This window comes from Neisseria gonorrhoeae (assembly GCF_013030075.1).
Taxonomy (GTDB): Bacteria; Pseudomonadota; Gammaproteobacteria; order Burkholderiales; family Neisseriaceae; genus Neisseria; species Neisseria gonorrhoeae.
Map to the genome: position 1 here is coordinate 1 of NZ_AP023069.1, position 115,343 is coordinate 115,343.

The window sequence follows — 115,343 nt, forward strand, 5'->3', positions numbered from 1 at the left end:
ATGACATTAGCAGAGTTTTGGCCGCTGTGCCTCCGCCGTCTTCACGATATGTTGCCTCACGGGCAGTTTGCGCAATGGATTGCGCCCCTTACGGTTGGTGAGGAGGGTGGCGTATGGGTGGTGTACGGCAAGAACCAGTTTGCCTGCAATATGCTCAAGAGCCAGTTTGCCGGAAAAATAGAAGCGGTGAGGGAAGAGTTGGCTGCCGGCCGTCCCGCCTTCGTATTCAAACCGGGAGAAGGCGTGCGTTATGAGATGGCGGCGGTTGAAGGTGCTGTCGAACCTGCCGAGCCGTCCTTGCACGCGGGGTCGGAGGAGATGCCCGTGCAGGAGGTTCTGTTGGACGAGCTGCCGTCTGAAAAGCCTGTCAAACCCGCTGCGTCGAAAACGGCGGCGGATATTTTGGCGGAACGTATGAAAAACCTGCCGCACGAGCCGCGTCAGGCTGCCGGGCCTGCTTCCCGGCCGGAATCGGCGGCAGTTGCCAAAGCGCGGACGGATGCGCAGCGTGATGCGGAAGAAGCGCGTTACGAACAAACCAACCTGTCTCCGGATTACACGTTTGATACGTTGGTAGAAGGTAAGGGCAACCGCCTTGCGGCGGCTGCGGCGCAGGCGATTGCGGAAAACCCGGGGCAGAGTTACAACCCGTTCTTCCTGTACGGCAGCACGGGTTTGGGCAAAACCCACCTTGTGCAGGCGGTCGGCAACGAGCTGTTGAAAAACCGTCCCGATGCCAAAGTGCGCTATATGCATTCGGACGACTACATCCGCAGCTTTATGAAGGCGGTTCGCAACAATACCTACGACGTGTTCAAGCAGCAATACAAGCAATACGACCTGCTGATTATCGACGATATTCAGTTCATCAAAGGAAAAGACCGTACGATGGAAGAATTTTTCTATCTGTACAACCATTTTCACAATGAGAAAAAACAGCTCATCCTCACTTGCGATGTTTTACCCGCCAAAATCGAAGGTATGGACGACCGCCTCAAATCCCGCTTTTCGTGGGGGCTGACTTTGGAACTCGAGCCGCCCGAATTGGAAATGCGTATCGCCATTTTGCAGAAAAAGGCGGAAGCGGCGGGCATCAGTATCGAAGACGAAGCCGCGCTGTTCATTGCCAATCTGATCCGTTCCAACGTGCGCGAACTGGAAGGCGCGTTCAACCGTGTCGGAGCGAGCAGCCGCTTTATGAACCGTCCCGTCATCGACATCGATTTGGCGCGTACCGCTTTGCAGGACATTATTGCCGAGAAGCACAAAGTCATCACCGCCGACATCATCATCGATGCGGTGGCGAAATATTACCGCATCAAAATCAGCGACGTACTCGGCAAAAAACGCACGCGCAACATTGCCCGTCCGCGTCAGGTTGCTATGAGCCTGACCAAAGAATTGACCACTTTGAGCCTGCCGTCTATCGGCGATTCGTTCGGCGGACGCGACCATACGACCGTCATGCACGGCATCAGGGCGGTGGCGAAACTGCGCGAGGAAGACCCCGAGTTGGCGCAGGATTACGAGAAACTGCTGATTCTGATTCAAAACTGACCGGACACGCCTTTCAGACGGCATGACATTGACCATGCCGTCCGAAGGGTAGGAAATCCAACCGATTTAAGGAGCGAAAATGTTGATTTTACAAGCCGAGCGCGACAGCCTGCTCAAGCCGCTGCAAGCCGTTACCGGCATCGTCGAACGCCGACACACCCTGCCCATCCTGTCCAATGTGCTGATTGAGGGCAGGGGCGGTCAGACCAAACTCTTGGCAACCGATTTGGAAATCCAAATCGACACCGCGGGTCCCGAGGGAGGTGCGGGCGACTTCCGCATCACTACCAATGCCAAGAAATTTCAGGACATTTTGCGCGCGCTGCCTGCCGGTGCGCTGGTGTCGCTGGATTGGGACGACAACCGTCTGACGCTGAAGGCGGGCAAATCGCGTTTTGCCCTGCAAACCCTGCCTGCCGCCGATTTTCCGATGATGAATGTCGGCGAGGACATCAGCGCGACTTTCTCGCTGGGGCAGGAGCGTTTCAAAACCATGCTGTCGCAAGTGCAGTACAGCATGGCGGTGCAGGACATCCGCTATTATCTCAACGGTCTGCTGATGCAGGTTGAGGGCAGCCAGTTGCGCCTTGTGGCGACCGACGGACACCGCCTTGCCTATGCAGCCTGCGCGATTGATGCGGATTTGCCGCGCGCCGAAGTGATTTTGCCGCGCAAAACGGTGCTGGAACTGTTCAAACTGTTGAACAACCCCGACGATCCGATTCAAATCGAGCTGCTGGACAAGCAGGTGCGTTTCCAATGCAACGGCACGACCATCGTCAGCAAGGTCATCGACGGCAAATTCCCCGATTTCAACCGCGTGATTCCTTTGGACAACGACAAGATTTTCGTGTTGTCCCGTGCCGAACTTTTGGGCGCGCTGGAACGTGTGTCCATTCTTGCCAACGAAAAATTCCGTGGCGCGCGCCTGTTCCTGCAACCCGGCCTGTTGAGCGTCGTGTGCAGCAACAACGAGCAGGAAGAAGCGCGCGAAGAAATCGAAATCGCCTATCAGGGCGGCGAACTCGAAGTCGGTTTCAATATCGGCTATTTGATGGACGTGTTGCGCAACATCCATTCCGACGATATGCAGCTTGCCTTCGGCGACGCCAACCGCTCGACGCTGTTTACCGTGCCGAACAATCCGAATTTCAAATATATTGTGATGCCGATGCGGATTTGACGGTTTTCCGGAACACGATGCCCGTATTGGAGATATGCCCCGAACCGTGCAGACGGATTCGGGGTTTTGTTCGGCTGCCGGAAAGGCAATGCCGTCTGGAATGCGGCGGATTGGGGTTGGGAGCGTATGGGGGAAGTGCTTGTGCGGGTCAGCCTCGGAGCAAATCCCATAAATCGTTTTGCAGGTCGGCTTCGCTTTCGCCTTCGGCGGGCGCGGCGCGGATATAGCCGCCGTCGGGCTGCATCAGCCACGCGTGGGTATTGTCTGCCAGTGCCATTTCCAAACCTTCGCGGATGACGCGTTTTTTGAGTTCGGGCGCGGTAATCGGGGTGGCGGTTTCGATGCGGCGGAAGAAATTGCGCCCCATCCAATCCGCGCTGGAAATAAAGGTGTCGTCCGCGCCGTTGTTGTGGAAACAATATACGCGCGCGTGTTCGAGCTGCCTGCCGACGATGGAGCGGACGCGGATGTTTTCGGACAAGCCTTTTACACCCGGGCGCAAGGTACACATACCGCGCACAATCAAATCGATTTGCACGCCTGCCGCGCTTGCCCGATACAGGGCTTCTATGACAGTCGGTTCGATGAGCGAATTCATCTTGGCGGTAATCCGCGCCGGTTTGCCGGCTTTTGCGTGTTCGGTTTCGCGAGCGATGCGGCCGATAACCATTTTGTGCAGGGTAAACGGACTTTGGTAGAGTTTGTTCAGCCGCCCGGGTTTGCCCAAGCCTGTGATTTCCATAAATAATGTGTTCACGTCGGCGGTGATTTGTTCGTCGGCGGTAATGAGGCCGAAGTCGGTGTAGATGCGCGATGTGCCTTGGTGGTAGTTGCCCGTGCCGAGGTGGGCGTAACGCTTGAGCACGCCGTCTTCGCGGCGGATGACCAGTGCCATTTTGGCGTGGACTTTGTAGCCGAACACGCCGTACACGACGTGCGCGCCCGCCTCTTCGAGCTGCTTCGCCCAGTTGACGTTGTTGGCTTCGTCAAAACGCGCCATCAGTTCGACGACGACGGTTACTTGTTTGCCGGCGAGTGCCGCCTTCATCAGGGCGGGGACGAGTTCGGAGCGCGTGCCGGTGCGGTAAATCGTCATTTTGACGGCAAGAACGGCGGGATCGGCGGCGGCTTCGCGTATCATATCGACCACGGGATCGAAAGATTGGTAGGGGTGGTGCAGCAGGATGGGCGATTGGCGCACCAAATCGAAGATCGGGCTGTTTTTGCCCAAGGCTTTCAGACGGCCCGGCGTGTGCGGCGGAAATTTCAAATCGGGGCGGTTGACTAGGTCGGGGACGGCGTTGAGGCGGACGAGGTTGACCGGGCCTTTGACCTGATAGAGTTCGGCGTCGGTCAGCCTGAATTGCGCGAGCAGAAAGTCGCGGATGTAGGCGGGACAGGTGTCGGCGACTTCGAGCCGCACGCCGTCGCCGTATTCGCGGTCGTGCAGTTCGTTTTGAATGGCGGCGCGGAGGTTTTGTACGTCTTCTTCGTCAACGGTCAAGTCGCTGTCGCGCGTGAGGCGGAACTGGTGGCAGCCTTTGACGTTCATGCCCGGGAAGAGTTTGCCGACGTGGGCGTGGAGGATGGACGACAGGAAGACGAAGCCGTGTCCGCCGCCACACAGTTCGGACGGCAGGGGAACAACGCGCGGCAGGATGCGCGGTGCTTGGACAATCGCCATACCCGAAGGCCTGCCGAACGCGTCCGTGCCGTCGAGTTCTACGGCGAAGTTGAGCGATTTGTTCAGCGGGCGCGGGAAAGGGTGGGAAGGGTCGAGTCCGATGGGGGTCAGGATCGGCAGCAGTTCGCGGTCGAAATAGTCTTCGATCCATTTTTTCTGCGTGCCCGTCCAATTGCGGCGGCGGTAAAAATGGATGCTTTCCCGCGCCAACTCGGGCTGAAGGACGTTGTTGAACAGGTCGTACTGGTGCCGTATCAGGGAGCGCGCCGCTTCGGTAACGTCGGCGATGGTTTCAGACGGCGTTTTGCCGTTGTCCGGCCTGCGCCGGGGGTGCAGCTTGTTTTCACGCTTGAGCCACGCCATGCGGACTTCAAAAAACTCGTCAAGATTGGACGACACGATGCACAGGAAGCGCAGGCGTTCCAAAAGGGGGACGTTTTTGTCTTCCGCCTGTGCCAACACGCGGCGGTTGAATGCCAGCAGGCTCAGTTCGCGGCAGAGGATGCGGTTTTGTTCGGTCATAAGGTTCTCCCAAAGATGGTTGTTGTTCGGTCGGAGCGGGCGGACAATGCCGTCTGAAGGCTTGGCGGCATCTGCGCCGGTTTCAGGCGGCATGACGTGACGGACGGTCTGTTTCAGGCATCGGGGCAATGTGAAAACGGATACCGGTACGTGCGGTATCCGTCTGTTTCAAATCACTTCCAACACAAAATAATGACGCAGTTTTTCGTACACCGCATCGCTGACGTTGATGCAGCCGTTGGTCATAATCCTGTCGGACACGGACGGGGAGGCGATGCGTTCGTTTCGCCTTTCGGACGGTATCTGATTCCAAACGCGGTGCAGGGCGAAAAGAAAATCGCCCTCCTGCTTGAAACCGATGACTTCGCCGCCGTAACCGGGCTTGTCGGTACTGTTCAGCGTCAGTCCGAACGTCCCCTTGGGTGTGGCAGTGCCGATGAGGACGGGGTGGCACTGACGGTCGTCGGCAAAACAGAGTTCCGCCTTGGATGTGTCGACGATGACTTTTTTCTTTTGAATATAGGCACTGACCGCATCCGGCTGCCCCTGTGCGAATACGGGGGCAGTCGTCAGCAGGCAGCACAATATCCCTGAAAGCAGGCGGGGCGGCATAGCGGCTTATTGGCGGATACGTTTCGGTTTTGCCGGCACGATTTCGCGGATGATGACTTGCGGCTCGGCTTTGGGTGCGGGCGGCGGGCAGACGGCATCTTTCGGGAAGACGGGGTTCCAGTAGAAGCTGCGGGCAAATTTGTCTTTATCGAAAATCACTTTGTATTGGCAGGTAGTAACGCCTTCCACGCCGGAAGTGTTTTCAGGGTCGATACCCACGCCCGGGGTGTGGAAGTGGAACAGGTAATCCCATTCGCGCACGCCGTACATACCTTCGTCGTAATGCGGGCGGCCCGGGATTTTGTAGATGTCGTCTTTGGTCAGACCGGGGCGCATCTGATCCAGTTCGTCATAAGTCGGGAATGTGCCGCGCTTGTTGTCGAGCGTTACGGAATAGGGTTCCGGGAAAACCGGATTGTCGGTCGTGCCGTCGGCTTTGACGTTGCTTTATGGTTGCGCAGGCAGACAGAATGCCTGCCGCCAATACTGCCAAGCTCGGTTTGACGATTTGTTTGATTTTCATATGCAGAATCCTTTTTTACCCGATGCCCGTCTGCCTTTTGTTCGGAAGAGCCGCATCAGGAGAGTTTTAAACGTTTGATTTTGGTTCGTAATATTAGCATAAAAAACGTGCGTATCAGTAAACGCGGTGTATTTGTACGGCATACGGAATGATGCGCGTGCGAATTTACGCATCCTGCCGGCAATTTGCCGATTCGCCGACATCGGCAACCTGTTATAATTCCTCCTTTAAATTCCTAACGTTTTCAAGCGAAAAACAGAATGACCATGCAAGAACATTACCAGCCCGCCGCCATCGAGCCTGCGGCGCAGAAAAAATGGGACGACGCCCGTATTTCCAACGTCTCCGAAGACGCTTCCAAACCCAAATATTATTGCCTTTCGATGTTCCCTTACCCTAGCGGCAAGCTGCATATGGGGCATGTACGCAACTACACCATCGGCGACGTATTGAGCCGCTTCAAACTTTTAAACGGCTTCAACGTTATGCAGCCTATGGGTTGGGACGCGTTCGGCATGCCGGCGGAAAATGCGGCGATGAAAAACAACGTCGCCCCCGCCGCTTGGACCTACGACAACATCGAATACATGAAAACCCAGCTCAAAAGCCTGGGTTTTGCGGTTGACTGGGAACGCGAAGTCGCCACCTGCAAACCCGAATACTACCGCTGGGAACAATGGCTGTTTACCAAGCTGTTTGAAAAAGGCATCGTCTATCGCAAAAACGGCACGGTGAACTGGGACCCGGTCGACCAAACCGTCCTTGCCAACGAGCAAGTCATCGACGGACGCGGCTGGCGTTCGGGCGCGTTGATCGAAAAACGCGAAATCCCGATGTATTACTTCAAAATCACGGATTACGCCGAAGAGCTGCTCAACGATTTGGACAAGCTGGAACACTGGCCGGAACAAGTCAAAACCATGCAGCGCAACTGGATCGGCAAATCTCGCGGCATGACCGTGCGCTTCGCCGTTTCAGACGACAGCAAGCAAGGTTTGGAAGGCGATTACGCGAAATTCCTGCAAGTTTATACCACCCGCCCCGACACGCTGATGGGTGCGACTTATGTCGCTGTTGCCGCCGAACATCCGCTGGCAACAGCCGCAGCCGCCGACAAACCCGAATTGCAGGCATTTATCGCCGAATGCAAAGCCGGTTCGGTTGCCGAAGCCGATATGGCGACGATGGAGAAAAAAGGCGTGCCGACCGGCCGCTACGTCGTCAACCCGCTCAACGGCGACAAGCTGGAAGTGTGGATTGCCAACTATGTCTTGTGGGGCTACGGCGACGGCGCGGTGATGGCTGTTCCGGCGCACGACGAACGCGATTTCGAGTTTGCCGCCAAATACAATCTGCCGAAAAAACAAGTCATTGCCGTCGGCGACAACGCATTCGACGCAAACCGATGGCAAGAATGGTACGGCGACAAAGAAAACGGCGTATTGGTCAACAGCGGCGACTTGGACGGCTTGGATTTTCAGACGGCATTTGATGCCGTTGCCGCCAAGCTGCAAAGCCAAGGTGCGGGCGAACCGAAAACCCAATACCGCCTGCGCGACTGGGGCATTTCGCGCCAACGCTACTGGGGCTGCCCGATTCCCATCGTCCATTGCGAAAAATGCGGAGACGTTCCCGTCCCTGCCGACCAACTGCCCGTCGTCCTGCCTGAAAACGTCGTACCCGACGGTATGGGTTCGCCGCTGGCAAAAATGCCCGAGTTTTACGAAACTTCCTGCCCGTGCTGCGGCGGCGCGGCGAAACGCGAAACCGACACCATGGACACCTTCATGGAGTCGAGCTGGTACTTCTTCCGCTATATGTCGCCCAAGTTTTCAGACGGCATGGTATCGGCAGAATCCGCGAAATACTGGGGCGCGGTCGACCAATACATCGGCGGCATCGAACACGCGATTTTGCACCTCCTGTACGCGCGCTTCTTCACCAAACTGATGCGCGACGAAGGTTTGGTCAATGTTGACGAACCGTTTGAACGCCTGCTCACGCAAGGTATGGTCGTCTGCGAAACCTACTACCGCGAAAACGACAAAGGCGGCAAAGACTGGATCAACCCCGCCGATGTCGAGCTGACTTTCGATGACAAAGGCCGCCCCGTTTCCGCCGTCCTCAAAGCCGACGGACTGCCCGTCGTCATCAGCGGCACGGAAAAAATGTCCAAATCCAAAAACAACGGCGTCGATCCGCAAGAACTGATTAACGCCTACGGCGCGGACACCGCCCGCCTGTTCATGATGTTCGCCGCACCGCCCGAACAGTCCCTCGAATGGAGCGACAGCGGCGTCGAAGGTGCACACCGCTTCCTGCGCCGTCTGTGGCGTACCGTTTACGAATACCTGAAGCAAGGCGGCGCGGTCAAAGCATTTGCAGGCAACCAAGACGGTTTGTCTAAAGAACTCAAAGACCTGCGCCACAAACTGCATTCCACCACCGCCAAAGTCAGCGACGACTACGGCCGCCGCCAGCAGTTCAACACCGCCATCGCCGCCGTGATGGAACTGCTCAACCAATACGACAAAACCGACACCGGCAGCGAACAAGGCCGCGCCGTCGCCCAAGAAGTATTGGAAGCCGCCGTACGCCTGTTGTGGCCCATCGTGCCGCACATCTGCGAAACCCTGTGGAGCGAATTGAACGGCGCGAAACTGTGGGAAGCAGGCTGGCCGACAGTCGACGAAGCCGCCCTGGTCAAATCCGAAATCGAAGTGATGGTTCAAGTCAACGGCAAACTGCGCGGCAAAATCACCGTCGCCGCCGACGCCTCCAAAGCCGACCTCGAAGCCGCCGCACTCGCCAACGAAGGCGCAGTGAAATTCATGGAAGGCAAGCCTGCGAAGAAAATCATCGTCGTACCGGGCAGACTGGTGAACATCGTCGTCTAAACCGCTTTTAAGGTTTAGCCATACGGATAAAGGCCGTCTGAAACTTGGAAACAGGGTTTCAGACGGCCTTTTTAAGGCAGATTGGGTTGTCTGCAAGACAGACCTCAAATATAGCGGATTAACTTTAAACCGGTACGGCGTTGCCCCGCCTTGCCCTGCTGTCTGCGGCTTCGTCTCCTTGTCCTGATTTTTGTTAATCTACTAAAAATTAATCTCAAAATCCAAAATATGAATTTATTTTTCGATACCCAATTGGGAAAGCAACAAAATAAAGCAACCCACAAAATCCGTGTAATGAGCGAGGCTTGGCTGGAAAAAAACGGCTATTGCCCCTGTTGCGGAAGCAAGCCGATGCAGAGATTTGCCAATAACAAACCTGTTGCAGACCTCTTTTGCCCAAATTGCCACGAGCAATATGAATTAAAGAGTAAAAATCAAAAAACCATAGGCAACAGCGTGCCTGACGGTGCATATCGCACTATGTTGGAGCGCATCCGGTCAGATACCAACCCCAACTTTTTCTTTCTTGCATATAAAAAAGCGGATTACTCCATACGGCAATTGGTGCTTGTACCCAAACATTTCATCACGCCGGATATGATTATTCCCAGAAATAAAGGCATTAAAAACCGACCGCACCACATTATGTGTTCCATCAATCTCGCCCCTTTGCCTGAAAGCGGAAAAATATTCTTAATAGACGATTCCCGCATTATCGAACCCGAAACCGTTCTGAAAAAATGGCAATCCAACCTGTTTTTACGCAACCAAAATGCGGAGCGCAAAGACTGGCTTTTGGCTGTTATGAAATGTATCGACCAACTCACCGAAGAATTCACATTGTCGCAAATGTATGAATTTGAAAACAAACTATCCATCCAATTTCCCCAAAACAACCATATCAAAGACAAAATCCGCCAACAGTTGCAAATTTTGCGTGATCAAAATATGATCGAATTCATTGGTCGCGGACTTTACAAAAAAATCGACAAATTGCACCCAACTCCCAAGGCGTTTTGATTTCAAATCATGATACTGAATTTACGAGAAATATTTATTCTTCTGCCATTCTAAAAACGGTTGAAGTACAACGCAATATTGCCGCAAAGGGCAGCAGTCGTAAAAAAGTCGGAGAATTATTGGCAATTTATGATTGATTTTGACAAACCGGCTGAAGAAGCTGCCATTTATCAAAGTCGTTTGAAAAAATCGTTTCAGACGACCTTGTCCTCTACAACGAAAATTCCCTTAACGTCATGCGGAAGATATTGGAAAAACATCCAAACGGCTGTTTTGATATGATTTTCGCAGACCCGCCTTACTTTCTTTCCAATGACGGTTTCAGTTGTCAAAACGGGCAAATGGTTTCCGTCAATAAGGGCAACTGGGATAAATCCAAAGGAATGGCGGCAGATTTGGAATTTTACGAAGAATGGCTCCGACTGTGTTACGCCTTATTAAAACCAAACGGCACAATTTGGGTTTGCGGCACATTTCATAATATCTATTTAATCGGCTACCTGATGCAAACCGTCGGCTACCATATTTTGAACAATATTACTTGGGAAAAACCCAATCCTCCCCCTAATTTGTCCTGCCGTTTCTTTACCCATTCGACAGAAACAATCTTATGGGCAAAGAAAAATAAAAAAGCCAAACATACGTTTCATTATGAAATGATGAAAGCACAAAATAATGGCAAACAGATGAAATGTGTTTGGACATTTCCTCCACCAAATAAAACCGAAAAAACATTCGGCAAACATCCGACACAAAAACCACTCTCCTTACTTGAACGCTGCATACTATCGGCTTCAAATATCGGAGATTTAATTTTTGACCCTTTTATGGGCAGCGGCACAACAGGCGTTGCCGCCTTAAAACATGGTCGGAGATTTTGCGGTTGCGAACTGGAAGAAGATTTTTTGAATTAGCAAAGAAAAGGTTAGAAAAATGATTATTGGCGGAATCGGCGGTGCAAGGACACAAACAGGACTCAGATTCGAAGAACGTACAGACTTACGAAAGTTGTTTGAAGAAATTCCCGGGTACGACTTAAGAAAAACAGATGATAATGCGGGTTATGAAGTTTGGTTTAATGGAGAATTGAAGGCTTATTGTTTCAAAAAATATGAGTTTTACCGATTTTTGGAAAGACTGGAATACAATATTAATTGGAAAGACCATCTGTCTAAAAGATTACTGCCCGATAATGGCTTATTTATCATCATCCGTGATACCTTATTTATTATTGAGATCAAATTCCAACAAACTCCCGGTTCAGTAGATGAGAAATTACAAACTTGCGATTTTAAGAGAAAACAATATACAAAGTTAGTTCACTCTTTAGGTTGGCGGGTTGGATATGTCTATGTTTTGAATGATTGGTTTACAAAACCGGAATATTAAAGATGTTTTAGATTATATTATCAGTGTTAACTGCCATTACCAATTTAACACGATTCCCTTAAGGTGGTTTGGACTGCCTGATGGTGAAACAAATGAATAAATACCATATTTAAAACACAACCGTTCAAGGTCGTCTGAATATCATTTCAGACGACCTTTCACCAATCCCCGCCGTTTTCCATCTTTCTGCTATTGTGATAAAGTAGCCCGACCTTTTGTTCAAAATACGCGGATTCCGCGACACTGAATGCAGCATCTGCCAAAGATTATTTGAAAACGGTCGAGTTAGACAAGTCTGCCGACAATGTCGATACCACATCCAAAACTATCCGCAGGGTTTAGGCGGTATTCCAGAGTACGGTGTCTTATGCTGATGCTGTAAACAATGCCCGTATAGAAAATCTAAAACGGTTGTTGCCGACCGTTATGCCGGTTTATGAGCAAAGTGTCAGAAATAAGGGGCGCGTTAATAAAAAACGTCGGCGTTAAGGGAAGGGGATCGAGAATTTGAGCCGTTGTTTCAAAATGCCGTCTGAAATCGTTTGAGATTCAGACGGCATTTAAACAGTTCTGCGCCCCGCCCGTTTTGCCTTCAAGCCCGCGCCGCTTAAATCCAATCCCCCCCCTGCAACGGGCGCAAAAAATCCCCGTGCCTCGCGGTCGGGGATGTTTCGGGTTTCGCGCCCGTCTGCGCCGTGCCTTGCTGTCGGGCTATGCCGTCTGTACCGCCGCCGTTTCGGCTTGGTTTGATGCGGTCGGGCATTTGTGCGGCTACGCCCTGATATTCAGTTCGGCGGTCTTGCCTGTCTTGGCAGGCATATTCAGCAGCGCGTCTATATGTGAACTTGCTGATTTTGCCGTTTGCCAAGTCGGCTACGCAATGGCTTCGATGCCCTTGTTTTTGACGATGGTCAGCAGCTTAAACGCTGCGCCGCCGGGCTTTTTAACGCCCCGCTCCCAAGCCGAAACGTGATTTTTCCCCACGTTGAGATAGATGGCGAAAGCGGCTTGCGATAGTGCCTCCTTCTCCCTGATTGCCTTGATGTCCCCGCCGCTCAACGGCTTGATTTCGGTCAGGCAGGACTTGTCAAAGCCGCGCATAGTCTTTTTGTCGATTGCGCCGATGTCGTGCAATCCCTGCATGGTTTCGTGTATTGCTGCGAAAATCCCGCTTTTATATTTCATGGCTGTATCTCCGTGAAAGTGCCGTTTGACTTGGCTTGCTCTATGTCGGTTTCTGTCATTGCCAAGATGATGGCGGCGGTTTTCTTTAATTCTGTAAGTTCTTTATCAGTGATGTTTTCGCGGTCGTTCTTGGCAAAGGCGGTCATGAAAAACGCCCGTTCTCCATGCCTGAAAAATATCAGACTGCGATAACCGCCGCTTCTGCCTTGCCCTTGCCTTGCTATACGCTGCTTAATCACGCGCCGCCCAAATCTGCATCTATCAGCCCGTTATCTGCCCGCTCTACCGCCTCTATCAGCTCTGAATCACTGATTTTGTGCTTCTTGGCAAATTTCACTATCCATTGGTTTTTGAATATCCGCATTGTGCAACCGTTTACTTAGTGATACTGGGGATTATACCAAAGACAGGCAACACGGCAAGCCGCCTTTTTATACCCTGCAATTTCTCCGTTTATGCCGCCTGAAACACCGGCGGCTAATTTGATTATTTTTTAATCAATCGCTTTTAATGGCTCAAATTGCGTTTTTAGCGCGTTTCGCTGTCTTCCTATGCCCCGCAATATAACCAACCGGTTTAACCGCCATTCCTGCTCAAAATAGGCGCGGTTCCGTGCGTTTTGGCTTTTCATTCCGCTACGCTCCCACTGCCAAGACGGTAAAAAACCGGAAAACCCCAAAAGTTGTTACCGATTCGTTACCATTTGTTACCGCATTTGTTACCAATTTTTTATCTTTTTCTTATTTTTATAGTGAATTAAATTTAAACCGGTACGGCGTTGCCTCGCCTTGCCGTACTATTTGTACTGTCTGCGGTTCGCCGCCTTGTCCCGATTTAAATTTAATTCACTATATTTCATATACTTATTTATCTAACTTTTCCCCGGTAACAAGGTAACAACTAAGGGTATCGCTTCCTAGTATAGGTTTTTTCCAAAAACCCAAAAAAACCGCTCTGCATCTTGGACGGTTTCCCCCTCGTTCCCTACGGTTCGTCAGTATTCCCCGCAAGCTCTTTTCCGCTTGGCATTCCTGATTTGGTGGTCGTTCAGCTTTATTTTTGCGGTATTTTTCGGATACCGTAAAAAATCAGGTTAGTTCAATTAGGGCGGATTGGACGGGATTGCACAGTCAGGAAGGGGACGGCAGGATAACAATCAGCCTGAAATCCTTGTATTGATTGGGATTGGTTGATGGCATCAGACAGGATTAAACGAAAAAAAACGCCTAGAATTTCTAAGCGTTTTTGTGTGTTGGTGCCGACAGCGAGATTTGAACTCGCACAGCCTACGGCCACTACCCCCTCAAGATAGCGTGTCTACCAATTTCACCATGTCGGCATTTGAAAAACTGTTATTTCTGCTGCTGAGGAACAGGGGCAGAAGGTTCGGTATTGCTTACGGGTTTGGGTGCTTGCTGAGTCTGTCGTATGTTGCTGAAGTCCAAACCGTGTTTTGTCGTGTGGGTGTGAATATACACCATAGCCATGCAGGTTGCGAAGAAAAATGTTGCTGCAACGGCGGTCGAGCGGCTGAGGAAGTTGGCGTTGCCGGCAGAGCCGAATACGCCTTGCGCGCTGCCGCTTCCCGATCCGAAGGTCGCGCCGGCATCCGCGCCTTTGCCGTGTTGGAGCAATACTAACACGATGACGGCCAAAGCGGAAATAATATTAATAATCCAAATTAGGGTTTTGAAGGCTTCCATATTTTTCTACGCATTTTGTGCGGCACTGATGATGGCGGTAAAGGAGTCGTACGACAATGACGCGCCGCCGACGAGTGCGCCGTCCACATAAGGTACTGCGAAGATGTCGGCCGCGTTGTCCGCTTTCACACTTCCGCCGTAAAGGACGCGGATTTTAACATCGCTTCCGCACAAAGACAAGATTTCTTTGTAGATGAATGCGTGCATATCGGCAATCTGTTCGACGGTGGCGACTTTGCCTGTGCCGATTGCCCAGACGGGTTCGTAGGCGACGGCGATGTTTTTGGTATCCAGCCCTTGCAGGATGGAAAGCTGATGGGCGATGACTTCGTGTTCTTTGCCGGTTTCGCGCTCTTCGAGGCTTTCGCCGACGCACAATAATGGGATGAGTCCGACGTTGAGGACGTTTTCCATTTTGCGGCGTTGGATTTCGTTTTTTTCGCCGAAATAAAGGCTGCGTTCGGAGTGTCCGATGAGGACGATGTCTGTGCCGGTGTCGGCGAGCATTTCGGCGGACACTTCGCCGGTGTACGCGCCGTTGTCGGGGAAGCGGCTCACGTCTTGGGCGCAGGTGAGGATGCGGTTGTTTAAGACGATTTGCATGGCGTTGTGCAGTTGCAGCAGGTAAACGGTCGGGGCGGCGAGTCCGATGAGGACGCGTTCGGCGGTGGGGAGGATGCGGAAGCGGTGCATCAGTGCGTTGTTGTTTTGGAGCCGGCCGTTCATTTTCCAGTTGCCGATGACCCATTTTTGATCCCACATTCCGATTTGGCGATACATCTTTTTTGCTCCGTGTCGTGTTTTTCTGTCTGCCGCGTGTGGCGCGTTGCAATGTGAAGTTTAGTGGATATGCGGCGGGTTCGCAACTTGGGGCGGGCGGCTGCGGGGGCGGTTTGGAATGTTGTTTCGGGCAGGATGTTTTATAATGGCTGCCTGATATGTATGCAAATATGGGAGATATGATGCACGCGCTTCATTTTTCGGCTTCGGACAAGGCCGCGCTTTATCGTGAGGTGTTGCCGCAGATTGAGTCTGTGGTGGCGGACGAGGCGGATTGGGTGGCGAATTTGGCGAACACGGCGGCGGTTTTGAAGGAGGCGTTCGGCTGGTTGTGGGTGGGTTTTTATTTTGTCGATACGCGTTCGGACGAATTGGTTTTGGCACCGTTTCAGGGACCTTTGGCGTGTACGCGGATTCCGTTCGGGCGCGGGGTGTGCGGTCAGGCTTGGGCGAAGGGTGAAACGGTGGTTGTTAAGGATGTGAACGCGCATCCCGACCATATTGCCTGTTCGTCTTTGTCGCGTTCGGAGATTGTCGTGCCGCTGTTTTCAGACGGCCGCTGTATCGGCGTGTTGGACGCGGACAGCGAACATTTGGCGCAGTTTGATGAGGCAGATGCTTTGTATTTGGGCGAACTGGCGAAGATTTTGGAGAGGCGGTTTGAGGCTTCGAGTCAGGCGGCTTGAGACTGGCAAAACGGGCGGGCTTCGCGTGCCGAAGTTGGCGCGGCGGTAGTGTGGTTTTATAATGCCTGCCATTGATAAAACAATTATTTGACGGAGCACTAAATGGATTTTGAAAAAGCGCGGTTCAATATGGTCGAACAGCAGATCCGTCCTTGGGATGTATTGGATTTTGACGTGTTGGACGCTTTGGAGGAGATTCCGCGCGAGCTTTTCGCGGATGAGTCTTTGCAGGGTTTGGCGTATGCGGATATGGAGCTGCCGCTTGCCAACGGTCATAAGATGCTCGAGCCGAAAGTCGTGGCGCGGCTGGCGCAGGGCTTGAAGCTGACGAAAAACGATACGGTTTTGGAAATCGGCACGGGTTCGGGCTATGCGACGGCTCTGTTGGCAAAACTGGCTGGCCGTGTGGTTTCGGACGACATCGATGCCGAACGGCAAAAGCGCGCCAAAGCGGTTTTGGACGGCTTGTCTTTGGAAAACATCGATTATGTGCAAAATAACGGGTTGACCGAACTTTCCGCAGGTGCGCCGTTTGATGCGGTTTACGTCGGCGGCGCGGTAACCCTTGTGCCTGAAGTGTTAAAGGAACAGTTGAAGGACGGCGGGCGTATGGCGGTTATTGTGGGACGCAGGCCGGTGCAGCGCGCGCTTTTGATTACGCGCAGGGGCGATGTGTTTGAAGAGAAGGTGCTGTTCGATACTTTGGTGGCGCATTTGGACGACAAGGATGCCCATCCTTTCGACAGTTTTAATTTTTGATGTTCGGATTGTGATGCCGTCTGAAAGCGGGTTTGGGGCTTCAGACGGCATTTTGCTTGGTTTTTTTCGGGGGGTTTGTGATGGATATTGTGCAACTTCCGTCGGCGGCATTGAAGGCGTGGATGGACGAAGGGCGGATGTTTTGTTTGTTGGACGTGCGTACGGATGAAGAAGCGGCGGTTTGTTCGCTGCCAAATGCGCTGCATATCCCGATGAATCTGATTCCGCTGCGGCAAAACGAGTTGCCGGACGATGTGCCGCTTGTGGTGTATTGCCATCACGGTATCCGCAGCCTGCATACGGCGATGTATTTGGCGGAGGCGGGTTTTGAAAACCTGTACAACCTTCAGGGCGGCATCGACGCGTGGGCGGTTGAGGTTGACGCGGAAATGGCGCGGTATTGAAGGCGGCTTCAGACGGCATTCCTTAAATGCGTGTACCTCTGGTGTTCCATAAAGGTCGTCTGAAAGTGCAGCTTCTGCGAAGCTAAAGCGCAGTATCAACGAAGTTAAAATTTGCCTGAACCTTAAAGGCAGCCTGCACCCCAATTCCCTCGCCCCGTGGGAGAAGGCTAGGGAGAGGGCGGCAAACTGCAGGTTTGCTTGGGCGGCATTTTCAATGTGCAGGCTGCTTTTAGCTTCGCAGAAACTCCGTTTTCAGACGACCTTATTTAAACCGATAGGTAAACGCCGCGTTCACTGTCCGCAGTGCGCCGTGGCTGTGGCGGTCGGGCTGGGTGCGGTAGTGTTTGTTGAACAGGTTGTCCACGTTCAGCGACAGTTCGGTGCGCGGATTGAAGCGGTAACGCGCCATGATGTCGGCGACGGCGTAGGCTTTCTGGCGGCTGTTGTCGGCGGCGCGGGCTTTGGCGGCGGGATTGGGGATGCGGAGCGCGGCTGGGTCGGTGTGGGTTTCGCCCTGCCGGCGCACACCCGCACCGATGGTCCGGCCGCTGGGGGCTTCGGGGGCGAAGTGGTAGGCGGTGAAGAGTTTGAAGCTGCGTTCGGGTACGCTGTCGGGGTTCAGGCGGCTGCCGTCTTGGTCGCGGGGTTTGCTTTGGCTGTAGCCTGCCTGTATCTGCCATTCGGGCGTGATGCGGCCGCCGACTTCGATTTCCCAGCCGTGGGTTTTGGCTTGGTTGGCGGCGCGATAGTAGGTGTTGCCGCTCTGGTCGCGTCCTGCTGCGGTGGCGAGGTTGTTTTTACGGGCGCGGTACACGGCGGCGGATGCGTTCAGACGCCCTTCAAGCCATTCGCCTTTGATGTCGGCTTCCAGATTGTTGCCGGTTACGGGTTTCAGGTAGCTGCCGTGTTCGTCTTTTTGCAATTGCGGGACGAACAGGCTGCTGTACGAGCCGTAAAGCGACAGGTTGCCGGTCAGATCGAACACGATGCCTGTGTAGGGGGTGAAACGGTTGGCGGACACATAGGTCATGCCTTGTGTGCGGCTGTTGTAGCTGCCTGCGCGGTAGCGGCTGTATCTGCCGCCGAGTATCAGCGAAAGGTTGTCGGCGGCGCGGAAACGGGTGGCGAGATAGCCGCCGATTTGCCGCCTGGTGTCGTATTGCGGGATGGTTTGGGCAAACGATGATGGCTGCGGATAGGCGCCCGTGCGGGAAAATTCGTAGGCGTTGGGAATGGCGTTGGGAATGATGCTGCGTTCGCCGTATTTGTTGCTGGCGTATTTGTAGCCGTTGATACCCGCGATTAAATCGTGCTCGCGGCCGAACAGGCGGTATTTGCCGGTCAATGACATGCTGGCGCTGTGGGTGCGCGGATCGGCGTGCCAATAACCGGGAATCAGGTCGGTGGCGGCAGTGCTGTGGTCGATGGAAAGTACGCCTGCCACACCGTAGGGCTGGCGGAAGCGGCTACGGGTGTAGTCGTATTCGGCTTTGAGTTTCCAGTCTTGGTTGAAGCGGTGTTCTATGCCGGCGAACAGGTTGAGCGCACGGTTGCGGCTGTTCGACCAATTTGTGGCGGGGTTGTCTTTTGGGCCGAAGGCGGTGGCATAACCTTGGCTGTCGTACACGGCGTAGCTGAGCGGCGCGTCTGCGGTTTCTTTCGCCTGCTGGTAGTCCATGCCTGCGTGGACGCGGGTTTGCGGTGCGATGTCGTATTCCAAAATGCCGTAGAGTTCGGCATCGCGGCTGCGTTCGAGCTGCCGCCACGAGTCGCCGCGTCCGAAGGTGGAAACCAGGCGGCCGCGCAGCGTGCCTTCGGCGTTCAGGCTGCCCGATACGTCCGCGCCCAGCCCGAAATGTTTGCGGTTGCCGGCTTCGGCGCGGACTTCAAACAATGGCTTGCGGGTCGGGTGTTTGCGTACCAGATTGACGGTGGCAGAAGGCTCGCCCGTGCCGTCCGGCAGCCCCGCCACGCCGCGCACGACTTCTACGCGCTCATAGGCGGCGGTGTTGGCATTGCCCGTATCGGCCAGCGCGTCGGCAACGGGGATGCCGTTGATTTGGTAGTTGGCGATGCGGCTGCCGCGCGCGAACAGGTAGTTGTAGCCCGCGCGGTCGGAGCCGTAAATCTGGCGGCTGGTGCCGGTCGCCTGCAACAGGGCGCGGTCGAGCGTTTTGATGTTTTGGTCGCGCATTTGTTGCGATGTGATGACGCTGACGCTCTGCGGGATTTCGCGCAGGGTCATGGGCAGCCCGAACGGGGTGTGCGTGCCGGAAACGGTGTAGCCGTCGTTGGAACTCGCGGTGCGGTCGGCGGTAACGGTGATGGTCGGCAATTCGGTGCTTTCCTGCGGTTTGGGGTCGTCTGAAACAGAAACATCGGCCTGCGCGTACACGGGTAGCAGGGCGGCAAAAAGCAGGGAGTATTTGAAGCGTGTCATGGGGTTTCCTTTGTGTGTTGGTGTGCGGTGGGGTTGTATAGCGGATTAACTTTAAACCGGTACGGCGTTGTCCCGCCCCGGCTCAAAGGGAACGATTCCCTAAGGCGCCCAAGCACCGGGCGAACCGGTTCCGTACCATTTGTACTGCCTGCGGCCCGCCGCCTTGTCCTGATTTTTGTTAATCCTCTATGCTTTTGGCATATTGAAGGTGTAGGCTGCTTTTAGCTTCGCAGAAACTCAGCTTCCTTCGGAAACTTCGTTTTCAGGCGGCCTCGGACGGGTCGGGCAGATCAATCAGCACCACCGAGCAGCCGTTTTCCGAACGCGGGCGGTGCGACACCGACTTCGGCACGACCGCCATCTCGCCCTCGCGTATCGTCATGTTGCCGCCGTCGGCGAAGTCCACCGCCATGTCGCCCTCCACGGCAAACAGCACTTTGTCGCTGTATCCGTGCGTGTGCCAGCCGTAATCGCCCAAAAGTTTGACCAGGCGGAATTGGAACCCGTGGCGGTTGATGATTTCGGGCTGCCAGTATTCTTTGATGGCGGCAAGGTGCTGTTTCAGGTTGATGGTTTCGTTTTGCATGGGGTTCTCCTTGTGGTTTGTTTTGAATAAAACTACTGCGCCGCAACGGGTTCTGCCTTTTCAAACGCCGCCTTCAACTGTTCCGCCGCCTGTATCAACTGCCGCGCGCCGCCCGCGACAATGTAGTTCGCGGCAGGCATGACGATGATTTGCTTGCGCTTCCAAGCGTTCGTGCCGCATACCAGCGCGTTATCCAACACTTCCACGGCAGCCGGCCCTTCCTGCCCGATGGCGGCGGTGCGGTCGATGATGAAAATCCAGCCGGGGTTTTTCTCTTTGATGTATTCGAAGGAAACGGGCTGCCCGTGCCCTTCGTTGCGTAAAGATTCGTCCACGGGCGGCAGGCCGATGTCGCCGTGTATCCAACTTGCCAACCGCGATTGCGTGCCGAAGGCGGACACCTTGTTGCCTGTAACCGACAGCACCAGCCCGCGTCCTTTGCCTTTGGCGGCTTCGCGCTTTTGGGCGAACAGCGCGTCAATCTGCGCATTCAATTCCGCCACGCGCGCTTCCTTACCGAAAATCCGCGACAGGGTCTCCATCTGCTTCTCGCCGCTGGTGCGGATATTGCCGTTGTCCACCGTCAAATCTATGGTGGTCGCGTTTTTCGCCAACTGTTCATACGCTTCCGCACCCGGCCCGCCGGTAATGACAAACTGCGGATTGTGGCGGTGCAGGGATTCGCAATCGGGCTCAAACAGCGTCCCCACCGTTGCCGCCTTGTCAAATGCAGGCTGCAAATAGTCCACGCGCACCGGCGCGGTGGTTGCGCCCACATTCACGCCCGGCTCGGTCAGCGTATCCAACGCCGCCCAGTCGTACACGGCGACGCGTTCGGGATTCTTCGGCACAACGGCATCGCCCCGCGCGGTCGGCACGGTCAGCGTGGCGACAGGTGTGGATGCGGCTTGGGATGCGGCGGATACAGTTTTTTCGGCGGCAGGTTCGGGCGAACAGGCGGCCGGCAGGACGGCGCAGGCTGCCCAATAAAAACGCGGTTTCACGGTGTGCGGTTCCTTTGCATACGAATAAGAATGTTTATTATTAAGCAAACAACCTGCAGAAACCACGCCGCAAAACGCAAAATTCCCGATACGGCAAAACAAATTCCCGAAACGGAAAAGGTCGTCTGAAACACCCTTTCAGACGACCTTTTCCGTTCCAACCAATCCCTGCGCTTGATTATTGGTAATAATTCCTATTTAATTCATTTGTTAGACAACTCGTTCCTATCCAATCATGAACACCGCCGCCATCTACCGCCAGTACCAAACCTATGTCCGCTCCGATAAATCCGGCTGGGCGTTGGACGGCTGTTCCGACAGCGCACTCATTGCGCAGGCAAAACAGCCCGGTTTGCATCTGAAAATGTGCATCAACCGCTTCGACTCGGGCATCACCTTATCACGGATGCGCGGCGGCGGAACGGGTGCGTTTCCCACCGAAATCCACAATTTCAGCCACAACTGCGCCTTGTTCGTCATGGTATCGGGGCAGAACCGGTTACAAATGGGCGGCAGGGAATACCGCCCGTCTGCCGGCGAAATCTGGCTGGTACGCGGCGAACTGGCGGACGTATCCGAAACCCTGCTGCCAGACAGCGGCGGCATGTGTGCGCTGCATTTGGATTTTTGGCTGGAAAAACTGCGCCGCTGGCACGACGAAGGTTTACTGGACGAACGCCTGTTTTCGCCGCAAACGATAGGCCGATTCGCCCTGCAACGGCTGGCGCAAAACGCGGGGACACTGACGGCGGCGGCCTGCCCCCTGCTGCAACGCCCGTTCGAATCGGACGGCTTCGGCCTGCTCGCCGACGAAGCCGACGCGCTGGAACTCTCCGCCCGATTATTACGCTTCACCTTCCGCCGCCACGACAACGGCTACCGCCGCCGGCGCATAGACGAAGCCGCCGATATTTTGAACAGCGAATTCGCCCGCCCGCTGACCATCGCCGAAATCGCCCGCCGCGTCGGGCTGAACGAATGCTACCTGAAACGCTATTTCAAAGCGCAAACCGGCGAAACCGTCGCCGGACGCCTGCGCCGCCTGCGGCTGGAACACGCGCTCGCCCTCATCGAATCGGGCAGCACCATCCAAGCCGCGATGCACTTTTGCGGCTACCGCCACGCGGGACGGTTCAACGAAGCGTTCAGGCGGCATTACGGATTTTTGCCTTCGGATGTGAAAAAGTGCTGATGGGCCGACGGCATAGATATTTTGATTTGAAACAACCATTAAAAAAGATCGTCTGAAAAAGCAATTTCAGACGATCTTTTTTCATTCGCGGCGGCAGTGTCGCCCCCTGCCCTTATCCCAAAAATTCTTTCAAAAACAGCAACACGCAGGCGAGTTTGTCGGCGGATTCGCGTTGGGTGCCGTTGCCGGTATGGCCGCCGCCGTCAGGCGAGTAGAGCCAAGATTGCGGCGAGGTTTCGCGCAGTTTGGCGTAGAATTTGAGCGCGTGGGCGGGATGGACGCGGTCGTCGCTGAGGCTGGTGGTAATGAGTGCGGGCGGATAATCGATGCCGTCTGAAAGATTGTGATACGGCGACAATTCGCCCAGCCGGCGTTTGCAGGCTTCGTATTTCTGCGGATTGCCGTATTCGTCCGTCCAACTTGAACCGGCGGACAGCAGCGGATAACGGATCATATCGGTCAGCGGTACTTCGCACACCAGCGCACCGATGCTTTGCGGTTCGCGCACGAAGGCGGCGGCGGTAATCAGGCCGCCGTTGCTGCCGCCCTGCAAGCCGATGTGTTTGGGCGAACTCATGCCGCGTTCGGACAAATCACGCACGACTGCCAACAAATCATCAACGCTTTTGTGTTTGCTGATTCCCTGCGCCGCCTGATGCCAGCGCGGGCCGAATTCTCCGCCGCCGCGGATGTTTGCCAATACAAAGGCATTGCCCTCTTCCAGCCAATATTTGCCGACGCTGCCCAGATAATGCGGCAATTCAGGAATGCCGAAACCTCCGTAAGCATAGACTAAGGTCGGCGTGTCGGGCGCGGCGTTTTTGCCGACGTGGAAATAAGGAATGCGTTCGCCGTCGGACGACACCGCCCAAAACTGCCGCACTTCGATGCCGTCTGAAACAAACTGCTGCGGCTGGAGGCGCATGACGGTCAGTTCCATCACGTTCAAATCCAGCGCAAACAGCGTCAGCGGCGTGGTGAAATCGCTGGCGGCAAGATAAACCACGTCGCCGCCCCACGGTTGGTCGGTCATTTCCAACGCGCCCGAGGGCAGGTGCGGCAACTCGGCTTCCTGCCATTTGCTGTCGGCAAACCGCCACGCTTTCAGACGGCCTTGTACATTCTCCAGCAGGCTTGCCACCACAAAACGCTTGGTCGTTTCCACGCTTTCCAATGCCTGCGTTTCATCGGGCGCAAACAAAAGCTGCGCCGCCCCGAGTTCGCCCCGATTCAGTTTCACCGCCACCAACGCGCCACTCGGATAGCTTTGGTTCGCGCGGTGCCAGTCCTTGCGCAGCGTCAGCAAAAGATGTCCCGCCAGATAGCCGACCACATCGCAATCATTAGGCAGGTTCAACGGTTTCGCCCCGCCTTCGGACGACACCTGCAAATACGTCTTGGTGTAAAAACCGTCCGACGCTTCAATCAAATCAATCGGCGAACCCTGCGGATCGAGGTAACGCCACGCGTTTACCATCATCGCGCCTTTATCGATTTGGTACGCCGGCAGGCTTTCCTCGAAACTCTTGCCGCGTTCCACCAGCCACACTTCGCGCGGATAGCCCGATTCGGTCAACTGGCGTTCGTCCCAAGCCGGACACACCCACACGCTGTTTTCATCGCGCCACGACACATGGTTTTTGCCTGCCGGAAAGTGAAAACCGCCCTCTACCAATTCCCCTGCTTCCAAATCCACTTCCAGCGTATACGCCGTATCGCCGCCCGATTTGTTCAAAGTCAGCAGCGCGCGGTTGGGCTGCTCCACCAAGTGCGACACGCCGCCCAAATACACATCGTCGCCGAGCAACTCATCGAAATCCGCCACCGAAAACAGGATTTTCCACTCGGGATAGCCGGAACGGTAGGTCGCCGCCGTACACATGCGGTACACGCCCTTCGGATATTCCGCATTCTGATGGAAATGGTACATCCGCGCGCGGTGTTCCTGACAAAACGGAATCTGCCGCGTGTCCTGCATTTGATTCAAAATGCCGTCTGAAAGTGCGCGCGCCTTGTCGTTTTCTAAAAAACGCGCGCGCGTTTCGGCATTCGCTTCAGCAGCGAAGTTTTGCGTTTCGGCGGAATCGAGGTTTTCAAAATGGCGGTAGGGGTCGGGGTAGGATTTCATCGGGGTCCTTGAGGGTCGGGCAGGTCTTTGTCATCGGGGAAATGCCGTCTGAAACGGGGTTCAGGCGGCATTTCTGCGGCGGCTTTCCGTTGCGGTCAGCGGTGCAGGCGACGCACCAGAATATGCGGGTTTCGTCCGTTGCTGCGGTAGTCTTTGCGCCGCGTTTCGGGCAGCTCGTCTTCCGATGCCGTCTGAAAGCCGCGTTCGGCAAACCATTCGCCGGTATTTGTGGACAGTGCGAACAGCCTGCTTATGCCTATGCCGCGCGCCTTATCGATAATGTGGGCAAGCAGGCGTTCGCCGTAGCCGCCGTCCTGTGCCTGCGGCGAGACGGCAAGGCAGGCGATTTCGCCGCAATCGGCTTCGGCAAAGGTTTTGAGTGCGGCACAGCCGTACAGGTTGCCGTCGTGTTCGAGGATGGAAAATTCGGAAATGTGGTTTTCGAGGTATTCGCGGCTGCGGTGCAATAGGATGCCCTGTTCTTCCAGCGGGCGGATGAGGGCGGCGATGTGCGGGATGTCGCCGCTGTGCGCCTGCCGGATGGAGACGAAGGCTTCTTTGGCAATGGACGTGCCGATGCCGTTGCGGGTGAAGAGTTCTTGCAGCAGGCTGCCGTCGGCGGCCCCGTTGAGGATTTGGACGCGATGCACGCCGCCTTCGAGCGCGGCAACGGCGGACGAAATCAGTCGTCGGGTTTCGCTGGCGGCGTGTTCCGCCAGCGATTGCGCTTCCTGTGCCGAGAGGGTTTCGGCGAGCGTGCCGTCGGGGCGGGAAATGCCGTCTGAAAGGGTCAGGTAAACGAGTTTTTCGGCTTGAAGCGAGACGGCGACGGAAGCGGCGGCCTGCACCATATCGAGATTGAAGGTTTTGCCGCCGTAGGAATGCCCGAGCGGCGGCATCCAGACGATATTGCCCGCGTCGAGTTGGAAACGGAGGGCGGCGGTGTCGGTTTTGCGGATAACGCCCGCGTATTCCATATCGGTTCCGTCAATCACGCCTATCGGACGGGCGGTCAGGAAGTTGCCCGATACGAGCGGGACGGAAGGCGCGCGCGCGAATCCTGAAACGCTGCCGCACAATGCGGCTTCAAAACGGCTGCGGACGGTGCCGGCAAACTGCTGCGCCTGTCCGAGCGAGGTTTCGTCGGTAACGCGCAAACCCCGGCAATAATGCGGCGTGCGGCCTTGCGCGGCGGCGAGGCGGTCGAGGAAGTGGTACGCGCCGTGGATGAGGACGAGTCGGATGCCCAGTTGCGACAACAGCCCGATGTCGGCGGCGAGCTTATTTAAGGTGCCGCCTTCGAGCAGGCGGCCGTCTATGCCGGCGACCAGTGTCGTGCCGCGCATTTGGCGGATGTAGGGGGCGGCTTCGCGGAAGTGGGCGACAAAGCTGTCGGGCGCGTTCATAGGATGAAGAGGTAGGAAAGCTGCATAATGAGGACGATAAGTGCGAACAGGGTTGCAATAGTCCAGTTGAGCCCTTCCTGACGGGCGGGCGGTACGGAAACCTGCGGTGCGGCGGCAGGTGCGGCAGCGGCGGTTGCGGGCGGCGTATCGTGCAGGGTTGTACCGCCGTTGAGGATATCGGCGATTTCGTCGCGGGAAATCTGTTTCTTGCTAATGGCGTGCGTGCCGATGCGGTGGACGAGTTTGACATCCGAAACAGCTTCGGGCAAATCGTTGAATATAGGTTCTTTCGTGCTTGCCAGATGGTCTTTGGCTTTAAACAGCCCTTCGCATTTTTGGCAGACGACGAAGCCTTGGGCGACGTTGAGCTGGGTTTCTTTGACCCAGAGGCGGGTTTTGCAGTGCGGACAGAAACAGGCGGGCATGATGTTTTCTCGGTGTGTGTCGGTTTGATGCCGTCTGAAGCGGCAGGTGGTTCGGACGGCATATGCTTTATTCTACGCCGTACTGCCGGCGGTAGGTGCGGACGGGTTCGAGGAACTGTCCGAATTCGGGGTTGTTTTGCAACAGGATAAACAAATCGTTCAGGCTGGCGATGGGGGCGACGGGCAGGCCGTATTGTTTTTCCACTTCCTGAACGGCGGACAATTTACCCGTGCCTTTTTCCATGCGGTCGAGCGCGATGGCGACACCGGCGGGGGTTGCACCCTCCGCTTCAATCAGTTTGATTGATTCGCGTACGGATGTGCCGGCGGAAATCACGTCGTCGATAATCAGCACGCGCCCTTTAAGCGGCGCGCCGACCAACACGCCGCCTTCGCCGCGGTCTTTGGCTTCTTTGCGGTTGTAGGCAAACGGGACGTTCACGCCTTTTTCCGCCAGCATCATCGCGGTTGCCGCCGCCAAAATAATGCCTTTGTAGGCGGGGCCGAACAGCATATCGAATCGGATGCCGCTTTCAATGATGGATTGTGCATAGAATTTTGCCAGTTGCAGCGTGGACGCGCCGTCGTTGAAGAGGCCGGCATTGAAGAAATAGGGCGACCGCCGTCCGGCTTTGGTGGTAAATTCGCCGAATTTCAAAACATTTTGGGCGAGGGAGAATTTGAGGAAATCTTGGCGGAAATCAGTCATTTTGTGCTTTCTGTCAGATATTGGGACGCAGTTGCGATTCTACCGCCCCGTGCGGCGCGCTTCAACTGCCGCCGCCTTGCCGCAAGGCGCGTTTCAACTGTTTCAACACCTGCCAGTTTCGGGCTTTGAGTTCGGGTTGGCGCAACAGCCGGGCGGGATGGTCGATGATGAAGAAGGGACGGCTGCCGCACAAAGTTTCAATCATCGCCTGCCGTTCCAGGTTGACAAACGCCTGTCCGAGGAATAGGACGGCGGGGGCGCGGCAGCCGTCGAGTTCCCCGGCGATTTGACCCAGCGCATCCGCGACGGCCTGTTCAGACGGCATCGGGTTACCGACGGCGGCGGTTTTCACCCAACAGGTTTTGTGGACATAGGCGGCATCCAGTCCTGCGGCTTTGAGGATGTTGTCGAGCAGGATGCCCGCTTTGCCGTGGAACAGTTGCCCGTAAACCGCATCCTCGATCGGCGGACACAGGCTGACGACGGCAAGCTTGGTAATGCCCGAAGCGGCGGGAACGGGGGCGATGCCGTCTGAAAGGCCGGGCGGGGGCGTTTCGGTTTCAGGCGCGGGTTTGCGCGTATGTACGGCGGCGGTTTCCAACGCTTTCATCGTTTCGAGCCGCGCCTGAACGTTATGGGGTTGGGAAGGGCGGATCGTGGCGGCGCGGACGGTTTGGGGACGTGCCTGTGCCGGGGTTGCGGGTGTGTTTTTGGGCGGCAGGACGGCGGCGGCCTGTTTCAGCCACATCGGACCCAAGCCCAAAGCCTCGTGCAGGTGGAGGTAGCGCGCGCTTAACATATTTTCTCCATTAAGACGGCATCTTCGGTTTGCCCGTCGGCGGCGCAGTAATAGTTTTTCCGCCTGCCCGCAATGCTGAAGCCGTGTTTGGTATACAGTGCCTGTGCGGCGGCGTTGCCTGCGCGGACTTCGAGCAGCAGGCGTTGCGTGCCTTCGGGCAGATGTGCGTACCAATATTCGAGCAGGGCGGACGCAACGCCCCGTCGGCGGCATTCGGGCGCGGTGGCAATCAGGTGCAGTTCGGATTCGTCGGGCAGGTTCTGCCAAACGATAAAGGCGGCAATCCTGCCGTCTTTTTCCGTAAGGAAAACCTGTTCGGACGGCGAAACAAGCGCGGACTCAAATTGGCGTTGCGTCCACGCGGACGGGTTGCAGACGGTATCGAGCGCGGCCAGTGCGGCGCAGTCGGACGGTAAGGCTGGGCGGATGTTCATGTTCGTGCCTTCCGTTCCGCCTGTTCTTTGGCAGTCAGGGCGATTTTGTTGCGGACGTAGAGCAGTTCGGCGTGTGCCGCGCCAGTTGCGGGATAGCCGCCGCCGAGGGCGAGCGCGAGAAAATCGGCGGCGGTCGGCATATCGGGTTTGCCTGAGAAGGGCGGACGGTTTTCCAGTGCGAACGCACTGCCGATGCCGTCTGAAAAGACGTACCCCTCGGGGAGGGCAATGTCTGCCGCCCTACCGACTTGATAATCGCTCAAACGGCGGCGGTTCAGCGTGTCGAACCACGCATAAAACACTTCGCCCATACGCGCGTCCGCAGCGGCGAGTATGCAGCTTTGCGGCGGCGGCAGCGAGGCGGCGGCATCGAGCGTGGGGATGCCGATTAAAGGCGTGTCGAACGGCGTTGCCAAACCTTGCGCCACGCCGATGCCGATACGCAGTCCGGTAAACGCGCCGGGGCCTTTCGCATAAACAATCGCCCCCAAATCGGCGGCGGTAATGCCCGCATTTCGGAATAGGGTGCGGATTTCCGGCAGGATCAGTTCGGACTGGCGGATGCCGACTTCCTGATGGAACAGACGGATTTCGCCGTCGGCGCGCAGCGCGAGCGACAAATAGGAAGTTCCGGTATCGACGGCGAGGACGGGGCGGTTGAAATCGGCTTGCATGGTGTGGTTCTCGTTGGTTCAGACGGCATTATATAGTGAAATCGGCTTGCCTGCCGTGCCGTCGTGTCCTAGGGCGGTATGGCGCAAAAATGCCGTCCGAACGGTAAATTATCGTGTTCGGACGGCATTTTTCAAATACTACTGTTTGTCGGCGATGCCGATTTCGTGAACCTTTTCCCCTATCTTCACGGTTGCCGAGCCAGCGATTTCTTGGGCGCGGTCGCCGAAAAGGGCGAGGCGGTAAGTGCCTTTCTCTTCGCCGCCGTAGCGCGTGTCGCCCAAAATGACGGCGTGTGATTTTTCATCTGCTTTGAGTTCGGCGGAGGCAAGCTCAACATTCTGCTCGGGTGTTTTCAGGTGTTCGATTTTGCCGTGTCCCTGTTTGGCGGCGAAATCTATGGTATAGGTCAGTTTTCCGCCGGCATCGTCGGAGCTGAATGCTTTGCCGTGATACTCGGCTTTGCCGTCAGGCAGTTGGTTGAAGGCGGTATGTTCTCCGCCCAAATCGCTGACAAGGAAGGAGCGTTGGTTTATCAGGCTGTCGATTTTGTCGGGGTTGTTGATTTTTTCAATCCGTAGGGCAACGACGGCGGAGTGATCCTGTTTGTATATTTGAAATTCGCCGCTTGCCAGTGTGATGGTTTGTCCGTCCACTTCGATTTTTTGCACGAAGTCGAAGCGGCTGATTTTGTCGTTCTTCAGTTTGCCCGTGTTGAGGCTGTTGTCTTTGCCGCCGGCTTTGAAAGTTTTTTCCGCACCTTGTGCCGACAGGGTCAGTGTTCCGTTTTGGGGAATGGAGGCTTCCAATGTTAGGGATTTCAAACCTTTGTCTTTATGGTCGAGCGGCGCGGTTAATGCATCGGCAAGCCCCGTGCCGATGTCGGCGGCGACACCACCGCCTCCGCCCCTCCGCTGCTGCAGGCGGTCAGAATCAGGGCCGGCGGTCAAAGAAAGGCAGCAGAAGGTAGTTCGGTTCACAGGTTTACTCCTAGTCATACACAGAATAGATAATATATAAACGTTTTGGTTATGGTATCTTTTTTTGCATACTGCATCAATGAGGCAGGTCAGAGAAGCAAAAATCAAATGCCGTCCGAACGGCGTTCAGACGGCATTTTGTTTACAGGCAACCTGTTATTTGACGATTTGGTTCAATTCGCCCTTGGCATAACGGCTTGCCATTTTTTCCAACGAAACAGGTTTGATTTTGCCTGCCTGACCTTCGCAACCGAACGCAAGATAACGGTCGAGGCAGATTTGCTTCATCGCTTCAATGGTTTTGCCCAAGTATTTGCGCGGATCAAAGTCGGACGGGTTTTCGGCAAGGTAGCGGCGTACCGCGCCGGTGGAAGCGAGGCGCAGGTCGGTATCGATGTTGACTTTGCGCACGCCGTGTTTGATGCCTTCGACGATTTCTTCAACCGGCACGCCGTAGGTTTCGCCGATATTGCCGCCGTATTCGTTGATGACTTTCAGCCATTCTTGCGGAACGGAGCTGGAGCCGTGCATCACGATGTGTGTATTGGGCAGGGCTTGGTGGATTTCCTTGATGCGGTCGATACGCAATACGTCGCCTGTGGGCGGACGGGTGAATTTGTATGCGCCGTGGCTGGTGCCGACGGCAATCGCCAATGCGTCAACGCCGGTATCTTTAACGAAACGCACGGCATCTTCAACGCTGGTGAGCATTTGGTCGTGTGAGAGTTTGCCTGCCGCGCCCACTCCGTCTTCTTCGCCTGCTTCGCCGGTTTCGAGGTTGCCCAATACGCCGATTTCGCCTTCGACGGACACGCCGCAGGCGTGGGAGAAGTTGACGACGGTACGGGTGGCGTTGACGTTGTATTCGTAAGAAGAAGGGGTTTTGCCGTCTTCGAGCAAAGAGCCGTCCATCATCACGGAGGAGAAGCCCAGTTGGATGGAGCGTTGGCACACGTCGGGCGATGCGCCGTGGTCTTGGTGCATCACGACGGGGATGTGCGGAAATTCTTCGACTGCCGCCAGAATCAGGTGGCGCAAAAACGGCGCGCCCGCGTATTTGCGCGCACCTGCGCTCGCCTGTACGATGACGGGCGCGTTGACTTGGTCGGCGGCTTCCATAATGGCGCGCATTTGTTCGAGGTTGTTGACGTTGAACGCGGGCAGGCCGTAGCTGTTTTCGGCGGCGTGGTCGAGCAGTTGGCGCATGGATACGAGTGCCATTTGTGTCTCCTTGGGCAATAGGTAAATAAGGCGGATTATAATGTTTTTTACGGCAAAAAACCATAAACGGCTCATTGATTTTATATTAACGATAACGGCGGGCAGATGGGGCGGATTTTGGGCGGTTCGGGATTTTGGTGTGTTGTTTATGATAATGTTTTCACTGGTTTTTTGATATTTGTGTGGGACGGTTATGGTTTTGGACGGGTTTGCGGCGTATTTTGACGCTTATTTGGAAAACATCGTGCGCGAGGGCAAGTCGGAGCACACGGTTGCGGCATACCGGCGCGATTTGGAAGAACTGTTTGCACTGTTGGCACAAATGCCGTCTGAAGATGCAGGCGGCGTGCCGCAGGACTTGTCGCGGCGCGATTTTACGGCGGCGTTGCGGCGGCTGTCGCAGCGCGGTTTGGACGGTCGGACGCTGGCGCGCAAGCTGTCGGCGTGGCGGCAGTATTGCGCCTGGCTGGTCAAACGCGGGCTGATGCGCGCCGACCCGACCGCCGACATCAAACCGCCGAAGCAGCCCGAGCGCGTACCCAAAGCCCTGCCGCAGGAATGGCTGAACCGGATGTTGGATTTGCCCGTGGACGGCGGCGACCCGCTGGCGGTGCGCGACCACGCGCTGTTCGAGCTGATGTACGGCAGCGGTTTGCGCGTGAGCGAGATACACGGCTTGAATGCAGATGATGTATATTTGGACGAAGCGTGGGTACACGTTACCGGCAAAGGGCGCAAGCAGCGTCAGGTTCCGCTGACCGGCAAAAGCGTGGAAGCCTTGAAAAACTATCTGCCGCTGCGTCAGACGGCATCGGACGGCAAAGCCCTGTTTACCGGCAGGAACGGCACGCGCCTGAGCCAACGCCAAATCCAAAAACGCCTCGAATCGTGGGCGGCGCAATACGGCGACGGCAGGCACGTTTCGCCGCATATGATGCGCCACAGCTACGCCGGCCACCTGTTGCAGGCTTCGCGCGACATCAGGGCGGTGCAGGAGCTGCTCGGACACAGCAGCCTTTCGACCACGCAGATTTATACCAAGCTCGATTTCGACCACATCGCCCGCCTCTATGACGAAGCCCACCCGCGCGCCAAGCGGCAGGACGAATGACGTACGGCAAAATCAGCCGTCAGCCGCACGCTCTTGATATATAATTGACCGTTGCACCCGGACGACACATAAAAAAGACACACCATGAACCCAAGCCCCCTACTCGACCTGATTGACAGCCCGCAAGATTTGCGCCGCCTGGACAAAAAACAGCTGCCGCGCCTTGCCGGCGAGTTGCGCGCCTTTCTGCTGGAATCTGTCGGGCAGACCGGCGGGCATTTCGCCAGCAATCTGGGTGCGGTCGAACTGACCATCGCCCTGCACTATGTGTACGACACGCCCGAAGACAAGCTGGTGTGGGATGTCGGACACCAAAGCTACCCGCACAAAATCCTGACAGGCAGGAAAAACCAGATGCACACCATGCGCCAATACGGCGGTTTGGCGGGTTTTCCGAAACGTTGCGAGTCCGAGTACGACGCGTTCGGCGTGGGGCATTCCTCCACCTCCATCGGCGCGGCTTTGGGCATGGCGGCGACGGACAAACTCTTGGGCGGCGACCGCCGCAGCGTCGCCATCATCGGAGACGGCGCGATGACGGCGGGGCAGGCGTTTGAAGCCTTGAATTGCGCGGGCGATATGGATGTGGATTTGCTGGTCGTCCTCAACGACAACGAAATGTCGATTTCCCCCAACGTCGGCGCGTTGCCCAAATATCTTGCCAGCAACGTCGTGCGCGATATGCACGGACTGTTGAGTACCGTCAAAGCGCAAACGGGCAAGGTATTAGACAAAATACCCGGCGCGATGGAGTTTGCCCAAAAAGTCGAACACAAAATCAAAACCCTTGCCGAAGAAGCCGAACACGCCAAACAGTCGCTGTCGCTGTTTGAAAATTTCGGCTTCCGCTACACCGGCCCCGTGGACGGACACAACGTCGAGAATCTGGTGGACGTATTGAAAGACTTGCGCAGCCGCAAAGGCCCTCAGTTGCTGCACGTCATCACCAAAAAGGGCAACGGCTACAAACTCGCCGAAAACGACCCCGTCAAATACCACGCCGTCGCCAACCTGCCTAAAGAAGGCGGGGCGCAAATGCCGTCTGAAAAAGAACCCAAGCCCGCCGCCAAACCGACCTATACCCAAGTATTCGGCAAATGGCTGTGCGACCGGGCGGCGGCAGATTCCCGACTGGTTGCGATTACCCCCGCCATGCGCGAGGGCAGCGGACTGGTGGAGTTTGAACAACGATTCCCCGACCGCTATTTCGATGTCGGCATCGCCGAGCAGCACGCCGTTACCTTTGCCGGCGGTTTGGCGTGCGAAGGCATGAAGCCCGTCGTGGCGATTTATTCCACCTTTTTACAACGCGCCTACGACCAACTGGTGCACGACATCGCCCTGCAAAACCTGCCCGTTTTGTTTGCCGTCGACCGTGCGGGCATCGTCGGCGCGGACGGCCCGACCCATGCCGGCTTGTACGATTTGAGCTTCTTGCGCTGTGTGCCGAACATGATTGTTGCCGCGCCGAGCGATGAAAACGAATGCCGCCTGCTGCTTTCGACCTGCTATCAGGCGGATGCGCCCGCCGCCGTCCGCTATCCGCGCGGCACGGGTACGGGCGCGCCGGTTTCAGACGGCATGGAAACCGTGGAAATCGGCAAGGGCATTATCCGCCGCGAAGGTGAGAAAACCGCCTTCATTGCCTTCGGCAGTATGGTCGCCACCGCATTGGCGGTTGCCGAAAAACTGAACGCCACCGTCGCCGATATGCGCTTCGTCAAACCGATAGACGAAGAGTTGATTGTCCGCCTTGCCCGAAGCCACGACCGCATCGTTACCCTTGAAGAAAACGCCGAACAGGGCGGCGCAGGCGGCGCGGTCTTGGAAGTGTTGGCGAAACACGGCATCTGCAAACCCGTTTTGCTTTTGGGCGTTGCCGATACCGTAACCGAACACGGCGATCCGAAAAAACTTTTGGACGATTTGGGTTTGAGTGCCGAAGCGGTGGAACGCCGGGTGCGCGAGTGGCTGCCGGACCGTGATGCGGCAAATTAAACCGCTTGACCGCGCCGTCGTTATCGGGCGGCGTTTTTAAACGGCGTTTGTTTCTGCGGTTTTTTTATTGAAACCCCGCAGGCGGCAGGAAGGGTTCGGGCGGCGGCTTTCGGGCGGTGCTTGGTGTGCCGTTGCGCGTTTGGAAATTTATTCCGCTTGTCCGTATAACGGCGGCGGTGCCGTCTGCCGATACAAGGCAAAATGCCGTCTGAAACGCTTCAGGCGGCATTTTTCGGCGTGAGGGTTTTAGGCTTCGACAATTTTGCCGCGCAGGGAAAAGGTGTAGGCTTCGGTGATTTCCAAATCGATCATTTGGTTGATCATGTCGGGCGTGCCGGTAAAGTTGACGACGCGGTTGTTGGCGGTACGGGCTTGGAGCTGGTCGGGGTCTTTTTTGGAGATGCCTTCGACCAGGCAGCGTTGAACCGTGCCGATCATGGTTTGGTTGATGCGGGCGGTTTCGGCTTCGATGACTTCGTTCAAGGCTTCGAGGCGGCGCACTTTTTCTTCGTGCGGCGTGTCGTCCGGCAGGTTGGCGGCAGGCGTGCCGGGGCGCGGGCTGTAAATAAACACGAAGCTCAAGTCGAAGGCAATGTCTTTCACCAGTTTCAAGGTTTGCTCGAACTCGCGTTCGGTCTCGCCGGGGAAACCGACGATGAAGTCGCTGCTCAGGCACAAATCAGGACGGATGGCGCGCAGTTTGCGGATGATGGATTTGTATTCCAAAGCGGTGTAGCCGCGTTTCATCGCGCTCAATACGCGGTCGGAACCGCTTTGAATCGGCAGGTGCAGGTGGGAAACCAGTTTGGGCAGGTCGCGGTAGCACTCGATAATCGAGTCGGTAAACTCGCGCGGGTGGCTGGTGGTGAAGCGCATACGTTCGATGCCGGGGATTTCGTGGACGATACGCAGCAGGGTGGCGAAGTCGCAGATTTCGCCGTCGTCCATTTCGCCGCGATAGGCATTGACGTTTTGTCCCAAGAGGTTGATTTCTTTCACGCCTTGCTGGGCAAGGTTGGCGATTTCGGTCAATACGTCGTTGAGCGGGCGGGAGAATTCTTCGCCGCGCGTGTAGGGGACGACGCAGAAGGAGCAGTATTTGGAACAGCCTTCCATAATCGACACAAATGCCGCGCCGCCTTCGACGCGGGCGGGCGGCAGGTGGTCGAATTTTTCGATTTCGGGGAAGGAAATATCGACTTGCGACAGCCCGCTGGTTTCTTTGTCCACAATCATTTTGGGCAGGCGGTGCAGCGTTTGCGGGCCGAAAACCACGTCAACATAAGGCGCGCGTTTGATGATGTTTTCGCCTTCTTGCGAGGCGACGCAGCCGGCAACGCCGATGATGAGGCCGGGGTTTTTTTCTTTGAGCGGACGGACGCGCCCCAAGTCGGAGAACACTTTTTCCTGTGCTTTTTCGCGCACGGAACAGGTGTTGAACAAGATGATGTCGGCTTCGTCGGCTTGGGTAACCTGTTCGATGCCGCCGTGTTCTTCGGCAAGGACGGACAGCATTTTTTCGCTGTCGTACTCGTTCATCTGGCAGCCGAAGGTGCGGATAAATACTTTTTTCATGGTTTGTGTCTTTCTCGGGCAGCCGTAATCGCGGGGCTGATGGTTGTTGGAATGAAAAAATTTCAGACGGCACGACGATGCCGTCTGAAAATCGGTGCGGATTATAGCACGATGTGGGTTTGGGAGGCAAAATATTGTTTTAAAATATGAATTTAATCGGTCGGAACGGCTGTATAATGTTTGGCTTTAACGGGAGGTGTGTGTATGGGCGGCATTGCTGCTGTGTGCGTGTACCAGCAATTTCGGCGACAGGGAACATCAGTTCCTGCGTTATAGTGGATTAAATTTAAACCAGTACAGCGTTGCCTCGCCTTGCCGTACTATTTGTACTGTCTGCGGCTTCGTCGCCTTGTCCTGATTTTTGTTAATCCACTATATCAGACGGAAGAGGGAATCGCACAAACGGTTGTTAAAGGCAAAACGACCCGGGCGGAGGTAGAGGCACGTTTCGGGAAGCGCAACCCTTTCGGCTGTTATGCCTATCACGAGGTCAGCCTGCCGATTTATAATTTTTTGCCGACCAATTTCATCTATATGAAATCGGAGCGGCGGCATTGGGAATGGTGCGTGGATTACGACGGGGAGGGAGTCGTCCGGGACTACCGCTTTACACATATAAAGAGGAAAAAGACGAGCGTTCCGTCATCCGGGATACGGTTGGCGTAATCCGCAAAGAAGCGGGCAAATCCTTGTCGCAACCTGAAAAATGATAAAATGGGGCTTTCTGCTTCCAAGCCCGAAACCTGCCGTTCAGACGGCATTTGAGGATAAATATGAACCGTAACGAAATTTTATTCGACCGCGCCAAAGCCATCATCCCCGGCGGCGTGAATTCGCCCGTGCGCGCATTCGGCAGCGTCGGCGGCGTGCCGCGCTTCATCAAAAAAGCCGAAGGCGCGTATGTTTGGGACGAAAACGGCACGCGCTACACCGATTATGTCGGCTCTTGGGGGCCTGCGATTGTCGGACACGCGCATCCCGAAGTCGTCGAAGCCGTGCGCGAAGCTGCGTTGGGCGGTTTGTCGTTCGGCGCGCCCACCGAAGGCGAAATCGCCATTGCCGAACAAATTGCCGAAATTATGCCGTCTGTCGAACGGCTGCGCCTCGTCAGCTCCGGCACGGAAGCGACGATGACTGCCATCCGTCTGGCACGCGGTTTTACCGGCCGCGACAAAATCATCAAATTTGAAGGCTGCTACCACGGCCATTCCGACAGCCTGTTGGTGAAAGCAGGCAGCGGTCTGCTTACCTTCGGCAATCCTTCTTCCGCCGGTGTGCCTGCCGACTTTACCAAACATACTTTGGTACTCGAATACAACAACATCGCCCAACTCGAAGAAGCCTTTGCCCAAAGCGGCGACGAAATCGCCTGCGTGATTGTCGAACCCTTCGTCGGCAATATGAACCTCGTCCGCCCGACCGAAGCCTTTGTCAAAGCCTTGCGCGGATTGACCGAAAAACACGGCGCGGTGTTGATTTACGACGAAGTGATGACCGGTTTCCGCGTCGCGCTCGGCGGCGCGCAGTCGCTGCACGGCATCACGCCCGACCTGACCACGATGGGCAAAGTCATCGGCGGCGGTATGCCGCTTGCCGCGTTCGGCGGACGCAAAGACATCATGGAATGTATTTCCCCGTTGGGCGGCGTGTATCAGGCAGGTACATTATCAGGCAACCCGATTGCCGTCGCCGCCGGCTTGAAAACGCTGGAAATCATCCAGCGCGAAGGCTTCTATGAAAACCTGACCGCCTTGACACAACGCCTTGCCAACGGTATTGCCGCCGCCAAAGCGCACGGTATCGAGTTTGCCGCCGACAGCGTGGGCGGTATGTTCGGTCTGTATTTCGCCGCACACGTGCCGCGAAACTATGCCGATATGGCGCGCTCCAATATCGACGCTTTCAAACGCTTCTTCCACGGCATGCTCGACCGCGGCATTGCCTTCGGCCCGTCCGCTTATGAAGCAGGTTTCGTTTCCGCCGCGCATACGCCCGAGCTGATTGACGAAACGGTTGCGGTTGCGGTTGAAGTGTTCAAGGCGATGGCTGCATGATGTTTTGACGGACAGAGTTTCTCTGTTCGATTTGTTTGGCAGATTGAAGTAAGAATGCACACCGCCGTCATTCGTCATTTCCGCGCAGGCGGGAATCCGGACCTTTCAGTTTCTGTAATGATTGAAAATAACGGCAAGCCCGACCTTCCGGATTCCCGCCTGCGCGGGAATGACGGGCGTGTACATTTTTGATTTCAATTTACTGTAAAAATGCCGTCTGAAATATATAGTCAATTAAAATCAAAATAGGACAGTAGCGCATCGTCAAATCGGGCGTAATCAGACAAAACGGTTCGCAGATACCGCTTAATATTCGCCCACACTTTCTCAATCGGGTTGGGCTCGGGCGAACAAGGTGCGGGAGGCAATACCTTATGTCCCAATTTTTCCGCCGTTCCCCGTAAGGCACCCATACGGCGAAATCGCGCATTATCTGAAATAATCACCGATTTTTGAGCCAATGCGGGCAGTAGGCATTGCTGAAACCGCGCTTCAAAAAAGACCCCGGCCACCGTATTTTGACAAACCATCGGAGCAATCGGCCGGTTGCCGACTTGTGCGGACACCAAAGATAAGCGCCGGTATCTTTTCCCACTTATCCGCGCTTTCGCCATTTGCCCTTTCAGGCTGCGGGCATAGGGGCGGAACAGGCGGCGGTCGAATCCTGTTTCATCCGGACAAACACGTTGGCAGTCGGAAAATCCGGCCGGCCGTGTCAAATAATGCGTTACTTTGGCCGGGTCTTGTCCTTTGTAAGCGGCGGTCTTTTTTTGCGCGCCATCCGCATCTGTTTGGGCGCATGGCAAACGGCGGCTGCCGTACAATCAAAATGTTTGGCGATTTCATGCAGACAGGCATCCGGATGCCGCCCGACATATCGAGCCGGTTTTTGCCTATCCGATTTGGCGGCATTTAGGCCGGTAACTTGATGTTTTAGGCTGCCTGTTTGTTTTTTAAGGCGAATCCGCAGGTAAAGCGTGTTTCTTGACAAGTTAAACGTTGCTGCGGTTTGGCCGGTGTTTTTGCATTGTCCGTAATATAGCGGATTAACAAAAACCGGTACGGCGTTGCCCCGCCCCGGCCCAAAGGGAACGATTCCCTAAGGTAATGAAGCACCGGGCGGATCGGTTCCGTACCATTTGTACTGCCTGCGGTCCGCCGCCTTGTCCTGATTTTTGTTAATCCGCTATGGTTTAAAGCTTTGTTTCTTAAGTCCGCAGAGTATGCCATGGTTAAACCTTCAACGTCGAGTGTTGTACTATTTTGTTTTTAATTGAATATAAATAGCGTTTCAGACGGCATTGTTTGTTTCTTATTGCGCTTCGGCTTTCGGGGCGGAAATCAGGAAGTGTTCGCGGTAGTGGCGCATTTCTTCGATGCTCTCCAAAATGTCGTCCAATGCCTTGTGCGAACCGCGTTTGACGACGCTTTTGGCAATGGGCGGATTCCAGCGTTTGGCGAGTTCTTTCAGCGTGGAAACGTCGAGGTTGCGGTAGTGGAAGTAGTTTTCCAGTTTCGGCATATATTTGACCATAAAACGCCGGTCTTGGTGGATGGAGTTGCCGCACATCGGTGTGGCGCGTCCGGGTATCCATTCCGACATAAAGTCCAGCAGTTTCTGTTCGACTTCGGCTTCGGTATGCGACGATTCGCGCACGCGCTGCGTCAGCCCCGTCCTGCCGTGTGTGGCGGTGTTCCACTCGTCCATATTGTCGAGCAGATCGTCGCTTTGGTGGATGGCGTAAACTTCGGATTGCGCCAACACATTCAAATCCGAGTCGGTAATAATCATCGCGACTTCGATAATGCGGTCGGTTTCGGGATTCAGCCCCGTCATTTCCATATCGAGCCAGCAGAGGTTGTTTTTGTCCTGCACGGTGTTTCCTTTCCGTTTCAGCGTTTTACGCCGTTCAAGCGCGCCCAGCCTTCGTCAGTTTCCGCCGGGTCGAGATCGAACCATTGGCTGTAAATGCCGCCGAGTTCTTCGGCCTGTTCATCCAACAAACCGGACAACACGATGCGTCCGCCCTGTTTGGTGCGGGCTGCAAGCATTTCGCCGAGCATACGCAAAGGGTTGGCGAGGATGTTGGCGACAACTACGTCGAATTGCCCTTGAGGCAGACTGTCGGGCAGGAAGAATTGTGCATCGACGTTGTTCTGTTCGGCGTTGTCCCTGCCGGAGCGGACGGCCTGTTCGTCAATATCCACGCCGACGGCGGAACCTGCACCGAGTTTGAGGGCGGCGATGGTCAGGATGCCCGAACCGCAGCCGTAGTCGAGGACGCTTTCGCCGTTTTTGAGTTGCGTATCCAGCCATTTGAGGCAGAGGCGCGTGGTCGGGTGGCTGCCGGTGCCGAAGGCGAGTCCGGGATCGAGGCGGAGGTTGACGGCGCAGCCTTCGGGGGCTTCGTGCCAAGAGGGGGTAATCCACAGGCGGTCGGAAATTCGGATGGGGTCGAATTGCGATTGCGTGAGGCGCACCCAGTCTTGGTCTTCGATGGTTTCGCCGGTGTATGCCAAGTCTTTTAACCCGCATTCTTGTGCGGCGGCATCGATGACGGCGGCGGCTTCGTCGTGTTCGCCGAACAGGGCGATGACTTTGCTCTGCTGCCAGATTTGTTCGGTGGGCATACCGGGTTCGCCGAAAATCGCCTGTTCGTTTTGCGTGCCGGCGCAGGCATCTTCGATGGCGGCGGAGAGTGCACCGTGTTCCATCAGCGCGTCGGCGAGGCGTTCGGCGACGGCATCGTTGACGTTGACGGTGATTTGTTGGTAGGGCATAACGGGCTTTCTTGGAAATATCGAAATCGGTTTCAGACGGCGGGGCAAGGGAAATGCCGTCTGAACGCGGAAGGGCGGCTTCAGACGGCATATCGGCGGCGGCTTATTTGTCCTGTTTGGTTTTGCGCGCTTCCAGCCAGTGCTCCAGGTAATGGATGCTCACTCCGCCTTCTTGGAAACCCGCATCGGCGAACAGGTCGCGGTGCAACGGCGTATTGGTTTTGATGCCGGTTACCGCCAGCTCGGCGAGTGCGACGCGCATTTTCGCCATTGCCTGTTCACGCGTTTTTCCGTGTACGCAGATTTTGCCGATCAGGCTGTCGTAGTACGGCGGGATGCGGTAGCCTTGGTAGATGTGGCTGTCCACGCGGATGCCGAAGCCGCCGGGCAGGTGGCAGCTTTCAATCGGGCCCGGGCTGGGGATGAAGTTGTACGGGTCTTCGGCATTGATGCGGCACTCGAAGGCGTGGCCTTCGATTTTGATGTCTTTCTGTTTGTATTGCAGCGGCAGGCCGGATGCGATGCGGAGTTGCTCTTGGACGATGTCCACGCCGGTAATGAGTTCGGTAACCGGATGCTCGACCTGAACGCGCGTGTTCATCTCGATAAAGAAAAATTCGCCGTCTTCGTATAAAAATTCAAACGTGCCCGCGCCCCGGTAGCCGATGCGTTTGCACGCGTCGGTACAGGCTTTGCCGATTTTTTTGCGTGCCTCTTCATCGATAAACGGGGCGGGTGCTTCCTCGATGACTTTCTGGTGGCGGCGTTGCAGCGAACAGTCGCGCTCGGCAAGATAGACGGCGTTGCCGTGTTCGTCGGCAAGCACTTGGATTTCGACGTGGCGCGGGCGTTGCAGGTAGCGTTCCATATAAACCATCGGGTTGCCGAACGCCGCGCCCGCTTCAGCCTTGGTCATTTCGACAGACTGGAGGAGGTCTTCTTTTTTCTCGACCACGCGCATACCGCGCCCGCCGCCGCCGCCCGATGCTTTGATAATCACGGGATAACCGACTTTGTCGGCGATTTTGAGGATTTCGGCATCATCGTCGGGCAATGCGCCGTCAGAGCCGGGGACGCAGGGCACGCCTGCCGCTATCATCGCGTGTTTGGCGGAGACTTTGTCGCCCATCAGGCGGATGGTGTCGGGTTTCGGGCCGATGAAGGTAAAGCCGGACTGTTCGACCTGTTCGGCGAAATCGGCGTTTTCGGCAAGGAAGCCGTAGCCCGGGTGGACAGCGTCCGCGCAGGTTACTTCGGCGGCGGCAATGATGGCGGGAATGTTCAGATAACTTTGCGCAGAAGCGGCAGGACCGATGCACACGGATTCGTCGGCGAGTTTGACGTGCAGGCTGCCTTTGTCGGCTTCGGAATGCACGGCAACGGTGGCAATGCCCATTTCGCGGCAGGCACGGAGTACGCGCAAGGCGATTTCGCCCCGGTTGGCGATTAAAACTTTTTTCAGCATGATGACCTTTCCTGCGGTTCCGGCAACCCGTCCGTAAAAAAAGGGTGCGGGAACGCTGAAGGGGGGAAAGCATTTCAGACGGCATCGGAAGTTTATGCCGTCTGAAAACAGGATTATCCGATGATGAAGAGCGGTTCGCCGAATTCGACGGGCGTACCGTTTTCGACCAGAATTTCTTTGACCGTGCCGGATTTTTCGGCTTCGATTTCGTTCATCAGCTTCATCGCTTCGATGATGCACAGCGTGTCGCCGGCTTTGACCTGTTGACCGACTTCGACAAATGCGGCGGCATTCGGGCCGGGCGCGCGGTAGAACGTGCCGACCATAGGCGATTTTTGAGCGTCGGACAAATCGCGGGCGGCCGGCGTTACGGCCGGCGCGGCGGCAGGTACGGGCGCGGCGTAAACGGGAGCTGCCGCAGCTGCAATGGTACGGGTAATGCGGACTTTTTCCTCGCCTTCGGTTACTTCGATTTCGGCGATACCCGATTCTTCAACCAAATCAATCAGTTTTTTTAATTTGCGCAAATCCATTTCTGTTCCTTTAAAGGCTGCCGGTGTTCCGGCGGGTTGTTGCGTTGGTTTTTCAGAAAACAGCCGGCTTGCGGCAACGGCGCAAACCGGGCGGAATGGTGTTCGGATACGGTTTTCCTGTGGTGGGAAACGACCGTGAAATTGTGTTCATTTTCCCGAAGTTGTCGGTAAATGTCCAGTAAAATATCAAAAAACGGCGGTTTTTGGGGGAAATGTGCAGGAAGTTTGATTTTGCGCACAAGATGCCCCGAGTCAAGAGTGTTTATTCTAATCTGTTGGTTTTTCGGGCAAAGATGCCGTCTGAAAAAGGGCTAAAGTGCGTATAATGGCGGCTTGCCCGAACGAGAGTGTAAAAATGGATATTTCAGATTTTGACTTTACCCTGCCCGAACACCTGATTGCCCAGCATCCGCCCGAGGTGCGCGGCAGCAGCCGGCTTTTGGTCGCGCTGCCCGATATGCCGCTGCAAGACCGGGTGTTTGGCGATTTGCCCGATTATGTCGAGGCAGGCGACGTTTTGGTATTCAACAACACCAAAGTCATGAAGGCGCGGCTGTTTGGGCAGAAAGACAGCGGCGGCAGGATCGAAGCCCTGATTGAGCGTGTGTTGGACAACCATACCGCATTGGCGCACATCCGTTCGTCCAAGTCCCCCAAGCCCGGTATGGGGCTGGTGTTTGAAGGCGGTATCCGTGCCGTGATGGTCGGGCGTGAGGGCGAACTGTTCTGCCTGCGTTTTGAAGGCGGTCAAACCGTTTACGAACTTTTGGAACAGAACGGACACCTGCCCCTGCCGCCTTATATCGAACGTGCCGCCGATGCGGACGACGACAGCCGTTATCAAACTGTTTATGCCAAATATCAGGGCGCGGTCGCCGCGCCGACGGCGGGCCTGCATTTTACGGAAGAACTTTTGCGCCGTCTGAAAGACAAAGGCGCGGTAACCGCAGAAGTAACCCTGCACGTCGGTGCGGGGACATTCCAACCCGTGCGCGTCGATAAAATCGAAGAACACAAAATGCACAGCGAATGGTTTGAAGTGCCGTCTGAAACCGTCGCCGCCGTTGAGGCGGCAAAAGCCCGGGGGAACAAAGCCTGGGCGGTCGGCACGACTTCCATGCGCGCCCTCGAGTCTGCCGCGCGCGCAACGGGATATTTGAAAGACGGACAGGGCGACACCGATATTTTCATCACGCCGGGCTACCGTTTTAATGTTGTCGACAGGCTGGTTACCAATTTTCATCTGCCGAAATCGACGCTGCTGATGTTGGTCGGCGCGTTTTCGGGTATGGGTCATATCCGCGCCGTGTACCGTCATGCGATTGAACGTGAATACCGTTTCTTCAGCTACGGAGATGCGATGGTTTTGGGGCGGAACGAAGGGGGCGGGCTTTAAACTGCTGCTGTCCGTTGCAAGGCAGATGCCGTCTGAACCGTGGTTCGGGCGGTATTTTTATGGATGTCCGGCAGTTGGATAATCCACCGCCCCAAATTAGGGTGCTTAAAGGTCAAAAGAAAGTGAAGGCTATGTGCAACAAAATGCCGTCTGAAACCGCAAAACGGCTTCAGACGGCATTGTTCAACCTGATTCAGGCATCAGTTGCGGTTTTTCAAACGACCGTGCAGCTCTTGAACGCTGTACACACCCAGATAATCCCGGCTTTTCGCGCCTTCGCTCATCGCTTCGCCGCCGGCGGTGGTGGTGTATTGCGGCACGCGTTGCTGCAATGCGCTTTGGCGGATGATGTGGCTGTCGGACACGGATTGCGGATCGCTGGAAACGGTATTTACGACCAGTGCGATTTCGCCGTTTTTCAGCGCGTCGCCGATGTGCGGGCGGCCTTCGGGGACTTTGTTGATGGCCTGCACAATCAGCCCGTGTTCGGTCAGGTATTGCGCCGTGCCGCGCGTGGCGCAGATGCCGTAGCCTAAGGCTTGGAAGTTTTTGGCGGTTTTAATGACGCGTTCTTTGTCTTCTTCGCGCACGGAGAGGAAGATTTTGCCGGTCGGGTTGAGGCGTTCGCCCGCGCCGAGTTGGGCTTTGTAGTAGGCTTCGCCGAAACTTGCGCCCACGCCCATCACTTCGCCGGTGGAGCGCATTTCCGGACTCAAAATCGTATCCACGCCCGGGAATTTGATGAATGGGAACACGGCTTCTTTAACGGCATAGAAATCGGGGACGACTTCTTTTTCCACGCCTTGTTCTTTCAGGGAAATGCCTGCCATGCAGCGCGCGCCGACTTTGGCGAGCGGCACGCCGGTGGCTTTGGAGACAAAGGGGACGGTACGGCTGGCGCGCGGGTTGACTTCCAACACGAACACCACGCCGTCCTGCACGGCAAACTGCACGTTCATCAGTCCGACCACGCCCAGCGCGTACGCCATCGCTTTGGTTTGGCGGCGGATTTCGTCTTGGATTTCTTCGCTTAAGGAGTAGGGCGGCAGCGAGCAGCCGGAGTCGCCGGAGTGGATGCCCGCCTGTTCGACGTGCTGCATGATGCCGCCGATAACCACATCTTTGCCGTCTGAAACGCAGTCCACATCGACTTCAATCGCGTTGTTGAGGAAGAAATCGAGCAGCACGGGGCTGTCTTCGGAAACCTGCACGGCTTCGCGCATGTATTTTTGCAAGGCTTCGGCGGAGTGGACAATCTGCATCGCGCGTCCGCCCAAAACATAAGACGGGCGCACGACCAGCGGATAACCGATTTCTTCGGCTTTGACGAGTGCTTCTTCTTCGTTGTGGGCGATGCGGTTGGGCGGTTGGCGCAGGCCTAAGTCGTTCAACACTTTTTGGAAGCGTTCGCGGTCTTCGGCGGCATCGATGCTGTCGGCGGATGTGCCGATGATGTTCACGCCGTTTTCAACCAATGCGTTGGCGAGTTTCAGCGGGGTTTGACCGCCGTAATGAACAATCACGCCCCACGGGTTTTCGGTGCGGACGATTTCCAACACGTCTTCCAATGTCAGCGGCTCGAAATAGAGGCGGTCGCTGGTGTCGAAGTCGGTGGACACGGTTTCGGGGTTGCAGTTGACCATAATCGTTTCAAAGCCCGATTCGCGCAGGGCGAGTGCGGCGTGAACGCAGCAGTAGTCAAACTCGATGCCCTGACCGATGCGGTTCGGGCCGCCGCCGAGAATCATCACTTTTTTACGGTCGGAAGGACGGGATTCGCATTCTTCTTCGTAAGTGGAGTAAAGATAGGCGGTTTCGGTGGCGAACTCGGCGGCGCAGGTATCGGCGCGTTTGTAAACCGGATGCAGCTTCAGCGCGTAGCGGTGTTCGCGAACTTCTTTTTCGCTTACGTTCAACAATTGTGCCAAACGTTTGTCGGAGAAGCCTTTGCGTTTCAGACGGCGTAGGGCGGCGTAATCCAAATCTTGCAACTGGCCGTCTGAAACCGATTTTTCTTCCTTCATCAAGTCTTCGATTTGCGCCAAGAACCAAGGGTCGATGGCGCAGATCTCGTGGATTTCTTCCGGCGTGAAGCCCGCGCGGAACGCGTCTGCCACAAACAGCATACGTTCGGGGCCGGGGTTGGCCAGTTCGCGGCGGATTTCCGCTTTGTCTTCGCTGCGCGGATTGAAACCGCACAAGCCGGTTTCCAAACCGCGCAGGGCTTTTTGGAAGCTTTCCTGAATGGTACGGCCCATCGCCATTACTTCGCCCACAGATTTCATCTGCGTGGTCAGGCGGTCGTCTGCGGCGGGGAATTTTTCAAACGCGAAACGCGGGATTTTGGTTACCACATAGTCGATGGAAGGCTCGAACGACGCGGGCGTGCGGCCGCCGGTGATGTCGTTGCGCAACTCGTCCAGCGTAAAGCCGACCGCCAGCTTCGCCGCCACCTTCGCAATCGGGAAGCCCGTTGCTTTGGAAGCCAGCGCGGACGAACGGCTCACGCGCGGGTTCATCTCGATCACAATCATCTCGCCGTTTTCAGGGTTCACCGCAAACTGCACGTTCGAGCCGCCCGTGTCCACGCCGATTTCGCGCAATACCGCCAACGAAGCGTTGCGCATGATTTGGTATTCCTTGTCCGTCAGCGTTTGCGCCGGCGCAACCGTAATCGAGTCGCCCGTATGAACGCCCATCGGGTCGAAGTTTTCAATCGAACAGATGATGATGCAGTTGTCCGCCTTATCGCGCACCACTTCCATCTCGTACTCTTTCCAGCCGAGCACAGACTGCTCAATCAGCAGCTCATGCGTAGGCGACGCATCGAAACCGCGTTCGCAAATCGCCAAAAACTCATCCTTATTGTAGGCAATGCCGCCGCCCGAACCGCCCATCGTGAAAGACGGACGAATCAGCGTCGGAAAGCCGACCTGTTCTTGCGCCGCCAAGGCTTCGTTCATGGTGTGGCAGACAAAAGATTTCGGGCAAGAGAGGCCGATTTTTTCCATCGCTTCTTTAAAGCGGCCGCGGTCTTCCGCCTTGTCGATCGCGTCTTCCGTTGCGCCGATTAACTCGACATTGTATTTCGCCAGCACGCCGTTACGCGCCAAATCCAGCGCACAGTTCAGCGCGGTCTGACCGCCCATCGTGGGCAGAATCGCATCGGGCCGCTCCTTGGCGATAATCTTCTCCACCGTCTGCCACATAATCGGCTCGATGTAGGTAACATCCGCCATTTCGGGGTCGGTCATAATCGTGGCGGGGTTGGAATTCACCAAAATGACTTTATAGCCTTCTTCACGCAAGGCTTTGCAGGCCTGTGCGCCCGAATAGTCAAATTCGCAGGCCTGACCGATAACGATAGGGCCGGCGCCGATGATAAGGATGGATTTTAGGTCGGTACGTTTGGGCATGGGTGGTTACTCTTGAATTAAAGAAGGTTGTTTTGTTACATAGCTTTTAAGAAAAGTATTTCCCTTTTCTAAAATTGAAGCTAAAACATCATCTTCTATGTTAGATAAAATATTCTCTAAATCTGCGCTTGATTTAATTTTAAAGAATTCTTTTGTTTGAGAATGGTATACAAGAGAAGGTTTATTTAGCTGTAAAAGTTCTGCTATATTATTTAATGAACCAATACTCTTACCATCCCATAAAATAAAGCCATAATCAGCAATTTCTGCCATTTTCTTATCTTTTGCTGTATAAAATACCCTTCCAGTTCCTTTGCTGTCTACTTGGACAAACTGCCAATTTCCCACATTATTTCGGTAAATTTTGCCAGAAAAGTAAATATGCACATTAGCATAATCTTGTTCTTGTAGAAATTCTTGGATAGCTTTATCAGCCCCATTAGCATCTCCAATAACAATATCAAAATTATTGCTAAGAATATTGTTAATTCTTTCTCGTATTTGTGGATTTAGTCGTGAAATGCTGCGTGAACCAGAAAAGAAAATAGTGCGCATTTTTATCCTCTAGTCTTTGTCATTGCTAAAACAATTACAGATCTAGCATTTTTTGAAAACAATTTTTCAGTTGATATTTCCAATGTTGCTCCGCTATCAAATAAATCATCGATTACTAAAATATTCTTATTGGATAGATCTATATTGTCAATTGTGATGGAATTATTCAGTATTTCTAGTTTTTCTGATTTTTCTTCAATATTTTTGAGTGGTGTGTGTGAGCTAGATTTTCTTAAAATAGGAGAATATGGAATATTCAAGCGATCACTTAGTTCTTTGGCAATTAATTGAACTGGTTGATTAATACGCTCTGTTGTAAAAGGGGCGGGAACAATTAAATTTATAGATTCTAAACCACTAAATTTTTGTAAAATATAGTCTACCAGCAAAGAAACATTTTGGGTTTGATTACGATATTTTAATTGATAAACCCATTCTCCAATCACACTTCTCTTGCTATCAAAGTGAGGATGCCCTAATTCATCATAACCTAACAAAATACTTTTTTGCATATGATGGTCTAAAGCAAATCCTTTTGTCCAGTTACCATTTAGTTCTATCGCCATTTCATTGACTCCTTGTCAAAATTAAGTATAACGAGCAATCCTAGCAAGCCGTAGCCCGCATGTAGGGTATGTGCGGTACGCACGCACGCGTTCTTCATTTTCCCTGTAACCCCAACCCACCGCATGCGCGCCTTGCGGCACACTCTCTGCCGATGAGTTCAAAGATTGTCTGAAAAAACGCTCGCGGCGTTTGTTCCATCTGCTTGACAATAAAGGCTACCTGAAAAATTCCCGCTGTTGATATTTCGTGCATTCTTTTTCAGACGACCTGAAATCAACGGTTGCAAATTTAAGTTATTTTTCAAACCACCGGCAACCGAAAAATCTGCCGAAACCCACTCCCTCCCCCGTGGGGGAGGGCTGGGGAGAGGGCATTCTCCGAATGGTGGCAATCTTTCCTAATACCTTCGCCGCCCAAATACAAGCCTTGCGGCTTGTTGCCCTCTCTCTAGCTCTCTCCCACGGGGAGAGAGGACGGGTCGGCTGTTGGGGTTGAGGTTTGCTGCAAGGAAAACAGGTTGTGCAGGTTGCTTTTTATTTTTCAGACGACCTGAAACAACAGCTGCAAATCTAAGTTGCCTTTCAAATCGCCTGCAACCGAAAAATCTGCCGAAACCCACTCCCTCCCCTGTGGGGGAGGGCTGGGGAGAGGGCATTCTCCGAATGGTGGCAATCTTTCCTAATACCTTCGCCGCCCAAATACAAGCCTTGCGGCTTGTTGCCCTCTCTCTAGCTCTCTCCCACAGGGAGAGAGGACGGGTCGGCTGTTGGGGTTGAGGTTTGCTGCAAGGAAAACAGGTTGTGCAGGTTGCTTTTTTGCTTTTCAGACGACCTTTTTAAACGCTTAATTCAGTTAATTTTACCTTATTTTTTTCAAAATCTAATCAAAATCAACCGTTTGCTACCGTGCTGGCTGCTTTTCCAATTCCTGCAATACGCGCAGGATTTCCGCCAGTACATCGTTTGTCTGCTGCAAAATTTCGTGATTCCAAAAACGCAGCACGGTAAAGCCCAAGCTGTTGAGATATACCGTCCGCGCGTGGTCGTATACGGCTTGTTCCGCGTGCTGCCCGCCGTCTGCTTCGACAATCAGCTTGGGCGTTACGCACATAAAATCAACAATATAATTCCCCATCGGCTGCTGTCGGCGGAATTTATAGCCGTTCAGACGGCCTGCCCGCAGGTGTTGCCACAATTTTGCTTCCGCCTCGCTCATTTCTTGACGCATGGCTTTGGCGCGTTGGCGTAGGGCGGGGTTTTCGGCGGTCAATAGTTTCTCGGGCGGGTTCATTTTTGTTATCGGGTTGCTGTTTGTGTAAGCCTTACAGCTTGTTGCCCTCTCTCTAACTCTTTCCCACAGGGAGAGAGGACGGGTCGGCTGTTGGGGTTAAAGGGGCTGCAAGGAAAACAGCTTGTGCAGGCTGTTTTTTATTTTGCATAATCCGTCTGAAAATTAATAACTGCTGATTTCCAGCAGGTTGCCATCGGGATCGCGCAGGTAAACCGATTGGATTTTGCCCATTGCGCCTGTGCGCGCTACGACGCCGCTTAAAGGTTTGATGCCGTGTGCGGATAATTCCTGTAAAACCGTTTCCAGTGGGGCGTATCGGTCAGCAGGCATAAATCCGCTGTGCCGCAGGCGGCGTGTTGCGCGTTAGGCTGAATTTCCGCACCGCGCCCGTGTAGGTTGATTTTCTGACTGCCAAACAACAAAGCTTTACGGTTGTTGCCAAATGAAACTTCTTCCATGCCCAAAACTTGTGTGTAAAACGCGATGGTTCGGTCAATGTCGGCAACAGTCAGTACTAGATGGTCGAGTGCGCTAATTTTCATTTCCAGCTTTCTTTTTCAGACGGCAGCAGCATACTGTTGCCGTCTGAAAATCATTATGCTTGTTTTGCAGCCTTCATATTGCCAATGAATTTGTCGAACAAATAGCCGACATCTTGCGGACCCGGGCTGGCTTCGGGGTGTCCTTGGAAACAGAACACGGGTTTGTCGGTCAGCTCGATGCCTTGCAAGGTATTGTCGAACAAGGATTTGTGGGTAATGCGTGCGTTGGCGGGCAGGGTGTCGGCATCGACGGCGAAACCGTGGTTTTGGCTGGTAATGACGACTTTGCCGCTGTCCAAATCTTGCACAGGATGGTTCGCACCGTGGTGGCTGAAGCGCATTTTCAGGGTTTTCGCGCCGATGGCGAGGCTGATGAGCTGGTGTCCCAAGCAGATGCCGAAAATCGGTTTGCCGCTTTCCATCAGTTTTTGCACGGCTTCGATGGCGTAGGTGCAAGGCTCGGGGTCGCCGGGGCCGTTGGACAGGAACACGCCGTCGGGATTGAGTGCCAACACGTCTTCCGCGCTCGTTTGTGCGGGGACGACGGTCAGGCGGCAGCCGCGCGAGGCGAGCATACGCAGGATGTTGGTTTTCACGCCGAAATCGTAGGCGACGACGTGGTAAGGCTGTTTGTCAGGGGTAACGAAACCTTTGCCCAATTCCCATTCGCCTTCCGTCCATTCGTAAGTTTCCGTGCAGGAAACTTCTTTTGCCAAATCTTTGCCGACCATGCTGCCGAATGCGGCGATGAGTTCTTGCGCTTTTTCAACGGTGGCATCCGCACCTGTCAGAATCGCGCCGCCTTGCGCGCCTTTTTCGCGCAACAGCATGGTCAGGCGGCGGGTGTCGATGTCGGCGATGGCGACGGTTTCGTTGCGTACCAAATAGTCGTGCAGGCTTTCGGAGGCGCGGAAGCTGCTGTGCAAGAGCGGCAGGTCGCGGATAATCAGGCCGGCGGCATAAACGCTGCGGCTTTCTTCATCTTCGGCGTTGGTGCCGGTGTTGCCGATGTGGGGGTAGGTGAGGGTAACGATTTGTTTGCAGTAGGACGGATCGGTCAGGATTTCCTGATAGCCGGTCATCGAAGTATTGAACACGACTTCGCCGGAAGCCGAACCTTCGTAACCGATTGATGTGCCGTGGAATACGCTGCCGTCAGCGAGGACGAGGAGGGCGGGGGTGCTCATGATGGGAATCCTGTTTTTAATAAAATTCTTGACAATGCCGTCTGAAGGGACTTCGGCAGGGGGCATCCGGTCGGAAAAATCCGGTCAAAAAAAAACACGCCGCAGAACAAAACCGCGTAACGTGCTTTTCGGGCAAGTGCCTATACCCTGAAAGCAGCATATTTTAAGACGAAACATACCCGATTTCAAGCGCAAACGCGGCAGGCGGGCTGATATGTTCGCGCGAAAACGGAAATCCGGGGCATAAAACCGCCCGCTCCGCGCCCCCTATGCCCGTTACGCATTTCCCCACGTCCGCCCGGCGAAACTATGGGAATACCCGAACCGTCATTCCCGCGCAGGCGGGAATCCGGACCTGTCGGCACGGAAACTTATCGGGTACAACGGTTTCTTGAGATTTTACGTCCTAGATTCCCGCCTGCGCGGGAATGACGGCGGAGCGGTTTCTGTTTTTTCCGATAAATTCCTAAAACTCAAAATTTCATCATTCCCTCAAAAACAGAAAACCAAAAACAGAAACCTAAAATTCCGTCATTCCCACGAAAGTGGGAATCCGGTTTTTTGAGTTTCAGTCATTCCCGATAAATTGCCTTAGTATTGAATGTCTAGATTCCCGCCTGCGCGGGAATGACGGCGGAGCGGTTTCTGTTTTTTCCGATAAATTCCTAAAACTCAAAATTTCATCATTCCCTCAAAAACAGAAAACCAAAATCAGAAACCTAAAACCCCGTCATTCCCACGAAAGTGGGAATCCGGTTCGTTCGGTTTCGCTTGTTTTAAGTTTCGGGTAACTTCCACTTCGTCATTCCCGCGCAGGCGGGAATCCGGTGCGTTGAGTTTCAGCTATTTAGAATAAATTTTGAAACTCTAATCCCGTCATTCCCACGAAAGTGGGAATCCGGTTTTTTGAGTTTCAGTCATTCCCGATAAATTGCCTTAGTATTGAATGTCTAGATTCCCGCCTGCGCGGGAATGACGGCGCATAAGTTTCCGTGTTGATTTGAGTACGCCGCAGGGTGTTGCGTAGGGAGGGCTTCAGCCCGCCGATTCCATCAATCCCGCATTTCCGCCGTTTTCACCGAATCCGCCCCTTTTCACAATCCAGTCCTACGCAACTGAACCGTCATTCCCGCGCAGGCGGGAATCCGGACTTGTCGGCACGGAAACTTATCGGGTACAACGGTTTCTTGAGATTTTACGTCCTAGATTCCCGCCTGCGCGGGAATGACGCGTTTCATTTGCCGCCCCCTCCCGAAAAACGCAAAAAAATGCCGTCTGAAGGTCTTTCGGACGGCATTTGCGGAAAAACCGGCCGCGCAGGCGGGTCAGAAGAAGACTTCGCGCCAGCTTAAGCGTTTGATACCGCACATCGGGCCGGTAATATCCAAGCTGTCCAAATCGTTCATCAGCAGGGTGCGCACACCTTTTCCGGAGAAGCACCGGTTATTGCGGGCGGGTTTTTTACCCTCTTTGAATGTTCCGCTGCCGCCTGCATCACCGTCTGCCGTGACGGGGAAATCGTCTGTTTTCTTTTCGTCCAGGTAACGCACATTAACCGGTTTGTCGTAAACATATCCGTTCGGGCAGACGGTTTTGCTGTTTTTCCACATGCAGCCTATGGGGATGGACTTGCCGTTCATTTTCTGATGGCCGGAATATTGCGCAACCGAATTGTGATCCGGCACAATCGGGCGCGCGCTTCTCGGAGTCAATGCGCCGCCGTCGGCGGTATTGATGCCCAAAATGGCGGTTTCCGCGCCGCAGCCGTCGTCTTTATATTTGCGGATGGTTACGAAGGCGGTACGCAATACCACGGTCGGTTTGACGGTAACGCGCCGTCCGCCTGTCAATTTCACCGCCCAGCCCTTGCTGCCCGAACCGTCGGATCTCTTGTTCAGGAATAATGTTTTATTTTCCTGAGTAAGGTGTTGCTCGAGCAGCCCGCTCCCCAAAACGCCGCGGCTTGCATTTACATTATTCGCCGCCTTATCGTCGTCAAAGATACCGTAAATATATTGTTCGCCCGTATTCAGTACATCATCTTCGGTCAAATCGCTGCCCGTACCGAAGATGACGACGCGTTTGTCTGCCAGTCGGGAAACGGCGGGCGCGGAAGTAATCGGCTTGTCGCCTTCGAAAATAGTCCTTACAGACCATTTATCAGGATTGGAATCGCTCAAATCAAAGCGGTACATATTGCCGCCCCGGTCGCCGGCATAGGCGATATCGACTGTGCCGTCCAAATCTTTATCCACCAGCGTGGGGGACGAAAGCCCGCCTTTGCCGCCGGGTGCTTCGATTTTTTTAATCAGACTACCACTGGTGTTTTCCAAATCATACACATACAGCGCGGTTGTATTATCGCCGCTGCCAATATTTTTAGCCGCATAACCGGAAGCGAGGAAGGCGGCGTATTTGCCGTTTTGGGTTTTGCCGATTTGCGGCGTACCGACGGTGTAGCCTAATTTCACGCGATTATTGTCATTCTTATTGTTATTGTTATTTTTGTCGTTTTGGACATCAAACATGGAAACGCCGGTCAGGTTGCTGCTGTCGATTTTGCTTAAATCCAAGGCATACGCGCCTCTGCCGCCCAGGCCCATCGCACCAAACATAAAGAAATGTTTTTGCTTGTCTTGGTCATCTGTAATGCGGCGCAAGACAAAGCCGCCGTCCACGCCGTAGCGGTCGCCCACATAGCCTTTTTCGGCAAAGGTGCGCAGCTCTTGGGCGAGGGTGGAGTCTTTGAGAGTGGAAGTGTCGTTATCAAAATATTGGCGCGGCATCGTGCCGGGGATGTAGCTGAGCTTCAGTTCGTAGCCTCGTTCATCCGTGCCGGTTTTTTTGAAGATATGCACCATCCCGTCGTTCGCGGCGGTTGCCAAATACCCGCCGACCGCGACAATCGGGCTGTTGACGATGTCGCCCAAATCGCGGGGTTTGTCATTGTCATCTTCTTTTGTGCGGATGCGGTATTTTTGGCTGTATTGTTTTTTGTCGCTTTGTTTTTTGTTGTTTGGTTGGTTGAATGTTTTAAATATATCGTCATTACCGTAATACCGGACCGTCCAAGGCAGCAGCACTTTTGCCCACTCGTCGGCCTCAGGTGTGACGAGCCTGTCCTTGTAGATGCCGAAAGTGTCGTTTTTGCCGTCATTGCCATTCAAACCCACGATCCTGTCGCGAGTCGGGGCGATCCGGTACACGCCGCCCGGCAATCGGATCACGGTCTGCCTTGAGTTGAAATTCGGCTCGCGGGATTTGATATCCTGCGTATTCAAAGCGGCGAGGGAATGCCGGCCGGGCCGGGCGGGGTCGGTTTGAGTTTTCAGCTCTTGGAGGAAGATGCGGCTGCTCGAGCTGCCGGGGTAGGTGGAAACCGAAGCGGAATACATCTGCACCTTACCATTTTGCACAGGGCCGAACCACAGCGCGGGGGCGGTCAGTGCCGGCGAAGGGGCTTTGGTATTATTATTGGGGTTCGGTTTGTTGATGCAGCGCCCGGCTTTGACTTCCGGCAGGCCGAGCTTGACCGGAATCTGCCCGTTATCTTTAATGTCCCACTTAGACCAAAAATTTAGAATGCCGCTAAGCCCCGTATTTTGTGTCTTCACATCGATGCTCGGCTTCAAGACACCCAACCGCACTGTTTTGCCGGTGATATCTTTAATCTTTTCTTTATCCAGCAGGTGCAGCTTGGCGTTCAGATAATAGGCCATGGCGGTCGTTTCGTGCTGCCAGTTGCCAAGGGAAATACGGTGATCTTCTGTCGTATAGACGAGGTTTTGATTACTATTACTATTGTTTTCATCAAAAGAAGATATCAATCTGCTGGATGATCTGCCATCTTTGGCGGTACCCTCGGCGCCCAAATTGAAAGACACGCCCAACCATGGATAATCCTTCAATTTGTAAATGGGCGAATTTTCGCGGCTTGGCTCTGTGTGCCTATCCAGCCCGCCTCTTGTTTCTACCAAGTCGGTATTATCGAAGGAAAATCGGGTTTTATAGGTAAGTTTGGGACAGTCTTTGGTACTTCCGCAACGGATACCGGTGTAGCCGTAGCCTGCCAGCCCGGGCCGGGTGGTACGAATCCAATTGACGGCATTGTTGCGCTTTTTCAGCCCGTCGGCATCAAAACCGGAAACCTTGCCGTAGGGCGGCAGGTAGGTGGCTGTGCCAAAAACGGCAGTACCGCTTTGTTGAGAAACAAGGGTATCGTTATTGTTGAATGAGATAAAATTGTGTGTGATGTTGAACCTGCCTTTCTGGCTCGTATGGCTAAATGTCCGCTCCCTGCCTTTGTCCTTTAATGCTGATTGACTATATTGAGTCTCCCACTTTACCTCGGGCTGCTTTCGCTCGTTCATGATAATAGCGTATTTATGGGTTTGCGCCATCGCCCCCCCCCCGCCGGTATGGGAAAACATCAAGATGGCGGCATAAAGCGCGGTATGGCGGAAAACCCGCCTTTTTAAAGTTTTATTCATCGTATTTCCTTTTCGGTCAAACCCCCCGCCCTTCGGGGCGGCAGGATCAGGCTTTGTCCGGGAGGGGTGCAAGCCCTTCCGAATCAGGGCGGCGCCTTATGTGCCGCCCTGCGTGTTGGAACATATTTTATCCCTTAAATCTTGCTTCGCGGGATACCGTCGGCGGCAGGCGCGCCGCAAACGGCGGGATTCGGCAAACCGCCCGATCCCGCGCCCGCCGGATTGCCGGTTGCAAAGCCCCCTTCGCCCGGCTGCCAAAGGGGGATGTTCGCAAAGGTAACGCGCCCCTCTGACGGGGTGCAATGTATAGGGTTGCCGCATTATTCTACCCTTGCGCGCTTATCCATGGTACAGCGGTTTTTGGCAATCCGCAACCGCCTCCTTGGCCCGCCATTGCCGCCTGCGCGGCAATGGCGGGCCGGGGAGGCGGCATTCTCCAAGTTGCGGCAACCTTTCCCAACAACTTAACCGCCCCAATACAAGCCTTGCGGCTTGTTGCCCTCTCTCCAGCTCTCTCCCACAGGGAGAGAGGACGGGTCGGCTGTTGGGGTTGAGGTTTGCTGCAAGGAAAACAGGTTGTGCAGGCTGCTTTTTATTTTTCAGACGACCTGAAACAACAGCTGCAAATCTAAGTTGCCTTTCAAATCGCCTGCAACCGAAAAATCTGCCGAAACCCACTCCCTCCCCCGTGGGGGAGGGCCGGGGAGAGGGCATTCTCCGAATGGTGGCAATCTTTCCTAATACCTTCGCCGCCCCAATACAAGCCTTGCGGCTTGTTGCCCTCTCTCCAGCCCTCTCCCACGGGGAGAGAGGACGGGGAGGCTGTTGGGGTTAAGGGTTTTGTAAACTAATCAGGTTGTGCAGGCTGCTTTTTGCTTTTCAGACGACCTGAAATCAACGGTTGTAAATCCAATCTGTTTTTCAAACCGCCTGCAACCGCAAAATCTGCCGCAATCCGCTCCCTCCCCCGTGGGGGAGGGCCGGGGAGAGGGCATTCTCCAAGTTGCGGCAACCTTTCCCAACAGCTTAACCGCCCCAATACAAGCCTTGCGGCTTGTTGCCCTCTCTCTAGCTCTCTCCCACAGGGAGAGAGGACGGGTCGGCTGTTGGGGTTGAGGTTTGCTGCAAGGAAAACAGGTTGTGCAGGCTGCTTTTTACTTTTCAGACGACCTGAAATCAACGGTTGTAAATCCAATCTGTTTTTCAAACCGCCTGCAACCGCAAAACCTGCCGCAACCTGCTCCCTCCCCCGTGGGGAGGGCCGGGGAGGCGGCATTCTCCAAGTTGCGGCAACCTTTCCCAACAACTCAACCGCCCCAATACAAGCCTTGCGGCTTGTTGCCCTCTCTCCAGCCCTCTCCCACGGGGAGAGAGGACTATGAAGCCCGCCGGCAGGCGCGGGGCTTGGGACGGCATTGCTGTTGCGGTTTCGGGCGCGGCTTTATTCGACGACAATTTTAGGGAACCGGCTGCTGAAGTCTTTGCCTTTGTCGGCAATGCCCAGGGCGATTTGGAATGCGGCATCGGTGTAGATTCGGGCGATGGCGGGGTGTTCGTCGAACAGTTGCGCCGGTGTGCCGCCGTCCATGGCTTCGCGCACGGGCAGGCTTAGGGGAAGCTGTCCGAGCAGGGGGACGTTGAGGCGGGCCGCCAAATCTTTGCCGCCGTCCGTGCCGAACAGTGCTTCGCTATGCCCGCAGTTGGAGCAGATGTGGACGGACATGTTTTCCAATACGCCCAAAATGGGAATGTTGACCTTGCGGAACATATCCACAGCCTTGCGCGCGTCTATCAGCGCGATGTCCTGCGGCGTGGTTACGATGACGGACCCGGTTACGGGGATGCGTTGGGACAGCGTGAGTTGGATGTCGCCCGTGCCGGGGGGCAGGTCGATGAAAAGATAGTCCACTTCGTCCCACTCGCTTTGGAACATCAGCTGCTGCAAGGCTTGGCTGACCATCGGCCCGCGCCAGACGACGGCTTGGCCGGTATCGACTAGAAAGCCGATGGACATAACCTGTATGCCGTCTGAAGATTCGACGGGAATGAGTTTTTGGTTTTTCTGATCGGGTTTGCGGTCGTGTACGCCCAGCATCGTGGGCTGGCTCGGACCGTAAAGGTCGGCATCGAGCACGCCGACGCGCGCGCCCATGCGCGCCATTGCGGCGGCAAGGTTGGCAGTGGCGGTTGATTTGCCCACGCCGCCTTTTCCCGATGCGACGGCAATGATGTTTTTCACGCCTTTGATGGTGGCGACGCCGGGCCGGACTTTGTGTGTGCCGATTTCGGTGTCTATGGACAGATGGATGTGTGTGTCGCCTGTCAGCGGCATCAGGGTTTCTTGTACGGCATCGGCGAGGGCGGCGGCGATGTGCGCGACAGGGAAGCCGAAATGCAGGGCGATGTGGATGCCGTCTGAACGCTGTCCGACCGAGCGGACGGCCTTTTCGCCGCCGAGCGTGCGTGCCGTATTCGGAACGGCGACGGTGTCGAGGAGGGTGCGGATGTTTTGTATATTCATGATGTGTGCCTCTGTTCGCAAGTCGTGTGAGGGGAAGATAGACGGAAAGTGTACATGATTTCGGGCGGTTTGCTTTTTTCTTGTGCGAACTTTTACACGGTATGCGGCGGATTGTGAAAATCCGTTGTCAAAATATCCCGTGCAAACAGCAGTCTGCAATTAAGCCTGTAAAATTTGCTTGACGGCGGGGAACGGGGCTGTATAATGCACGGCTTATCGGGTCGTTAGCTCAGCCGGTAGAGCAGCGGACTTTTAATCCGTTGGTCGAGCGTTCGAATCGCTCACGACCCACCAGATAACCGGAAGCCAAGTTTCGAGACTTGGCTTTTTTGTTTGCCTGCCGGTTGCGCGGGCGTACCGTTTGCGGGGGTGTATGAAAAAGAAACTGCTTTCGGGCATCAAATTTGCCGTTCGGACGGCATTGGTGTTTTTGCTGGTGTCGCTGTTTTTGGATTGGGTACGCAAGCCCGACGAACCTGCCGGGGCGGCAGGGCGGCCTTTGACCCTGCTGTCGGGGCAGCGGCTGACTTTGGGACAGTTTAGCCGGGATAGGACGGTGCTGGTGTATTTTTGGGGAAGCTGGTGCGGCGTGTGCCGTTATCAGTCGCCGATAATCGATGATTTGGCGGCGGACGGCGTGCCGGTCGTCGGCGTGGCGGTACGTTCCGGCAGCGCGTCCGAAGTGGCGGCATATATGGCAAAACGGGGCTTGGGCTTTCCGACTGTCAGCGATGAGGACGGGGGTTTGGCAAGGTCTTGGCGGATTGCCGCAACGCCTGCCGTCGTTTTGGTCAAAAATGGGAAAATGGTCCGCTATACGACGGGAATCAGCAGTTATTGGGGCTTGCGCGCACGAATTTTTCAGGCGGATTTTTTCGGTTAACTTTTGTTTTTGTCAAACTTTCCGCTATGTAGAGAATCAAACGGCATATGCCTTGCGCGGCGGATGCGGCGGCTTTTGTTTTTTGGGAAAGAGCCGGCGCGCCTGCCGATGTAATCCCTTGTTGTGATTGTGGGAAAAATAGATTAAAATATAACTATTAAAATATTTTCAGATAGGATTATCGGAATTAAAGTCTTTTATACCCGGTCGTCCGATGAGGTTTATAGCGTATTGTTGCTATATGTTCGTTTTGTTATATAACGGTTGCATCAAAAATTACGCCCACAGGCTTTCCCGACGGTTTGAAAGTTTGATTTTCGATAACTTGGAGACTTAAACAATGCCTACCCAATCAAAACATGCGTCTATCAATATCGGTCTGATACAGGCAAGGGAAGCCCTGATGACCCAATTCAGGCCTATTCTGAATCAGGCGAATATTACCGATCAGCAATGGCGGATTATCCGTCTTTTGGCGGAAAACGGCACATTGGATTTTCAGGATTTGGCGAATCAGGCGTGCATTTTGCGCCCCAGCCTGACCGGTATCCTGACCCGCCTTGAAAAAGCGGGGTTGGTCGTCCGCCTGAAACCTTCCAACGACCAACGGCGCGTTTATCTGAAGCTGACTTCCGAGGGCGAGAAGCTGTATGAGGAAATCGGCGAAGAAGTGGACGAGCGTTACGACGCTATCGAGGAAGTGCTGGGCCGCGAGAAAATGCTGCTGCTTAAAGACCTGTTGGCAGAACTTGCCAAAATCGAGGATGCGTTGAACTCGTAATACGCCGTAATGCGCGGAAACGTCCGACCGACGGCTTTTTGAATCAGAACTGCTGCACATGGGGGATGCCTTGTGTGCAGCATTCTTATATAGGGGACGGTTTAAAGGGGAAAAATGGCGGATTTGCAGAAAACTTTTCAAACTTCGTTCCGTGATGCGATGGCATCCTGTGCGGCAGGCGTTCATGTCATCACGACAGACGGTGCGGCAGGGCGTTACGGCATTACAATGACGGCGGTTGCGCCGGTTACCGACGAGCCGCCGACCGTGATGCTGTGCATAAACCGGAGTGCGCGAATCATTCCGATCCTGTCGGAAAACGGCAGCCTCTGCATCAATATGCTGGCGGACGAACATCAGGATGTTGCCGAACATTTTGCCGGGCTGACCGGCCTGTCGCCCGAAGAGCGGTTTGCCTACCATATTTGGCATCGCGGCAAAACGGGACAACTTGAAATAGAAGGCGCGTTGGCGCACCTGCACGGGCATATTGTCGGCAAACATGAAATCGGCACGCATTTTGTGTTTTACGTCAGGCTCGACGAAATCAAAAACTGCGGGTGCAAACGCCCCGCGCTGCTGTATTTCAGACGGCAGTTTAGGCCTTTAGACTGATATTCGGACAGATATATGAAAGCGATGATACTGGCGGCAGGACGCGGCGAGCGTATGCGCCCTTTGACCGACACCACTCCGAAGCCGCTGCTCGATGTGGCGGGTAAGCCTCTAATCGGTTGGCACTTGTGCCGTCTGAAGCAGGCGGGGTTTACCGAAATCGTCATCAACCACGCTTGGCTGGGTCGGCAGATAGAAAATGCTTTGGGCGACGGCTCGGCTTATGGCGTGAACATCGCCTATTCGCCCGAACCCGCAGGCGGTTTGGAAACGGCAGGCGGCATCGCGCAGGCATTGCCGCTGTTGGGTGGGCAGCCGTTTTTGGTGGCCAACGGCGACGTGCTGACCGACATCGATTTTACCGCCGCGTTTCAGACGGCATCGTCCCTGCCCGGGCACATTTCCGCACATTTGTGGCTGGTGGGAAATCCCCCGCACAACCCCGACGGCGATTTTTCCCTGCTGCCCGACGGCAGCGTGCGGCCGGAAGTATCCGGCGGCAACGGACTGACATTCAGCGGCGTGGGTATTTACCGTCCTGAAATGTTTGACGGAATCGAAGCGGGCAGTGTGGCAAAACTCGCGCCCGTATTGCTGAACGAAATGCGGCAAAACCGCGTGAGCGGTCAGAAGCATACGGGCCTGTGGCTGGATGTCGGCACGGTATGCCGTCTGAAGGAAGCGCAAGCCCTTGCAGCGGCTTGGAAGTGAAAACTCGGTTTCAGGCGGTATGGCGGATTCGGTTTAACGTTTCAGTGCCAACGTCAACACGCCGCCGTAACCAGCCCCAAGTCTATCCATTCCTGCGTGTTCGGGCGTTCGTCTAAGAAAATCACCGCCATCAGCGCGACCAAGACCAGGCTGAATTTGTCGACGGGCGCGACTTGCGGGGCTTTGCCCAGTTGCAGGGCTTTGAAGTAGGCGAGCCAAGATGCGCCGGTGGCGAGTCCGGACAAAACCGGAAACGTCCGGTTGCGCCCCGTGAAGCCGTTTACGCCCTGCCATTTGCCGGTGTAGGTCAAAAACAATACCAAGGCGGCGAGGATGACCAAGGTGCGGATAAAGGCGGCGAAATCCGAATCTATGCCCTGCAAGCCCATTTTGGCGAAAACGGCGGTCAATGAGGCGAAGCCTGCCGATGCCAATGCCCAAAACAGCCATGCGTTGCTGCCCATGTTTTCTCCTTTGATTGTGAACAATATGAACGGTATTTTTGTTGCTGCGTCAAAAATTTCACTGCGGGTTTGGTGCGGATAACGTTATAATATGCCTGATATTATTTTCAATCCACCTGTTTGTCGCCTGATGCTTTCAGACGGCATGTCCCTCCTCATTTCTAAAGGAAAATCATGAGCTTCAAAACCGATGCCGAAACCGCCCAATCCTCCACCATGCGCCCGATTGGCGAAATTGCCGCCAAGCTGGGTTTGAACGTTGACAACATTGAGCCTTACGGTCATTACAAAGCCAAAATCAATCCTGCCGAAGCGTTCAAGCTGCCGCAAAAACAAGGCAGGCTGATTTTGGTTACCGCCATCAACCCGACTCCGGCGGGCGAAGGCAAAACCACCGTAACCATCGGTTTGGCGGACGCATTGCGCCATATCGGCAAAGACTCTGTGATTGCTTTGCGCGAGCCTTCTTTGGGTCCGGTGTTCGGCGTGAAAGGCGGCGCGGCAGGCGGCGGCTACGCGCAAGTTTTGCCGATGGAAGACATCAACCTGCACTTCACCGGCGACTTCCACGCCATCGGTGCGGCGAATAACCTCCTCGCCGCCATGCTCGACAACCATATCTACCAAGGTAACGAGTTGAACATCGACCCCAAACGCGTGCTGTGGCGGCGCGTGGTCGATATGAACGACCGCCAGTTGCGCAACATCATCGACGGTATGGGCAAGCCTGTTGACGGCGTGATGCGTCCCGACGGCTTCGACATCACCGTCGCCTCCGAAGTGATGGCGGTATTCTGCCTTGCCAAAGACATCAGCGATTTGAAAGAGCGTTTTGGCAATATTCTCGTCGCCTACGCCAAAGACGGCAGCCCCGTTTACGCCAAAGATTTGAAGGCACACGGCGCGATGGCGGCATTGCTAAAAGATGCGATTAAGCCCAATTTGGTGCAAACCATCGAAGGCACTCCGGCCTTTGTACACGGCGGCCCGTTCGCCAACATCGCCCACGGCTGCAACTCCGTTACCGCAACCCGTCTGGCGAAACACCTTGCCGATTACGCCGTAACCGAAGCAGGCTTCGGCGCGGACTTGGGTGCGGAAAAATTCTGCGACATCAAATGCCGCCTTGCCGGTTTGAAACCTGATGCGGCAGTCGTCGTGGCGACTGTCCGCGCCCTGAAATACAACGGCGGCGTGGAACGCGCCAACCTTGGTGAAGAAAACCTCGAAGCTTTGGCAAAAGGTTTGCCCAACCTGTTGAAACACATTTCCAACCTGAAAAACGTATTCGGACTGCCCGTCGTCGTTGCGCTCAACCGCTTCGTGTCCGACTCCGATGCCGAGTTGGCGATGATTGAAAAAGCCTGTGCCGAACACGGCGTTGAAGTTTCCCTGACCGAAGTGTGGGGCAAAGGCGGCGCGGGCGGCGCGGATTTGGCGCGCAAAGTCGTCAATGCCATCGACAACCAACCTAATAACTTCGGTTTCGCCTACGATGTCGAGTTGGGCATCAAAGACAAAATCCGTGCGATTGCCCAAAAAGTGTACGGCGCGGAAGATGTCGATTTCAGCGCGGAAGCGTCTGCCGAAATCGCCTCGCTGGAAAAACTGGGCTTGGACAAAATGCCGATCTGCATGGCGAAAACCCAATATTCATTGAGCGACAACGCCAAACTCTTGGGCTGCCCCGAAGGCTTCCGCATCACCGTACGCGGTATCACTGTTTCCGCCGGCGCGGGCTTCATCGTTGCGTTGTGCGGCAATATGATGAAAATGCCGGGCCTGCCGAAAGTTCCGGCTGCCGAGAAAATCGATGTGGACGAACACGGCGTGATTCACGGCTTGTTCTGAACGGTTTTTGAAACCGGATGCCGTCTGAAGCCGTTTCAGACGGCATTTTTTCGGAACGCGGGCGGCGGTATGCTATAATTCTCCGTTAAATTTCTCTATTTTCAGGAAAAACCATGAGTTTGAAATGCGGCATCGTCGGTTTGCCCAACGTCGGCAAATCCACCCTTTTTAACGCGCTGACCCAATCGGGCATCGAAGCGGCAAACTATCCCTTCTGCACCATCGAACCCAACGTCGGCATCGTCGAAGTGCCCGACCCGCGTATGGCGGAGCTGGCGAAAATCGTCAATCCGCAAAAAATGCAGCCCGCCATCGTCGAGTTTGTCGATATTGCCGGCTTGGTTGCGGGCGCGAGCAAAGGCGAAGGCTTGGGCAACCGGTTCCTTGCCAACATCCGTGAAACCGATGCCATCGTCAACGTCGTGCGCTGCTTTGACGACGACAACATCGTCCACGTTTCCGGCAAAGTCGATCCGATTGCCGACATCGAAACCATCGGCACCGAATTGGCGCTTGCCGACTTGGCAAGTGTGGAAAAAGCCATCGTCCGCGAAGAAAAACGCGCCCGATCAGGCGACAAAGACGCGCAAAAACTAGTCGATTTGTGCAAAAAACTGCTGCCGCATCTGGACGAAGGCAAACCCGTGCGTTCCTTCGGTTTGGACGCGGAAGAACGCGCGCTGCTGAAGCCGCTGTTCCTGCTGACCGCCAAACCTGCGATGTATGTGGGAAACGTTGCCGAAGACGGTTTTGAAAACAACCCGCACCTCGACCGCCTGAAAGAATTGGCGGCAAAAGAAAACGCCCCCGTCGTTGCCGTCTGCGCCGCGATGGAGAGCGAAATCGCCGAATTGGAAGACGGTGAAAAAGCCGAATTTCTCGCCGAAATGGGCTTGGAAGAACCGGGCTTGAACCGCCTCATCCGCGCGGGTTACGACCTTTTGGGACTGCAAACCTACTTCACCGCCGGCGTGAAAGAAGTCCGCGCGTGGACGATACACAAAGGCGACACCGCGCCGCAAGCCGCCGGCGTGATCCATACGGATTTTGAACGCGGCTTCATCCGCGCCCAAGTGATTGCCTACGATGATTTTGTCTCGCTCGGCGGCGAAGCCAAAGCCAAAGAAGCCGGCAAAATGCGCGTGGAAGGCAAGGAATACGTCGTGCAGGACGGCGACGTGATGCACTTTTTGTTTAACGTGTAACCCAAATGCGGCAGGTTTTCAGACGGCTTTGCCGGAAATGCCGTCTGAAGCCGGTTTTGGTGGTTTTCGACGTTCCCATACCGCCGGAATGCAGCCGCATCAAAATAAAATCCCGCCCGCATTTCCGATTTGCCCTCCCCGATTCCTGCAAAACAAACCGCCTGCCCTGCCGTTACGGGAAGCCGTCCGGTATTCCGAATATCCCGAACCCCGATACAAAATGACCTTTCAGACGGCATTTGCACAGCCCGCCGCGTTTCAAGTAAAAACATTATGAGCCAAGCCTTACCCTACCGCCCGGACATCGACACATTGCGCGCCGCCGCCGTCTTGTCCGTCATCGTGTTCCATATCGAAAAGGATTGGCTGCCGGGCGGGTTTCTCGGTGTCGATATATTCTTTGTGATTTCAGGCTTTTTGATGACGGCGATCCTCCTTCGCGAAATGTCCGGGGGGCGTTTCTTCCTCAAGACATTTTATATCCGCCGCATCAAACGGATTTTGCCCGCATTTTTCGCCGTATTGGCGGCAACGCTGGCAGGCGGCTTCTTTTTATTCACCAAAGATGATTTCTTTCTTTTGTGGAAATCCGCGCTGACCGCCTTGGGTTTCGCCTCCAACCTGTATTTTGCAAGGGGGAAGGATTATTTCGATCCCGCGCAGGAAGAAAAGCCCCTGCTGCACATCTGGTCTTTGTCGGTCGAAGAACAATTTTACTTTGTCTTTCCGATATTGCTGTTGCTTGTCGCCCGCAAAAGCCTGCGCGTACAGTTCGGCTTCCTCGCCGCATTGTGCGCCTTAAGCCTTGCCGCTTCCTTTATGCCTTCCGCGCTCGATAAATATTACCTGCCCCACCTGCGCGCCTGCGAAATGCTGGTCGGATCGCTGACCGCCGTGCGGATGCGGTACCGGCAACAGCGGAATCCCGCCGTCGGGAAACGGTATGCCGCCGTCGGCGCATTGTTTTCCGCGTGCATACTGTCCGCCTGCCTGTTTGCCTATTCGGAACAAACCGCCTATTTCCCGGGCCCCGCCGCCCTGATTCCCTGTCTGGCTGTTGCCGCGCTGATTTATTTCAACCATTACGAACACCCGCTTAAAAAATTTTTCCAATGGAAAATCACCGTTGCCGCCGGTTTGATTTCCTATTCGCTTTATCTGTGGCATTGGCCGATATTGGCCTTTATGCGCTATATCGGCCCGGACAACCTGCCGCCTTATTCGCCGGCGGCAGCGATCGTCCTGACCCTGGCGTTTTCCCTGATTTCTTATCACTGCATCGAAAAGCCGTTTAAAAAATGGAAAGGCTCGTTCGCACAATCCGTTTTATGGATTTATGCCTTGCCTATGCTCGTTTTGGGGGCGGGCTCGTTTTTCGCGATGAGGCTGCCGTTTATGGCGCAATACGACCGCTTGGGGCTGACGCGTTCCAACACCTCCTGCCACAACAATACCGGCAAACAATGCCTGTGGGGGGATACGGAAAAACAGCCGGAACTGCTGGTTTTGGGCGACTCCCACGCCGACCATTACAAAACATTCTTCGATGCCGTGGGCAAAAAAGAAAAATGGTCCGCCACTATGGTTTCCGCCGACGCCTGCGCCTATGTGGAAGGCTACGCGTCCCGTGTGTTCCAAAACTGGGCCGCCTGCCGCGCCGTTTACCGCTATGCCGAAGAACACCTGCCCCGGTATCCGAAAGTGGTTTTGGCGATGCGCTGGGGCAGCCAGATGCCCGAAAACAGCCGCTCCCTTGCCTACGATGCCGGTTTTTTCCAAAAATTCGACCGTATGCTGCACAAACTCTCATCCGAAAAACAAGCCGTTTACCTGATGGCGGACAACTTGGCTTCGTCTTACAACGTCCAGCGCGCCTATATCTTGTCTTCACGCATACCGGGTTGCCGCCAAACACTGCGCCCGGACGACGAAAGCACCCTGAAAGCCAATGCCCGCATCAGGGAATTGGCAGCCAAATACCCCAACGTCTATATTATTGATGCCGCCGCCTATATCCCCGCAGATTTCCAAATCGGCGGATTGCCGGTTTACTCGGACAAAGACCACATCAACCCTTACGGCGGCACAGAATTGGCGAAGCGTTTTTCCGAAAAACAAAGGTTTCTCGATACGCGCCATAACCATTGATTCGCTTAAATTTGTTACAATCGGCGGTTTGCAAAACCGCTAATTTTTTTGAAAGAGACCGATGAGCGTCATCCAAGACCTGCAATCGCGCGGCCTTATCGCGCAAACCACCGACATCGAAGCCTTAGACGCTTTGCTGAACGAACAAAAAATCGCCCTTTACTGCGGTTTCGACCCGACAGCCGACAGCCTGCACATCGGACACCTGCTGCCCGTATTGGCATTGCGCCGCTTCCAACAGGCGGGGCATACGCCGATTGCACTGGTGGGCGGCGCGACCGGTATGATCGGCGACCCCAGCTTCAAAGCCGCCGAACGCAGCTTGAATTCCGCCGAAACCGTTGCCGGCTGGGTAGGAAGCATACGCAGCCAATTAACCCCTTTCTTGAGCTTTGAAGGCGGAAACGCCGCCATTATGGCGAACAATGCCGACTGGTTCGGCAGCATGAACTGCCTCGACTTCCTGCGCGACATCGGCAAGCATTTCTCCGTCAACGCCATGCTGAACAAAGAATCCGTCAAACAGCGCATCGACCGCGACGGCGCAGGCATTTCCTTTACCGAGTTCGCCTATTCCCTGCTGCAAGGCTACGACTTCGCCGAGTTGAACAAACGCCACGGCGCGGTTTTGGAAATCGGCGGTTCCGACCAGTGGGGCAACATCACCGCCGGTATCGACCTGACCCGCCGCCTGAACCAAAAACAAGTGTTCGGTCTGACCCTGCCTTTGGTTACCAAATCCGACGGTACCAAATTCGGCAAAACCGAAGGCGGCGCGGTGTGGCTGAACGCGAAAAAAACCTCGCCGTACCAGTTCTACCAGTTCTGGCTGAAAGTCGCCGATGCCGATGTGTATAAATTCCTGAAATACTTTACCTTCCTGTCCATCGAAGAAATCGGTGTCATCGAAGCCAAAGACAAGGCAAGCGGCAGCAAGCCCGAAGCGCAACGCATCCTCGCCGAAGAAATGACCCGCCTGATTCACGGCGAAGAAGCCCTTGCCGCCGCGCAACGCATTTCCGAAAGCCTGTTTGCCGAAGACCAAAGCCGGCTTACCGAAAGCGACTTCGAGCAGCTCGCCCTCGACGGCCTGCCTGCATTTGAAGTTTCAGACGGCATCAACGCCGTCGAAGCCTTGGTCAAAACCGGCTTGGCAGCGTCCAACAAAGAAGCGCGCGGCTTTGTCAATGCCAAAGCGGTTCTGCTCAACGGCAAACCGGCTGAAGCCAACAACCCCAACCACGCCGCCGAACGCCCCGACGATGCCTATCTGTTGATAGGCGAATACAAACGTTTCGGCAAATACACCATCCTCCGGCGCGGCAAACGCAACCACGCGCTTTTGGTTTGGAAATAATCCGATTGCCGCAGAAATGCCGTCTGAAGCTTTCAGACGGCATTTTTATCAAATGCAAAACACCCTGCGCCTGCCGATATGTCGTCATTTCCATGCAGGCGGGAATTCAAACTTGTCCGCACGGAAACTTATCGGGCAAAACGGTTTCTTCAGTTCTACGTTCTAGATGCCCGCTTTCGTGGGAATGACGGTTCAGTTGCTACGGTTACTGTCAGGTTTCGGTTATGTTGGAATTTCGGGAAACTTATGAATTGTCATTCCCGTGAAAGTGGGAATCCAGGACTCAAAATCTCAAGAAACCGTTTTGCCCGATAAGTTCCTGCACTGACAGATCTAGATTCCCGCCTGCGCGGGAATGACGGGTTTCGAGATTGCGGTGTTGTCGGGAATGACGGGTTTTAAGATTGCGGTGTTGTCGGAACGCAACCGAACCGTCATTCCCACGGAAGTGGGAATCTAGGACGCGGGGTTTCAGTTATTTCCGATAGATTCCCGCCGCGTCAGGGGTCCGGATTTCCGCCTGCGCGGGAATGACGGGTTTCGAGATTACGGTGTTGTCGGGAATGACGGTTCGGGTATTTTACTGCGCCCGCCCCGCGCCTGTAAACGGCGGGCGATTAAAAATGCCGTCTGAAGGTTCAGACGGCATCGGTATCGGGGAATCAGAAGCGGTAGCGCACGCCCAATGAGGCTTCGTGGGTTTTGAAGCGGGTGTTTTCCAAGCGTCCCCAGTTGTGGTAGCGGTAGCCGGCGTCCAGGGTCAGCTTGGGCGTGATGTCGATGCCTACGCCTGCCACTGCGCCGAAGCCCAAGCTGCTGATGCTGCGGCTTTCGTGATGGGGAAGTTTGCGGATCGGAGCATTTGTGGTAACACTTGACGCAGCATTCTGTGGGTAAGTGGTAACAGCAATGGTTTCTTGTTCAACCGAACGAACCTGATGTCTGACGTGTCCGTAGGCGACGCGCGCGCCGATATAGGGTTTGAATTTATCGTTGAGTTTGAAATCGTAAACGGCGGACAAGCCGAGAGAAGAAACGGCGTGGAATGTGCCGTTTTCCTGATGTTCCGTCTTTCGGGTTTGTATGTTAAGATGGCCTCTGCTGCCAGAAGAGGTCTTATCGTTTCTTCCCAACTCTTTTATGTTCACGGAATATTTATTGTCGTTCCATTTTCTGTAACGGGCATAATCTGCCGCTATCCTCCAGCCGCCGAAGTCGTAGCCGACCGACACCCTGGGGTGGACGGAATGCGTACGGATGTTTCTGAAATAATCGCTTACCGTGCTTATTTTGCCTTTTTTTTGAGCGGTTGGTTCCGGATAATCGTGGGTAATGCGTTCGGCGGCATAGGCTAAATCCGCCTGCACATACGGGCCGCGGCCGCCGTCTTCACTTGCCGCCTGCGCTGCGGAAGGGAAGAGAAGAGAAGAGAAGAGAAGAGAAGAGAAGAGAAGGTTTTTTGCGGGCTGGATTCATTTTCGGCTCCTTATTCGGTTTGACCGGTTAAAAAAAGATTTTCACTGATGTTGAAGGGCGGATTATATCGGGTTCCGGGCGGTGTTTCAATACATAGCACCGCGCCTGCTGCGCGTTTTATGCGTTTGGCGCGTTCGGCGGCGGGAAATTTGCCTACTTTTCCCGCGTCGGGCGGGCGGAACGGGCGGCACACTGTCTATAAACCGCAATACCGTTTACAATGACCGCCTGTTTCACCACATACCCGAACGCAACAATGTTTCAACACACGGGACGGCACATCAAGCACCGCCCTATGTGTCGTCCTGATTTGGAAGGGGTTGCACCCCTCCCGAATAAAGTCTGATCCTGCCGCCCCGAAGGACGGATGTCCGAGTGGCGGGGTTTCAACCGAAAAGGAAATACAATGAAAATCAGGCCGGGGCGGCACAACGCGCCCGACTTTCCGCACGGGGCCGCCGTAACCATAGGCAATTTCGACGGCGTACACCTCGGACACAAACACATCCTCCAAAAACTCCGCCTCGAAGCCGATACGCGCGGATTGCCCGTCGTGGCCGTCGTTTTCGAACCCCAACCCAAAGAATTTTTCGCACTCCGTACCGGCAAAACCCCGCCCTGCCGTATCAGCCCCCTGCGTACCAAACTGGAATTGCTGGAAGGGACGGGTTGCGTCGATGCCGCCTGGGTTTTGCGTTTCGATCGGAATTTTTCCGAAATATCCGCGCAAGCATTTATCGACCGCCTGCTGCGTCAAACCTTGAATACGCGCTATTTGCTCGTCGGCGATGATTTTCGTTTCGGCGCGGGGCGCGAAGGCTGTTTTGAACTTTTGGCACAACAGCCCGATATGCAAACCGAGCGCACGCCTTCCGTCATCGTCGAAGACATCCGCACCAGCAGCACCGCCGTCCGCCAAGCCCTTTCAGACGGCAACCTTGCCTATGCGAAAAAACTTTTGGGACACGACTACGTTTTGGGGGGCAGGGTGGTGCACGGCAGAAAACTCGGGCGCACCTTAAACGCCCCGACCGCCAACATCCGACTGCCCGGCCACCGTTATGCACTCGGCGGCGTGTTCGTCGTCGAAGCGGACGGCGCATTCGGCACGCGGCGCGGCGTGGCGAGCTTCGGCTTCAATCCCACCGTTGATGGCGGCTGTTCTCAAAAGCTTGAAGTCCACCTGTTCGACTTTCAAGGCGACCTGTACGGACAACGGTTGAACGTCCGCTTCCTGCACAAACTGCGCGACGAGGAAAAGTTTGACGGTATGGAAGAACTGAAAAGGCGGATTGAAGCCGATATGGAAGCCGCAAAGTGTTGGTAGAAAAACCTTATACAAACCATCCGATTGGGCTACAATCAGCCTTTTAACTGTTCGGACGGCACAGGGGTTTCCCGTTGTGAAATACTGTTTGAGGCGCAATGCCGTCTGAAACCGAAATATTGTAACAATAGAGATTAAAAAATGACCGATTACAGTAAAACCGTCAACCTGCTCGAAAGCCCGTTTCCGATGCGCGGCAATCTTGCCAAGTGCGAACCTGCGTGGCTGAAAAGCTGGTACGAGCAAAAACGTTACCAAAAACTGCGCGAAATCGCCAAAGGCCGTCCGAAATTCATCCTGCACGACGGCCCGCCGTATGCCAACGGCGACATCCATATCGGTCATGCCGTCAATAAAATTCTTAAAGACATTATTATCCGCAGCAAAACCCAAGCCGGTTTTGACGCGCCTTATGTACCGGGTTGGGACTGCCACGGCCTGCCCATCGAAGTGATGGTGGAAAAACTGCACGGCAAAGATATGCCTAAAGCCCGTTTCCGCGAATTGTGCCGCGAATATGCCGCCGAACAGATTGCCCGTCAGAAAAAAGACTTTATCCGCTTGGGCGTGTTGGGCGACTGGGACAATCCTTACTTGACCATGGATTTCAAAACCGAAGCCGATACCGTGCGTATGCTCGGCGAAATCTACAAATCCGGCTATCTCTACCGGGGCGCGAAACCGGTTCAGTTTTGCTTGGATTGCGGCTCTTCGCTGGCGGAAGCGGAAGTGGAATACAAAGACAAAGTATCGCCTGCGATTGATGTTGCCTATCCGTTTAAAGACACCGTCGCGCTTGCCGCCGCATTCGGCTTGGCAGGTATCGAAGGCAAAGCGTTTGCCGTCATTTGGACGACCACGCCTTGGACTCTGCCTGCGAGCCAGGCCGTGTCTGCCGGCGCGGACGTGGTGTATCAATTAATCGATACGCCCAAAGGCAAATTGGTGCTGGCGAAAGATTTGGCGGAAGGCGCTTTGAAACGCTACGGCTTTTCAGACGGCATCGCCATCCTTGCCGAAACCACCGGCGACAAGCTGGAAAACCTGCACATGAATCATCCGTTCCTCGAACGCGATATTCCCATGCTCAACGGCGAACACGTTACCACCGATGCCGGTACCGGCTTGGTGCATACTGCGCCTGCGCACGGTTTGGAAGACTACGCCGTCTGCAATAAATACGGCATCGAGCTTTACAACCCTGTCAACGCCGAAGGCAAATACATAAGCGAAACGCCTCGTGTCGCAGGCATGAGCGTTTGGGAGGCGAATCCCGTCATCCTGCAATGGCCGGAAGAAACCGGCAACCTCTTGGCAAGCAGCAAAATCGAACACAGCTACGCCCACTGCTGGCGCCACAAAACCCCGCTGATTTACCGAGCGACAGGTCAGTGGTTTGTCGGCATGGACAAAGCCGGCAGCGACGGTAAAACCCTGCGCGACAAAGCCATCAAAGCCGTGGACGACACCGAATTCTTCCCGCCATGGGGTCGTGCGCGTTTGGAATCCATGATTGAAGGCCGTCCTGACTGGGTGGTTTCACGCCAACGCTATTGGGGCACGCCGATGACTTTCTTTGTTCACAAAGAAACGGGCGAGCTGCATCCGAACTCTGCCGAACTTTTGGAAAAAGTCGCGCAACGCATCGAAGAAAAAGGCATCGAGGCTTGGTTCTCCCTCGATAAAAGCGAATTATTAAGCGCCGAAGATTGCGAACATTACGACAAACTCCCCGATACCATGGACGTATGGTTCGACTCAGGCTCGACGCATTATTCCGTTGTAAAACAACGCGAAGAATTGGAATGGCCGGCTGACTTGTACCTCGAAGGCAGCGACCAACACCGCGGCTGGTTCCAATCCTCTATGCTGACCGGTTGCGCCTCATCCATGGGACGCGCACCGTATAAACAGCTGCTGACCCACGGTTTCGTGGTTGACCAAAACGGCCGCAAAATGTCGAAATCCATCGGCAACGTCGTCGCGCCGCAGGAAGTCTATAACGAGTTCGGCGCGGACATCCTGCGCCTGTGGGCGGCATCCACCGATTACAGCGGCGAATTGGCGATTTCCAAAGAAATCCTCAAACGCGTAACCGAAAGCTACCGCCGTATCCGCAATACCTTGAGCTTCCTGTTTGCCAACTTGAGCGATTTCAACCCGATTGAAGATGCCGTGCAACAGGCGGATATGGTGGAAATCGACCGCTACGCCTTGGTATTGGCGCGGCGGCTGCAAGAGCGTTTGGCAGGCGGTTACTATCCGCGCTATGCCTTCCACTTCGCCGTGAAAGACATTGTTTCTTTTTGCTCGGAAGACTTGGGCGCGTTCTACCTCGACATCCTGAAAGACCGCCTCTACACCACCAAAGCCGACAGCCGCGCCCGCCGCAGCGCGCAAACCGCCCTGTACCACATCACGCGCAGCCTGGTTCTCTTGATTGCACCGATTTTGTGCTTCACCGGCGAAGAAGCGTGGGACATCATCGGCGGCGGCGAAGAAGACAGCGTCCTCTTCCATACTTGGCACGAGTTCCCGGCCATCAACGAAAAAGCCGAAGCCGAACTGGTGAAAAAATGGACGGCAATCCGCGAAGCGCGCGAAGCAGTAACCGCCGCCATCGAGCCTTTGCGCGCCGACAAAACCGTCGGTTCGTCCTTGCAGGCGGAAGCCGAAATCACCGCGCCGGAAGAAATGGCCGGCTATCTGAATGCTTTGGGCGAAGAATTGCGCTTTGCCCTGCTGGTGTCTAAAGCAGAAGTGAAAGTCGGTGATGAACTTGCCGTTGCCGCCAAAGCCGGCGACGGCGAAAAATGCGAACGCTGCTGGCACTACACCCGCGATGTGGGCGCGGTTGCAGGCTATGAAACCGTCTGCAAACGCTGTGCGGAGAATGTCGGCGGAGAAGGCGAAACGCGCCATTACGCCTGATAAAGTTTGAGCAAATGCCGTCTGAAACCGCCAAACAGTATTTCAGACGGCATTTTTTGTGCCGCGATTTGTCTTCATAATGGCGGAGGGGTTTTAAGATTACGGTATTGTCGGAACGCAACCGAACCGTCATTCCCACGGAAGTGGGAATCTAGGACGCGGGGTTTCAGTTATTTCCGATAGATTCCCGCCGCGTCAGGGGTCCGGATTTCCGCCTGCGCGGGAATGACGGGTTTCGAGATTGCGGTGTTGTCGGCAATGGCGGTACGGGTATTTCCCCGCACCTGCCCCGCGCCTGTAAACGGCGGGCGATTAAAAATGCCGTCTGAAGGTTCAGACGGCATCGGTGTCGGGGAATCAGAAGCGGTAGCGCACGCCCAATGAGGCTTCGTGGGTTTTGAAGCGGGTGTTTTCCAGGCGTCCCCAATAGTGGTAGCGGTAGCCGGCGTCCAAGGTCAGGCCGGGCGCGACGTCTATGCCCACGCCCGCCACTGCGCCGAAGCCCAAGCTGCTGATGCTGCGGCTTTCGTGATGGGGAAGTTTGCGGATCGGAGCATTTGTGGTAACACTTGGCTTAACACCCTGTTCCTTTGGGTAAGTGGTAACAGCAACGGTTTCTTGTTGAACCGAACGAACCTGATGTCTGACGTGTCCGTAGGCGACGCGCATGCCGATATAGGGTTTGAAGCGGGAACCGGTATCGAAATCGTAAATGGTTGACAAGCCGAGAGAAGAAACGGCGTGGAACGTACCGTTTTCCTGATGTTCCGTCTTCAAGGTTTGCTCGTTGCGAAGCCTTTCATCACCTCCTATTTTCACCAGTTTTGTGTTGACGGAATATTTATTGTTGTTCCATTTTCTGTAACGGGCGTAATCTGCCGCTATCCTCCAGCCGCCGAAGTCGTAGCCGACCGACACCCTGGGGTGGACGGAATGCGTACGGATGTTTCTGAAATAATCGCTTACCGTGCTTATTGTGCCTTTTTTTGTACCGGTTGGTTCCGGATAATCGTGGGTAATGCGTTCGGCGGCGTAGGCTAAATCCGCCTGCACATACGGGCCGCGGCCATTGCCTTCACTTGCCGCCTGCGCTGCGGAAGGGAAGAGAAGAGAAGAGAAGAGAAGAGAAGAGAAGAGAAGAGAAGAGAAGAGAAGGTTTTTTGCGGGCTGGATTCATTTTCGGCTCCTTATTCGGTTTGACCGGTTAAAAAAAGATTTTCACTGATGTTGAAAGGCGGATTATATCGGGTTCCGGGCGGTGTTTCAACACAATATGGCGGATGAACAAAAACCGGTACGGGTTGCCCCGCCCCGGCTCAAAGGGAACGGTTCCCTAAGGTGATGAAGCACCGGGCGGATCGGTTCCGTACCATTTGTACTGCCTGCGGCCCGCCGCCTTGTCCTGATTTTTGTTAATCCGCTATAAAGACCGTCGGGCATCTGCAGCCGTCATTCCCGCGCGGGCGGGAATCTAGGCCGGTCGGTGCGGAAACTTATCGGGAAAAAAGGTTTCTTGAGATTTTACGTCCTGGATTCCCACTTTTGTGGGAATGACGTGGTGCAGGTTTCCGTACGGATGGATTCGTCATTCCCGCGCAGGCGGGAATCCGGACCTTAGAACAACAGCAATATTCAAAGATTATCTGAAAGTCCGGGATTCTGGATTCCCGCTTTCGCGGGAATGACGGTTCGGTTGCTACGGTTACTGTCAGGTTTCGGTTATGTTGGAATTTCGGGAAACTTATGAATCGTCATTCCCATGCAGGCGGGAATCTGGAATTTCAATGCCTCAAGAATTTATCGGAAAAAACCAAAACCCTTCCGCCGTCATTCCCACTTTCGTGGGAATGACGGGATGTAGGTTCGTAGGAATGACGTGGTGCAGGTTTCCGTGCGGATGGATTCGTCATTCCCGCGCAGGCGGGAATCCGGTCCGTTCGGTTTCAGTTATTTCCGATAAATTCCTGCTGCTTTTTATTTCTAGATTCCCACTTCCGTGGGAATGACGGCGGAGGGGATAAGTTCTTGCAATCTAAAATTTCGTCATTTCTATAAAATAGCAAACCGAAACAGAAACTTAAAAACAGAAACCTGAAACAGCAACCTGAAACCCCGTCATTCCCGCGCAGGCGGAAATCCGGCGGGCCGTAGGGTGTGCTTCGGCCCGCCATTTCCATCAATCCAACATGTCTACCGTTTTCATCGAATCCATCGAATCCGCCTTTTCGACCACCCGGCCCTACGCAACCGAACCGTCATTCCCGCGAAAGTGGGAATCTAGGACGCGGGGTTTGGGCAACCGTTTTATCCGATAAGTTTCCGTGCGGACAGGTCCGGATTCCCGCCTGCGCGGGAATGACGGGTTTCAAGATTACGGCATTTGCCGTTTCGGGTACAGGAAAGGGGGTTTTCGGGTAGAATGGCACTCTTTTATCCGGCTGTTGAAAAATATGTCTTCATCTGTTTCAAGTAAAACGCGCTATTGGGTATTGGCACTTGCCGCCATCGTGCTGGACCAGTGGTCGAAGTGGGCGGTGCTGTCGTCGTTTCAGTATCGGGAACGCGTCAACGTCATCCCTTCGTTTTTCGATCTGACGCTGGTGTACAACCCGGGCGCGGCATTCAGCTTCCTTGCCGATCAGGGCGGCTGGCAGAAATACTTTTTTTTGGTGCTGGCGGTGGCGGTGAGCGCGTATTTGGTACGCGCCATCTTGCGCGACGAGTTTGCAGCCCTCGGCAAAATCGGGGCGGCAATGATTATCGGCGGTGCGTCGGGCAATGTCATCGATCGCCTGATACACGGTCATGTCGTCGATTTCTTATTGTTTTATTGGCAAAATTGGTTTTATCCCGCCTTTAATATTGCCGACAGCTTTATCTGCGTCGGTGCGGTGTTGGCGGTGCTTGACAATATCGTCCATCGCAAAGATAGCAAAAAAACGTGAATGCCGTCTGAACACGGAATGCAAAACTTATGAACGGAAAAACCATCATCCTTGCCAATCCGCGCGGCTTCTGCGCCGGTGTGGATCGGGCAATCAGTATTGTCGAACGTGCTTTGGAAGAATTCGGCGCGCCGGTTTATGTGCGCCACGAAGTCGTCCACAACAAATTCGTCGTGGACAACCTGCGCGAAAAAGGCGCGGTGTTTATCGAAGACTTGGCGGAAGTGCCGCCGGGCGCGACACTGGTTTATTCGGCACACGGCGTATCGAAGGCGGTGCAGCAGGAAGCGGCGGAGCGCGGTTTCCGGGTATTTGATGCGACTTGCCCGCTGGTGACGAAAGTGCATAAGGAAGTCGCCCGACTGGATGCCCAAAACTGTGAAATCATCATGATCGGGCATAAGGGGCACGCCGAGGTCGAAGGCACGATGGGGCAGCTTGCACCGGGCAAAATGCTTTTGGTCGAAACGGTCGGAGATGTGGCAAAACTCGAAGTCAGAAACCCCGACAAACTCGCCTATGTCAGCCAAACCACGCTCTCGGTCGATGAAACCAAAGACATCATCGCCGCGCTGAACGCGCGTTTCCCCAATATCCGCAATCCGCACAAGGAAGACATCTGCTATGCGACGACCAACCGGCAAACCGCCGTCAAAGAGCTGGCGGAACAGTGCGACATCGTGATTGTGGTCGGTTCGCCCAATTCGTCCAACAGCAACCGCCTGCGCGAAGTGGCGGCATCGCGCGGAATCGATGCGTATATGGTGGACAACGCGTCCTACCTGCAACGCACGTGGTTTGAAGGCAAAAGCAAAGTCGGCGTAACGGCAGGCGCGTCCGCGCCCGAAGTGTTGGTGCGGGAAGTATTGGCAGCCATACGCGGATGGGGGCATGAAACCGTGCGCGAAGGGGGGGGCGCGGAAGAAAGCATCGTGTTCGTCCTGCCCAAGGAGCTGCGCCGCGAGGGCGAAACCAAACCCGATTTGTGCAAACGTTGACGCAGGCGTTAACGCAGGCATCGGATGTTTGGGCAACACAAATGCCGAGACCTTTGCAAAATTCCCCTAAAATCCCCTAAATTCCCACCAAGGCATTTAGGGGATTTCCCATGAGCACCTTCTTCCGGCAAACCGCACAAGCCATGACTGCCAAACACATCGGCCGCTTCCCGCTATCGGAGTTGGACCAGGTGATTGATTGGCAGCCGATCGAACAATACCTGATCCGTCAAAAAACCCGTTACCTCCGAGACCGCCGCGGCCGTCCCGCCCATCCCCTGTCGTCCATGTTCAAAGCCGTCCTGCCCGGACAATGGCACAGCCTCTCCGATCCCGAACTCGAACACAGCCTCATCACCCGCATCGGTTTCAACCTGTTTTGCCGTTTTGACGAACCGGGCATCCCCGGTTGCAGCACCTTATGCCGCTACCGTAAATTCCGCTATGCGCGGGCAGCCTATTTCGGGCTGCTCAAAGTGGGTGCGCAAAGCCACCTGAAGGCGATGTGTTTGAACCTGTTGAAAGCCGCCAACAGGCTAAGTGCGCCCGCTGCCGCCTAAAAGGCGGCCCGGATGCCTGATTATCGGGTATCCGGGGGGGGGATTAAGGGGATATTCGGGTAAAATTAGGAGGTATTTGGGGCGAAAACAGCCGAAAACCTGTGTTTGGGTTTCGGATGTCGAAGGAAGGGCTTTTTTGCAAAGGCCTCATGCCGTCTGAACAGGCTTCAGACGGCATTTTTGCCGCGTGCCGGATGCGGAAACCAATCAGGCGTAATGTCGTGCAAGAAAACCGGGCAGTTCGGACAAACCGTCCAATACGGCGAGATGCGGTGCGCCAAGGAGCTGTTCGCGCGAATGTGCGCCGGTGGCAACGCCGACTGCCGCCGCGCCTGCGTTTGCCGCCATATGCAGGTCGTGCGCCGTATCGCCGACAACCAATGCCTCTTTCGGGTCGAGTCCCAGTTCGCCGCAGAGTCCGAATACCATTTCGGGCGAGGGTTTGGAGGGGTATTCCCCCGCGCAGGCGGTGGCCAGCCAATAGCCGCCGGTGGCGGTTTGGCTGATGGCGTTGTCCAAACCCGCCCGCCCTTTGCCCGTGGCGACGGCAAGCCGGAAGCCTTGCGCTTTGAGCTTGTCCAGACAGGGCAGGGCATCGGGAAAGAGTGTCATATTGCGGTTGTTGGGATTGAGGTAATGCGCGGAATAAGTGCGCGCGATGTCGGCAACGGCAGCTTCAGAAGGCATTTCGAGCAGGGCGCGGATGATTTCGGGCAGGCTGTATCCGATCAGGCTGCGGACGCGCTCCGCTTCGGGCGGCGGAAAACCGCATTCGGCGAAGCTGCGGCGCATGGTGTCGATGATGGGCTGGGTCGTATCGGCAAGCGTGCCGTCCCAGTCGAAGATGATGAGTTTGGGCGGGGTCATGGCAGGTTGGTTGCAGTAAAAAAGCAGATTTTATGCGGAAAACGCAGACGTGTCGCATTTTCGACAAAATTTGTCGGCTGAGCGATATGTTTTTCCGAACAAGCCGCGTTGTGCTTTATTAAAATAGAACCATTATCATTTATACAGATGGGACAGTTTATGTCAGTTTTCCGCATCAATATGGCCGCCGCCACGGTTTTGGCAGCACTCTCGTCTCCGGTTTTTGCCGCACAAACGGCGGATTTGGAAACCGTCCATATCAAAGGGCAGCGTTCGTACAACGCGATTGCCACCGAGAAAAACGGCGATTACAGCTCGTTAAAGGCAGCTATATGGATGACCGCCTCAATACCCGCGTCTCCCCCTGCCGCCTGAAAGACAAAAACGCCGCCGAACCCGAACAACCGCAACACCCGTTACGCCGCATTGGGCAAACGCGTGATGGAAGGCGTTGAGACCGAAATCAGCGGTGCGATTACACCGAAATGGCAAATCCATGCAGGTTACAGCTATCTGCACAGCCAAATCAAAACCGCCGCCAATCCACGCGACGACGGCATCTTCCTGCTGGTGCCCAAACACAGCGCAAACCTGTGGACGACTTACCAAGTTACGCCCGGGCTGACCGTCGGCGGCGGCGTGAACGCGATGAGCGGCATTACTTCATCTGCAGGGATGCATGCAGGCGGTTATGCCACGTTCGATGCGATGGCGGCATACCGCTTCACGCCCAAGCTGAAGCTGCAAATCAATGCCGACAACATCTTCAACCGCCATTACTACGCCCGCGTCGGCGGCACGAACACCTTTAACATTCCCGGTTCGGAGCGCAGCCTGACGGCAAACCTGCGTTACAGTTTTTAAAGACCAATATGCCGTCTGAAACGGCAGCCGCAGCATAATCAAACCACAACAAGCTGCGCGGCATACCCTATGCGCTCACAACCGGAGTATGGCATTGCGAAGGAAAACAGACCGAACCGGCAGGCAGACCGCTTTGCCGGTTCGGTTTTACCGCTTGCCGCCAGTCTGACCCACAAGCCGAACATCATGAAACCCATACCGACCGACACATTCCAACCTGCCATACTGCCCCAAGCCTTTGAAACCGAAATCAAATCCACCTGCACGGGGCGAATCTATCGGATTCAGACGGCAACACTCGGCGAAATGCAGTCTGAAGGCTATCCCGTCCTCTTTGTCCTCGACGGCGAAGCCTTTTTCCCGCGCTGTACAACATCATGCAGTCGCTGATGAACAACCCCGTTACCCGAAGCAACGCCCCCTGCCTGATTGTCGGTATCGGCTACACGACAGGCAGTGTGCGCGACCTGGCGCAGCGTGCCGCCGACTACACGCCGCCGCTTGGAGACAACGCCACAGCAGACGAACGGCGGCAGTTCGGACAGGCAGACCGCTTCGCCGACTTTATCGACAGCGAACTGACCGCCTTTTTAGAAAGCCGCTACACCCTTAACCGTAATGAAACCGCCGTATTCGGACACTCGTTCGGCGCACTGTTCGGACTGTATTCCCTGCTTTCCCACCGCTGTTTCAGACGGCATTGGCTCGTATCCCCCTCGATTTGGTGGCACAACAGGCGGATACTCGACTTTATGCCGTCTGAAAACCGGCTGGACGGCATCGATGCCTGCCTCAACATCGGCGCACTCGAGCGGAGCAGCGGTTGCAAACGCAGGGAAGAACGCGACATGGCAGGGCAGGCCGAACAAATGGCGGCAGAGTTGGACAGGCGCGGGACCGCCGTATTTTTCCGGGAATATCCGAATGCCGACCACGGCAATGTCCCGTTTTACTCGCTGACCGACTGCGTCGAATATTTGAGGGAAGCGTGGCAACGGTAGGGGGAATCAAATATATGACTGCTTTGTTTTGCATCGGAAAATATAGCGGATTAACAAAAACCGGTACGGCGTTGCCCCGCCTTAGCTCAAAGAGAACGATTCTCTAAGGTGCTGAAGCACCAAGTGAATCGGTTCCGTACTATTTGTACTGTCTGCGGCTTCGTCGCCTTGTCCTGATTTTCGTTAATCCGCTATAACAAGAGCTACCTAAGGGTTATTGCTCCCGTTCTCATTTCGCAGTGCTACAATTTTTGATAGTTCGCGCCGACTTTGCCCGTGGTTGTCGCTCCCGTTCTCATTTTATCTTGATATAAAAATCCCTGTTTCAGGCCGTCTGAAACAGGGATAGATTAATTTAACGGACGGGCGGGCGTTTTTTCAGGCGGCACGGTCTGATTTCTTTGCCCGGTTCGTCGATTTGGTATTTTTGGAATGAAAGGGCGGTTTTGACACCGATACTTTTGAAAATGCCGTTTTTCCCTTTGGCGCTGTCTGTGTCATGTACACGGATATCAATCGCCCCGGTTGATTTATTTAGGCTGGCGAAATAACCAAAAAATACGTTTTTCTTGGCAGTTACTTTTATTCAATCATTCGAATAAAGTACGAATGAAACCGGTTTTGGGCTTCAGACGGCATTTGTATTTTTGGTTACCAATTCACGCGCACCGACCGGCTGCCGAGCAATGTTTCCAGTTCGCCGAACAATGCGGAACTCGGTGTAACCGTCCATTTCGGAGGCACTTGAAGCCTGCCCGACGCTTTTTCGTTGGCATACGACAATTGAAGCGGGATGCGCGGCGTGTCGGGCAGTTGGTGGGCGGCGAGCAGCCGTACCAGTCCGCCGATGTCGTGATGCGGGGCAAGGGCGAGGCTGAGGCTGCGGGCGTAGCGTTCGCGCGCCGTTTGCAGGGTCATGACTTGGTTTGCCATGATGCGCAGCCCGTCGCCGCCGCCGTAATCGTCGCGGCTGACTTTGGATTCGATAATCAGCACTTGGTCGGCTTTGAGGCAGTCGGCGCAGTTTTCCAGCGTTTGTCCGCCGACCATGATTTCAGCCTGCCCGCTCGAATCTTCGAGGCTGACGAAGGCGATTTTGCCGCGTTTGCCCATCATGGTGCGCACGGCGGTAACGAATCCGGCGAGGCGCACGCTGTCTTGCGGTTTCAGACGGCCTAATTTGGTCGGGGCGATTTGGCGGACTTCTTGGGCATACGGGCCGAACGGGTGGCCGGACAGGTAAAAGCCGATGACGGTTTTTTCTTCGGCGAGTTTTTCCGATTCGCTCCACATGGGTGCGTCGATGAGCCGCACCGGTTCGATGGCGTCTTCCATCATGTCAAACAGCCCGCCCTGATTGGCGTTGGCGGCTTTTTGGTCGGCGTTGTCCATGGCAAGGTCGATGTTCGCCAAGAGCATGGCGCGGTTGGGTTCGATGCTGTCGAACGCGCCGCCGCGTATCAGGGCTTCGAGGGTGCGGCGGTTCATGTGTTCTTTGCCGACGCGCTCGCAGAAGTCCAACAGGCCGGTAAATTTGCCGCCGCTTTGCCGCGCGGCGATGATGGATTCGACGGCGGCTTCGCCCGTGCCTTTAATCGCGCCGAGTGCGTAGCGGATTTTCATGTTCGGATACGGCGTGAAGCGGTAGTCGGATTCGTTAATGTCGGGCGGCAGGAACTCGATGCCGTTGGCGCGGCAGTCGTCGTAGAAATGTTTGAGCTGGTCGGTGTTGTCCAATTCGGACGACATCGTCGCCGCCATAAATTCGGCGGGATAGTGGGCTTTGAGCCATGCGGTCTGGTAGGAAATCAGGGCGTAGGCGGCGGCGTGGGATTTGTTGAAACCGTAGCCGGCGAATTTTTCCATGTAGTTGAAGATTTCGTCGGATTTTTCGCGCGAAATGCCTTGTTTTGCCGCACCTTCGGCGAAGATTTCGCGGTGTTTCACCATCTCTTCGGGCTTTTTCTTACCCATGGCGCGGCGCAGCAGGTCCGCGCCGCCGAGCGAGTAGCCGCCGATAATCTGCGCCGCCTGCATCACTTGTTCCTGATACACCATAATGCCGTAGGTCGGCGCGAGGATGCCTTCCAGCAGCGGGTGGATGTATTGGAATTCCTGTCCCTTCATGCGTGCGACGAAGTCGGGAATGTTGTCCATCGGGCCGGGTCGGTAGAGCGATACGAAGGCGATGAGTTCTTCAAACTTGGTCGTATGCGCCGTTTTCAGCATTTTTTTCATGCCGGTCGACTCGAACTGGAAGACGGCGGTGGTGTTCGCATCGCGGAAGATTTGGTAGGCAGTCTGGTCGTCAAGCGGAATCTTGCCGACATCGACGATATCGCCGGCGGTGTTTTTGATGTTGTTCTGCGCCATTTCGATAATGGTCAGGTTGCGCAGGCCCAAAAAGTCGAACTTCACCAAACCCACGTCTTCCACGTCGCCCTTGTCGTACATGGATACGGGCGAGGCGGATTCGTCCGCCTGATACACGGGGCTGTAATCGGAAATCTTGCCCGGCGCAATCAACACGCCGCCTGCGTGCATACCCAAACCGCGCGTCAGGTCTTCCAGTTTTTTCGCCAGCGTAATCAGTTCGTCCGCTTCTTCCGCTTCAAGCAATTCCTGAATCTGCGGCTGCGCCTTCATCGCGTCGTCCAAACTCAGGGGTTTGTTGGCTTCCAACGGAATCAGCTTGGACAGTTTGTCGCACAGCATAAACGGCAGTTCCAGCACACGCCCCACGTCGCGGATGACCGCTTTGGACGACATCGTGCCGAAAGTCACAATCTGGCTGACCGCCTGAGCGCCGTATTTTTCGCGCACGTATTCAATCACGCGGCCGCGGTTTGCCTGACAGAAGTCCACGTCAAAGTCGGGCATGGAAACGCGTTCGGGGTTTAGGAAACGCTCGAACAGCAGCGCGTATTTCAGCGGGTCGAGGTCGGTAATCTTCAGCGAATACGCCACCAGCGAACCCGCGCCCGAACCGCGTCCCGGCCCGACCGGACAGCCGTGCGTTTTCGCCCAGTTGATAAAGTCTTGTACGATAAGGAAATAGCCGGGGAATTTCATTTGGATGATGATGTTCAGCTCAAAGTCCAGCCGCTCCTGATATTCCGGCATTTTTGCCGCCCGTTCCGCCTCGTCGGGATAAAGCTGAACCATGCGTTCCTGCAAACCCTCGTTGGAAAGTTTGATGAGACAGTCATCGAGTGATAAACCGTCGGGCGTGGGGAAAAGGGGTAGGAAGTTTTTGCCCAATGTGATGTGCAAGTTGCAGCGTTTGGCGATTTCCACCGTGTTTTCCAAGGCTTCGGGCAAGTCGGCGAAACGCTCCAGCATCGTTTCCGGCGGAATGAAAAACTGGCTCGGCGTGAAATCGCGCGGACGTTTCTTGTCCGTCAGCACCCAGCCGCCCGCGATGCACACCCGCGCCTCGTGCGCGTTGAAATCGTCGCGGTTCATAAACTGTGTCGGATGCGTTGCTACCACCGGCAAACCCAGTTCCTCCGCCAGCTTCACGCTGCCGGAAACGCAAGCCTCCCATTCGGGGCGTTCGGGCAGGCGTTGCAGCTCTAAATAAAACGTATCGGGAAACCATGCCGCATATTTCAACGCCGCCGCACGCGCCGCGTCTTCATTGCCGTTCAACAGATTCACGCCCACTTCGCCGTAATGCGCGCCGCTCAAACAAATCAAGCCGCTGTTGTCGCCGTTTTCCAGCCATTCGGGATTGAGTTCCGCATGATGGATATTGCGGTCTTGGCCGACATAAGCCTCCGTCAAAAGCTCGCTCAAGCGCAGATAACCCGCATCGTTGCGGATAACCAGCATGGCGCGGAACGGCTTGTCGGGCGCATTCGGATTGCCTATCCACACGTCCGCCGCGCCGACGGGCTTAATCCCTGCGCCGCGGCAGGCTTTATAGAATTTCACCAAACCGAATTCGTTCATCAAATCGCTGATGCCCAAAGCAGGCAAACCGTATTCTTGCGCTTTGGCAATCAGTTTTTTAATCCGCACCATACCGTCGGTAATGGAGAATTCGGTATGCAGGCGCAGGGGGATGTAGGTCGGCTCGGTCATGGCAAAATCGGCGTGGACAATAAAAGGCGTATTGTAGCAGGGTTGTCTTTAGATGGCGGTGCAGGTAATGCCGTTTCGGATTCAGACGGCATGACCTGCAAATGTTTTTTGAGCTTTTACGACGGCAAAAAAATGCCTCCTGCCGTGTGGCGGAGGCTTCCCAAGGAGTATTGATAGATATAAAGGACTATCAAACTAGTTATAAGGAACTATATACCTTATTCGGACGGACGGCAAGCAGTTAAATAGATTTTACGTTCAAACAGGTTTTTGATTTCGTTTTGATGCCGATTGCCGGTGTATCGGGCAGTCCGCGTTTGAGGATGTGCATCAGCGTCAATGCGGATTCGTCGGGGAACAGGATTTGCAGCCTGCCGTTGGGCAGGATTTCTTTGGACGGATGGCGGCATACGGGGTTTCAGACGGCATTTTTACGGAACAGGCAGTGCGGACACATCGCCGGTTTTGCGGCAATTTTGGGTGCGGCGGCGGCAGGTGCTACAATAACGCCCTCTTTCTAAAAGGGGACATTATGGAAGCCACCGTCTATCTCGAAGACAACGAATACATCGCCTTGTGCGACCTCTTGAAATTGGCCGGACTTGCCGAAAGCGGCGGACAGGCAAAAGCATTTATCGCCGAAGGGCTGGTGTTGCGCAACGGCGGAACCGAAATCCGCAAAACGGCCAAAATACGCGGCGGAGAAGCCATCGAGTTTGACGGCGCGCGCTTGGAAATCGCCGATGGATACGACCCTGAAGCATAAAGCCGAAGCCCTTTTGGGCGAGCCGCTTTTGGACGAACCCGTCCGCCCCGAGTCGTGGGAATGCTGCGGCAGCGACTGCGGCGAGGCGTGCATTCAGACGATTTACTGGGCGGACAAGGCACGCTACGATGCGCAACGGAAAAAACTGAAGGAAGCGGGTTGGCCGGACGATGCCGTCTGAAAACGGTTGGGCTTGATAAAACCACGTTTTCAGACGGTCTTTTATAGTAGATTAAAATTGAAAACGTTCATATCGCCATTCCCTCGAAAGCAGGAATCCGGAAGTTTGAAATAGCGGTTAACCTTAAACATTTCCAATAAATCAAAGTCTGGATTCTCGCCTGCGCGGGAATGACGGCATAGCGGCTTTTCCTTTGCATTTGCCATACACCTGTTTTTTAAAATGACCGCCGCCGCCACACTGTCCGACAACATTGAAACATCCCGTCCTTCATTCACCACCACATAACACCCCATGATAGACCTGCACTGCCATTCCACCGTTTCCGACGGTATGCTCCCCCCCGCCGAAGTCGTCCGCCTCGCACATCAAAACGGCTGCACGCTGCTGGCGTTGACCGACCACGACCACACGGGCGGCATCTCCGAAGCGCGTGCCGAAGCCGACAGGCTCGGTTTGCGCCTGATTAACGGCGTGGAAATTTCGGTAACGTGGCGCGGGCGTACCATACACGTTGTCGGTTTGGATTTCGACGAGCAGGACGAAAACCTGCAAAACCTGTTGGCAGATGTCCGCAAAGGCCGTCTGAAACGTCTTGAAGCCATCGCCGCCAAGCTCGAAAAGAAAGGCATCGGCGGCGCATACGACGGCGCGCTGGCGCTGGCGGCAAACAAAGAAATGGTCAGCCGCACCCACGTCGCCGAGTTCCTCATCAAAAACGGACACGTCAAAAACAAGCAGCAGGCGTTCACCAAATACTTGGGCGACGGCAAATCCTGCGCGGTACGCCACGAATGGGCGACGCTGGCAGACTGCGTCTCCGCCGTCAACGGCGCGGGCGGCATGGCGGTGATTGCCCATCCGATGCGTTATGATTTGTCGGCAACCGCCAAGCGCAACCTGTTTGAAGAATTTAAAAACCTCGGCGGCGCGGGCATCGAAGTCCACAGCGGCAACTGCTGCAAAAACGACCGCCTCAACTACGCGCTTTTGGCAGACCGCTTCGGATTGTTGGCAAGCGCGGGCAGCGACTTCCACCGTTTAGACGACTTCAGCGGCGGCATCCTCGGCGCGTGTCCCGATCTTCCGGAAAACTGCAAACCGGTGCGGGCGCATTTTTCCCGACATTGAATGCGGATGAAAATGCCGTCTGAAAGGTCTTCAGACGGCATTTTTTGCGTTTTAAACGTTGTCGTACGGTTTTCGGACGGTTTTGCCGATGGCGGCGATGCCTTTTTCCAGCGTTTGAGCGTCCTGTGCGATACTCATACGGATGCACTCGCCCGCGTGCGGGTAGTCTTGCGTGTCGATGCCGACGAAGAAATGTTCGCCCGGAATAATCAGCGTACCTTCGGCTTTGAGCATTTCGTACAGGGTTTGCGACGAAACGGGCAGGTTTTCAAACCAGAGCCACAGGAAAATCGCGCCTTCGGGTTTGTGGATTTTCATCGGGTACGCGCCCAGCTCGCGCTTGAGCAGCGAAACGGCGGTTTGCGCCTGATTGCGGTAAAACGGCCGGATGACTTGGTCGGCAAGCCGTTTCATCTCGCCGCTTTCCAGCAGCGGGGCGGCGATGGCCGCGCCGAAGCGCGTGGGGGCAAGGTTCACAATCGCGTTCAGGCTGCTGACGGCTTTGACGGCTTCGGGCGCGGCGACGATGATGCCGGTGCGAACGCCCGGCAGGCCGACTTTGGAAAGGCTGAAGCAGAGGATGATGTTTTCGTGCCAATTCAGCGTTACGCCGCTGTCAATAATGTTGGGGAACGGCATTCCGTAGGCGTTGTCGATAATCGGCGGAATGCCGTGTTCACGCGCCAAAGCGTCCAAACGCGCCATTTCGCCGTCGGTCAACACGTTGCCGGTCGGGTTGGTCGGGCGCGAACAGCAAATCGCGCCGATTTTGCCCGCTTTGAGTTCGGGCAGGTTTTCCAGTGCGTCAAAGTCCACGCGGTATTTGAAGAAGCCTGCTTCGCCTTCGTGTTCGACGTTTTCGATTTTGGGTTTGACGGAAACGAAGTGCCGCCCTTCGACATGCACGTCGGCATAGCCGATGTATTCGGGCGCGAGCGGCAACAAAATGGCTTTTTCTGCGGATGTGCCGTCTGAAAGCTTGAATTTGCCGCCGAAGAGGTTGAATAAATAGAAAAACGCGTTTTGCGAACCGTTGGTCAGCGCGATATTGCCGACGGTCAGGTTCCAGCCGTATTCGCGGTTGGGGAAGGCGGTCAGCGCGTCAATCAGCGCGGCATCGCCTTGGGGATTGGAGTAGTTGCCGATGTTCTCGACGGCGTGTTCCGCCGCCAGCTTGGAAAATATGTCGGCGAACGCCCGATCGATTTCGGGAATGCGCGCCGGGTTGCCGCCGCCGAGCATATTGACGGGCTTGTCGCTTTTGAGCGCGTCGCCGAGGTCGTCCATCAGTTGCAGGATGCCGCTGTGTTGCGTGAATTTTTCGCCGAATGCCGAGAACTGCATGTCAAACTCAGTGTGTGTAAGGCAGATTGGTTTGTACGGTATGCCGTCTGAAGGTTCAGACGGCATTTTTTCTGTGTGTTTCGCATACCCAAAGCAGGTCGCAGATGCCGCCGGTCGGGGTAAAGCCGGTCGGGGCGTTGACGAGCAGGTCGCGGATTGCCTGCTGGTCGTAACGGTCGCAGGCGGTGCGGATGCGGTCGAGCAGGGCGGAGAGTTCGTGCCACGGCAGCATGGTCTCGTCGGCGGTCATGATGCGCGGATGGCCGGTTTTGCGGACGTTGTCGCCGATGAGCAACTCTTCGTAGAGTTTTTCGCCGGGGCGCAGCCCGGTAATGAGGATTTCGATGTCGCCGTCGGGCTGTTCGGGCGTTTTGGGTTTGAGTCCGCTTAAGGTAATCATTTGGCGGGCAAGGTCGGTGATTCTGACGGATTCGCCCATATCGAGGACGAACACGTCGCCGCCTCTGCCCATCGCGCCGGCTTGGATAACCAGTTGCGCCGCTTCGGGTATGGTCATGAAATAGCGCGTGATGTCGGGGTGGGTCAGGGTGATGGGGCCGCCTTCGGCAATCTGTTTTTCAAACAGCGGGACGACGGAGCCGGACGAGCCTAAAACATTGCCGAAACGTACCATGCTGAAGCGGGTTTTTTGTCCGGGTTCGGCGGCGAGTGCCTGAAGGCAGAGTTCCGCCATGCGTTTGCCCGCACCCATCGTGTTGGCGGGGCGGACGGCTTTGTCGGTGGAGATGAGGACGAAGGTTTCCACGCCCGAAGCCGTGGCGGCAAGCGCGCATTCGAGTGTGCCGAAGATGTTGTTGCGTATGCCCTCGACGGTGTTGAACTCGACCATAGGGACGTGTTTGTAGGCGGCGGCGTGATAGACGGTCGCAACGGAAAAGGCGGTCATAATGTGCGTGAGCAGCGTGCGGTTTTGCACCGAACCCAAAAAGGGAAGGATTTCGGCGGCGATGCCGTTTCGGGCGCAGTATTCGCACAATTCTTTTTCAACGGTGTACAGGGCGAATTCGGACAGCTCGAACAGCAGCAGCCTTTCGGGGCGGCGGCGGATAATCTGGCGGCAGAGTTCCGAACCGATGGAGCCGCCCGCGCCGGTTACCATGACGGTTTTGCCTTCGGTGTCGGCATTCATGAGGCGGTCGTCGGGTGCGACGGAATCGCGCCCGAGCAGGTCGGACACAGAGATTTTTTTGAGCGTGCCGATGCTGATTTTCCCGTCCATCAGGTCTTTCATTCCGGGAATGGTCAACACTTCGCACGGATAGGCTTTCAGTTTGCTGATGATTCGGCGGCGTTGTTCCTGAGTCGCGCTGGGAATGGCGAGCAGGATTTTTTCCACGCCGTAGCGTTCGATGAGGAAGGCGATGGCATCGGGCTGGTAAACGGCAAGGTCGTAGATGACGGTGTGCCAAAGCTTGGGGTTGTCGTCCACAAAGGCGGCGGCGGAATATTCGCGCATCTGTTTGACGGCTTCAAGGAGCTGCCGACCCGAACGCCCCGCGCCGTAAATGATGACGGGGTCATGTGTTTTTTTCTGGTGGTCGGACAGGAGTCCGCGCAAAACCATACGCGAGCCGGTCACGGAAACAAACAGCAGTAAGAAATAGACAATCGGCAGGGCGAGGCGCAGCCTTTCTTCAAAAATCAATGTGTTGAGGAAGAACAATACGGCGGAGGCGAGGCTGCCGGCAAAGGCGGTGGTCAGGACGTGGAAACTGACAAAGCGTGTAACGGCGCGGTAAAGCCCCATTCGGATAAATAATGTGATGGTCAGCAAGGCAGTCAGCAAAAAAGACTGCCAGTTGGCAAAATCGAACCATTCGTCCGAGTAGTCGGCCTTCAGGCTTTGGGTGAACCAAAAGGCAATGAAAATCATCAGAAAATCGTGTATGAGGAAACAGATTTTCTTGATGTTGCGCGGCAGGGCGATCAGGGTTTCCAGATTCATATCGTGGGGCGGTATGTGCTTTCAGGCGGCATATGCCGTCTGAAGGGTTATCGTGCGGCTTCGGTCAGGACGGCTTCGATGTGTTTTTTGCAGAACGCGATTTCGTCGTCGGTCAGCGTCGGGTGCACCAAGAACGTCAGGGCGGTGCCGCCCAGTTCGACGGCGTTTTTCAGCCGCTCTTTGGGCCGCCACGGCGTGTTGTCGAAGGCTTTTTCCAAATACACTTCGGAGCAGCCGCCTTGATAGCAGGGGACGTTGCGCGCGTTCAGTTCGCTGACGATGCGGTCGCGCGTCCAGTCGTCTTTCAGGTGTTCGGGTTTGACGAAGGCGTAGAACTTGTATTGCGCGTGTCCGATGTAGCCGGCGACTTCAATCAGGCGGATGCTTTTGAATTTGCGCAAACTTTCTGCCAGCTTGGCGGCGTTTTCTTGGCGGCGCGCCGTCCATTCGGGCAGGTGTTTGAGCTGGATGCGGCCGATGACAGCCTGCATTTCCATCATGCGCCAGTTGGTGCCGAAACTTTCGTGCAGCCAGCGGAAACCGGGCGCGTGTTCGCGGTGGTACACGGCATCGTAGCTTTTGCCGTGGTCTTTGTACGCCCACATTTTTTCCCACAGGGTTTTGTCGTTGGTCGTAACCATACCGCCCTCGCCGCCGGTGGTGATGATTTTGTCTTGACAGAACGACCACGCGCCGACGTGCCCGATAGAGCCGACGGATTTGCCTTTGTAGGTCGCGCCGTGCGCTTGGGCGCAGTCTTCAATCACCCACAAATCATGTTCTTTTGCCAAAGCCATGATGCCGTCCATTTCGGCAGGCATACCGGCAAGGTGGACGACAATGACGGCTTTGGTATTCGGGGTCAGCACGGCTTTGACGGTTTCCGCGCTGATGTTTTGGCTGTTCAAATCCACGTCGGCAAACACGGGGTTTGCGCCCGCGTTCACAATGCAGGAGGCGGAGGCGAGGAAGGTGCGCGAGGTAACAATCACATCGTCGCCCGCGCCTATGCCGATTGCTTTGAGTGCGGCATCGAGCGCAAGCGTGCCGTTGGAAAGGGCGACGGCGTACCGCGTGCCGGCAAAGGCGGCAAATTCTTTTTCAAATTCGCGGCATTCGCTGCCCGTCCAGTAGTTGACTTTGTTGGACAGCAGGACTTTGGAAACGGCATCGGCTTCTTCTCGGGTGAAGCTCGGCCATGGGGAAAGGGCGGTGTTCAGCATGGTGTTTGGTCCGTCGGGTTCGGACGGCATTTCCGACCCTATGCCGTCTGAAGGGGGCGTGTTCCGAAGAATCGGGCGCGCGCCGCAGGTGTTGTCAAAATCGGTTTGTACGGAAGTTTATTTTAATCGCTTATGCCGTCCCGGTCTTGGGGTTTTTGCCCGTAAGGGGCTTTGCCGGGTTGCCCGCGACGGTCATGCCGTCCGGGATGTCGCATACGATAACCGCCCCTGCACCGGCGGTAACCCCGCTGCCGACGGTTGTCTGCTGGCGGCTGCACGCGCCCGTGCCTATCCGGCTTTCTTCGCCGATACGCGTGTTGCCTGACAGGTGCGCGCCCGGGCTGATGTGGACGAAAGCGTCAAGCAGGCAGTCGTGATCGACGGTGGCGGCAGTGTTCACAATCACGCCGTCTTTCAATACGCTGCCGGCCTGTACGACGGCTTTCGCCATTACGACGCTGCCTTGTCCGATTATTGCAGAAGGCGAGACGGTCGCGTCGGGATGAATCAGAACGGGCAGTTTGAAGCCGAGCGCGGCGGCTTTTTCGGTGATTTGGCGGCGGATGCGGTTGTTGCCGACGGCGACGGTGATGTCGAATTGTTCGGGCGATAAACTGTTTTCAAGCAGCAGCGTCGTGCCGATGACGGGGAAGCCGTTGACGCTGCCTTGGGTGCGGTCGTCCAGAAAAACGATTTCGCCGTATGTGCCGAGTGCGGCGGCAAGCTCGGCAACGACTTTGCCGTGTCCGCCCGCGCCGATAACGGCGAGTTTGCGATTCCCCGCGAAAGGGGGCATGGTGGCTTCCCCTTGCGCCGAAATGCCTTCTTTAATCAAGACTTTTTTGACTGTCAGAAACAGGATTTTCATATCCAGCCAAAAGCTGAAATTGTCGGTGTACCAAACATCGCAGGAGAACTTTTCGTCCCACGAAAGCGCGTTGCGCCCGTTGACCTGCGCCCAGCCGGTAATGCCCGGTTTCATTTCGTGGCGGCGGTTTTGAAATTTGTTGTAAAGCGGCAGATACTGCATCAAAAGCGGGCGGGGGCCGACCAGGCTCATCTCGCCTTTGAGGACGTTCCACAGTTCAGGCAGTTCGTCCAAACTGGCGGTGCGCAGTTTTTTGCCGAAGGGCGTGAGCCGCTCGCTGTCGGGCAGCGGAATGCCGTCTGAATCAAGCGCGTCGCGCATGGAACGGAATTTGACCATTTTAAAAGGTTTTCCGTCCTTTCCGGGGCGTTCCCGAATGAAGAAGACGGGCGAACCTAAGTTTTTGCGGATGAGGTATATTAAAACCAAAAACACGGGCGACAGGGCAATCAGCCCCGATGCGGAGGCGACAATGTCGATGAGGCGTTTGAAAAATTTATTCATCAGCTAATCTTTCAATCAGGTTGACGATTTTCCGATAGGAAATGTCGCGCTTGAAGCGGCGGACGATTTCTTCGGACTGAACAGGATCGTTTTTGCGCTTCAAAATATCTTTGGCGGCTCGAACGAAACCGTCCACATCGCCGGAACGGTAGTTCGCATGCGGCAGCAGGGTAAGGACTTCGGCAACTTCGTCGTTGACCTGGCTGTTCAGAATCGGTTTTTGCAAAGCCATATAGTCGGAGAGTTTGTTGGTAATCGACTGCATGGCGTAAGAGTGGATGGCGTTGACGGCAATGTCGCAGCCCTTGGCGACCGACATCATTTCGGCGTAAGGAATGTAGCCGTAAAACTTGATGCCGTCGCAGGCATATTGTTTGAGCCTGTCCAAATCGGGGCCGCCGCCCATGATGTGCAGCTCTACATTTTCGCCGTCGTCCAAAAGTTTCCGAACGCCTTTGCACACGGTTTCCACGTCATAGCTGTAACTGAGCGTGCCCAAGTAGAAAAAGCGGGTTTTGTCGTCGCCAAAATCTTTGGCAGGTGCGGCATCGAGTTTGGGAAAGTCAGCACCAATATAGATGACTTCGCCGGGTACGTTCGGATTGGTTTCTTTGGCGCGGTCGAGATAAGTCTGCGATACGGCAACCAGCGCGTCGGCGTAGCGGTAGGCCCGGTTGGCGCGTGAAGCAAAGGGCAGCAGCTTGTGCGGTACTTTTTTCAAAAACGGTACGACCGAGGAGAAAGACTCCGGCCATACGTCCTGCACATCGACAATCAGTTTGTAGCCCAAACGCGCTTTGTGTTTGCCCAACAGCAGGTTGGTGGCAATCAGCGGATAGGCGGAATAGACGACGTCTTGTTCGCCCGGACGGCAGTTTTCCAACCATTTTTCAAAATGTTTGACGAAGCGGTGATGGCTGGTCACGCGTCCCAAAGATACGTTTTTGCTATATCCGCTTTCTTCCAACAGTATGACTTTCAGACGGCCTTGTGAGGCGGCCTCGGCATCTTCGGGCCGTCTGAAAGATTTGTCGTAGTGCTTGAAGTTGCTGGTAATCAGCAACACGTCGTGCGATTGCGACAATAGTTCTGCCAGATACCAAAAGCGGTTGAAATGCGGTTCGGACGGCAGCGAGCAGTAGGGGGCGGCTATGGTAATGTTCATGTTTCAGACGGCCTTACATTTCGTACGCAGCCATGGTGGTGCGGTAGATTTCGTCGTCGGAGCATAAGGTTTCGACATGTTTGTGCAGGGCTTTGCCCATTTGGCTGCGCAACTCTGGATGCTTGATGAGTGTATCGACGGCTTCGATAAACGCTTCGTCATCGCCGAAAGGAATGCAGTAGCCGGTTTGGCCGGTAATGACCATTTCGGAAATGCCCGCCATGTTGTAGGTCACGACAGGCGTGTCGTAAAGGCCGGCTTCCAAAATATTGTTGCCGACACCTGCGCCGTGGTCACCTACGCAATGCGGCGTGTTCACTAAAATATCGACTTCTTTGAAGTAGCCGGTCAAATCGCGGACGCCGCCGAGGAAGGTCACTTTGTCTTCAATACCCAAACGTTTGGCTTGGGCTTTGAGGTTGTCCATTTCTTCTCCTATGCCCGCCATGTTCAGGCGTACGGGTATATTGCGGCCAACCATTTTCTTCAAAATATCCAACATCAGATGCACGGCGCGGACGGTGTCCAAACGGGAAAGTGTGCCGAGTACGGCGCATTCTTTTTCGGTTTTCCGGAAATGAAATTCCGGGGGGTGTTGTAGGCGTAGGCAATCCGGCCGGCGGGGAAGCCGTGGCGGATGAGCTTTTCGCGTTCGTGTTTGCAGTTGCCGATGATGTACGCGCCCAGCTTGTCGAAGAGTTTGGCGGTTTTGGGGTAGGTTGCCGCGTCCAAACCGTGCGAGTGGCAGATGATTTTGGTTTTCGGTGAAACGATTTTGGCGGCAAGGGCGCAGGCCGGGACGACGCGCGCCATTTGGCAGTCGATGATGTCGGGTTGTTCGCGGCGCAGCATCCGGGCGTAGGCAAAGGTGCTTTTAAGGTAGCCGGCAAGCCCGCCCCGGTAAAAATCAACCGGCTGCCAACGGATGCCCGATGCTTGCGCCTCTCCGACAAAAGGGCCGTCCGAGGAGGCGAGGATGATGTCGTGCCCGTGCCGTTTGAGCAGCCGCCCGAGGCGGACGGTGGCGGTTTCTGTGCCGCCCAGACCCGACATAGAAGTAGTCAGGATGATTTTCATAATGGGAAACCTTGTTTTTTCAAATAATGAAACAGTTTGTGCAAATTTTTCCGGTGGCGCAGGATGCAGCCTGCCAGATATGCCGCCCATACGCCGGCAAACAGGGGGTAGTTTGCCGGCGTGCCGAAGCAGGTGTAAGCCGCCGAGGAGGCCAGGCAGAACAATGTGTGCATATAAAGCGGCAGGCGTTTGAGCGGCTGCCACAGGCGGCAGGAGCTTTCTGTCTTGAAAACAAAAAACAACCAGAATGAGGCGGCACAGGCAACCGCCGCGCCGCGCGTGCCGCCGGACGGTACGGCAAGCCCCAGCAGCAGCAGGTTTGCCGCCAGCGCGCCCAAGGTGGCAAGCGCGATCGGACGCGTTTTGCGGACGACGTTCAAACCGATGCCGCTGATTTCGGTCAGCGTGTAAAACAGCGGCGGCAACATGCACGATACGACGGTAAACCGGACGGCGGCGTAGTTTTCCGGCAGTAGGAGGGAGGCGAGGGGCGAGAAAATTCCGGTCAGGCAGAGGGCGGCGGCAAGCAGGGCGGCGGCAGATTCTGCCGTTGCCGAGAGGCGGGTGGGCGGGGCGTTTTTTTCGATTGCGCGGAAAATATACGGTGTCCAAACCGTTGAAAAGATGCTTTGGAACAATAATGCCGCCCCGCCGAACGAAATACCCATCGAATAAATGCCGAGCTGTTCCAGGCCGGCATATTTTTTCAGGAACAAACGGTCGGCGGATGCCAGCCCCCAATAGGCAAGGCTGCTCAGTGCGAGCGGTATGCCGTAGCGCAGCCCCCGGTGCAGGACGGCGGGCGAAAACGGCGCGCGCCGGACGGCCTTCAGACGGCATCGGTTTTGAAACAGCAAAAAGGCGGCGGCGGCAAGGTTTGCCAGCGCGTAAACGGCGGTCAGGACGGCGGTGTTCGCCGGAAAGTGCAGCAGCCCGACCGTCAGCGGCAACAGCAGCAGAATGGCGAGTTTGGGCACGAGTTGCGCGGACGAAAAGGCAAGGGCGCGCCCTTCCATACGCAAAACCAGTAAGAGAAAGCGGATGGGCAGGAAGCTCAGTTCAAACAGCACCAGCCCGATGCCGGCGGCGGCATCGTCGAGCGAAAACAGGATTTCAGACGGCAGGGACGGGCGGGAAAGCAGCAGGGCGGCTATCGCGGCGGAAAACAGCAGCGGCGGCAGGAACAGGGTTTTGAACAAAGTGTCTTTGTCGGCGGCGGCATAGTATTCGCGGACGTATGCCTGATCCAGCCCGAGGCACAATACCGACACCGTCAGTCCCGCCGCCGTCTGCATCAGCACGATGCGCCCGATGTCGTCGGCGGGGAAATACCACGACAGCAGCGGCAGGATGATGACGGCTAAAACCGCGCTGCCGATCGAGCCTGCCGCGTAGCCGAGGATTTCTTTTGTGTCCATTTTTGATGTCCGGTCGGCGGCGGGATGCTGCCTGTGCCGTCTGAAGCCTTTCTTGATCGGAATTTGACGGCTTTCAGGCCGTCGCGGCTGCCGGCGGGGTGCGGCAGCCCGGGTTGCGCTTTTCCGGGCGGGCGGCGGTCTGAACGGGCTGTTTTTTATCGGCGTTATTATATAGTGAAACGGCGGCAAACCCTTTAAAAGGCGTTGCCGTTTTTCCGGAACACGGTTTTGATGTCGTGTCCGAGGATTTCGGTGGAAACGGGTGTCCATAATGGCGGCGCGGAAAGGGCGGCGCGGTTTTCGGGCAGGGAAAACAGGTCTTTGCCGCCGCCGAGGATTTTGGGCGAACGGTACAGCACGATTTCGTCCGCCAAATTTTCCGCCAAAAATGCGGATGTGAGTTCGGAGCCTGCTTCGACCATGATTTCGCCGAAACCTTCGTCGGCAAGGAGGCGCATCAGATGGTGCAGGTCGATTTTGCCGTCTGCCGTTTCAGACGGCATCAGGATGCGGATGTGTGCGTGTTCCCGATAGGGGCGGAGTTTGTCTTCATCGCGTTCCAAGGTGGCGATGTAGGTCGGAGATTGTCCGTCGGTAACCAAATGGCTGTTCGGGGGCAGGCGCAGGCGGCTGTCTAAAACGATGCGTGCGGGTTGGCGCAAAGTTGGAAAAGCGCGGACGTTGAGCCGGGGATTGTCTGCCAACACCGTGCCGATGCCGGTCAGCACCGCGCAGCTTTCGGCACGCAAAACCTGTACGTCGGCACGCGCTTCCTCGCCGGTAATCCAAAAGCTGCTGCCGTCTGAAAGGGCGGTTTTGCCGTCCAGCGAAACGGCGCATTTGAGGCGGACAAAGGGGCGGCGGCGTTCGATGCGCGATAAAAATCCCCGGTTGAGTTCGCGTGCTTTGTTTTCAAGTAGTCCGCATTCCGTCTTGATGCCCGCTGCTTTGAGCAGGACAAGCCCTTTGCCTGCAACCGGCGGGTTGGGGTCGCGCATGGCGGCGACGACGCGTGTTACGCCGGAACGGAGCAGGGCTTCGGCGCAGGGCGGTGTGCGTCCGTAATGGCTGCACGGTTCGAGGGTAACAAAGGCGGTCGCGCCTTTTGCCATTTCCCCCGCCTGATGCAGGGCGTGGACTTCGGCATGGGGTTCGCCCGCTTTGACGTGGAAGCCCTGTCCGACAATTTGTCTGCCGTGTGCGATAACGCAGCCGACGCGCGGGTTGGGTGAAGTGGAAAAACGCCCCAAAGCGGCAAGTCGGAGGGCGTTTTCCATCATGGATATATTTGTGTCCGAAAACATAGGGATACCGTATCAGTATGGGTTGGGGGAATCAGGTTTTGCCGCCTGTTTTGACGGCTTGCGCCAGCCACGAGGCGAAATGTTCCGGGCTGTCGAAGCGTTTGTGCAGGGCGGCGAAACGGACGGCGGCTTCCGTGTTTTGCCCGAACAGCTCCTCCAGCACGATTTCGACAAGTTCGGATGAGGATATGTCGCGCTGACCCGAAGTGTAGAGCCTGTGTTCCGTCAGGCGGACGGTTTCGTCAATCTGTTCGGGTGTCAGGGCGGATTTTCGGGCGGCGGCGGTCAGGTCGTTGCGGAGGCGTTGTGCATTGAAGGGCGAACGTTTCTTGTCCGGACCGATGACGGCGGGCATTTTGAGTTCGACGGTTTCGAGCGTGCCGAAGCGTTTGCCGCAGCCGGGGCAGTGGCGGCGGCGGCGGACGGTATTGCGCTCTTCCATCAGGCGGGAATCGGCAACTCGGGTGTCTGGGTGGCTGCAAAACGGGCATTTCATGGTGTTTCTTCCTGATGCCGTCTGAACGTCAAACCGATACGCCGGCGGCGCGGGCGATTTCCAGGCCTTCTTCGGCACTCATATAGACGGGATTTTCGGGACGGTCGTGCCGGACGATGTTGCCTTCGCGGAACATGACCAGTTCGTTCACGGCAAGTTGGGACCACGATTCATCGCGAGTCAGCGGCAGGGTGGAGATAACGGCGACGCGGTCGTCCGGCGTGGTTACTTCGGCAAAATCGACCATTACATCGTCGTCGAGCAGGCGCGCTTTGCCGAACGGGGCTTGGCGGACGATGTAGTGCAGCAGCGTGCTGGCGTGGGCAAACAGGGAAATGCCGTCTGAAAGCATGAAGTTAAACAGCCCGAACTTGCGGATTTCGTGCGTCAGCCCCGCAATCGCGTCAAACAGCGTGTCGTCGTCGGGACGGGCGGCAAAGCGGGTGCGCAGGCGGTTGAGGATGTGGCAGAACGCGCGTTCGGAATCGGTTGTGCCGACGGGGTGGAAAAATTCTCCTTGTTCGGGGAAAAAATCGACCAAATGCCCGTTGTGGGCAAACAGCCAGTAGCCGCCCCACATTTCGCGCATAAAGGGATGGGTGTTCGCCAGCGAGGTTTGACCTTGCGAGGCTTTGCGGATGTGGGCGACGACGTTTTCCGATTTAATCTGGTAGGCGCGCACGAGGTCGGCGACGGGGGAATTTGCACTCGGCTTGTCGTCATGGAACAGGCGCACGCCTTTGCCTTCGAAAAAGCCGATGCCGAAACCGTCGGCGTGATGGTCGGTAATGCCGCCCCTGCGGCGGAAGCCTTCAAAGGAAAACATAATATCGGTCGGCGTATTGCAGTTCATGCCCAGCAGTTGACACATAGTTTGTCCAAATGATTCAGATGGTCGCAAGTATTCGGATTATACCCCGAACTGAAAATGCCGTCTGAAATACGGCTTGTTCCCCATTATTCCCGCGAAAACAGAAAACAAAGACGGAAACTTAAGATTCCGTCATTCCCGCGCAGGCGGGAATCCGACTTGTCCGGTTTCGGTTGTTTTTCGTTCCGTAACTTTTGAGCCGTCATTCCCGCGCAGGCGGGAATCTAGAATTTCAATGCCTCAAGAATTTATCGGAAAAAACCAAAACCCTTCCGCCGTCATTCCCACGAAAGTGGGAATCTAGAAATGAAAAGCAACAGGAATTTATCGGAAATGACCGAAACTGAACGGACTGGATTCCCGCTTTCGCGGGAATGACGGCGACAGGGTTGCTGTTATAGCGGATTAACAAAAACCGGTACGGCGTTGCCCCGCCCCGGCTCAAAGGGAACGGTTCCCTAAGGCGCCCAAGCACCGGGCGAACCGGTTCCGTACCATCCGTACTGCCTGCGGCTTCGCCGCCTTGTCCTGATTTTTGTTAATCCGCTATAATTCCGGATAAATTCCTGTGATTTTGAATTTCCAAATTTCCATCTGCGCGGAAATGACGGCGGACAGGTTGTCGTTATTCCGGATAAATCCCTGCAATATGGAATAACCGGATGCCCGCTTTCGCGGAGAATGATGATGGAAAGTCATCATCGTGCGTCAAACCCGCGCGGCAACACATCGGCAGAGGAAATCAGAGATACGGTTGCAGGGTGCGCCGGAGGATGTCCGTGTCGGTAATTTCGGTGATGACGGCTTCGCCCAGCCGGTTCAGACCGATAAAGCGCATGATGCCGCCGCTGACTTTTTTGTCGTGGCTCATATGTGCCAGCCATTTTTCAAAGGCAAACACGGGCGGTGCGGACGGCAGTCCGGCGGCTTCGAGCAGGGCGGCGAGCCGCGCGGTATCTGCGGCGGAGGTTTTGCCCAGTTGTTCGGACAAACGCGCCGCCAACACGCAGCCGGCGGCAACGGCCTCGCCGTGCAGCCATACGCCGTAACCCATTTCCGCTTCGACGGCGTGTCCGAAGGTGTGTCCGAGGTTGAGCCATGCGCGTATGCCCTGTTCGGTTTCGTCTTGGGCGACGATGTCTGCCTTCATTTGGCAGCAGCGGTACACGGCTTGGGTGAGGGGCGCGCGTTCGAGTGCCATCAGTTCGGGCATATGCTGTTCCAGCCATTCAAAAAAGCCGATGTCGCCGAGCGCGCCGTATTTGATGACTTCCGCCATACCGGCGGACAGTTCGCGGGCGGGCAGGGTGTGCAGCGTGTCCAAATCTGCAAGCACCGCCTGCGGCTGGTAAAACGCGCCGATCATATTTTTGCCGAGCGGGTGGTTGATGGCGGTTTTTCCGCCCACCGATGAGTCGACCTGACTCAACAGCGTGGTCGGTATTTGGATGAACGGCGCGCCGCGCTGGTAGGTGGCGGCGGCAAAGCCGACCATGTCGCCGATCACGCCGCCGCCCAGCGCAATCAGCGTGGTTTTACGTTCGGCGCGGTTTTGCATCAGCCCGTCAAAGATGAGGTTGAGCGTCTGCCAGTTTTTGTGCGCCTCGCCGTCGGGCAGGATGATGCTGAAATGGGATACGCCTGCCGCATCCAATGCCGTCTGAAGCGTGCCGAGGTAGAGCGGGGCGACGGTTTCGTTGGTGATGATGGCGGCGCGTTTGCCCAAATGCGGTTTGAGCAGGCTTCCCGCCTGCGGCAGCAGCCCGTTGCCGATAAAGATGGGGTAGCTGTGCGAAGGCGTGTGTACGGTCAGTGTTTTCATTGTTGTTCCTTAAAGTTTGAACCGCCGGCCCGCCGGGCGGGGTGCGGTTTGGTTTTCGGGGAGCGGCGCATATGCCGGTTTATCGGGATAAGCGTTTGAGCAGGGTTTGCACGGTTTCCCGGCAGTTTGCCGATTCTACGGTAAAGTCGGCGGTTTGGCGGTAAACGGGGTCGCGTGCGGCGTAGAGTTCGCGCAATTTCGCCAAAGGATCGGCAACTTGCAGCAAAGGGCGGCTGTTGTCGCAGCGCGTGCGTTCGAGCAGGGTTTCGGGCGGGGCGTGCAGATAAACGACCGTGCCGCTTTTGCGGATAAGGGCGCGGTTTTCTTCTTTTAACACCGCGCCGCCGCCGGTGGACAGGACGATATGCGGCAGGACAATCAGTTTTTTGAGTATGGCGGTTTCGCGCGAACGGAATCCCTGTTCGCCTTCCATTTCAAATATGGTGGGGATGGGAACGCCCGCCGCTGCGGCGATTTCGTGATCGCTGTCGTAAAAACGGTAATCCAGCCGCTGCGCCATTTGCCGGCCCAGCGTAGTTTTGCCCGCGCCCATCAGTCCGATGAGGATGAGTTTGCCGTTAAAGTTTTTCATCACGGTTCCTTAATGTTTGACCCCCCCGCCTTTCGGGGCGGCAGGGTTCGGGCTTGTCGGGTTACGGCGGGATTTTATACGAAATCGGCAGGGCGGCGGTACGTTTGGAAAAATAACCCGACCATCCCGAACTTTTCTGATTTTAAGGAAAAATAAAAGAAATCAGGGAGGTTTTTTATTTCAGGCTGTGTTTTGACAATCCGTTGATTTCACTTAATTTGTCAGGAAAAGGCAATTATCTTTGCTTAGGTAAACAATTATCCAATTGAATATATTGAAGATAATATGTTTATCAATACTATAGCGGATTAACAAAAACCGGTACGGCGTTGCCCCGCCTTAGCTCAAAGGGAACGATTCCCTAAGGCGTCCAAGCACCGGGCGAACCGGTTCCGTACTATCCGTACTGTCTGCGGCTTCGCCGCCTTGTCCTGATTTTTGTTAATCCGCTATAAAGACCGTCGGGCATCTGCAGCCGTCATTCCCGCGCAGGCGGGAATCCAGTCCGTTCGGTTTCAGCCGTATCCGACAGATTCCTGCCGCGTTGCGGTTCTAGATTCCCGCCTGTGCGGGAATGACGGCATATCGGCAGGCGAAGGATAAATGCGTAAGGCGGATGCGTAAGATGGGTTGTAGGGTGGACTGTAGGGTGTGCTTCAGCCCGCCGATTCCAACCAACTTCGCCAAAAACCGAAACCGCCGAGTTACGCCTATTCCCCAAAACCCTTGATGCGGTGAAATTAGTGGGCTGAAGCCCACCCTACGGCCCGATGAATCGTCAGTAATACCCGAATCGTCATTCCCGCGCAGGCGGAAATCCGAACACGTCCGCACGGAAACCCATATCCCGTCATTCCCGCGAAAGCGGGAATCTAGAATTTCAATGAGGCAAGAATTTATCGGAAAAAAACCGAAGTTTAAAGACCTAGATTCCCGCCTGCTCGGGAATGACGGGGTGTTTCGGGTTGCTGTTTTTTGTGGAAATGACGAGGCTTTGGATTGCGAGGATTTATCCCTTCCGCCGTTATTCCCACGAAAGTGGGAATCTAGAAATGAAAAGCAACAGGAATTTATCGGAAATGACCGAAACTGAACGGACTGGATTTCCGATTTCGCGGGAATGACGGCTCAAAAGTTACGAGACGAAAAACAACCGAAACCGGACAAGTTGGATTCCCGCCTGCGCGGGAATGACGGCATTTCGGTCGCGGCAAAAAGCATAAAGAAAGGGCATATGCTGTAAAACATATGCCCTTATTTTGACGCATCAATAGCGCAGGCTGTTGCCGGCCGTATCTATAATCCTCGGGGTAATGAAAATCAGCAGTTCGCGGCGGTCGGTTTTTTTCCCGCGTGTTTTAAAGAGGTTGCCGATAACGGGGATGTCGCCCAACAGGGGGACTTTGGTCAGCGTATTGCCGTTGTTTTCTTCATAAATACCGCCGACAATCAAAGTGCCGCCGTTTTCAACCATAGCCTGCGTATTCAGGCTTTTGGTCGAAATACATAGGATTGTGTTGCTGCCTGAAGCACATTGTGCAGGCGAGTCTTTGTTGATTTTGACGGTCATGATGATTTGTCCGTCGGGCGTGATGTTCGGCGTAACGGTCAGCCCCAAGACGGCTTTTTTGAGTTCCGTGTTGGTAGAGTTGCCGCCGCCCGAGGCTGTAGTTACGGTAAAAGGAATTTCGTAACCGGATTCGATTTTGGCCTCTTTGCGGTTTTGGGTCAGCACGCGCGGATTGGCAAGCGTTTTGGTTTTTGAAAGCGACTCGGATGCGGACAATTCCAAATTCAACGCGCCGGAGGAAATCGCGCGCACCAGCGAAATGCTGTTTGCGGCAGCGGCAACCGGCAGGTTGATTTTGGTTTGGGCCTCCCATTTATCGCCGCCCCCGAAGCCGGAGTTCACGCCCCAGCCGAATGCGCTCGTCTCATTTTTCAGTTTTTTCCTGCCTGTCGCGCCGAACTTAACGCCCAAATCGCGCGAGAAGCCGTCTGCCGCTTCGACGATACGCGCCTCAATCATCACTTGTTGCGCGGGTACGTCCAATTCGTCAATCAGTTTGCGGAATTTTTCGATGACGCTGCGGGTATCGGTAACAATCAGGGTGTTGGTGGCGGGATCGATCAGCACGCTGCCCCTGCCGCTGACAAGCGTGTTGCGGTTTCCGGTCGTGTCGGCATTGTCCAAACGCAGGATGCTGCGGAATTCTTCCACATTTTTGTATTTCAATTGGAAGTTTTGGGAATACAGCGCGCCCAGATCGGCAATGTCTTTTTCCGCTTGTAAGAAGGCTTTGTCTTTGGCAAGCAGCTCGTCGCGGGGCGCGATGTTGACGATGTTCCCTTGCTGGCGCATATCGAGGTTGCGCGCCTGCATAACCAAATCCAAAGCCTGATCCCAAGGCACATCTTTGAGGGAGAGGGTCATTTTGCCGTTGACGGAGTCGCTGGCAACAATGTTCATCCCGGATTCTTTTGCCAAAATCTGCAGGATGGTGCGGATTTCGACATCTTGGAAGTCAAGGGAGATTTTCCGGCCTGTGAAGGTTTTGGGCGCATTGTTCACGCCGCCTGACTCGAGGTTTTGTTTTTTCGGCAGGACTTGGAAGGTAAAGTATCCGGGCGCGGCGGATTTGTTGACGAGTTCCCAGTTGCCGGTTGTTGTGATAATCAGCTGGGTGTCGTTATTGAGGCGTTTCAGCGTAACCTTTTGAACCGGTGTTTTGAAGTCTGCCACATCCAAACTGCGTTGGAGCGCGGTCGGCAGGGTATGGTTTTTCAGCGTAACGATGATGTGGTCGTGCTGTTGGCTGATGTCGGGCTGCCCGGCAAAGCCCAATGCCGCCAATTCGATAATGCCGGCATTTTTGCCGTCTTTGCGGAAATCGATATTGGTTTGTTTTGCCGGTGTCGCCGCCTGTTGTTTTGCCGATGCCGCTGCCTGTTGTTTTGCCGGGCTGAACGGTGCGGATACGGATACTACGGACTCGGTAAACGGTGCGGCAGCCTGTTGTTTTGCCGGTGCGGCAGGCGCGGCTTTTACGGCTGGGCGGGCGGGGGCGGACACGGTATCGTCCGATTCGTTAATGAATATCCAAACTTTGTTCCCGCGTACTTCGGTATTGTATTGGCCCGGTTTGTTCAAATTCAGAACCAGACGCGCACGGCTGCTGTTTTGTGCGGCACTGATTTTGCTCAACAGAGGATCGGCATATTCGAGTACCTGTTGATCCATGGAAATGCCGGTTTGTTCAAAGTCCAAGGCGATGCGGGCCGGTGAGGAGGTTACGAAGCCGGTCGGGTTGACAATCTCTTTGTCAAAGCTGACTTTGACGATTTTCTGTTTGTTGGGCAGGGAGGAAACTTTGATGTCTGTAATGTTTCCTGCCGATGCCGTCTGAAAGGCGGCGGTTGCGACAAAGAGACCGGAAATGATTTTTGTCAGTTTGGTATTCATAATGGAGTAATCCTCTTCTTAATTTTGTTCTGCGGCAGGTGCTGCCGCTTGTTCGGTGTTTTTGTCGGAAGAATTCAACAGCAGTTCTGCTTTACGGGAAACCCAGTTGCCCGTGCTGTCTTCTATCAGCTCGTTCAGGATGATGCTGTCGTCGGTAATGCTTTCGATTCTACCGTAGTTTTGTCCCAAATAGTTGCCGACACCGACAGTGTAGACATAACCTTCAGCCTCGATGAAGCCGGAGACTTTCTGTCCGGACTTCAAAATGCCGACATAACGCATATTTTCCAAACTGAATTTTTCCAGCGTTTCTTTAATACGCTTGGTGTCGGGGGCATTTTCCCCTTTTTTGGCGGTTTCCATGCGGCGGAAGTCGAATGCGTTCGGCCCTGTAAGCTGCGGCGGGCTGTATACCGGCGCAACCGGCAGGGTAGGTGCTTGGAAAGGTATGATTTCTGCTTTGGCTTCGCGTCGCGTTTGTGCCATCCATTCGTTTAGGTCTTCAGAACTTTGGGAACACGCGGAGAGAGCCAGAAAGCTGATGAGTAAGGCATAGTGTTTCATGGTTTCCCTAACGTAAGTTATTTTTGCTCGGCATTTTGTGCCGCTTCTGCGGCAAGCTCTTCTACGGATTTTGCTTGGTAGGTGGTGGCAATGGCGCTGAGGTTCAGGATACTGCTCTTGCCGTCAGGATTGCCGCCGTTTTCCGGAGATTGGGCGATTTTCAGCGACTCAAGGGTAATGATTCGGGAGAGACTGCCGACATCGCGGGTAAATTGGCTGATCTGTTCGTAATTTCCGGTAATGGAAATGGAATAGGGTAATTTTTTGATGGGACCGTCATCTACGGGAGGTTGGGGCATAACGCTGTCCAAGCGCAGACCGTTGCTCGAACCCGCCTGATGAAGCTCTTGAACCAAATTGGGAATTTCTGCATCTGTCGGCAGCTGTTTCAACATGATATCGAAGGCAGAGCGGATTGAGGCAAGTTCGTCCCTAAGGTTGTTCAGGCTGGCCGCGTCGATACTTTTCTGTTTGTAGGTGTTTTTCAGTTCGGTTTCTTTTGCTTCATATTCCTCAAGGGATTCCATCTGGCTTTTGAACAATCCGGCATAACCGAGCCCCAGCACGGCGGCAACGACCAGCAGGGCGATAAAAAGCCTGGCAGGAAGGTTGAGCAGGTGAAGGTTGTTGAGATCCAAGTTGGTTTTAGATGATTTAGAAGCCATTCAGTTTGCCTCCTGTGCGTTTCCCGAAGCCGGATTCTCTTTGGATTCGGCCGCCTTTACGATAGGTTGTAATGTTGCCTGAAGGGTAAATTCTTGATGCGAATTGTTTTTCTTGATGCTTAACAATTCGGGTTGCTTGAATATGCCGGTATTGGGCATCGCCCTCATCATGGCGGCAACGCGGTTGTCGCTGGATGTCCTGCCGCTGAGCCGATAAGAGTCGGCGGTAACGGCATCCAGCGAGGTTAGGTAGGTGCTTCCGGGGACGGCCTCATTCAGGCTGTCGAGGATTTTTGCGGCTTGGAGGCGTTTGATCTGGAGCTCCCCGATTTTGTTTTTCTTAATCAGGAAGGCATCTTTTTCCTGTTTGAGCTTTTGTATTTCCGACAGCTCGGTATCCAAGTGTGCGATGGAGATTTCCAGCAGCGTGTTTTTTTCCGACTGTTTATTGATCATATTGTCGATAAACAGGTAGGTTGCCGCAACGGCGGCAACGCCCGTCAGCACGGCGCCGTACATCAGCGTTTTAAACTGCTGCTGTTTGCGTTTGTTCATCTCTTCCCTGTAGGGGAGGAGGTTGATTTTGATTAAATTGTTCATAATTATAATCCCCGTACCGCCAAACCGAACGCCTTGGTCAGTGTCGGCGCATCAAGTTCGAATTGTTGTTCGTCTGTTTTGAGGTCGTTCGCAAAATAACGCGCGGGATGGACGCATTGTACATCCGCATTGGTTTGCGAGGCGACGGTTTGGGCGATGCCTTTCTGGCGCACCGCTTCCCCCGTCAGCAGGATATGCTTGATGTCGGTCATATCGTCTGCGGTCTGCGTGGTGTAATAAAACTGCAAGACCCTTTGTATTTCTTGGGTAATCTGCTGGTTGAAATAGTTTGCCACGCTTTCTTGGTAATCGGAAGGTTTTTGCGGGGAGTTGATGATCTCTTCCGCTTTTTCTGCTGTTACCTGATAGGTGCGCTGGATGAGTTGGTTGAGCTGTTCTGCGCTGACGGAGGTTTCCTGTTTGTATAGGATTTTTCCGTCTTGGATGACCAGGGCGTAGGTCTGTGCGGCATATACGCCGAAAATGGCCACTTTTTCGTCCGCAAGCTCGGGGGCAAAATGGTTTATCCACAGCGCGTAGGCGTTGTATTGTCCGAAAATGTCCACATCAAGCGCGGATAATTTCATACCGGCTGCGTTGAATGCGTCAATCAGGGGTTCGATTTCATCCTTTCTCGATGCGACGGACAAAACAGCTTCGCCGACGGCCGATTGGGACAAGACCTGATAGTCGTAATTGGCTTCTTCGAGCGATATCGAGCTGGCTTCGGAGATGGAGGACTCCACGAACCCCTGCAGGTCCAATTCTGCATCTTTGGCCGTGTAGGTCAATTGTTCGATGGTTGCCAGATTTTGCGGGACGGACGCGACGATGTTTTTGCACGAAGTACCCAGTTTGGCATAGGCTTGTTGCAAATATGTAACAAGTTGATCGTAATTTTGGACTTTATTGCCTTGAATGATATTCTTTGGTAATTTGGCAATGACGTATTTTTCCAATTGAATTTGGTTTAAACTACGTCCTGACAATTGTACCATTTTGATGGAATGCTGGTCGATATCGATGCCGATTGCCGCGCGGTTATTGAGTCCCGAAGATTTTTTAGGGAGCTTGGCATCTGTTTTTTTAGGGTTTTTCAAGCTTTTAAACAAGCGCATGATGAAAGTTCCTGCTTTATTTGTACAGTGAGTAACCGTTTCGGTATCCGTAATGGATTCCTTGTTCTTTGCACATTGAAACCGTGCTTTGTAGAAATCGGTTGCTATTTTACTTTATTTAATACCAATAATGGTAAATTATTATTCAGCTATGATTAAAAAGATTTTAACTACTTGTTTTGGTTTGTTTTTTGGTTTTTGTGTATTTGGAGTGGGTCTGGTTGCCATTGCTATTTTGGTAACGTATCCGAAACTGCCGTCTTTGGATTCTTTGCAGCATTACCAGCCTAAAATGCCGTTGACTATTTATTCGGCGGATGGAGAAGTCATCGGTATGTATGGGGAGCAGCGGCGCGAATTTACAAAAATCGGCGATTTCCCCGAGGTGTTGCGGAATGCGGTTATTGCCGCCGAGGATAAACGCTTTTACCGGCATTGGGGGGTGGATGTTTGGGGTGTTGCCCGCGCTGCCGTCGGCAATGTCGTGTCCGGCAGCGTGCAGTCGGGTGCGAGTACGATTACACAGCAGGTGGCGAAAAATTTTTATTTGAGCAGTGAAAAAACGTTCACACGCAAATTCAATGAGGTGTTGCTTGCCTATAAAATCGAGCAGTCTTTAAGCAAAGACAAAATCCTTGAGTTGTATTTCAATCAGATTTACCTCGGTCAGCGCGCCTATGGTTTTGCATCTGCCGCGCAAATCTATTTCAATAAGAATGTCCGAGATTTGACTTTGGCGGAAGCCGCCATGCTTGCGGGACTGCCCAAGGCTCCGTCTGCCTATAATCCGATTGTTAATCCGGAGCGTGCCAAGTTGCGCCAGAAGTATATTTTGAACAATATGCTCGAGGAGAAGATGATTACCGTGCAACAGCGCGATCAGGCATTGAATGAGGAACTGCATTATGAGCGGTTTGTTCGGAAAATCGATCAGAGTGCTTTATATGTGGCGGAAATGGTGCGTCGGGAACTGTATGAGAAATATGGTGAAGATGCCTATACGCAGGGTTTTAAGGTTTATACCACGGTCCGCACCGATCATCAGAAGGCGGCAACCGAGGCATTGCGCAAGGCTCTACGGAATTTCGATCGCGGCAGCAGCTACCGCGGTGCGGAAAACTATATCGATTTGAGTAAGAGTGAAGATGTCGAGGAGACTGTCAGCCAGTATCTGTCGGGACTCTATACCGTCGATAAAATGGTTCCCGCCGTTGTGTTGGATGTTACTAAAAAGAAAAATGTCGTCATACAGCTGCCCGGCGGCAGGCGGGTTGCGCTTGACAGGCGCGCCTTGGGTTTTGCGGCCCGAGCGGTCGATAATGAGAAAATGGGGGAGGACCGTATCCGCAGGGGCGCGGTCATCCGTGTCAAAAACAACGGCGGGCGTTGGGCGGTGGTTCAAGAGCCGTTGCCGCAGGGGGCTTTGGTTTCGCTGGATGCAAAAACCGGAGCTGTGCGCGCGCTGGTCGGCGGTTATGATTTTCACAGCAAAACATTCAATCGTGCCGTTCAGGCAATGCGGCAGCCGGGTTCGACCTTTAAGCCGTTTGTCTATTCGGCGGCATTATCTAAGGGGATGACCGCGTCCACAGTGGTTAACGATGCGCCGATTTCCCTGCCGGGGAAAGGGCCGAACGGTTCGGTTTGGACACCTAAAAATTCAGACGGCAGATATTCCGGCTACATTACTTTGAGACAGGCTCTGACGGCTTCCAAGAATATGGTTTCCATCCGTATTTTGATGTCTATCGGTGTCGGTTACGCGCAACAGTATATCCGGCGTTTCGGCTTCAGGCCGTCCGAGCTGCCGGCAAGCCTGTCTATGGCTTTAGGTACGGGCGAGACGACGCCGTTGAAAGTGGCGGAGGCATATAGTGTATTTGCGAACGGCGGATATAGGGTTTCTTCGCACGTGATCGATAAGATTTATGACAGAGACGGCAGGTTGCGCGCCCAAATGCAACCTTTGGTGGCAGGGCAAAATGCGCCTCAGGCAATCGATCCGCGCAATGCCTATATTATGTATAAGATTATGCAGGATGTGGTCCGTGTCGGTACGGCAAGGGGGGCAGCTGCGTTGGGAAGAACGGATATTGCCGGTAAAACGGGTACGACCAACGACAATAAAGATGCGTGGTTTGTCGGTTTTAACCCTGATGTGGTTACTGCCGTATATATCGGCTTCGACAAACCTAAGAGTATGGGGCGTGCCGGCTACGGCGGTACGATTGCGGTGCCGGTTTGGGTGGACTATATGCGTTTTGCGTTGAAAGGAAAGCAGGGCAAAGGGATGAAAATGCCTGAAGGTGTGGTCAGCAGCAATGGCGAATACTATATGAAGGAACGTATGGTAACCGATCCGGGCTTGATGCTGGACAACAGCGGTATTGCGCCGCAACCTTCCCGACGGGCAAAAGAAGATGATGAAGCGGCAGTAGAAAACGAACAGCAGGGAAGGTCTGACGAAACGCGTCAGGACGTACAGGAAACGCCGGTGCTTCCGAGCAATACGGATTCCAAACAGCAGCAGTTGGATTCCCTGTTTTAAAGACTCCGCAAAATGCCGTCTGAAAAGTCTTTCAGACGGCATTTTAGATTTGGCAGTGGCAATTTTTTAAATGTTTGCGGCCGGTCAAGTGGGGGGAATACGGTTTCCGTATAATTGAGGTCAGTTTTCCTCTGGAGAGGAAGCGGCGGCATCTGCTGCGTCAAACCAGCTTCCGACAGTTCGGTTGGCCTCGTCAATACCTTGTTTTTTCAGGCTGGAAAACAGCTGTACGCTGATGTTTTGCCTGTCGGAATAAGGTTTGAGCAGTTTTTTGACTTGGGACAGGGTTTTTATCTGTTCGTTTTTGGATAATTTGTCGGCTTTTGACAGCAGGATGTGAACCGGTCTGCCGGTCGTGTGGAAAAAGTCCAGCATACGGATGTCGAGTTCTTTTAAAGGATGGCGGGCATCCATAATCAAAACCAGCCCGATAAGCTGTTTCCGATGGCGGAGGTAGTCGCCGAGCAGATTGACCCAATGTGCGCGTACCGCTTCGGGGACTTGGGCATAACCGTAGCCGGGCAAATCGACCATAAAATTGCCGTTCTGCAGCTCGAAGAAGTTGATATGCTGTGTCCGTCCCGGTGTTTTTGAAACGTAGGCAAGACGGACATGGTTGGTCAGGGTATTGATGGCACTGGATTTTCCGGCATTGCTCCTGCCGACAAAGGCAATTTCGAGCGGTGTGTCCGGCAGGTCTTTGAGATGGTTTACCGTCGTGAAGAATTTGGCGTTTTGAAAAAGGTTCATGGGCATATCCTTGTTTTCCGCCGCCGTTTGTCCGACAGCAAAAATATGCGGTTGGTTTTATGTGAAACACAGTGGTAATTTAATGTAAATTTAGTATAGAATAACACGTTTACAGAATCATCGGTTTTAATCGGGTCAAAAATCCCATATTTGAATATAAAAAAGAGCATTGTTGCGTTATCCAATGCTGTAATCAGGAGCACTCCATGAGACGATTGACTTTATTGGCCTTTGTTTTGGCTGCCGGTGCGGTTTCCGCATCTCCCAAAGCAGACGTGGAAAAAGGCAAACAGGTTGCCGCAACGGTTTGTGCGGCTTGCCATGCAGCAGACGGTAACAGCGGCATTGCGATGTATCCGCGTTTGGCGGCACAGCATACTGCTTACATCTATCATCAAACTATCGGCATCCGCGACGGCAAACGCACCCACGGTTCGGCAGCTGTGATGAAACCGGTGGTAATGAATTTGAGCGATCAGGATATTTTGAACGTATCCGCATTCTATGCCAAACAGCAGCCCAAATCCGGCGAAGCCAATCCTAAGGAAAATCCCGAATTGGGCGCGAAAATCTATCGCGGCGGTTTGAGCGATAAAAAAGTGCCGGCGTGTATGTCCTGCCACGGTCCGAGCGGTGCGGGTATGCCGGGAGGCGGAAGCGAAATTCAGGCTTATCCGCGTTTGGGCGGCCAGCACCAGGCATATATTGTTGAACAGATGAATGCCTACAAGTCCGGTCAGCGTAAAAATACCATCATGGAAGATATTGCAAACCGTATGTCCGAAGAAGATTTAAAAGCAGTTGCTAACTTTATCCAGGGTTTGCGTTAATCATCCAAGGGTCTGCTTCAGAAGCCGTCTGAAAAGGTTTTCAGACGGCTTCTGAAAATTTTGCGATAAGTTTTTTCAATCGCAACCGTTGGAATCGATGCAGGCTGTCTTCATTGTCTTGAAATAAAAAGCATCAAGACAGTAGAATCGGGACGTTGTTTTCTGTCTGCCCAATTCTGCTTTCCCATATTCCTGATGGCGGAATAAACACACAATGAGTAAATCCCGTATATCCCCCACACTTCTTTCCCGTCCGTGGTTCGCTTTTTTCAGCTCCATGCGCTTTGCGGTCGCTTTGCTCAGTCTGCTGGGTATTGCATCGGTTATCGGCACGGTGTTACAGCAAAACCAGCCGCAGACGGATTATTTGGTCAAATTCGGACCGTTTTGGACTCGGATTTTTGATTTTTTGGGTTTGTACGATGTCTATGCTTCGGCATGGTTTGTCGTTATCATGATGTTTCTGGTGGTTTCTACCAGTTTGTGTTTAATCCGTAACGTTCCGCCGTTTTGGCGCGAAATGAAGTCTTTCCGGGAAAAGGTTAAAGAAAAATCTCTGGCGGCGATGCGCCATTCTTCGCTGTTGGATGTAAAAATTGCCCCCGAAGTTGCCAAACGTTATCTGGAGGTGCGGGGTTTTCAGGGAAAAACCGTCAGCCGTGAGGACGGGTCGGTTCTGATTGCCGCCAAAAAAGGCACGATGAACAAATGGGGCTATATCTTTGCCCATGTTGCTTTGATTGTCATTTGCCTGGGCGGGTTGATAGACAGTAACCTGCTGCTGAAGCTGGGTATGCTGGCCGGTCGGATTGTTCCGGACAATCAGGCGGTTTATGCCAAGGATTTCAAGCCCGAAAGTATTTTGGGTGCGTCCAATCTCTCATTTAGGGGCAACGTCAATATTTCCGAGGGGCAAAGTGCGGATGTGGTTTTCCTGAATGCCGACAACGGGATGTTGGTTCAGGACTTGCCTTTTGAAGTCAAACTGAAAAAATTCCATATCGATTTTTACAATACGGGTATGCCGCGCGATTTTGCCAGCGATATTGAAGTAACGGACAAGGCAACCGGTGAGAAACTCGAGCGCACCATCCGCGTGAACCATCCTTTGACCTTGCACGGCATCACGATTTATCAGGCGAGTTTTGCCGACGGCGGTTCGGATTTGACATTCAAGGCGTGGAATTTGAGGGATGCTTCGCGCGAACCTGTCGTGTTGAAGGCAACCTCCATACACCAGTTTCCGTTGGAAATCGGCAAACACAAATATCGTCTTGAGTTCGATCAGTTCACTTCTATGAATGTGGAGGACATGAGCGAGGGTGCGGAACGGGAAAAAAGCCTGAAATCCACTCTGAACGATGTCCGCGCCGTTACTCAGGAAGGTAAAAAATACACCAATATCGGCCCTTCCATCGTGTACCGCATCCGTGATGCGGCAGGGCAGGCGGTCGAATATAAAAACTATATGCTGCCGATTTTGCAGGACAAAGATTATTTTTGGCTGACCGGCACGCGCAGCGGCTTGCAGCAGCAATACCGCTGGCTGCGTATCCCCTTGGACAAGCAGTTGAAAGCGGACACCTTTATGGCATTGCGTGAGTTTTTGAAAGATGGGGAAGGGCGCAAACGTCTGGTTGCCGACGCAACCAAAGACGCACCTGCCGAAATCCGCGAACAATTCATGCTGGCTGCGGAAAACACGCTGAATATCTTTGCGCAAAAAGGCTATTTGGGATTGGACGAATTTATTACGTCCAATATCCCGAAAGGGCAGCAGGATAAGATGCAGGGCTATTTCTACGAAATGCTTTACGGCGTGATGAACGCTGCTTTGGATGAAACCATACGCCGGTACGGCTTGCCCGAATGGCGGCAGGATGAAGCGCGGAACCGTTTCCTGCTGCACAGTATGGATGCCTATACGGGGCTGACGGAATATCCCGCGCCTATGCTGCTCCAGCTTGACGGGTTTTCCGAGGTGCGTTCCTCAGGTTTGCAGATGACCCGTTCGCCGGGTGCGCTTTTGGTCTATCTCGGCTCGGTATTGTTGGTTTTGGGTACGGTATTTATGTTTTATGTGCGCGAAAAACGGGCGTGGGTATTGTTTTCAGACGGCAAAATCCGTTTTGCTATGTCTTCGGCCCGCAGCGAACGGGATTTGCAGAAGGAATTTCCAAAACACGTCGAGAGCCTGCAACGGCTCGGCAAGGACTTGAATCATGACTGAACACTATAAAACCCTTCCGGAACACGAGCTGCTGATTCAGAAATCTTTGATCCGCAATCTGAATCTTTGGGATTGGGTATTTGCCGTGCTGGTTTTTGCGGCTACGGTTTTCGTGCAGACCCGTTCCGGTATGCATATGGACATTTACGAAACGGTCATGTTGTGGGCGAGTGCCGGTATTGCCGTGTTTTTGGGTTGGTTTTTCAAACCGATGCGCTGGTTTGTTCCTTTAAGCGTATTGCTTGCCTATGCCGCCGTCGGTCTGTATGGCGGCAACATTAAATCGGCAGAGATTTTCCTGTTGCGGTATTTCCTCAGCAGCCAATCGGCGATCATGTGGCAGTGTGCTTTTGTCTTCTTCGCCCTGTTCGCCTATATTTCGGGCGCGGTTTTGGC

Annotated in this window: 89 protein-coding genes, 2 tRNA genes and 15 pseudogenes (1 of these 106 running past the window's edge); 44 read left to right on the forward strand and 62 right to left on the reverse strand. The window is 54.7% G+C overall.

The features are described from left to right. A complete protein-coding gene (gene dnaA, locus HT085_RS00005; RefSeq protein ID WP_003687194.1) occupies nucleotides 1-1,557 on the forward strand; it encodes a chromosomal replication initiator protein DnaA in 1,557 nt (518 codons plus the stop codon). Nucleotides 1,558-1,636: 79 nt separating this feature from the next. Next, nucleotides 1,637-2,740, forward strand: coding sequence for a DNA polymerase III subunit beta (gene dnaN / locus HT085_RS00010; RefSeq protein WP_003687195.1), 1,104 nt, complete (start codon nucleotides 1,637-1,639; stop codon nucleotides 2,738-2,740). A gap of 148 nt (nucleotides 2,741-2,888) precedes the next feature. On the opposite strand, the gene ppk1 is transcribed toward dnaN, so the two are convergent. The 3 genes and pseudogenes from ppk1 to HT085_RS00025 form a co-directional block, all read right to left on the reverse strand. Further along, the gene (gene ppk1, locus HT085_RS00015; RefSeq protein ID WP_020997294.1) at nucleotides 2,889-4,946 is read right to left on the reverse strand and encodes a polyphosphate kinase 1; all 2,058 of its coding nucleotides are present in this window, start codon (nucleotides 4,944-4,946) and stop codon (nucleotides 2,889-2,891) included. Nucleotides 4,947-5,114: 168 nt separating this feature from the next. Further along, nucleotides 5,115-5,558, reverse strand: coding sequence for a hypothetical protein (locus HT085_RS00020; protein WP_003687201.1), 444 nt, complete (start codon nucleotides 5,556-5,558; stop codon nucleotides 5,115-5,117). A gap of 6 nt (nucleotides 5,559-5,564) precedes the next feature. Further along, nucleotides 5,565-6,081: pseudogene (locus HT085_RS00025) on the reverse strand (outer membrane protein assembly factor BamE). Between the two features lie 266 nt (nucleotides 6,082-6,347). On the opposite strand from HT085_RS00025, the gene leuS reads away from it, so the two are divergent. The 5 genes and pseudogenes from leuS (at nucleotide 6,348) to HT085_RS00045 (ending at nucleotide 11,487) form a co-directional block, all read left to right on the forward strand. Then, complete coding sequence (gene leuS / locus HT085_RS00030) at nucleotides 6,348-8,978, forward strand: leucine--tRNA ligase (RefSeq protein WP_012503319.1); 2,631 nt, start codon at nucleotides 6,348-6,350, stop codon at nucleotides 8,976-8,978. Between the two features lie 228 nt (nucleotides 8,979-9,206). Further along, nucleotides 9,207-9,998: a DpnI domain-containing protein gene (locus HT085_RS00035; RefSeq protein WP_003687206.1), complete on the forward strand. Its 792-nt coding sequence runs from the start codon at nucleotides 9,207-9,209 to the stop codon at nucleotides 9,996-9,998. Continuing rightward, nucleotides 9,962-10,135: pseudogene (locus HT085_RS12105) on the forward strand (restriction endonuclease); the annotation flags it as partial. The gene HT085_RS00035 and the pseudogene HT085_RS12105, both read left to right, overlap by 37 nt. Continuing rightward, nucleotides 10,128-10,935, forward strand: a pseudogene (locus HT085_RS00040) (DNA-methyltransferase). The pseudogenes HT085_RS12105 and HT085_RS00040, both read left to right, overlap by 8 nt. Then, nucleotides 10,932-11,487: pseudogene (locus HT085_RS00045) on the forward strand (hypothetical protein). The pseudogenes HT085_RS00040 and HT085_RS00045 overlap by 4 nt, the downstream one beginning before the upstream one ends. Nucleotides 11,488-11,994: 507 nt before the next feature. On the opposite strand, the gene HT085_RS11595 reads toward HT085_RS00045, so the two are convergent. From HT085_RS11595 to tpiA, 6 genes and pseudogenes are all read right to left on the reverse strand, one after another. Continuing rightward, a complete protein-coding gene (locus HT085_RS11595; protein WP_003687214.1) occupies nucleotides 11,995-12,255 on the reverse strand; it encodes a hypothetical protein in 261 nt (86 codons plus the stop codon). Between the two features lie 5 nt (nucleotides 12,256-12,260). Then, nucleotides 12,261-12,572: a helix-turn-helix domain-containing protein gene (locus tag HT085_RS00060; protein ID WP_003690485.1), complete on the reverse strand. Its 312-nt coding sequence runs from the start codon at nucleotides 12,570-12,572 to the stop codon at nucleotides 12,261-12,263. After that, a pseudogene (locus tag HT085_RS00065) lies at nucleotides 12,569-12,936 on the reverse strand (type II toxin-antitoxin system RelE/ParE family toxin). The gene HT085_RS00060 and the pseudogene HT085_RS00065 overlap by 4 nt, the downstream one beginning before the upstream one ends. Before the next feature lie 889 nt (nucleotides 12,937-13,825). Further along, a tRNA-Leu gene (locus HT085_RS00075) sits at nucleotides 13,826-13,911 on the reverse strand. A gap of 13 nt (nucleotides 13,912-13,924) precedes the next feature. Next, entirely contained in the window at nucleotides 13,925-14,275 is a 351-nt protein-coding gene (gene secG, locus HT085_RS00080; protein ID WP_003687220.1) for a preprotein translocase subunit SecG, read from the reverse strand. A 6-nt stretch (nucleotides 14,276-14,281) separates the two neighbouring features. Continuing rightward, a complete protein-coding gene (tpiA, locus tag HT085_RS00085; protein WP_003687222.1) occupies nucleotides 14,282-15,055 on the reverse strand; it encodes a triose-phosphate isomerase in 774 nt (257 codons plus the stop codon). Nucleotides 15,056-15,237: 182 nt separating this feature from the next. Here tpiA and HT085_RS00090 point away from each other — a divergent pair, with 182 nt between their 5' ends. The 3 genes from HT085_RS00090 to HT085_RS00100 all read left to right on the forward strand — a co-directional run bounded on the left by HT085_RS00090 (nucleotide 15,238) and on the right by HT085_RS00100 (nucleotide 16,904). Next, entirely contained in the window at nucleotides 15,238-15,741 is a 504-nt protein-coding gene (locus HT085_RS00090) for a GAF domain-containing protein (RefSeq protein ID WP_025455757.1), read from the forward strand. Nucleotides 15,742-15,843: 102 nt separating this feature from the next. Beyond that, complete coding sequence (locus tag HT085_RS00095; RefSeq protein ID WP_003687226.1) at nucleotides 15,844-16,500, forward strand: protein-L-isoaspartate O-methyltransferase family protein; 657 nt, start codon at nucleotides 15,844-15,846, stop codon at nucleotides 16,498-16,500. Between the two features lie 80 nt (nucleotides 16,501-16,580). After that, nucleotides 16,581-16,904, forward strand: coding sequence for a rhodanese-like domain-containing protein (locus HT085_RS00100; RefSeq protein WP_003687228.1), 324 nt, complete (start codon nucleotides 16,581-16,583; stop codon nucleotides 16,902-16,904). A 262-nt stretch (nucleotides 16,905-17,166) separates the two neighbouring features. Here HT085_RS00100 and tdfF read toward each other — a convergent pair whose 3' ends face one another. From tdfF to HT085_RS00115, 3 genes are all read right to left on the reverse strand, one after another. After that, on the reverse strand, nucleotides 17,167-19,344 hold the full coding sequence (gene tdfF / locus HT085_RS00105; protein ID WP_003690492.1) for a TonB-dependent iron piracy receptor TdfF: 2,178 nt from the start codon (nucleotides 19,342-19,344) through the stop codon (nucleotides 17,167-17,169). Between the two features lie 262 nt (nucleotides 19,345-19,606). Continuing rightward, nucleotides 19,607-19,930, reverse strand: a complete 324-nt coding sequence (locus tag HT085_RS00110) for a cupin domain-containing protein (protein WP_003687232.1) — start codon at nucleotides 19,928-19,930, stop codon at nucleotides 19,607-19,609. Nucleotides 19,931-19,962: 32 nt separating this feature from the next. Continuing rightward, entirely contained in the window at nucleotides 19,963-20,934 is a 972-nt protein-coding gene (locus HT085_RS00115; RefSeq protein ID WP_010356564.1) for a siderophore ABC transporter substrate-binding protein, read from the reverse strand. A gap of 235 nt (nucleotides 20,935-21,169) precedes the next feature. Here HT085_RS00115 and HT085_RS00120 point away from each other — a divergent pair, with 235 nt between their 5' ends. After that, nucleotides 21,170-22,126 (forward strand): helix-turn-helix transcriptional regulator, encoded by a 957-nt coding sequence (locus HT085_RS00120; RefSeq protein WP_003690497.1) that lies wholly within the window; start codon nucleotides 21,170-21,172, stop codon nucleotides 22,124-22,126. A 112-nt stretch (nucleotides 22,127-22,238) separates the two neighbouring features. On the opposite strand, the gene HT085_RS00125 is transcribed toward HT085_RS00120, so the two are convergent. The 9 genes from HT085_RS00125 to fba form a co-directional block, all read right to left on the reverse strand. After that, nucleotides 22,239-24,254 (reverse strand): prolyl oligopeptidase family serine peptidase, encoded by a 2,016-nt coding sequence (locus tag HT085_RS00125; RefSeq protein ID WP_003690499.1) that lies wholly within the window; start codon nucleotides 24,252-24,254, stop codon nucleotides 22,239-22,241. Nucleotides 24,255-24,349: 95 nt separating this feature from the next. Then, complete coding sequence (argA, locus tag HT085_RS00130) at nucleotides 24,350-25,660, reverse strand: amino-acid N-acetyltransferase (protein ID WP_003687241.1); 1,311 nt, start codon at nucleotides 25,658-25,660, stop codon at nucleotides 24,350-24,352. After that, the gene (locus tag HT085_RS00135; RefSeq protein ID WP_003690500.1) at nucleotides 25,657-26,085 is read right to left on the reverse strand and encodes an MJ0042-type zinc finger domain-containing protein; all 429 of its coding nucleotides are present in this window, start codon (nucleotides 26,083-26,085) and stop codon (nucleotides 25,657-25,659) included. The genes argA and HT085_RS00135 overlap by 4 nt, the downstream gene beginning before the upstream one ends. Nucleotides 26,086-26,152: 67 nt before the next feature. Beyond that, complete coding sequence (pyrE, locus tag HT085_RS00140; protein WP_003690501.1) at nucleotides 26,153-26,794, reverse strand: orotate phosphoribosyltransferase; 642 nt, start codon at nucleotides 26,792-26,794, stop codon at nucleotides 26,153-26,155. 61 nt (nucleotides 26,795-26,855) lie between these two features. Further along, on the reverse strand, nucleotides 26,856-27,593 hold the full coding sequence (locus HT085_RS00145; protein WP_003687248.1) for a uracil-DNA glycosylase family protein: 738 nt from the start codon (nucleotides 27,591-27,593) through the stop codon (nucleotides 26,856-26,858). After that, nucleotides 27,587-28,027: a ribosomal protein S18-alanine N-acetyltransferase gene (gene rimI, locus HT085_RS00150; RefSeq protein ID WP_003690502.1), complete on the reverse strand. Its 441-nt coding sequence runs from the start codon at nucleotides 28,025-28,027 to the stop codon at nucleotides 27,587-27,589. Before rimI ends, HT085_RS00145 begins: the two co-directional genes overlap by 7 nt. Further along, nucleotides 28,024-28,701, reverse strand: coding sequence for a tRNA (adenosine(37)-N6)-threonylcarbamoyltransferase complex dimerization subunit type 1 TsaB (gene tsaB, locus HT085_RS00155; protein ID WP_003687250.1), 678 nt, complete (start codon nucleotides 28,699-28,701; stop codon nucleotides 28,024-28,026). Before tsaB ends, rimI begins: the two co-directional genes overlap by 4 nt. A gap of 138 nt (nucleotides 28,702-28,839) precedes the next feature. Then, complete coding sequence (locus HT085_RS00160) at nucleotides 28,840-29,697, reverse strand: factor H-binding protein (RefSeq protein ID WP_017146691.1); 858 nt, start codon at nucleotides 29,695-29,697, stop codon at nucleotides 28,840-28,842. Nucleotides 29,698-29,835: 138 nt separating this feature from the next. Further along, nucleotides 29,836-30,900: a class II fructose-bisphosphate aldolase gene (fba, locus tag HT085_RS00165; protein WP_003687252.1), complete on the reverse strand. Its 1,065-nt coding sequence runs from the start codon at nucleotides 30,898-30,900 to the stop codon at nucleotides 29,836-29,838. A gap of 193 nt (nucleotides 30,901-31,093) precedes the next feature. Between fba and xerC the strand changes: the two genes are divergently transcribed. Next, complete coding sequence (xerC, locus tag HT085_RS00170; protein ID WP_003687253.1) at nucleotides 31,094-32,011, forward strand: tyrosine recombinase XerC; 918 nt, start codon at nucleotides 31,094-31,096, stop codon at nucleotides 32,009-32,011. An 84-nt stretch (nucleotides 32,012-32,095) separates the two neighbouring features. Then, the gene (dxs, locus tag HT085_RS00175) at nucleotides 32,096-34,009 is read left to right on the forward strand and encodes a 1-deoxy-D-xylulose-5-phosphate synthase (protein ID WP_003690504.1); all 1,914 of its coding nucleotides are present in this window, start codon (nucleotides 32,096-32,098) and stop codon (nucleotides 34,007-34,009) included. A gap of 64 nt (nucleotides 34,010-34,073) precedes the next feature. Here the strand turns inward: dxs and HT085_RS00180 are convergent, their stop codons facing one another. Together HT085_RS00180 and miaB are read right to left on the reverse strand one after the other, a co-directional pair. Beyond that, a complete protein-coding gene (locus tag HT085_RS00180; RefSeq protein ID WP_153707845.1) occupies nucleotides 34,074-34,238 on the reverse strand; it encodes a hypothetical protein in 165 nt (54 codons plus the stop codon). Between the two features lie 17 nt (nucleotides 34,239-34,255). Further along, nucleotides 34,256-35,584: a tRNA (N6-isopentenyl adenosine(37)-C2)-methylthiotransferase MiaB gene (gene miaB / locus HT085_RS00185; protein WP_003687255.1), complete on the reverse strand. Its 1,329-nt coding sequence runs from the start codon at nucleotides 35,582-35,584 to the stop codon at nucleotides 34,256-34,258. A gap of 196 nt (nucleotides 35,585-35,780) precedes the next feature. On the opposite strand from miaB, the pseudogene HT085_RS00190 reads away from it, so the two are divergent. The 3 genes and pseudogenes from HT085_RS00190 to hemL form a co-directional block, all read left to right on the forward strand. Next, nucleotides 35,781-35,858, forward strand: a pseudogene (locus HT085_RS00190) (glucosamine-fructose-6-phosphate aminotransferase); the annotation flags it as partial. A gap of 50 nt (nucleotides 35,859-35,908) precedes the next feature. Then, a pseudogene (locus HT085_RS11600) lies at nucleotides 35,909-36,294 on the forward strand (glucosamine-fructose-6-phosphate aminotransferase). Between the two features lie 63 nt (nucleotides 36,295-36,357). Then, entirely contained in the window at nucleotides 36,358-37,638 is a 1,281-nt protein-coding gene (gene hemL, locus HT085_RS00200) for a glutamate-1-semialdehyde 2,1-aminomutase (RefSeq protein WP_003687258.1), read from the forward strand. Nucleotides 37,639-37,868: 230 nt separating this feature from the next. Here hemL and HT085_RS11525 read toward each other — a convergent pair. The 6 genes and pseudogenes from HT085_RS11525 to HT085_RS00235 all read right to left on the reverse strand — a co-directional run bounded on the left by HT085_RS11525 (nucleotide 37,869) and on the right by HT085_RS00235 (nucleotide 42,656). Beyond that, nucleotides 37,869-38,734: pseudogene (locus HT085_RS11525) on the reverse strand (transposase). A gap of 216 nt (nucleotides 38,735-38,950) precedes the next feature. Further along, nucleotides 38,951-39,514 carry an oligoribonuclease gene (gene orn / locus HT085_RS00215; protein ID WP_003687260.1) on the reverse strand — a complete coding sequence of 188 codons (564 nt, stop codon included), beginning with the start codon at nucleotides 39,512-39,514 and terminating at the stop codon, nucleotides 38,951-38,953. Nucleotides 39,515-39,531: 17 nt separating this feature from the next. Next, nucleotides 39,532-40,419, reverse strand: coding sequence for a 50S ribosomal protein L11 methyltransferase (gene prmA / locus HT085_RS00220; RefSeq protein ID WP_003687261.1), 888 nt, complete (start codon nucleotides 40,417-40,419; stop codon nucleotides 39,532-39,534). A 103-nt stretch (nucleotides 40,420-40,522) separates the two neighbouring features. Then, nucleotides 40,523-41,884, reverse strand: coding sequence for an acetyl-CoA carboxylase biotin carboxylase subunit (accC, locus tag HT085_RS00225; RefSeq protein WP_003687264.1), 1,362 nt, complete (start codon nucleotides 41,882-41,884; stop codon nucleotides 40,523-40,525). Nucleotides 41,885-41,997: 113 nt separating this feature from the next. Then, nucleotides 41,998-42,417, reverse strand: coding sequence for an acetyl-CoA carboxylase biotin carboxyl carrier protein (gene accB, locus HT085_RS00230; protein WP_003690508.1), 420 nt, complete (start codon nucleotides 42,415-42,417; stop codon nucleotides 41,998-42,000). Next, nucleotides 42,399-42,656: a hypothetical protein gene (locus HT085_RS00235; RefSeq protein ID WP_003687268.1), complete on the reverse strand. Its 258-nt coding sequence runs from the start codon at nucleotides 42,654-42,656 to the stop codon at nucleotides 42,399-42,401. Before HT085_RS00235 ends, accB begins: the two co-directional genes overlap by 19 nt. 116 nt (nucleotides 42,657-42,772) lie before the next feature. Between HT085_RS00235 and queA the strand changes: the two genes are divergently transcribed. Then, a complete protein-coding gene (gene queA / locus HT085_RS00240) occupies nucleotides 42,773-43,813 on the forward strand; it encodes a tRNA preQ1(34) S-adenosylmethionine ribosyltransferase-isomerase QueA (protein WP_003687270.1) in 1,041 nt (346 codons plus the stop codon). Between the two features lie 200 nt (nucleotides 43,814-44,013). On the opposite strand, the gene carB is transcribed toward queA, so the two are convergent. The 8 genes and pseudogenes from carB to apbC all read right to left on the reverse strand — a co-directional run bounded on the left by carB (nucleotide 44,014) and on the right by apbC (nucleotide 58,381). After that, nucleotides 44,014-47,229 carry a carbamoyl-phosphate synthase large subunit gene (gene carB, locus HT085_RS00245; RefSeq protein WP_003690509.1) on the reverse strand — a complete coding sequence of 1,072 codons (3,216 nt, stop codon included), beginning with the start codon at nucleotides 47,227-47,229 and terminating at the stop codon, nucleotides 44,014-44,016. A gap of 6 nt (nucleotides 47,230-47,235) precedes the next feature. Next, nucleotides 47,236-47,784, reverse strand: coding sequence for a hypothetical protein (locus HT085_RS00250; RefSeq protein WP_003687274.1), 549 nt, complete (start codon nucleotides 47,782-47,784; stop codon nucleotides 47,236-47,238). Nucleotides 47,785-47,786: 2 nt separating this feature from the next. Next, nucleotides 47,787-48,350, reverse strand: a complete 564-nt coding sequence (locus HT085_RS00255) for a ComF family protein (RefSeq protein WP_002214615.1) — start codon at nucleotides 48,348-48,350, stop codon at nucleotides 47,787-47,789. A 901-nt stretch (nucleotides 48,351-49,251) separates the two neighbouring features. Next, nucleotides 49,252-49,641, reverse strand: a complete 390-nt coding sequence (locus tag HT085_RS00260; protein WP_003687278.1) for an endonuclease domain-containing protein — start codon at nucleotides 49,639-49,641, stop codon at nucleotides 49,252-49,254. Between the two features lie 162 nt (nucleotides 49,642-49,803). Beyond that, a pseudogene (locus HT085_RS00265) lies at nucleotides 49,804-50,183 on the reverse strand (VOC family protein). Nucleotides 50,184-50,236: 53 nt separating this feature from the next. Further along, nucleotides 50,237-51,370 (reverse strand): glutamine-hydrolyzing carbamoyl-phosphate synthase small subunit, encoded by a 1,134-nt coding sequence (gene carA, locus HT085_RS00270; RefSeq protein ID WP_003687283.1) that lies wholly within the window; start codon nucleotides 51,368-51,370, stop codon nucleotides 50,237-50,239. 1,325 nt (nucleotides 51,371-52,695) lie between these two features. Then, nucleotides 52,696-55,860, reverse strand: coding sequence for a PilC family type IV pilus tip adhesin (gene pilC, locus HT085_RS00275; protein WP_172763930.1), 3,165 nt, complete (start codon nucleotides 55,858-55,860; stop codon nucleotides 52,696-52,698). Between the two features lie 1,441 nt (nucleotides 55,861-57,301). Then, nucleotides 57,302-58,381 (reverse strand): iron-sulfur cluster carrier protein ApbC, encoded by a 1,080-nt coding sequence (gene apbC / locus HT085_RS00280; protein WP_003699443.1) that lies wholly within the window; start codon nucleotides 58,379-58,381, stop codon nucleotides 57,302-57,304. Nucleotides 58,382-58,599: 218 nt separating this feature from the next. Here apbC and HT085_RS00285 point away from each other — a divergent pair. From HT085_RS00285 to murU, 5 genes are all read left to right on the forward strand, one after another. Continuing rightward, a tRNA-Lys gene (locus HT085_RS00285) sits at nucleotides 58,600-58,675 on the forward strand. Nucleotides 58,676-58,754: 79 nt separating this feature from the next. Then, complete coding sequence (locus HT085_RS00290; protein WP_003687293.1) at nucleotides 58,755-59,264, forward strand: protein disulfide oxidoreductase; 510 nt, start codon at nucleotides 58,755-58,757, stop codon at nucleotides 59,262-59,264. A 340-nt stretch (nucleotides 59,265-59,604) separates the two neighbouring features. After that, entirely contained in the window at nucleotides 59,605-60,045 is a 441-nt protein-coding gene (nadR, locus tag HT085_RS00295) for a MarR family adhesin repressor NadR (protein WP_003687296.1), read from the forward strand. A 114-nt stretch (nucleotides 60,046-60,159) separates the two neighbouring features. Beyond that, nucleotides 60,160-60,660 carry a 4-hydroxyphenylacetate 3-monooxygenase, reductase component gene (gene hpaC, locus HT085_RS00300; RefSeq protein ID WP_003687298.1) on the forward strand — a complete coding sequence of 167 codons (501 nt, stop codon included), beginning with the start codon at nucleotides 60,160-60,162 and terminating at the stop codon, nucleotides 60,658-60,660. A gap of 15 nt (nucleotides 60,661-60,675) precedes the next feature. Next, on the forward strand, nucleotides 60,676-61,371 hold the full coding sequence (gene murU / locus HT085_RS00305) for an N-acetylmuramate alpha-1-phosphate uridylyltransferase MurU (RefSeq protein WP_003687300.1): 696 nt from the start codon (nucleotides 60,676-60,678) through the stop codon (nucleotides 61,369-61,371). Between the two features lie 33 nt (nucleotides 61,372-61,404). Here the strand turns inward: murU and HT085_RS00310 are convergent. Next, nucleotides 61,405-61,835, reverse strand: a pseudogene (locus tag HT085_RS00310) (EamA family transporter). A gap of 174 nt (nucleotides 61,836-62,009) precedes the next feature. On the opposite strand from HT085_RS00310, the gene HT085_RS00315 reads away from it, so the two are divergent. From HT085_RS00315 to HT085_RS00340, 6 genes are all read left to right on the forward strand, one after another. Continuing rightward, on the forward strand, nucleotides 62,010-63,686 hold the full coding sequence (locus HT085_RS00315; protein WP_003687303.1) for a formate--tetrahydrofolate ligase: 1,677 nt from the start codon (nucleotides 62,010-62,012) through the stop codon (nucleotides 63,684-63,686). 113 nt (nucleotides 63,687-63,799) lie between these two features. Next, nucleotides 63,800-64,891 carry a redox-regulated ATPase YchF gene (gene ychF, locus HT085_RS00320; RefSeq protein ID WP_003687306.1) on the forward strand — a complete coding sequence of 364 codons (1,092 nt, stop codon included), beginning with the start codon at nucleotides 63,800-63,802 and terminating at the stop codon, nucleotides 64,889-64,891. Nucleotides 64,892-64,928: 37 nt separating this feature from the next. Then, on the forward strand, nucleotides 64,929-65,168 hold the full coding sequence (locus HT085_RS00325; protein ID WP_003687308.1) for a hypothetical protein: 240 nt from the start codon (nucleotides 64,929-64,931) through the stop codon (nucleotides 65,166-65,168). Then, the gene (locus HT085_RS00330; RefSeq protein WP_003687310.1) at nucleotides 65,165-67,039 is read left to right on the forward strand and encodes an acyltransferase family protein; all 1,875 of its coding nucleotides are present in this window, start codon (nucleotides 65,165-65,167) and stop codon (nucleotides 67,037-67,039) included. Before HT085_RS00325 ends, HT085_RS00330 begins: the two co-directional genes overlap by 4 nt. Nucleotides 67,040-67,100: 61 nt before the next feature. Then, entirely contained in the window at nucleotides 67,101-68,396 is a 1,296-nt protein-coding gene (gene tyrS, locus HT085_RS00335) for a tyrosine--tRNA ligase (protein WP_003690527.1), read from the forward strand. A 530-nt stretch (nucleotides 68,397-68,926) separates the two neighbouring features. Further along, nucleotides 68,927-69,085, forward strand: coding sequence for a hypothetical protein (locus tag HT085_RS00340; protein WP_154236104.1), 159 nt, complete (start codon nucleotides 68,927-68,929; stop codon nucleotides 69,083-69,085). Here the strand turns inward: HT085_RS00340 and HT085_RS00345 are convergent. Continuing rightward, entirely contained in the window at nucleotides 69,059-69,868 is an 810-nt protein-coding gene (locus HT085_RS00345; protein WP_172763949.1) for an opacity family porin, read from the reverse strand. The two genes, HT085_RS00340 and HT085_RS00345, sit on opposite strands and share 27 nt — an antisense overlap. A gap of 410 nt (nucleotides 69,869-70,278) precedes the next feature. Here HT085_RS00345 and ribF point away from each other — a divergent pair, with 410 nt between their 5' ends. Both ribF and ileS read left to right on the forward strand, forming a co-directional pair. Further along, a complete protein-coding gene (ribF, locus tag HT085_RS00350; RefSeq protein ID WP_025455760.1) occupies nucleotides 70,279-71,199 on the forward strand; it encodes a bifunctional riboflavin kinase/FAD synthetase in 921 nt (306 codons plus the stop codon). Nucleotides 71,200-71,340: 141 nt separating this feature from the next. Beyond that, complete coding sequence (gene ileS / locus HT085_RS00355; RefSeq protein WP_003690531.1) at nucleotides 71,341-74,130, forward strand: isoleucine--tRNA ligase; 2,790 nt, start codon at nucleotides 71,341-71,343, stop codon at nucleotides 74,128-74,130. A gap of 170 nt (nucleotides 74,131-74,300) precedes the next feature. Here the strand turns inward: ileS and HT085_RS00360 are convergent, their stop codons facing one another. Together HT085_RS00360 and HT085_RS00365 are read right to left on the reverse strand one after the other, a co-directional pair. Next, nucleotides 74,301-74,474: a hypothetical protein gene (locus tag HT085_RS00360; RefSeq protein WP_162488833.1), complete on the reverse strand. Its 174-nt coding sequence runs from the start codon at nucleotides 74,472-74,474 to the stop codon at nucleotides 74,301-74,303. Between the two features lie 13 nt (nucleotides 74,475-74,487). Further along, nucleotides 74,488-75,183 (reverse strand): opacity family porin, encoded by a 696-nt coding sequence (locus HT085_RS00365; protein ID WP_244948132.1) that lies wholly within the window; start codon nucleotides 75,181-75,183, stop codon nucleotides 74,488-74,490. 1,397 nt (nucleotides 75,184-76,580) lie between these two features. On the opposite strand from HT085_RS00365, the gene lspA reads away from it, so the two are divergent. From lspA to HT085_RS00380, 3 genes and pseudogenes are all read left to right on the forward strand, one after another. Then, complete coding sequence (gene lspA / locus HT085_RS00370; RefSeq protein WP_003687321.1) at nucleotides 76,581-77,075, forward strand: signal peptidase II; 495 nt, start codon at nucleotides 76,581-76,583, stop codon at nucleotides 77,073-77,075. A 29-nt stretch (nucleotides 77,076-77,104) separates the two neighbouring features. Further along, a complete protein-coding gene (ispH, locus tag HT085_RS00375; RefSeq protein ID WP_003687322.1) occupies nucleotides 77,105-78,073 on the forward strand; it encodes a 4-hydroxy-3-methylbut-2-enyl diphosphate reductase in 969 nt (322 codons plus the stop codon). Nucleotides 78,074-78,183: 110 nt separating this feature from the next. Beyond that, nucleotides 78,184-78,513: pseudogene (locus HT085_RS00380) on the forward strand (transposase); the annotation flags it as partial. A 327-nt stretch (nucleotides 78,514-78,840) separates the two neighbouring features. On the opposite strand, the gene HT085_RS00385 reads toward HT085_RS00380, so the two are convergent. Then, on the reverse strand, nucleotides 78,841-79,500 hold the full coding sequence (locus tag HT085_RS00385; protein ID WP_003690541.1) for an HAD-IA family hydrolase: 660 nt from the start codon (nucleotides 79,498-79,500) through the stop codon (nucleotides 78,841-78,843). 159 nt (nucleotides 79,501-79,659) lie between these two features. On the opposite strand from HT085_RS00385, the gene HT085_RS00390 reads away from it, so the two are divergent. The 3 genes and pseudogenes from HT085_RS00390 to HT085_RS00405 all read left to right on the forward strand — a co-directional run bounded on the left by HT085_RS00390 (nucleotide 79,660) and on the right by HT085_RS00405 (nucleotide 81,365). Continuing rightward, a complete protein-coding gene (locus tag HT085_RS00390) occupies nucleotides 79,660-79,875 on the forward strand; it encodes a hypothetical protein (protein ID WP_020996764.1) in 216 nt (71 codons plus the stop codon). Next, nucleotides 79,821-80,364: pseudogene (locus tag HT085_RS00395) on the forward strand (TonB-dependent receptor domain-containing protein); the annotation flags it as partial. The gene HT085_RS00390 and the pseudogene HT085_RS00395, both read left to right, overlap by 55 nt. 69 nt (nucleotides 80,365-80,433) lie before the next feature. Further along, nucleotides 80,434-81,365 (forward strand): annotated as a pseudogene (locus HT085_RS00405) (alpha/beta hydrolase). Between the two features lie 355 nt (nucleotides 81,366-81,720). Here HT085_RS00405 and HT085_RS11610 read toward each other — a convergent pair. Next, a pseudogene (locus tag HT085_RS11610) lies at nucleotides 81,721-81,951 on the reverse strand (hypothetical protein); the annotation flags it as partial. A gap of 65 nt (nucleotides 81,952-82,016) precedes the next feature. Beyond that, a complete protein-coding gene (gene dnaE / locus HT085_RS00410; protein WP_003687327.1) occupies nucleotides 82,017-85,451 on the reverse strand; it encodes a DNA polymerase III subunit alpha in 3,435 nt (1,144 codons plus the stop codon). Between the two features lie 284 nt (nucleotides 85,452-85,735). Here dnaE and HT085_RS11615 point away from each other — a divergent pair, with 284 nt between their 5' ends. The 4 genes from HT085_RS11615 to HT085_RS00425 all read left to right on the forward strand — a co-directional run bounded on the left by HT085_RS11615 (nucleotide 85,736) and on the right by HT085_RS00425 (nucleotide 87,529). Next, on the forward strand, nucleotides 85,736-85,972 hold the full coding sequence (locus tag HT085_RS11615; RefSeq protein ID WP_003704548.1) for a hypothetical protein: 237 nt from the start codon (nucleotides 85,736-85,738) through the stop codon (nucleotides 85,970-85,972). Nucleotides 85,973-85,983: 11 nt separating this feature from the next. Beyond that, nucleotides 85,984-86,217, forward strand: a complete 234-nt coding sequence (locus tag HT085_RS11620; RefSeq protein WP_014580079.1) for an RNA-binding S4 domain-containing protein — start codon at nucleotides 85,984-85,986, stop codon at nucleotides 86,215-86,217. Continuing rightward, the gene (locus HT085_RS00420; protein WP_003687334.1) at nucleotides 86,195-86,398 is read left to right on the forward strand and encodes an oxidoreductase-like domain-containing protein; all 204 of its coding nucleotides are present in this window, start codon (nucleotides 86,195-86,197) and stop codon (nucleotides 86,396-86,398) included. Before HT085_RS11620 ends, HT085_RS00420 begins: the two co-directional genes overlap by 23 nt. 294 nt (nucleotides 86,399-86,692) lie before the next feature. Then, the gene (locus HT085_RS00425; protein WP_003687335.1) at nucleotides 86,693-87,529 is read left to right on the forward strand and encodes a PHP domain-containing protein; all 837 of its coding nucleotides are present in this window, start codon (nucleotides 86,693-86,695) and stop codon (nucleotides 87,527-87,529) included. Between the two features lie 51 nt (nucleotides 87,530-87,580). Here the strand turns inward: HT085_RS00425 and HT085_RS00430 are convergent, their stop codons facing one another. The 17 genes and pseudogenes from HT085_RS00430 to pilM form a co-directional block, all read right to left on the reverse strand. Then, entirely contained in the window at nucleotides 87,581-88,873 is a 1,293-nt protein-coding gene (locus tag HT085_RS00430) for a valine--pyruvate transaminase (RefSeq protein ID WP_010359743.1), read from the reverse strand. Nucleotides 88,874-88,928: 55 nt separating this feature from the next. Continuing rightward, complete coding sequence (locus HT085_RS00435; RefSeq protein ID WP_003690551.1) at nucleotides 88,929-90,839, reverse strand: polysaccharide biosynthesis protein; 1,911 nt, start codon at nucleotides 90,837-90,839, stop codon at nucleotides 88,929-88,931. 47 nt (nucleotides 90,840-90,886) lie between these two features. Then, complete coding sequence (locus HT085_RS00440; protein WP_010356641.1) at nucleotides 90,887-92,062, reverse strand: DegT/DnrJ/EryC1/StrS family aminotransferase; 1,176 nt, start codon at nucleotides 92,060-92,062, stop codon at nucleotides 90,887-90,889. Nucleotides 92,063-92,192: 130 nt separating this feature from the next. Continuing rightward, the gene (locus HT085_RS00445) at nucleotides 92,193-93,434 is read right to left on the reverse strand and encodes a NeuD/PglB/VioB family sugar acetyltransferase (protein ID WP_003690556.1); all 1,242 of its coding nucleotides are present in this window, start codon (nucleotides 93,432-93,434) and stop codon (nucleotides 92,193-92,195) included. Continuing rightward, nucleotides 93,427-94,599 carry a glycosyltransferase gene (locus HT085_RS00450; RefSeq protein ID WP_003690558.1) on the reverse strand — a complete coding sequence of 391 codons (1,173 nt, stop codon included), beginning with the start codon at nucleotides 94,597-94,599 and terminating at the stop codon, nucleotides 93,427-93,429. The genes HT085_RS00445 and HT085_RS00450 overlap by 8 nt, the downstream gene beginning before the upstream one ends. 13 nt (nucleotides 94,600-94,612) lie before the next feature. Continuing rightward, nucleotides 94,613-95,676 (reverse strand): annotated as a pseudogene (locus HT085_RS00455) (glycosyltransferase family 4 protein). Further along, entirely contained in the window at nucleotides 95,673-97,094 is a 1,422-nt protein-coding gene (locus HT085_RS00460) for a lipopolysaccharide biosynthesis protein (protein WP_003690563.1), read from the reverse strand. The pseudogene HT085_RS00455 and the gene HT085_RS00460 overlap by 4 nt, the downstream one beginning before the upstream one ends. A gap of 194 nt (nucleotides 97,095-97,288) precedes the next feature. After that, nucleotides 97,289-98,398, reverse strand: a complete 1,110-nt coding sequence (gene ribD / locus HT085_RS00465; RefSeq protein ID WP_003690565.1) for a bifunctional diaminohydroxyphosphoribosylaminopyrimidine deaminase/5-amino-6-(5-phosphoribosylamino)uracil reductase RibD — start codon at nucleotides 98,396-98,398, stop codon at nucleotides 97,289-97,291. A gap of 31 nt (nucleotides 98,399-98,429) precedes the next feature. Beyond that, nucleotides 98,430-98,894: a transcriptional regulator NrdR gene (locus HT085_RS00470; RefSeq protein ID WP_003687344.1), complete on the reverse strand. Its 465-nt coding sequence runs from the start codon at nucleotides 98,892-98,894 to the stop codon at nucleotides 98,430-98,432. Between the two features lie 28 nt (nucleotides 98,895-98,922). After that, nucleotides 98,923-99,765 carry a class II glutamine amidotransferase gene (locus HT085_RS00475; RefSeq protein ID WP_003687345.1) on the reverse strand — a complete coding sequence of 281 codons (843 nt, stop codon included), beginning with the start codon at nucleotides 99,763-99,765 and terminating at the stop codon, nucleotides 98,923-98,925. A gap of 742 nt (nucleotides 99,766-100,507) precedes the next feature. Further along, nucleotides 100,508-101,587 carry a 3-dehydroquinate synthase gene (gene aroB, locus HT085_RS00480; protein WP_003690567.1) on the reverse strand — a complete coding sequence of 360 codons (1,080 nt, stop codon included), beginning with the start codon at nucleotides 101,585-101,587 and terminating at the stop codon, nucleotides 100,508-100,510. Nucleotides 101,588-101,666: 79 nt separating this feature from the next. Further along, on the reverse strand, nucleotides 101,667-102,179 hold the full coding sequence (locus tag HT085_RS00485) for a shikimate kinase (RefSeq protein ID WP_003687349.1): 513 nt from the start codon (nucleotides 102,177-102,179) through the stop codon (nucleotides 101,667-101,669). Between the two features lie 1,267 nt (nucleotides 102,180-103,446). Next, on the reverse strand, nucleotides 103,447-105,642 hold the full coding sequence (locus HT085_RS00490) for a type IV pilus secretin PilQ (protein ID WP_003690569.1): 2,196 nt from the start codon (nucleotides 105,640-105,642) through the stop codon (nucleotides 103,447-103,449). 18 nt (nucleotides 105,643-105,660) lie between these two features. After that, on the reverse strand, nucleotides 105,661-106,206 hold the full coding sequence (locus tag HT085_RS00495; RefSeq protein ID WP_003687351.1) for a pilus assembly protein PilP: 546 nt from the start codon (nucleotides 106,204-106,206) through the stop codon (nucleotides 105,661-105,663). Nucleotides 106,207-106,223: 17 nt separating this feature from the next. Further along, nucleotides 106,224-106,871, reverse strand: coding sequence for a type IV pilus inner membrane component PilO (locus HT085_RS00500; protein ID WP_003690570.1), 648 nt, complete (start codon nucleotides 106,869-106,871; stop codon nucleotides 106,224-106,226). Continuing rightward, nucleotides 106,872-107,471, reverse strand: a complete 600-nt coding sequence (locus HT085_RS00505) for a PilN domain-containing protein (RefSeq protein ID WP_003687354.1) — start codon at nucleotides 107,469-107,471, stop codon at nucleotides 106,872-106,874. Nucleotides 107,472-107,473: 2 nt separating this feature from the next. After that, nucleotides 107,474-108,589, reverse strand: a complete 1,116-nt coding sequence (gene pilM, locus HT085_RS00510) for a type IV pilus biogenesis protein PilM (RefSeq protein WP_003687356.1) — start codon at nucleotides 108,587-108,589, stop codon at nucleotides 107,474-107,476. A gap of 151 nt (nucleotides 108,590-108,740) precedes the next feature. On the opposite strand from pilM, the gene HT085_RS00515 reads away from it, so the two are divergent. Then, nucleotides 108,741-111,137: a penicillin-binding protein 1A gene (locus HT085_RS00515; RefSeq protein WP_003690571.1), complete on the forward strand. Its 2,397-nt coding sequence runs from the start codon at nucleotides 108,741-108,743 to the stop codon at nucleotides 111,135-111,137. 120 nt (nucleotides 111,138-111,257) lie between these two features. Here HT085_RS00515 and yihA read toward each other — a convergent pair whose 3' ends face one another. Further along, on the reverse strand, nucleotides 111,258-111,887 hold the full coding sequence (gene yihA, locus HT085_RS00520; RefSeq protein ID WP_003687358.1) for a ribosome biogenesis GTP-binding protein YihA/YsxC: 630 nt from the start codon (nucleotides 111,885-111,887) through the stop codon (nucleotides 111,258-111,260). A gap of 206 nt (nucleotides 111,888-112,093) precedes the next feature. Here yihA and HT085_RS00525 point away from each other — a divergent pair, with 206 nt between their 5' ends. The 3 genes from HT085_RS00525 to ccsB all read left to right on the forward strand — a co-directional run. After that, complete coding sequence (locus tag HT085_RS00525) at nucleotides 112,094-112,717, forward strand: c-type cytochrome (protein ID WP_003687359.1); 624 nt, start codon at nucleotides 112,094-112,096, stop codon at nucleotides 112,715-112,717. Between the two features lie 277 nt (nucleotides 112,718-112,994). Continuing rightward, on the forward strand, nucleotides 112,995-114,947 hold the full coding sequence (locus HT085_RS00530) for a cytochrome c biogenesis protein ResB (RefSeq protein WP_010361241.1): 1,953 nt from the start codon (nucleotides 112,995-112,997) through the stop codon (nucleotides 114,945-114,947). Then, a protein-coding gene (gene ccsB, locus HT085_RS00535) for a c-type cytochrome biogenesis protein CcsB (protein ID WP_003687361.1) crosses the window boundary here: on the forward strand, nucleotides 114,940-115,343 show its beginning. It continues 784 nt past the right edge of the window; the window shows 404 of its 1,188 coding nt (coding positions 1-404); its start codon is at nucleotides 114,940-114,942; the stop codon falls past the right edge of the window. The genes HT085_RS00530 and ccsB overlap by 8 nt, the downstream gene beginning before the upstream one ends.

Excerpts from the sequence above, each read along its gene's own strand:
- dnaA (WP_003687194.1), top strand. The coding sequence starts at position 1 with ATGACATTAGCAGAGTTTTGGCCGCTGTGCCTCCGCCGTCTTCACGAT.
- dnaN (WP_003687195.1), top strand. The coding sequence starts at position 1,637 with ATGTTGATTTTACAAGCCGAGCGCGACAGCCTGCTCAAGCCGCTGCAA.
- ppk1 (WP_020997294.1), bottom strand. The coding sequence starts at position 4,946 with ATGACCGAACAAAACCGCATCCTCTGCCGCGAACTGAGCCTGCTGGCA.
- HT085_RS00020 (WP_003687201.1), bottom strand. The coding sequence starts at position 5,558 with ATGCCGCCCCGCCTGCTTTCAGGGATATTGTGCTGCCTGCTGACGACT.
- leuS (WP_012503319.1), top strand. The coding sequence starts at position 6,348 with ATGCAAGAACATTACCAGCCCGCCGCCATCGAGCCTGCGGCGCAGAAA.
- HT085_RS00035 (WP_003687206.1), top strand. The coding sequence starts at position 9,207 with ATGAATTTATTTTTCGATACCCAATTGGGAAAGCAACAAAATAAAGCA.
- HT085_RS00060 (WP_003690485.1), bottom strand. The coding sequence starts at position 12,572 with ATGAAATATAAAAGCGGGATTTTCGCAGCAATACACGAAACCATGCAG.
- secG (WP_003687220.1), bottom strand. The coding sequence starts at position 14,275 with ATGGAAGCCTTCAAAACCCTAATTTGGATTATTAATATTATTTCCGCT.
- tpiA (WP_003687222.1), bottom strand. The coding sequence starts at position 15,055 with ATGTATCGCCAAATCGGAATGTGGGATCAAAAATGGGTCATCGGCAAC.
- HT085_RS00090 (WP_025455757.1), top strand. The coding sequence starts at position 15,238 with ATGCACGCGCTTCATTTTTCGGCTTCGGACAAGGCCGCGCTTTATCGT.
- HT085_RS00095 (WP_003687226.1), top strand. The coding sequence starts at position 15,844 with ATGGATTTTGAAAAAGCGCGGTTCAATATGGTCGAACAGCAGATCCGT.
- HT085_RS00100 (WP_003687228.1), top strand. The coding sequence starts at position 16,581 with ATGGATATTGTGCAACTTCCGTCGGCGGCATTGAAGGCGTGGATGGAC.
- tdfF (WP_003690492.1), bottom strand. The coding sequence starts at position 19,344 with ATGACACGCTTCAAATACTCCCTGCTTTTTGCCGCCCTGCTACCCGTG.
- HT085_RS00110 (WP_003687232.1), bottom strand. The coding sequence starts at position 19,930 with ATGCAAAACGAAACCATCAACCTGAAACAGCACCTTGCCGCCATCAAA.
- HT085_RS00120 (WP_003690497.1), top strand. The coding sequence starts at position 21,170 with ATGAACACCGCCGCCATCTACCGCCAGTACCAAACCTATGTCCGCTCC.
- HT085_RS00125 (WP_003690499.1), bottom strand. The coding sequence starts at position 24,254 with ATGAAATCCTACCCCGACCCCTACCGCCATTTTGAAAACCTCGATTCC.
- argA (WP_003687241.1), bottom strand. The coding sequence starts at position 25,660 with ATGAACGCGCCCGACAGCTTTGTCGCCCACTTCCGCGAAGCCGCCCCC.
- HT085_RS00135 (WP_003690500.1), bottom strand. The coding sequence starts at position 26,085 with ATGCCCGCCTGTTTCTGTCCGCACTGCAAAACCCGCCTCTGGGTCAAA.
- pyrE (WP_003690501.1), bottom strand. The coding sequence starts at position 26,794 with ATGACTGATTTCCGCCAAGATTTCCTCAAATTCTCCCTCGCCCAAAAT.
- HT085_RS00145 (WP_003687248.1), bottom strand. The coding sequence starts at position 27,593 with ATGTTAAGCGCGCGCTACCTCCACCTGCACGAGGCTTTGGGCTTGGGT.
- rimI (WP_003690502.1), bottom strand. The coding sequence starts at position 28,027 with ATGAACATCCGCCCAGCCTTACCGTCCGACTGCGCCGCACTGGCCGCG.
- tsaB (WP_003687250.1), bottom strand. The coding sequence starts at position 28,701 with ATGCAAGCCGATTTCAACCGCCCCGTCCTCGCCGTCGATACCGGAACT.
- HT085_RS00160 (WP_017146691.1), bottom strand. The coding sequence starts at position 29,697 with ATGACTAGGAGTAAACCTGTGAACCGAACTACCTTCTGCTGCCTTTCT.
- fba (WP_003687252.1), bottom strand. The coding sequence starts at position 30,900 with ATGGCACTCGTATCCATGCGCCAACTGCTCGACCACGCCGCCGAAAAC.
- xerC (WP_003687253.1), top strand. The coding sequence starts at position 31,094 with ATGGTTTTGGACGGGTTTGCGGCGTATTTTGACGCTTATTTGGAAAAC.
- dxs (WP_003690504.1), top strand. The coding sequence starts at position 32,096 with ATGAACCCAAGCCCCCTACTCGACCTGATTGACAGCCCGCAAGATTTG.
- HT085_RS00180 (WP_153707845.1), bottom strand. The coding sequence starts at position 34,238 with ATGCCGCCTGAAGCGTTTCAGACGGCATTTTGCCTTGTATCGGCAGAC.
- miaB (WP_003687255.1), bottom strand. The coding sequence starts at position 35,584 with ATGAAAAAAGTATTTATCCGCACCTTCGGCTGCCAGATGAACGAGTAC.
- hemL (WP_003687258.1), top strand. The coding sequence starts at position 36,358 with ATGAACCGTAACGAAATTTTATTCGACCGCGCCAAAGCCATCATCCCC.
- prmA (WP_003687261.1), bottom strand. The coding sequence starts at position 40,419 with ATGCCCTACCAACAAATCACCGTCAACGTCAACGATGCCGTCGCCGAA.
- accC (WP_003687264.1), bottom strand. The coding sequence starts at position 41,884 with ATGCTGAAAAAAGTTTTAATCGCCAACCGGGGCGAAATCGCCTTGCGC.
- accB (WP_003690508.1), bottom strand. The coding sequence starts at position 42,417 with ATGGATTTGCGCAAATTAAAAAAACTGATTGATTTGGTTGAAGAATCG.
- queA (WP_003687270.1), top strand. The coding sequence starts at position 42,773 with ATGGATATTTCAGATTTTGACTTTACCCTGCCCGAACACCTGATTGCC.
- carB (WP_003690509.1), bottom strand. The coding sequence starts at position 47,229 with ATGCCCAAACGTACCGACCTAAAATCCATCCTTATCATCGGCGCCGGC.
- HT085_RS00250 (WP_003687274.1), bottom strand. The coding sequence starts at position 47,784 with ATGCGCACTATTTTCTTTTCTGGTTCACGCAGCATTTCACGACTAAAT.
- HT085_RS00255 (WP_002214615.1), bottom strand. The coding sequence starts at position 48,350 with ATGGCGATAGAACTAAATGGTAACTGGACAAAAGGATTTGCTTTAGAC.
- HT085_RS00260 (WP_003687278.1), bottom strand. The coding sequence starts at position 49,641 with ATGAACCCGCCCGAGAAACTATTGACCGCCGAAAACCCCGCCCTACGC.
- carA (WP_003687283.1), bottom strand. The coding sequence starts at position 51,370 with ATGAGCACCCCCGCCCTCCTCGTCCTCGCTGACGGCAGCGTATTCCAC.
- pilC (WP_172763930.1), bottom strand. The coding sequence starts at position 55,860 with ATGAATAAAACTTTAAAAAGGCGGGTTTTCCGCCATACCGCGCTTTAT.
- apbC (WP_003699443.1), bottom strand. The coding sequence starts at position 58,381 with ATGAATATACAAAACATCCGCACCCTCCTCGACACCGTCGCCGTTCCG.
- HT085_RS00290 (WP_003687293.1), top strand. The coding sequence starts at position 58,755 with ATGAAAAAGAAACTGCTTTCGGGCATCAAATTTGCCGTTCGGACGGCA.
- nadR (WP_003687296.1), top strand. The coding sequence starts at position 59,605 with ATGCCTACCCAATCAAAACATGCGTCTATCAATATCGGTCTGATACAG.
- hpaC (WP_003687298.1), top strand. The coding sequence starts at position 60,160 with ATGGCGGATTTGCAGAAAACTTTTCAAACTTCGTTCCGTGATGCGATG.
- murU (WP_003687300.1), top strand. The coding sequence starts at position 60,676 with ATGAAAGCGATGATACTGGCGGCAGGACGCGGCGAGCGTATGCGCCCT.
- HT085_RS00315 (WP_003687303.1), top strand. The coding sequence starts at position 62,010 with ATGAGCTTCAAAACCGATGCCGAAACCGCCCAATCCTCCACCATGCGC.
- ychF (WP_003687306.1), top strand. The coding sequence starts at position 63,800 with ATGAGTTTGAAATGCGGCATCGTCGGTTTGCCCAACGTCGGCAAATCC.
- HT085_RS00325 (WP_003687308.1), top strand. The coding sequence starts at position 64,929 with ATGCCGTCTGAAGCCGGTTTTGGTGGTTTTCGACGTTCCCATACCGCC.
- HT085_RS00330 (WP_003687310.1), top strand. The coding sequence starts at position 65,165 with ATGAGCCAAGCCTTACCCTACCGCCCGGACATCGACACATTGCGCGCC.
- tyrS (WP_003690527.1), top strand. The coding sequence starts at position 67,101 with ATGAGCGTCATCCAAGACCTGCAATCGCGCGGCCTTATCGCGCAAACC.
- HT085_RS00340 (WP_154236104.1), top strand. The coding sequence starts at position 68,927 with ATGACGGGTTTCGAGATTACGGTGTTGTCGGGAATGACGGTTCGGGTA.
- ribF (WP_025455760.1), top strand. The coding sequence starts at position 70,279 with ATGAAAATCAGGCCGGGGCGGCACAACGCGCCCGACTTTCCGCACGGG.
- ileS (WP_003690531.1), top strand. The coding sequence starts at position 71,341 with ATGACCGATTACAGTAAAACCGTCAACCTGCTCGAAAGCCCGTTTCCG.
- HT085_RS00360 (WP_162488833.1), bottom strand. The coding sequence starts at position 74,474 with ATGCCGTCTGAACCTTCAGACGGCATTTTTAATCGCCCGCCGTTTACA.
- lspA (WP_003687321.1), top strand. The coding sequence starts at position 76,581 with ATGTCTTCATCTGTTTCAAGTAAAACGCGCTATTGGGTATTGGCACTT.
- ispH (WP_003687322.1), top strand. The coding sequence starts at position 77,105 with ATGAACGGAAAAACCATCATCCTTGCCAATCCGCGCGGCTTCTGCGCC.
- HT085_RS00385 (WP_003690541.1), bottom strand. The coding sequence starts at position 79,500 with ATGACCCCGCCCAAACTCATCATCTTCGACTGGGACGGCACGCTTGCC.
- HT085_RS00390 (WP_020996764.1), top strand. The coding sequence starts at position 79,660 with ATGTCAGTTTTCCGCATCAATATGGCCGCCGCCACGGTTTTGGCAGCA.
- dnaE (WP_003687327.1), bottom strand. The coding sequence starts at position 85,451 with ATGACCGAGCCGACCTACATCCCCCTGCGCCTGCATACCGAATTCTCC.
- HT085_RS11615 (WP_003704548.1), top strand. The coding sequence starts at position 85,736 with ATGCCGATTGCCGGTGTATCGGGCAGTCCGCGTTTGAGGATGTGCATC.
- HT085_RS11620 (WP_014580079.1), top strand. The coding sequence starts at position 85,984 with ATGGAAGCCACCGTCTATCTCGAAGACAACGAATACATCGCCTTGTGC.
- HT085_RS00420 (WP_003687334.1), top strand. The coding sequence starts at position 86,195 with ATGGATACGACCCTGAAGCATAAAGCCGAAGCCCTTTTGGGCGAGCCG.
- HT085_RS00425 (WP_003687335.1), top strand. The coding sequence starts at position 86,693 with ATGATAGACCTGCACTGCCATTCCACCGTTTCCGACGGTATGCTCCCC.
- HT085_RS00430 (WP_010359743.1), bottom strand. The coding sequence starts at position 88,873 with ATGCAGTTCTCGGCATTCGGCGAAAAATTCACGCAACACAGCGGCATC.
- HT085_RS00435 (WP_003690551.1), bottom strand. The coding sequence starts at position 90,839 with ATGAATCTGGAAACCCTGATCGCCCTGCCGCGCAACATCAAGAAAATC.
- HT085_RS00440 (WP_010356641.1), bottom strand. The coding sequence starts at position 92,062 with ATGCTGAACACCGCCCTTTCCCCATGGCCGAGCTTCACCCGAGAAGAA.
- HT085_RS00445 (WP_003690556.1), bottom strand. The coding sequence starts at position 93,434 with ATGAATAAATTTTTCAAACGCCTCATCGACATTGTCGCCTCCGCATCG.
- HT085_RS00450 (WP_003690558.1), bottom strand. The coding sequence starts at position 94,599 with ATGAACATTACCATAGCCGCCCCCTACTGCTCGCTGCCGTCCGAACCG.
- HT085_RS00460 (WP_003690563.1), bottom strand. The coding sequence starts at position 97,094 with ATGGACACAAAAGAAATCCTCGGCTACGCGGCAGGCTCGATCGGCAGC.
- ribD (WP_003690565.1), bottom strand. The coding sequence starts at position 98,398 with ATGTTTTCGGACACAAATATATCCATGATGGAAAACGCCCTCCGACTT.
- HT085_RS00470 (WP_003687344.1), bottom strand. The coding sequence starts at position 98,894 with ATGAAATGCCCGTTTTGCAGCCACCCAGACACCCGAGTTGCCGATTCC.
- HT085_RS00475 (WP_003687345.1), bottom strand. The coding sequence starts at position 99,765 with ATGTGTCAACTGCTGGGCATGAACTGCAATACGCCGACCGATATTATG.
- aroB (WP_003690567.1), bottom strand. The coding sequence starts at position 101,587 with ATGAAAACACTGACCGTACACACGCCTTCGCACAGCTACCCCATCTTT.
- HT085_RS00485 (WP_003687349.1), bottom strand. The coding sequence starts at position 102,179 with ATGAAAAACTTTAACGGCAAACTCATCCTCATCGGACTGATGGGCGCG.
- HT085_RS00490 (WP_003690569.1), bottom strand. The coding sequence starts at position 105,642 with ATGAATACCAAACTGACAAAAATCATTTCCGGTCTCTTTGTCGCAACC.
- HT085_RS00495 (WP_003687351.1), bottom strand. The coding sequence starts at position 106,206 with ATGAAACACTATGCCTTACTCATCAGCTTTCTGGCTCTCTCCGCGTGT.
- HT085_RS00500 (WP_003690570.1), bottom strand. The coding sequence starts at position 106,871 with ATGGCTTCTAAATCATCTAAAACCAACTTGGATCTCAACAACCTTCAC.
- HT085_RS00505 (WP_003687354.1), bottom strand. The coding sequence starts at position 107,471 with ATGAACAATTTAATCAAAATCAACCTCCTCCCCTACAGGGAAGAGATG.
- pilM (WP_003687356.1), bottom strand. The coding sequence starts at position 108,589 with ATGCGCTTGTTTAAAAGCTTGAAAAACCCTAAAAAAACAGATGCCAAG.
- HT085_RS00515 (WP_003690571.1), top strand. The coding sequence starts at position 108,741 with ATGATTAAAAAGATTTTAACTACTTGTTTTGGTTTGTTTTTTGGTTTT.
- yihA (WP_003687358.1), bottom strand. The coding sequence starts at position 111,887 with ATGAACCTTTTTCAAAACGCCAAATTCTTCACGACGGTAAACCATCTC.
- HT085_RS00525 (WP_003687359.1), top strand. The coding sequence starts at position 112,094 with ATGAGACGATTGACTTTATTGGCCTTTGTTTTGGCTGCCGGTGCGGTT.
- HT085_RS00530 (WP_010361241.1), top strand. The coding sequence starts at position 112,995 with ATGCGCTTTGCGGTCGCTTTGCTCAGTCTGCTGGGTATTGCATCGGTT.